Here is a 115,343-nt window from a genome sequence, read left to right as displayed (position 1 = left end):
ATGCCGTCGGCGAGGAACTCGGCGAGTTCCTCGATATCGACATCGCGCTGTGAACGGTCACGTCGAGGTATCTTGCGACTACTTCGACGGTCGCACCACCGTGCGCCAGCGAGCGACGCTCACGGTCCTTGAGGGCCGCGTCGTGGTACAGGCGCAAGATTTCCGGCGGGAGGAACCGTTGTCCGCCGTACGGGTGTCCGAGAGGATGGGAAAGGCAGCGCGCATCGTGAGCTTTGCGGACGGTGCGTTCTGCGAAGTCCACGATCACGAGGCATTGCAGCAGCTCCTCGATGCGACGGGCTTTCGCGAGCCTCTGGTCGCCCGCATGCAGACTCGCTGGAGTCTGGCTCTGGGTGCCGTGGCGTGCTGTGCGCTGGCGGTGGTCCTCGGCTATCTCTACGCATTGCCGTGGCTCGCGGCACTAGCCGCGGAGCATGTGCCCGCATCCGCCGTGGAATCCATGTCCGCGCAGACGCTGGAACTGCTCGACCGGCACTTGCTCGATCCGACGGAACTTCCGCAGGAGGTGCGTGACCGCTTGTCGAAACGATTCGCCGCCATGACCCCGCCGGAAGACGCGAAGGTCGCGCATCGCATCGAATTCCGCGCGGCACCCCGAGTGGGCCCGAACGCCTTCGCCCTTCCTTCCGGAACGATTGTCGTGACGGATGCATTGGTGGAATTGGCAGCGTCCGACGAAGAGGTCATGGCCGTGCTTTGCCACGAACTGGGGCATGTCCAGGAGAAGCACGGCATCCGGCAGGTGCTGCAGAGTTCGGTCGTCGGCCTGTTCCTGACCTGGTATCTGGGCGACCTCTCCAGCCTCATCGCCGCCGTTCCGGCGGCCATCCTGGACGCCCGCTATTCGCGCGATCACGAGCGCGCGGCGGACGCCTACGCAGCGCGAATGCTTCGGTTCAACGCAATGTCGCCCGCGCTCCTCGCCTCCATGCTGGAGAAGCTGGAGAAGTCGCGCCGCGACGAGCGGCGAGATCAACCCGGCTCGCCGTCTCCCAAGGATTACCTTTCCACGCACCCGGCCACGGACGAGCGGATGCGGGCCTTGCGTAGTCAGTGAACGGAAGCGAGTGCGCGTGCGCACCGGCTCTACGGTTTCACCACCATGTCGTTGCGACTGGGACCGATGCCGCTTTCCTGGAAGATCGTCTCGCCTTCCAGCACCGCGCTGTAGTGAGGAACCCCTGCGGGGACAACGTAGAAACTGCCCTGGGGATACGCCACGAGCTGCGAATCGTCCCAGGTGTCGCCCACCGCGGACCAGTACGTGCCTGCCAGGACCGTGATCGTCCGGTCGTCCGGATGAGTGTGGGGAAGCAGGCGATGTCCGGCGGCGGCGCGGACGCGGAACGTGAAAGGCCCCGCCTTCTCCTGAGCGCCGTGGATGACGGCACGGAACAAGGCGGGCGTCTTGCGCAACTCGACCCAGGAGATCTCGTCCGGCCGGACCGCATGGATTCGGGCTGACTCGACGGTCTGCGCCCAGGCGGCAGACGCGATGCACAAGGCCATCAGCGGGGAAATCACGCCGAAGGGGCGGAGAAGGTTCGGGTTCATTCGATCGAAGTCGAGGGACACCGTGCACCGGCCCGACAAGGCTGGAAAGTCCGCCCGGTCAGGACTGATCCACGCGGCAAGGACAAAGGTCCGGTCAGTTGGACTTGAAGTCGAACGACACTTCAAGATATCTGCGCCCGGTCAGATCCTTGGTCTGTGCGAGTGTTTGACCGTTCCACGTGGCCTCGAACGTCCACCGGCCCGACGGCGGATTGACGTAGAACAACGGGCCGCCGGCATCAGCCTCCACCAGTGCATCGCCTTTCACGTCCAGCACGCGGATGTGGACGCCCTTCTCCGCGACCGGGGCACCACCCACGGTGAATCGGACGTGCACGGGATACCGGGCGGCAATTTCGGCGAAGGCCTGCGCCTCGTCGCCCGTTCCGCCGGTGACGAAATTGACGCCGCTTTGCCGATGGACCTTGATACCCACGGCCGCTTCGTCCACCGCAAGAGAGGGGCCCGCATGCACCAGTGCGAGCCAGAGAATCAGGGAACGCTTCACTTCTTGACACCTCCCGTCGTGCGCTGCGCCTCTCGAGGGACGCATGCAGGCCAGAATAGCATGGCCCCTCCGGAATCCGCGAGCCGGGATCGGCTTCATCATCACCCGCACGGCCAGTACGCCTCACTGCCCCCCCTCGCGGCTCACCTGTGGCGGCCGCGGGCCCGTCCGGCCCGCTTGCCGCATCGGGGGGCGTCCTTCACTTCTTGCGGAAGATCTCGAGCGGGCAGATCGTCGAGACCGCGTAGTTCGGCACATCCACCACGTTGCCGATGCGCAGATCGCGCGCCGCGCCGGTGATGACGTACGCGTGCTCCGGCGTGTAGTTCCTGGTCCTGACCAGCCCTTCGAGCATGTTGATGAGGGAACTGCGGGCCGCCAGCGACAGATCTTACGAAAGGTTGGTGAGCGGGCCCGTGATCCTGCCGTCGATGTAGCTCGAGCAAGGCGGTATCTCGCCCGCTTTCTTGAGGGGATAGCCCACGGTCGCATAGAACGCGTCGGGTTCGAGCTTTTTCAACTGCGAGCCACCCTCGAAGTGGGGCCCGGATCTCATGAGCGCTGCCATCCCGGGACGGATCTGGGTCCGCACCGTCACCTTCGCTCCCATTTCGATGGCCGTCCCGGCGACCTCGCCGTCGCCCCGAGCGTGGTGGACATCACGATGAACGGGCCGCAGCCTTCCACGAAACAGGGCAGGAGCACCGTCGTGCCCACGGCCATCTGCTTGATGTCCATGTTGCCGCCGTTGTCCCGCGGCGGAATGGTGCGGACGCACTCGTCCTTGTGCGAACCGGCAGGGCCGCAAACAGCCCGCGGCATGGCCCCCGTCGGCTGGGGCGCGAGGGCGATCCCGCCGGCAGCGCCGGGGTCCTTCTCCCGCTTCAGGAAGTCCTTCACTTCCGGCTCGCCAAGCTGAACCCCGACCGTTCCCGTGAAGCCGTTGAACGGGATCGCCACTCCGGGAATAAAGCGTGGTCACGGTCGCGGCGCCTGTCAATCCACGCCCGTGGCATCCGCCAGGCTCAGCCGGTGAGGCGCTCCCATGTCCAGTACAGGCCCAGCAGCAGGACGACTCCGGACACGGTCCGCACGAATCGCACGTCCGGCTCGCGCGGTCCGGCGGGCGCACGGACGATGACGCGGTCGACCACGGCGAACACCAGCAGGCTCGCAACGACGATCGCGATCTGCCCCACTTCGACGCCGACGTTGAAGGCGGCCAGTGCGGGCGCCAGGGCATCGCGCGGAAGGCCGTAGTCATGCAGGACGCTGGCGAAACCGAAGCCGTGGACCAGACCGAACAGGAAGGTGATCCACCAGCGGTGGCGGAGGTCCCTTACGAAGAAGTTCTCCGCGGCAACGTACACGATGCTGAGTGCGATGAGGGTTTCCACCAATGCACTCGGCAGTCTGACGATCTCCAGCGCGGCAAGGCTCAGCGTGATCGAATGCGCCACGGTGAAGGCAGTCACCACCTTGGCGAGCGGCCAGAAACGGCGCCCCCATATGATCACGGCGATGAGGAACGCGATGTGGTCGTAGCCGATCGCGATGTGCTCGATGCCTGCGAGCAGGTAGCGCCATGCTACTTCCCAGGGGTTCGTCGCCGCCGACGCGATCACCAGGGAGGGCGAACTCGCCGACAACAGACCGACGAGGGACACGTCCCCCTCGACGGTGACCATGTGGCGGGCGGAGGCGTCGACTTCGTGGAACAGAGTCGCCACATAGCTCAGGGCGCCAGACGCCTGCCCGCACTGCCACCGGGCGTGCACGAGAATGTGATCGGACTTCGGCTCGGCCGAATCGACAGTCTGCTCGCAGGCGCGTCCGCCGGATTCGGCAATGCGCGCGTGCTCCCGGATGTAGCCGGCAAGAGAATCCTGCGACTGATGCAGACGCTGCGGATCGACATTGCCGTCGGCACCGACCACGGCATTCTTCGTCGCCACTTCGACGTCGCGGCCGTTGAGTTCGAGGACGCCTTCGACGGCGTTTCCCCTGACCGTCAGCTTCGAACTGGAGAGCTGCGTCGCATGGGCGTCTGCCTCACGAGGGAGGCCCGCAGCGGTCAGGAAGGCCGGCAACAGCAGCAACCAGACGAGAACTCTCATGGACGGACCGGGGTATGCGCAAAGGATCGCGGATGATACCGGGCTCACGCGGGACGTTGACGAGATCGCTTGACGTTTCCGTCCGTTCACCGGAGATTCAAAGCAAACCCAAGGCAAGGAGTCTCGCCCATGTTTGACGCAGCCGAGATCGGCCACCGGATCTCGAAGAAGGACTATCGGGAGCGCGAACCGCAGTTGCGCCGCGACCTGCTGGAGGCCCAGTACAAGCTGCTCGAGCAATCCCGCTTTCCCGTCATCCTTCTGGTGAACGGCGTGGACGGCGCGGGAAAGGGCGAAACCGTCAATCTGCTGAACGAATGGATGGATCCCCGGCACATCCGGACGGAAGCCTTCGGCGAAACGGCCGCCGACGAATACGATCGTCCGGAAATGTGGCGCTTCTGGCAGGCACTGCCACCCAAGGGCCACATCGGCATCTTCTTCGGGTCGTGGTATTCCGATCCCATCCTGAAGCGCGTGATGGGCAGCGAGAAAGGCGCCCGCTTCGCCCACCGGCTCGAGCGCATCCGGCACTTCGAGAGAATGCTTGTCGCGGAAGGCGCACTGATCCTGAAGCTCTGGTTCCATCTTTCCAAGAAGACACAGAAGGCGCGGCTGGAAAAACTGAGCAAGGACCCGCGTACCGCGTGGCGAGTCGGAAAGGACGATCGGCGGCACTACAAGCACTACGACGAATTCATCACGGTTTGCGAGGCTGCCCTGCGGGAGACGAGCACGGGCGAAGCGCCGTGGCACATCATCGAGGGAGCGGACCCCAGCTACCGCGCGCTCACCGCAGGACAACTGCTTCTCGACGCGCTGACGGCGCGGCTCGAGGGTCCGGCACCGAGCATCTCCCCCTCCGCTCCTCCCCCTGAACCGGCTCTGGACGGGCGCGACCTGCTCAATACCCTGGACTACAGCCGTTCCCTGGTGCGCGACCGTTACGTGCGCAAGCTGGAGCGGCAGCAGTCCCGGCTGAACGCATTGACGCGGGACCGCAGGCTTCGCGATCGTTCGGTAGTCCTGGTATTCGAGGGGATGGACGCGGCCGGCAAGGGAAGCACGATCCGCAGGGTGACCCAGGCAATTGACGCACGCTTCTATCGGGTGATCCCCATCGCCGCGCCCACCGAGGAGGAGCGTGCCCAGCCCTATCTGTGGCGCTTCTGGCGCAAGGTGCCGCGCCGGGGCAAGGTGGCGATCTTTGATCGCTCCTGGTATGGCCGGGTGCTCGTCGAGCGGGTGGAGAACTTCTGTACGGAGGCCGACTGGATCCGCGCCTACCACGAGATCAACGACTTCGAGGAGCAACTCGCCGAGGGAGGCGTCATTCTTGCGAAATTCTGGCTGGCGATCACGCCCGAGGAACAGCTGGCGCGTTTCCGCGAGCGCGAGAACGTGCCGCACAAGCAGTTCAAGATCACGGCCGAGGACTGGCGCAACCGTGAGAAATGGCCGCAGTACGAACGCGCGGTCGCAGACATGGTGGAACGGACATCCACCGACGTCGGACGCTGGCACCTCATCTCGGCCGAAAACAAGCTGGCCGGCCGCCTGGAGGTGATCCAGCGTCTATGCGACACGCTGGAGGCGGGTCTCGCAAGATGATGTCTTCCGCGGCATCGTATGCCATGACCCTGGGAGCGCTGGCGCTGGGGGCCCTGCTCGCCATCCTGCGACCGAGCGAGCGGCACCACGTCCGCAATGCGCTGCTCCTCGTCGTCGTCCTCGCCGTCATGCTGGCGGGGGGAGATGCCGCATCGGCCCGCGGCCATGGCCGGCTCGGCGATGCCTTTTCCGATCTTGCCGCGATCGGTATCGGCGTGTCGATTCTGCGACTGAGCGCGTTGCTGGTATTCCGGGCGTTCCTGCCCATGGCAGGCTTTCCCGCGCCACGGATACTCGCGGACATGGTCAGCGCCATGCTGTATGCCGTCTGGGGTTACCTTTGGCTGCGCATGTCGGGCATCGACCCCTCCAGCCTCGTGACGACATCGGCCGTCATCACGGCGGTGGTGGCGTTCTCCATGCAGGACACGCTGGGCAACGTGCTGGGAGGCGTCGCGCTGCAGCTGGACAGCTCGGTCCGGGTCGGCGACTGGGTCAAGGTGGATGACGTCAGCGGACAGGTGGTGGACATCCGCTGGCGCTATACCGCGATCGAAACGCGCAATCGGGAAACCGTGTTCGTTCCCAACAGCTATCTCATGAAGAACCGGTTCACGGTCGTGGGATCGCGGGAGGAAGAGCATGTGCACTGGAGGCGCTGGCTCTGGTTCGACGTGGATCTGGAAGCGAACCCCGCTGAAGTCTGCGATGCGCTCGAGCAGGCGGTACTGGACGCGCACATCGCCCACGTGAGCCGCGAACCGCGGCCGAGCGCCGTGCTGATGAGCCTGTCGGAAGGGTACGGCCGCTACGCGCTGAGATACTGGCTCACTGACGCCCGAGACGACGACAGCACCGACTCGCAGGTCCGCATGCACGCCCATGCAGCCCTCGTCCGCCGCAACATCAGACTGTCGATTCCGCATGCGGAACGGACCATCATCATGGAAAACGAAGCGAGGCGGACCGCCCGCAGACTCGAGGACCTCGCCCACAAGCGCGAAGCCCTCAAACGCGTCTATCTTTCGCGACGCTCACGGAGGCGGAAATCGACACGCTCGCCGGACATCTCGTGCACGCCCCGTTCCTGAAGGGCGACGTGATGACCCGCCAGGGTGCCGTTGCACACTGGCTGTACATCGTGATCTCCGGCCAGGCGGAAGTCAGCGTGGAAACACGAGAAGGATCCACCCCGATTGCGGTGATCGAATCGGGAGGCGTTTTCGGAGAGATGGGTATGCTGACGGGTGAAGCGCGACGGGCGACGGTCACCGCCATCACCGATGTCGACTGTTATCGCCTGGACAAGACCGGGTTCCAGTCGATACTGCGGGCGAGACCCGATCTCGGCGAAGAAGTGACCCGGGTACTGGCCAAGCGAAATGCCGAACTGTCACGCACGGTCGGCCAGTTGCAGGCAGCGGCCCATCCGCCCCAGGTCAGCGACCTGCTGTCCAAGATGCGAACCTTCTTCGGGCTGAACGCATGATCCCGCGGGAATCTTCGATGCGGCGTTGAGGGTAGGCCGGACAATCGACCCGACCCGGCGCGATCGGTGCTGCGCCTGCGAACGTCACCAGCGCGCGATGCGCACCGGTGACGTACCGCGGTGCCGGCTGAGAGTCCCCGGCACGCGGTCGATCAAGACTTGCGATTGACGAAGCGCCGACCGGCGGGAATCGCACCAGCCACCAATGCTGCAGCAAGCAGAGCAGGGACGCCCGGTTCCGGTACGCCGCGCGGAGCCACGAGCGGGTCGACGCTGATGATGTCGTTGGCGCAGTACATCGTCCATTGCACGTCGAACTTCTGCCCGTTGCCCCAGAACGCGCCGAGCGACAGGATGGGGATCGCCGCTTCGATGGCGTAGTGCTGATCCGCGGCATACAGACCCATGTTGTTGCCGACCTGCGTGTAGGCGAGTTGTCCGGTGCCGGTCTGAGTCCCGGTCTTGATCGCCACCGGGTTGGTGCCCGGGTGCCCCAGAACGCCAGGCGCACTCCAGAGTCCGTAGTTGACAGATCCCACCTGGTACACGCTTCCGGGCGTCAGACCCGCGTACCCCTTGACGGCCATTCCATACTCGAACGATCCGTTCTGACCGAAGTCGATCAGGATGTCGCCGGCCCCATAGCTGTTGCCGGCAGGGTTGTGCGGATTGTTGAACGGGAGTCCGGTAATGACGAGGACGTACAGATTGGTGGCGTCCCAGCTGAGATAGATGGCCTCCGCGTCGTAACGCTGGCCACCGTATCCAGGATTCAGGAACGCGCCGGAGTTGCCGGTCTGATCTTCCACCGTGTAGTGGTTGATGGTCGCGGACGGCGTCCAGTCGCTGACGTTGCCGGTACGGTGCAACCCCCAGTCGGTGATGTTGCCGTCGATGGTCGGGCCAGCGTGCGCGGCTCCGGATGCGCAGAGCAAGGCTGCCGCGATCGCGCTGATTGCGTGGGAGCGGCCACGTCCGGTCTGGGGATTTTCAAGGGTGGAACTCACTTCGGCACGGCTCATGATTCAGGTCCCATAGAGAAAAGGCTCTCGCCCTTCCTTTCAGCACCGAGCATGCCTGAAAGCATCGTTTCGATAGATTTGAGACCTTAGTCGTGACGGAAATTAATCTACCAATAAGATCGTTTTATTCTTGTTCCGTGATGTATTCGCATATCTTTCAATTCGTTACAAGATGTCCCCTGAATGGGAGTTTGTATGCGCCCTTCCGGCTCAGACGGAACAATACCTTAGTTGACAGGTGTATCGACTGGCGCAACCCCACCTTTCCGAGACGGATCGCGCCGCGCACTAAGTGACTCATTTTTGGCATGTAATCGATTTCGACAGTCTTCAGATACAAAAAAAACCGGGCCGTGGCCCGGTTTTCCTGGGGGCGATCCCGAGTTACTTGGCCGGGGGCGCCGCATCCTTCTCGGCGGCATCGGAAGAGCCAAGTTGCTTGGGACAGAACACCTCCATCGCTTCGTTGTGACACCAGTGCGCGTTCATCCCGAAGTTGTCCTTCAGGCACTGATAGATGTAGTCGCCGATTTCCTTGGTCCACGTGCACTTGGCGTTCCTGATGTGCATGCGCTCGAGGGAATTGGTGGCAGGTGGGGACGTTCCGTCCTCGACAGCCAGCGCAGATCCGAGCCAGCCACAGAAAGCGATCGCCAGGACATACCGGGCAAGCCGTTGGGGAGATTTCATGGTGATTCCTTTGCATACCGAGGCCGAGCCGCGGCGTTCCGGAGCGGAACGCCGAACGAGCAGCGGAGACAGCCGAGAGTATAGCGGCCCGGGAAACGATACCGCCTATTCCGCGTCCGGCTGTCGATCCGGAGCAGCCGAGGCGAACGCCGGCAGATTTCGGCACGCTGCATCGATGCGAACGATGGTGGGATAAACATTCAGATCGATATTGAACCGTCGGGCATTCGCCACTTGCGGCACAAGAACCACATCCGCCAGGGTGGGCGTATCGCCATGGCAGTAAATTCCCGTATCCCGTTCGGTGAGCAAACGCTGCTCGAGCGACTCGAATCCTGTGACCACCCAGTGCCGGTACCACGCCAGCTTCTGATCCTCACTCAGTTCCAGAGTGCCTGTCAGGTAGTGCAGGACCCGCAGGTTGTTCAGGGGGTGGATCTCGCAAGCGACGGCCAGGGCAAGCGAACGGACGCGCTGCCGTTCGAGCGGCGTCCCGGGAAGCAGCGAAGGTGCGGGATGGGTTTCATCCAGGTATTCGATGATCGCGAGCGACTGAGTCAGGACCTGACCGTCCGTCTCGAGAACGGGAACGAGACTCTGCAGGTTGAGCGAACGAAACGCATCGTCGAACTGTCGCCCTTTCCCGATATGTACGGCGGCATACTCGTAGTCGAGCCCCTTCAGGGCGAGTGCGATCCTGACCCGGTAGGCGGCGGAACTGCGAAAGTAGTTGTGAAGCTTCATCATCCATTCCCCTTGGACGCCTGCAATTCACGACGCCCCGACAACACCTCACGCAGCCTTCGATAGTGGGCGAGCATTCCCGCTGCCTCGCACATCTCTTCGCAGTCGGAGAACACCGGCAGACCGCTCGCTTCCATGCGATCGAACCATTCCGTCCGATGCTCTCGCGTTCCCAGCATGCTGTGCATCATCGGGATCCCGGCGCTTCTCGCACGCTCGGCCAGGAGTTCCACGATCGGTGTGGCCTCGACCATGAACGGCACGACATGGATCATGAGGAGCGCATCCAGTTCGTTTCGCACGGCGCCAAGCAGCACATCCAGCGATGCCGCGAATCTGTCTTCGCGCGCGTCGGCCAACAGATCCATGGGGTTGGCCACAGCGGCTTCGGGCGGAAGCGCCGCCAGGAGGGTGGCGGCGGCCTCACCGGGAAGGTCGATCAGTTCGAGCCCCGCATCGACGGCGCGGTCGGCAGCCAGAACACCCGGACCGCCGCTGTTGGAAAGAAGGACAACTCTCTGGCCGATGCCTTCCGGCAAGGCACCGAACGCCTTGGCCGCGATCTTCAGGGCACGAAGACTGTTCACACGCACGATGCCGCACTCGCGGCAGAACGCGTCCGCTTCGGCTGCGGACATGGGCATCGATCCCGTGTGTCTTGAGGCGGCATCGCGCCCCTGCCGGGTCCGTCCCCCGATCAACGCAACGACAGGCTTGCGCGCAGCGACGCGGCGCGCGACGTCCGCAAAGCGTCCAGCGTCACCGAAGGATTCCGCATACAACAGTACCGCCTTGCATGCGGCATCCTCACCGAGATAATCGAGATACGCGGTCAGATCGAGATGCATGCCGTTGCCGACGGAAATCGTCGCCCCGATGGGGAGCCTCATCTCGTGACTCGCCGCGATGAGTTCTTCGGCGATGGCGCCGGACTGCGAGATCAAGGCCACGGGCCCACCCCTCGGCAGATCGCGAAAGAACGTTGCGGCGAACGGCCTCGAGGCATCCAGCAGGTTGATGAGGCCCGCGCAGTTGGGCCCGCCTACCAGCAGATTCTCGCGTTCGGCCAGTGCGCGGAGCGCCTGATCGCGCCCCATGCCCGAAGCACCCGCTTCGGCAAATCCGCCAGGCAGGATCAACAGATTGCGATGACCGGTGCGTGCCGCTTCTTCAACCACGGACAGGATGGACTCCGGCTTCACCAGCACGGCAACGAGGTCGACGGGGACATCCAGTTCAGACAACGATCGCACGGCAGGCAGCCCGCGGATGATTCCTCCCTTGGGATTGACGGGCACCACTCGCCCGGGCCAACGGCACGTCTCGAGATTGCGCAGCAACGCGCCACCCGAACTTGTCGGACGATCCCCTGCACCGACGATCGCAATGCTCGCAGGGCGCAGGAATGCGTCCATCCGCCCCTGCAATTCAGGCATGCCGTTACGCCGGAGCAGGTGCACCGACGCGCAGCCGGCGACCGATCTCGCGGAGGGCCTCGGGGTCCCCGAATCCGCCAGCCTTGGTGACAAGCCAGACCGGACGGGTGCCCATCATGAAACGAGCGTAGGCGATTCCGGGCAGCAGTTCGCCTCCGACACAGAGGGCGGCATTGCCACTGGTCCGGAGAAAGGCGATGGCGGTATCACCGCCCGTGGCAACGATCGCCTGCGCGTTCCCCGGCCCGACGAGCCGGATGGCATGGCGTGCCAGCATGGTCGCCACCTCCCCCGCATCGCCCTCCTTGCCTTGCTTGTCGGGAACCGCCATCAGAACGACATCGGCCCCGGGTGCCAGAACGGGTTCCTTGCGCAGACGTCCGTTGACTGCCTCGACCAGTCGCGCGCCGTCGGCAACCAGTGTCTCGGCCTGGTCTCTCGACGCCTTGGCGCGGGAGCCCACCACATACACGATGCGGCCCAGCACTGCGGGAGGTTCAACTCTCTCGACCTCCTGTGACATCTGCGATGCGAGTGCCGTCGTCAGCCCCGCCGACCCGACAAGCACCAGACGAGAGCAATGAGCCAGACCCGCTCTCGCGAGCGACGCCAGATCCGCGTCCGACTCCGCGTCCGCCACGACGATACCCGGAGACAGAAAATCCGGATCCTGAAGCCCGCCCGAAGCTTGCGAGTGGACTTTTCGCTTGCCACTTCCTGCAAACGCCTCCCTCAGCGGAACGGCAAGCGCAGGAGACAGCGCGTCGCGGGCAAACGAAGTGTTCTCGAGAGGCTCCCCGCGGACGTAGACCTTGCCGTCGCGCAGGATCCGTCCTTGGGCGGGAAACGCCGGAGAGACCAGCGCCCGGTCGCGTCGTGCGACCGACATCAGCGCCTCCGTCTCTGCAACCACATTGCCCCGAAGTGTGGAGTCGACCTTCTTCACCACGACGGAGAAGTTCTCTCCACCCACCTGCCTGAAGGCGTGCTCGACGCGCTGGGCCGCCTGTTCCGGCGAAAGGTGGCGGGATTCGGTGTTCACCGATACGACTGTGGCCTTGGCAAAACGCGACGGGTCGCAGTCCTCGGGCAGCGCAGCGACCCACGTCAAGAGCCCGCGATTGGCGAACGGTCCCGCAGCATCCATGGCGCCTGTCAGATCATCGGCGATGATCAGCACGCGTTCTTTGTCGTCCTGGCGTTCCGGCACGGCTGGGTCAGTCTTCGAATCGGTGTAAGAGATGGCCGGGATCCCTCAGGCGGCCATGCGGTCGGCCATCATGCGTGCGTACGCGATGGCCGCCTTCATGTTGGTGTGGTCCGCCCGGCCTTGCCAGGCGATGTCGAACGCCGTGCCGTGATCGACCGAAGTGCGCCGGATCGGCAGCCCCAGCGTGATGTTCACGGTCTCGTCGAACGCGATGAGCTTGGTGGGGATGTGCCCCTGGTCGTGGTATTGCGCCACCACGAGATCGAATTCTCCCTTGAACGCGCGGTAGAACACCGTGTCACCGGAGATGGGGCCCTTCGCGTCTATCCCCTCCTGCTGCGCGGCCGTCACGGCGGCGTTGATCTGTTCGATTTCCTCGCGGCCGAAGATGCCGCCCTCGCCGCAATGCGGATTGAGACCTGCCACGGCGATTCTTGGCCTTTGGACGCCCAGCGACCGGTAGTGTCGATCGCCGATACGAATCGTGTCGAGCACCCGCTGGGTCGTCGCCCGTTCGGTCGCATTGCGCAGGCTGGTATGGGTCGACACGTGCACCGCCGCGAGCTTTTCCGACGCGAGGAGCATGAAGGATGACTTGGTGTTCGTCAGCGTGGCAAGAAGCTCCGTATGCCCGTCGTAATGATGTCCTGCGGCATGAAGAGCGGCCTTGTTCAGGGGAGCCGTGACGATGACGGCGATTTCTTTCGCCAGGGCCAGCTGCACCGCGCGTTCGACATATCGGTATGCCGCTTCGCCGCCCGCTGCGGACAGCTTGCCATCCAGGATGTCTTCTTCGCCTTTGCTGGGGACATGGACAACGGGGACCTCCCCGCCTGACGCGCGCGCGTATTCCGTCTGGAAGGACAGACCGGTGCCGAGCAACCGGTCCGCCCGCTCGAGCAGGCGCAGGTTTCCGACGACCGCGGTCGTGCTGCGTTCCTGAGGCTGCATCTCTGCCAGCGCCTTGACCGTGATTTCCGGTCCGACGCCCGAAGGATCGCCCATGGTGATTCCGAGCATGGGGGTGCCACTCATGCGAAGCCTCGACGTCTGTTCGCGAAAAAGGGCGCGATTATAACCTTCACCCTCCCGCCCAACTTCGCTCGTTGAATTGACACGGACTCAGGCGCTCTTCAGTCCGTCGTCTTGAGCGCATTGCGTACGTCCACTGCAGAGGCCGGCTCGCTTCCCATGTTTCCGATGCGCTCCACGGCCGCATTCACGAGTTCCACGTTCGATTGGCCGCAGCCGAACGGCGCGTCTTCGAGGCCACACGGACGTGCCCTCCCTCCATCACGGCCCGGGGAATGAGCGGCAGAGCATCCACACCGAGTCCTCCGACCATCCACTGCGCCCCAGGCGCGATCTTGTCCATGAGGTTGAGGTAAGCCGTCACGGCGAAATCCTCCGGCGGAAAACCGAAGCTGTAGTCCGAGGTGAACATGAACCGGTAGATCGGCGCGGGGCTGCTGCACCGCCAGTGAAGCCCTGCGCCCAGGCGGAGGAATCCCGGCTCGTAGATCGCGTACGCCGGATGGAAGTGATACTGCCGGGCCAGACCCAGGGCGTAACGGATGTGCTCTTCCGGATTGGCGTAGACAAAGCCGGGCTCGTCTGCCGTGAGCTGGTTCCAATGCGTGATGTTGGTCGACCCAGGATCCACGACCGCCCACTCGAGCAGGCCGCGCTTGGCGAGCTCCGCGATGTGGCCGTAGCGCTCCACGGGACTCATGGGTGTCCGCGCGTCCCTGTCTCCCGCGAAGGGAATCGTGGGATACACGATGGCGTCCACCTGGGAACGGATGCCCTCGATGAGACGCGCGTAAGTCTCCCAATCGTCCTTCTGACGGCCGGTGGTTTCGTCGTACGCATGCAGATGCACGATGGCGGCACCGGCACGCACACACGCTGCGCCCTCGGCGATGATCTCGGCGTCGGTGATCGGGATCTTCGGCTGCCTGTCCCGCCCCCAGGGGCCGTTCAGCGCAACTTCGATCCACGTCTTCGAGGCGTCCTGTCCGGAATCAGTCGTCTGTTCCATGGTTCAGAGCGGAGGCAGTATCTTGACGGCGAGGTCTCCCACGCCTTCCACGTTCCCGATCAGTTCATCTCCCACATCGACGGCCGCGACGCCGGCGGGCGTGCCGGTGAAGATGAGATCACCCGCGGCGAGGGTGTAGTAATCGGACAGGAAGCTGATGGTTTCCGGAACGGACCAGATGAGATCCCGCAGATCGCCCTGCTGGCGCAGCGTGCCGTTGACGTGCAGCGTGATGGCCCCCTGATCCGGGTGCCCCACGACCGATGCCGGACGGATCGGGCTGAGCGGGGCCGACTGATCGAACGACTTGCCGAAATCCCACGGCCTGCCCGCGTCCCGGGCGACGAACTGCAGATCGCGGCGCGTCATGTCGAGACCGACCGCATACCCGTAGACGTGATCGAGCGCCCGCTCGACGGGGATGCGCCGCCCGCCGGAGGACAGCGCCACGACGAGTTCGATTTCATGGTGAAAGTTCTTGGTTCCGGGAGGGTAGTGGATCTGCCCTCCTCCCGGGACAACGGCGTCGGCCGGCTTCATGAAGAAGAAGGGTGGCTCCTTGTCCGGGTCCTTGCCCATTTCCCGGGCATGCGCTGCGTAGTTGCGGCCCACGCAATACACGCGGCGGACCGGAAAGACCGAGGAACTGCCGACGACAGGCACACCTGTCACCGGCTGGGGTGCAAAGAGATACGTCATGTCGGTTCCGAAACAGGTACGTCAGAACAGGTGGAAGACGCCGCCCACGAGGCCCAGCGGCCAGCGTCCGCCTTCGAAGAGTGCGTATTTTCGCATGAAGACGTGGTCATCGGTCGCCTGCGCGAGCCTGGCAAGTGCCAGTCCGTGGGCCGCCATGCCGGCCGCCCCGGCTGCGGCACGCACCAGCGACGGATCCGTCACCCCCAGACGCGCTGCCGCCGTCGTCGCGGCCGCATGAATCAACTCATGGTCGACGGACAGCCCGAGGTCGAGGGCCGTCATGGCCTCGGCCTCGCCCAACCGACCGATGCATCTCTGGAGCAGCGCCTTGCGTTCCGATTCTTCCCTTTGCCACCACGATTCGTCCCACGTGGGGTTGCGAATGATCCGCTCCGCATGCTCCCAGGAGGCGGCAGGCTCCACGCGGACCGAGGGATGAACGCCCAGGGCATCGAGATAGGCCCGCGCGTCGGCGATGTCGCTGCGCTCCAGCGGCAGCCCGCACGCGGTGAACCAGCCCACTGAAAGCAGACGAGCCGGATCGCTCACGAGATCTTCTGTTCGCGCCAGACGCACAGCGCCTCCTGGACCGGTCTGTCCGAAAAGCTGAACACGAAGACGTCCTCGCCGCCTGACTCGAAACGCACTGCGTTCCAGGAAGGCACCACGAAGGTGTCGCGCGGACCGAATTCGAAACGGTTGTCCTCCACGACTGCCGTGCCACGTCCGCTGATGCAGTGGTACACGGTGCCGTCGGTGCTTCTCCGGCAGCTGCCGGAAAATCCGGCCGGCAGGAGTTGCAGATAGGCGCCCATCGTGGGCATCGCGGGCCCTCCCGTGGCCGGATTCACGAAACGCATCTTGTACCCGTGCCAGGCATCGGCGGGCCCGGCTTGAGCGAGCCGCTGAAGTGCCTCGCGGCTGCGAACGAACGGATAGGCAAAGACCGGTGAAGCGCCCGGACCTGCCGCGTGATCCACCGGCAGCATGTTGGCCCCGTACCGTGCCAGAGCGTCACCTTCCGGCCGCGAAACCGGCTGAGATTCCATGGCCAGATTCTCCGCGAACCCGCAATCGAAGAACCTGATGGTGGGGATGTCCAGACCGTCGAGCCAGACCACCGGATTCGCCGAATCGTTGCCGTGGTCGTGCCACGTCCAGGACGGCGTGATGATGAAATCGCCGGGTTGCATGGTGGCCCGCTCGCCATCGACGGCGGTGTATGCACCGCTTCCCTCGACGACGAGACGCAGCGCCGACTGGGTATGCCGATGGCTGGGCGCGACTTCTCCCGGCATGATCAGTTGCAGCCCGGCGTAAAGCGACTGGGTGATGGCGGACGACCCCGGCAACCCGGGGTTCTCCAGGATGAGCACCCGCCGCACCGCCTCCCGGGCCGTGATGAGTGTGCCGGACTCCATCAACGGACCGCGGATGTCGTCGTAGCGCCAGAGATGCGCCACGCAGGGAGAGCGCGGCCGCTCGGGGACCAGTGTCGACAGCGACTCCCAGAGGGGCGTCAGCTGACGGGATGCGATGCGCCGGTAATAGTCGGTGCGCTCGGACGGCGGGGAGGCAGGCGAGTTCACGGGAGCGAAGCTCAATGGAGGGCCGGCACACGCAGGCCGAGGTCCTTCTCCACGAGTTCCGTGACCCGCCCCATGAAGTCGGCACGCATCTCGTCGTTGCTGCGCTGCTTGAGGCCGAACCGCCTGAACATCTCGTTGTTCCTGGAGTTGGAGGCGCCGAAGAACGCCGGCGTGAGAGGAAAGTAGCGATCGAGCGCGTCCTGGACTTCGGGGCCCCGCCCGCCCTGGACCAGTTCGAGACAGAAGTCCTTGCCGAACTTGGCGTGGAACTTCTCCTCGGGCATGGTGATGCGTCCGAGATTTCGCAGGGGATGGAAGGAACAGTGCAGGAGGTCCTCGACCTGAAGGATCTCCGCGTAGTCCGCCACTGCCTTGATCACACAGAACTCCGGCCAGGTCTTCAACTGGAACTCGAAGATGGACAGGGGCTTCTTGACGCTGGGGTCCATGCGCTCGGGCGCGATGCCCATCTCGTCCGCAAGCGCCCGGAAGCGCACATGGTGGTGGTATTCCTCCATGGCCACCCGGCACGTGAGCCACTTGGCATACGGGGTGGGCGCCAGGGCGATCGCCGGCTCGTCGAAAACGCGAGCCCCGTGCAGTTCGTTCACGGCATGGCTCACGACGATCTTTTCCACGGCGGAACGGTACTCCGGGGACTGGGCGGCGAGATCTCCGACGGTCTTGACGTCGGTGTACGCGGCATCGGGCATGGGGCTGTCTCCTACGGCAAGGGTTCGGTGTCGAACAATTCCAGATCGGTGGCGAGACTCGTCAGATGCTCCGAGAAGGCCGCTTCCATCACGCCTCCCAGCGCAAGCACGTCCTGGCTGTCCGAAGCGTCTGCAACGATGCGGGCAACCGGACGCGGTTGCCCGAAAAGGAAGACCTCGCGGCCTCGCACGCCGAACACCTGGCCGGTGAAGTGGTTGGCTCCGCTGACGAGAAACGAGACGACGCGCGCGACGTGTGCGGCGGGTACGCGCAGCGCGCGCTCCTTGTACGACGCCTGAGCCTCGTTTGCCGGCTGGATCGATTCCGTCACCCGGGTCGCGGCAAAGGGGGCGACCGCGTTGCACGAAATGCCCGCGCGGGCAAGGTCCATGGCGGCTACGCGTGTCGCTCCGACGAGGCCCGCCTTCGCCGAGGCATAGGCGGTCTGGCCGAAATTGCCGATCAGCCCGGCCGAGGAGACGATATTCACGATGCGGCCGGGGGACCGGCCCGATTTCGCCTGTTCCCTCAGTACCGCTGAGGCTGCTCCCAGGATCTCGATGGGACCCATCAGATTCACGGAGAGGACCCTTTCCCAATCGGCGCGGCGCAGCTTGAACACCAGCGCATCCCTCAGGATCGCCGCATTGTTCACGACGATATCGAGCGCCCCGAACCGCTCCACGGCTTCTGCGACGGCCGCTTCGCCTTCACCCGCCACTCCGACATCCCGCGTGGAGGCGGCTGCCCCCTGTCCGAGACGGGTCGCTGCCGCCAGGGCACACGTCGGATCGGGATCATCTCCACCGATGGAAACACCGTTGTCCACGATCATCACCTTGGCGCCGTGGGCGATCAATGTCCGGCAGATCTCCCAACCGATGCCCCGTGCGCCGCCCGTCACCAGGGCGACCCGCCCTTCCAACAAGGCCTGCCCCGCCGTCATGCCGCCTCCCGGGACACCGCGGCACCCGCGTCGCCCTGCACCGGAACGTCGCAGAGGATGTCGCGCCCCCGCACGCCGAGCGCACGCAGCACAGGTGCAAGTTCCTCGTACAGGCTGGTGGGTCCGGCGATGTACGCCATGATTCCAGTCATGTCGGCGAAATCGGCCCCCATCGCAAGGGCCGGTGACAACTGCCGGACGGGGAATTGGCCGGCCCCATGGCCTGACGGATTCAAGACATGCAACTTCACCCTTTCGTTGCCGGCGGCGGCCGCCCCCAGTTCGTCGACCCCGTAAGCGTCTTCGGCATGGTTCAGCACGAAATACCCATGCACTTCGTTGCGAAGGCCTTTGTGCCGGAGAGTGGAAAGAATGGAAACGGCGGAGGCCACCCCGGCGGCCGAGACGATCAAGACGATGGGCGCTGCGTGGGACGTGCGCAGATACGCGCCTCCTCGCGGCCCGCTCACGGTTACCGCCCGCCCCACTTCCATCGCCTCGAAGTCCGGAGCGCCCGGGACGTCCGCACGGCGGCTCGTCACGTGGAACTCGAGCGTGTCTTGGCCTTCCCCACTGGCCATGGCGCAGGTGATGGGTCGGCCGGGAACGCCAGCGAACTCGAGGTCGGCGTACTGGCCCGCCGAAAAATCGAATGGTCCGCCCGACAGGATGTTCAGGGTGACACGCCATTTCCCACCCGCGAGCCTCTCCCCTGCGGCCAGCCGACACTGCAGGACGCGTGACGGATGCACGACGAAATCGTCTTCGCTCAACCGGCTTACGTGCGTGTCCGACCACAACTGTGTCCGGCATGCAAGGATGACTCCACGCATGCGATCGGCTTCGGACAGCGCATGCTCGGACCGTTCCAGTTCCAGGACATCGCCCGACACCAGTTCGCACCGACAGGTACCGCAATTGCCGGACTGGCAGCTGTACGGAAAGGCAATCCCCTCCATCAGCAAGGCGTCGAGCACGGTGTCGCCTTCCTCGGCAGTCACCTGCGTGGCGTTACCGCTACAGTCGTCGATGCGAAGAGCGACGGTCATGGTGGAAAGTGGGGCCGTCGGTTTTACGGTTCCAGGGTTGTTGGTAGTATCGAAGCCGTTTAGTTGGAAGTCAAACAATGTGACCACCACCCGGCAGTTCGGTTCCGGCGGCGCGCTTCCTTCCCCGACCGAGCACGACATCGATCTGGGCATGTTGCCCGAGCTCATCGGATATCACGTCCGCCTCGCCCAGATGGCGATCTTTGCGGATTTCGCCGGTGCGCTGGCGGATCTGGATCTTTCACCAGGACTCTTCGCCCTGCTGGTGATCATCGAGGCGAATCCGGGCATGAAACAGACGCGGCTCGCGGAAGCGGCCCGCCTGGACCGCTCGACGCTCGTTCCGGCCCTGGACAGGCTGGAGTTGCGCTCGCTGGTCGAACGCCGAGCCGCTCCGAAAGATCGACGATCCAACGGCCTGTTCCTGACCGCAGCCGGCGCAGATCTCCTGACCATGGCCAAGGAAGCGGTACGCGCTCACGAGGCGCAGATCGCCGCCGGGCTGTCCCAACCAAACCGCCGCCGCCTGATCGAACTGCTCGACTCGCTCGCACCGTCACGAAGGTAACCGCCCATGGCCAGGCTGATGAAGAAGCGCTCCGCAAAAGCGGGACTGCCCCCAGGTTCGCTCGTGTACGTGGGAGATCGCCGGGAGCAGGACACGCGGATTTCCGTGATCGACTACGACGAGCAGCACGTGGAAGAACGGGACATCGCGACCATCGACGAATGTCTGCAGTTCAAGGACACGGCCACGGTCACCTGGATCAATGTCGACGAGATCGGCGAGCCGGGTCTCGTCGCCGCGTTCGGTCGCGTGCTGGGGTTTCATCCGCTCATGCAGGAGGACATCCTCAACACGGATCAGCGCGCCAAGGTGGAGGATCACGGCGACCACCTCTACATCGTGCTCAAGATGCTCGAGTGGTCCAAGGCCAGGGATGCGATGGACTCCGAGCAGTTGTCGATCGTCCTGGGTGCCCACTACGTGATTTCGTTCCAGGAACGCGCCGGAGACTTCTTCGATCCGTTGCGGGAACGGATACGGGGCTCCGTTGGCCGTATCCGGCGCCAGCGCTCGGATTTCCTCGCGTACTGCCTGCTCGATCTGGTCATCGACCACTACTTTATGGTCCTGGAAAGACTGGGCGACCGCATCGAACGCGTGGACGACGCCGTGATGACCCGCCCGGAACCCGCGGTCCTGCGGGAGATCCACCAGCTGAAGCGCGAACTGCTGTTCATGCGCAAATCGGTGTGGCCGATGAAGGAGACGATCGCGAGCCTGCGGCACACGGATACGATGCTCATTGCCAAGGCCACCCAGCCGTTCCTCCGGGATCTCCAGGATCACATCGAACAGGTGATCGACGGCATCGAGGCCTACCAGGACCTGCTGTCCGACATCCTCGCCACCTATCTTTCGACGCAGAGCAATCGCACCAACACGATCATGAAGGTGCTGGCGGTCTTCTCCGCCGTCTTCATGCCCCTGACGTTCATCACGGGCATCTTCGGAATGAACTTCCGGACCATGCCTCCCCTCGAGGGGGAGTGGGGCTTCGCCGGAACGCTGGGCGTCATGTTCGTCATGGGTGTCTCGATGGCCGCGTTCTTCGTGCTCAAACGCTGGCTCTGAACCAACCGGCGGCCGGCCCGCATCGAGTTGCTGCGCCGCATCACACCCTCGGCAGACGCGTCTCCGGGCAGCGCTCCCCGGCCATTCCCGCGGTCGTCAGTGCGCAGCGCCGAAAGCGCTGATTCACCAGCTACCAAAGGCTCGGATCGAGTTTCGAAGAATGACATCTGCGCTTCGGCGGCCTGGACATTTCCGTCCTGTCGCATGCTGCACCGCGCCGTCCGTGGGTCTCTGATTTGTCACGGAAAGAAGCGATTTCCCGCTGTCTTGCAAATATGCCGAACTGGGACTAAATTGATTTCGTTCCTCGGCGTAGCGTCCTGCCAGTCGCGACACGAAGCTTTCGCGCATCGGCGGGTATCGCTTTCGCAGGGGAAACAAAGAAAGAGTTCAGCAGCAACTTTTCAGCACAATTCGGGAGAGAGTCATGAAGCGATGGAGCACCCCCCTGGCAGGCAGCGTGAAAGCGCTCGCAGCCGCAGCGCTGGTAAGCGTCGCGACGGCCGCAGGCGCCGTGGATGCCAATCGGCTGAACAACGCCGACAAGGATCCCAACAACTGGCTGATGTACCACGGCTCGTACAAGGCGTGGCACTACAGCGATCTCAGCCAGATCAATGCGGCGAACGTGAAGAACATGCGCGTGGCCTGGGTCCACACGCCGAGCGCGAGCAAGCGCGGTGTGCAGTCGTTCCCCCTCGCCGTCGATGGCACGCTCTACTACACCAGCGCGTCCGGTCAGGTCTGGGCTCTGGACGGTGCCACCGGTGAGATGAAGTGGAAGTACGCCGCGAAACTGGATCAAGAACGCTCCGAAGGTACCTTCTACAACCCGTACAACCGCGGCATCGCGATCGGCTACGGCAAGGTGTACATGGGCACGACCGACGGCCGGATGATCGCCCTCGACGCCGCAACCGGAAAGGTCGTGTGGGACAAGATGATTCTCACGGTGGAAGGCGGCAACAAGGGCTTCACCGGCGCTCCCGTCATCGTGAAGGACATGGTGGTCATCGGGTCCAACGGCGGCGAACTCTCCGGTTGCTGCGGTCCGATCTTCGCGGTCGACGCGAACACCGGTGAAGTGCGCTGGCAGTTCGATACCATCGGTGGAGACGAGCGTTCCCGCGCGAGCTGGGGCAACGACTCCTGGAAGACCGGTGGTGGCGGCGGCTGGATGACCGGCACGTTCGACGAAGCGACCAATTCGATCTGGTGGGGCACCGCCAACCCGGCGCCTGACTACGACTGGGCTGGCGAAGCCTGGAAGACCGACGGTGCGCGTCCTGGCGACAACCTGTACAGCTCCTCGGTGGTGGTGCTCAATGCGGACACCGGCGAACTGAAGTCCTGGTTCCAGGAAATGCCGCACGACGCATGGGACTTCGACAGCGCTGTCGGTGAGTTCATGTCGATCGAGCGCAACGGCAAGCGGTACATGGTGCACCCCAACAAGGGCGGCATCATCTTCGTCTACAACGCCGATCCCGCCAATGCCCCGCTGAAGGTCGAAAACGCCTACATGCTGGGCAAGACGTACAACTACATCAAGGGCGTCGACGCGAAGAGCGGTCAACTCATCGGCCGTCGCGAGCTGCCGGAAGGCAAGCACACCGGCGTGTGCCCCGCCATCGACGGCGCGATCAGCTGGAACACCGGCGCGTACAACCCCAACACCGGGCTGCTGTACAAGGTCGGCCAGGAGTGGTGTTTCGACATCGAGGTCGTGAAGGCGGATCCGCCTCCCGCGTTCTCGGGTCAGGCCTACTTCGGCGCCAGCTGGACGTCGGTGCACCCGGCAGGACGCAAGGCCTTCGGCCATGTGTCCGCGCGTGATCCCATCTCCGGCAAGGTCAAGTGGGAGAAGGAGTACAAGTACCCGCCTCTGGCCAGCCTGCTTTCGACCAAGGGCAACCTCGTGTTCGTGCCCGGTGCCGATGGCAAGTTCGAGGCTCTGGATGCCCGTACCGGCGCGACCCTGTGGCAGCACAACAACGGCATCGGCCACCACGGCGGCGTCATCTCCTACACCGCCGGCGGCAAGCAATACATTGCCGTCGTGACGGGCTGGGGCAGCCACGTGGCCGGCAACTACTGCCCGCTGTTCGGCGAGCCGTTCTGCAGCATGCCCACGGATGCGGGCCAGCTGATGGTGTTCGCGCTTCCCTGAAGTACCGGGTGATGGAGCGCCGGTACGGATAACTTCGTAAACGGCTGCTTCGTTTTACGCGTTCAAGCGGGCGAGGGGTAACATTCCTCGCCCGCTTTTTCGTCCGGCACCGCCAGGTGCCCCACTACGCCACACGATCCAAGGATCGAGCAGTTCGAACAAGTGAAGGAGAGAACATGAATCACGCCGCGTCCAAGCACTGGCTTGCGGCCCTGGTGGTCACAGTTTCAGCGGGAGTCACGGGCTTCGCTCATGCAGCGGAAGAACCCGCCAAGGATGCCCAGCCCGCAGCCGCTGAACCCGCACCCCCGCCGCCCGCTCCGGAAAAGCCGAAGATCGACGTGCGGAAGTTGTTCGCCACCAATTGCAGCTGGTGCCATCAGGACTACGGCATGAAGGCTGCGGATGGTCCCAAGCTTGCCGGCACCAGGCTCACCGAGGAGCAGGTGATCGAACAGATCACCAGAGGCAAGACGCCCATGCCCGGATTCAGGAAGGTCCTGTCGCGCGAGCAGATCGAAGCGCTCGCGAAGTACATCAAAGGCCTGAAGGATCCCGACGCCCAGTAGTGCCGCGCCATGGCCACGAGGCGCCTCAGCGCGCCTCGGGCCGAAAGGCGACACCCCTCATGTCACATCGCAGGGACCCGCACGGACGCCAGGCTCATGGCGTCCGAAGCAATTCGAGACGAAGCTTGTATCCCCCGTATCGAACCGCGCCCTTGAGCACGCCCTTCGCCAGGTCGACGGGCACTTCGCCGACCATGACCTGGCCATCTTCTCCCGCTACGCGGAATTGGAATGTGCCATTCGAGAAACTGGCATTCCGCAGCGGATGAGCCTCCGTTCCGAACGTCTCGCTATTGGTCAACTGGAGCGTGCCCGAGAGGGACTCCCCCACCGTTGATATCCGCAGTTCAGCCGTCCCGCTGCTCATGCCGAGATACCACGGGCCCTTCCACAGTCCATCCATCGATGTTTCGCCCGCCCAGACGGACGGACCTGCCAATGCGAACAGACACGCGGCCGTCATCAGCCGCGCGCATTTCCCGAGACAGGATCTACTGATCATTCCGTTTTCCTCCAGTCGCTCGATACGGCACGACCACCGCTGAGAGGCTGGTCGCCCCGTCAGTCTCCGCACGGGCAAGAGGACCCGCGCCGCTTGACCCATTTCCCAGCTGCATTCAAACACAGCTGAGGGGAGGACATCCGGCCAGTGAGCCAGATGCACGTGGGTTCGATCGACGGAAAGGGCGGCAGGGGCCGTCGGGTGGAACGGAATCGCAGGAATGGTGAGGCCGCGGCACTCTCCGGCTTTTCGCATCGGACTGCAATCTGCCTTGCCGAGTTGCCCTGTTTCAATACAGCGGCCAATGTAGCTCGTGCATATCAGCTCGCAATATCCGGATGCCCAAGCCCATCTCCGGGAAACCCCAGGATTCTCGGCATCACGCGGAATGATTGCGGGAAATGCTGTTCACGCCCTGAGGGAGGACTGAGCATGCTCCCCCGCGCGTAACTCGTCACGAAGGGCGGCGCAAGTCCGGAGCATCCCCGGATGGATTCCGGGGAGGCCGCGCGGCAACGTTCGTCGACTCACCGACCACGAAGTCACGCGACGCTGCTTTCTTCCTCAGGCTGTTCGCGGTGCGGAGGCGGAGTCTCCTCGAACGACAGCACCACCTTTTCCTCCGCATCGAGCCCCACCGAAACACGACCGCCATTGATCAGGCGGCCAAACAACAGTTCGTCGGCCAGCGCACGCCGAATCGTGTCTTGAATCAACCGGGACATGGGCCGAGCGCCCATCAGGGGATCGAATCCGTTCTTCGCCAGATAGTCCTTCAACTCAGACGTGAACGATACATCGACCTTCTTCTCGTGAAGCTGCTCCTCGAGCTGCATGAGGAACTTGTCGACCACTCGAAGGATGATCTCGTAGCTCAACGGAGCGAAGGAGATGATGGCGTCCAGACGGTTCCGGAACTCGGGCGTGAACATACGCTTGATCTCGCCCATCTCGTCTCCGACCTGCTTTCCGAGCGTGAAGCCAATGGCCGTCTTTGCCAGCGTTTCGGCTCCCGCGTTGGTCGTCATGATGATCACGACATTGCGGAAGTCAGCTCGACGGCCATTGTTGTCGGTGAGTGTTCCGTGATCCATCACCTGCAGAAGAATGTTGAAGATGTCGGGATGCGCCTTCTCGATCTCGTCCAGAAGCAGCACGGCGTAAGGATGCTTGCTGATCGCTTCGGTCAGAAGACCGCCCTGATCGAATCCCACGTATCCCGGGGCGCACCAATGAGACGCGAGACAGCGTGGCGCTCCATGTATTCCGACATGTCGAAACGAATGAGTTCGACGCCCATGACATAGGCGAGCTGGCGCGCAACTTCCGTCTTTCCGACCCCGGTCGGGCCGGAGAACAGGAACGAACCGATGGGCTTCTGCGGATTGCCCAGACCGCTGCGCGACATCTTGATTGCGGCGGACAACGCATCGATCGCTCGTTCCTGGCCGAAGACGACCGCCTTGAGATCCCGATCGAGCGTCTTCAGGGCATTCCGATCGTTGGACGACACGTTCTGCGCCGGGATTCTCGCGATCTTCGCGATGATGTCCTCGATGTCGTGCTTGCCGATGACCTTTCGCTGCCGCGACTTCGGCAGGATGCGCTGCGCGGCCCCCGCTTCGTCGATCACGTCGATGGCTTTGTCCGGAAGATGACGGTCGTTGATGAAACGCGCCGACAGTTCGGCAGCCGACGAGAGCGCAGCTTCCGTGTAGCGAACACCGTGGTGCGCCTCGAACCGCGTCTTCAGCCCCCGAAGAATTGCCACCGTCTCGTCGACGCTCGGTTCGGTGACATCGATCTTCTGGAACCGTCGGGAGAGCGCATGATCCTTCTCGAAAATGCCACGGTATTCCTTGTAGGTCGTGGCACCGATGCACTTGAGCTGTCCGGAGGACAGGGCCGGCTTCAACAGATTCGACGCATCCAGCGTGCCCCCGATGCGGCGCCCGCGCCGATCAATGTATGGATCTCGTCGATGAAGAGAATCGCGTTGGGGTTGTCCGTCAGCTGTTTCAGTACCGCCTTCAGCCGTTGTTCGAAGTCCCCACGGTACTTGGTGCCCGCCAGCAGCGCACCCATGTCGAGGGCGTACACAACCGAGTGGCTGAGAATCTCGGGCACCTGCCCTTCGATGACGCGGCGGGCCAACCCTTCGGCAATCGCCGTCTTGCCGACCCCCGCTTCACCCACGAGAAGCGGGTTGTTCTTGCGGCGACGGCAGAGAATCTGGATGACTCGTTCCAGTTCCCTTTCCCTGCCGATCAGCGGATCGATCTTGCCGGAGATCGCAAGTGCGTTGAGGTTCTGTGTATAGGCCTCCAGAGCACCGCCGGCCGCGGGTTCCTGTTCCGTTTCCGCGTCGGCCTCCTGTTTGGCCGGCTGGGCACTGCTCTGGGGCACCTTGCTGATGCCGTGGGAGATGAAATTCACCACGTCCAGACGGGTGACACCTTTCTGGTGGAGGAAATACACCGCATGCGAATCCTTCTCGCCAAAGATGGCGACCAGCACGTTCGCGCCGGTCACTTCCTTCTTTCCGGAAGACTGCACGTGAAGGATCGCGCGCTGGATGACGCGCTGGAAACCCAGCGTGGGCTGGGTATCCACCTCGTCGCCGGTCACGACCGGCGTGTGTTCGTTGATGAAGTCGGTGAGTTGCTGGCGCAGCTCCTCGATGTTGGCGGCGCAGGCTCGCAACACCTCCGATGCGGAGGGGTTGTCCAGCATCGCCAGGAGCAGATGTTCCACGGTGATGAACTCGTGGCGCTCCTGCCTCGCCTCCATGAACGCCCTATGCAGGCTGACTTCGGAGCTCCTGGGCAATCATCTAACTTTCCTCCATCACACACTGCAGCGGATGCTGGTGCTGCCGTGCATAGGACAAGACCTGTTCCACCTTCGAGGCCGCGACGTCCTTGGGATACACGCCGCAGACTCCCATGCCTTCACGGTGCACCTTCAGCATGACCTGCGTCGCCTGCTCGCGCGTCATGCCAAAAAATTCTGCAATACACCGACCACGAAATCCATCGGCGTGTAATCGTCATTGAGCAGCAGAACCTTGTACAGCGGCGGCGGCTTGACCTTCTGCTTCTCGACCTCCAGGACGCCGCCTTCGCGAGGACCCGTTGCCATGACCTGGCTGCTATTCACCTTCGAGGAATGTGGTACCGAGTACCAAACCTATTTTGCGCGTTACCCGGAAATTTACAAGTGGACGAAAGGGCCGCGTTTTCAACGATGCCACGCTCGCTTGCCGTCCGCCTGCATGCACGGACCGGTCCTTCCCTCAACACCTGTATGAAGAGCCGCGATGGGGCTCGCCCACAGTTGTTGGAAAGGGATGGACCGGACTCGCGCATGATCTTTATTACATCTTCGCGATCATTGCCTGACCGAAACCGGAACACGACAGTTGTGTCGCCCCCTGCATCAGCCTGGCGAAGTCGTACGTCACGGTCTTCGCGGAGATCGCAGCCTCCATGCTGCGGATGATCAGGTCCGCCGCCTCCACCCACCCCATGTGCCTGAGCATCATCTCGGCAGACAATATCAACGACCCGGGGTTCACGTAATCCTTGCCGGCATACTTCGGGGCGGTTCCGTGTGTGGCTTCGAACATGGCCACGGAATCGGAAAGGTTGGCGCCGGGCGCGATGCCGATCCCCCCCACCTGGGCCGCAAGCGCATCGGAGATGTAGTCGCCGTTGAGATTGAGCGTCGCGATCACGTCGTATTCATCCGGACGCAGCAGGATCTGCTGCAGGAAGGCATCCGCGATGACGTCCTTGATGACCGTTCCGCCAGGGAGTTTCATCCACGGGCCGCCATCGAGCAGTTCCGCACCGAACTCGCGGCGCGCGAGGTCGTAGCCCCAGTCGCGGAACGCGCCTTCGGTGAACTTCATGATGTTGCCCTTGTGGACCAGGGTCACCGATCTGCGCTTGTTGGTTATTGCGTACTGGATGGCCTTGCGGACGAGCCGTTCCGTTCCTTCGCGGGATACCGGCTTGATGCCGATGCCCGATGTCTCGGGGAAGCGGATCTTCTTCACGCCCATCTCGCCGGTGAGAAACTTGATCACCTTCCGGCAGGCGTCGCTTTCAGCGGCCCATTCGATGCCGGCATAGATATCCTCCGAGTTCTCGCGGAAGATGACCATGTCCGTCTTTTCGGGATTCTTGAGAGGGCTGGGAACTCCCGCGAAATACCGGACCGGACGCAGGCACACGTACAGATCCAGTTCCTGCCGCAGAGCGACGTTGATCGAGCGGATTCCGCCGCCAACCGGCGTGGTGAGGGGTCCCTTGATGGAAACCACGTACTCCTTGGCGGCCTCGAGCGTTTCGTCGGGCAGCCACACATTCTCGCCATAGACCTTCGTGGACTTCTCGCCCGCGTAGATCTCCATCCAGGTGATCTGACGCTTGCCGCCATACGCAGTCGCCACGGCCTTGTCGACCACGGCCTTCATGACGGGAGTGATGTCCACTCCGGTGCCGTCACCTTCGATGAACGGAATCACCGGATGATCAGGCACGTTCAGCGTGAAGTCGCCATTGACCGTGATCTTTTCACCCGTCTTGGGCACTTGGATGTGTTTGTACATCGATGTCCTTTCGCGATTGAAGGAAAGAATGCGTCACGCAGCGGCCGCATTTCGGCCCGCGCCCCGTTCATCGACCCGCCTGGCATTCGAGTCGTCGAAGCGGTGCAAGTTTAGTCGACCGCTTCCCACTTGGCGACCTGCTGCGCCCCCATCCATGCCTGATGCATCGCTCTCGCATCCCTCACGGTGAGGGTCTGCGGGAAGTCCTTACCCAACCTTTCCCGCGCTTCGTGCACGATGCGCGCCAGGCACGGATGGAGCGTTCGGTCCCGTGCCCTGGCGTAGCCGCTGCCGAAGGCCGAATGCTGCAATGCACGCAGAAGCGCCTATCGCGATCCCGAATTGCATTCCACGATACGGGAAGAGAAGGTTGTGCCATGCTTCAACTTGTTGTTTTCAATGTCGTAATGACCACAATTGCGCCGTTGTTGCACCGCCGCATGGCTGTTCGGATACTTGGTTCAGTCACAGCGCCGGTTCCCGAGCAGGGACTCCGACGTTCAAAGGCGACCCCCCAACCCGGTTCGTCAAGCGGCCCCCAGATCCGGATTCTGGCCGCGATGTGCAATCTGGGCGCGGCGCGCACACAAATTGCGCCGTGGGCCTTCCTCCGCGCGGCGGATTGCCCGGTTGTCTGCGTCTGGTCCGTTCAAAGGACTCACGCCGGCGATCAGCCCAGCCTGCGCTCCCGATCACCTTCCGATGGAGAACACACCAATGAATCGCGAACTCAGCATCGCGCAGATGAAGAAAGACTGGGCGGAGAATCCGCGCTGGAAGGGCGTCAACCGTCCTTACACGGCAGAAGACGTCGACCGCCTGCGAGGCACCGTTCACATCGAGCACAGCCTTGCCCGGCGCGGCGCCGAAAAGCTCTGGACCCTGGTGAACACCGAGCCGTTCATCAACGCGCTCGGCGCCATGACCGGCAATCAGGCCATGCAGCAGGACAAGGCCGGCCTGAAAGCAATCTACCTGTCGGGGTGGCAGGTCGCCGCCGACGCCAACCTGTCCGGTGAGATGTATCCCGACCAGTCTCTCTATCCCGTCAACAGCGTGCCGGCCATCGTGCGCCGGATCAACAACACGCTGATGCGCGCCGATCAGATCCACCATTCCGAAGGCAAGGATGGCACTGACTGGTACGCCCCCATCGTGGCGGACGCGGAAGCCGGATTCGGTGGCGTGCTCAACGCCTTCGAACTCATGAAGGCGATGATCGAGGCGGGCGCTGCAGGCGTGCACTTCGAGGATCAGCTCGCCGCCGCGAAGAAATGTGGCCACATGGGCGGCAAGGTCCTCGTGCCCACCCAGGAGGCCGTGCAGAAGCTCGTAGCCGCCCGCCTTGCGGCGGACATCATGGGCGTTCCGACCCTCGTGTTCGCCCGCACGGATGCCGAAGCCGCGAACCTGCTCACGTCGGACGTGGATGAGAATGACAAACCGTTCTGCACAGGCGAACGCACGCCCGAAGGCTATTACCGGGTGATGAACGGGCTGCAGCAGGCGATCTCCCGTGGCCTTGCCTACGCGCCATACGCCGACCTCATCTGGTGCGAAACCGGCAAGCCCGACCTCGAGTTCGCCCGGCAGTTCGCGGAAGCCATCCACCGCAAGTTCCCCGGCAAGCTTCTGTCGTACAACTGCTCGCCCTCCTTCAACTGGAAGAAGAACCTCGACGACGCGACCATCGCCAAGTTCCAGCGTGAACTGGGCGCCATGGGTTACAAGTTCCAGTTCATCACGCTGGCCGGCTTCCACGCGCTCAACTACGGCATGTTCGATCTCGCGTACGGCTACGCCCGCGACAACATGACCGCCTTCGTCGAATTGCAGCAGAAGGAATTCGCGGCGGCCGATCGCGGCTTCACCGCCGTGAAGCATCAGCGCGAGGTCGGTACGGGTTATTTCGACGAGGTGACCCAGGTCATCCAGTCGGGGCAGTCCTCCGTCACCGCTCTCACCGGCTCCACCGAGGAAGAGCAGTTCGCCTGACCGGGGCCTCCGTCCCTCGAGCCCGGGCACTGCCCGGGCTTTTTTGTCCCTGCGCCACTTGGTAAGAACTAATGCCATAATGCGGGATTCCTCGTCTCGTCAGAACCGGAGCACCCCATGACCGCGCCCTCCTACGGCCCAGGCATCGAAATCCTTGCCCCCGTCACCCCGGAATACAGCCAGATCCTCACGCCCGATGCCGTCGCCTTCATCGCGAAATTGCACCGGGCCTTCGATGTGCGCCGGCTGGAATTGCTGGAGCGGCGCAAGGTACGTCAGGCCGAACTGGACGCCGGCAAGCTGCCCGATTTCCTGCCCGAGACGCGTCACATCCGGGAAGGAGACTGGAAAGTCGCTTCCGTGCCGCAGGATCTTCAGGACCGCAGAGTCGAGATCACCGGTCCGACGGACCGCAAGATGGTGATCAACGCGCTCAATTCGGGCGCGAACATGTTCATGGCGGACTTCGAGGATTCCAGCACGCCCACCTGGGACAACCAGATCCAGGGGCAGATCAACATGCGGGACGCGCTGGACCGGACCATTTCGTTCACCAGCCCCGAAGGCAAGAAGTACGCGCTCGCAGAGAAGACCGCCACGCTGCTCGTCCGTCCCCGTGGCTGGCACCTGACCGAGAAGCACGTCCGGGTCGACGGCAAGCCGGTTTCCGGCGGCCTGTTCGACTTCGGCCTGTACTTCTTCCACAACGCGGCAAGACGCGTGAAGCAAGGGTTGCGGCATCTATCTGTACCTTCCCAAGATGGAGAGCCACCTGGAGGCGCGGCTCTGGAACGACGCCTTCGTGCTGGCACAGAAGGAACTGGGCCTGCCGGTCGGAACCGTCAAGGCAACCGTACTGATCGAAACGATCATGGCGACGTTCGAGATGGAGGAGATCCTCTACGAACTGCGCCACCACTCCGCCGGCCTCAATTGCGGCCGCTGGGACTACATCTTCTCCTGCATCAAGAAGTTCAAGAAGCAGCCGGATTTCATTCTTGCGGACCGCGGCTTGGTCACCATGACCAGCCCGTTCATGCGCGCCTATTCGCTGCTCCTCATCAAGACCTGCCACAAGCGAGGCGCCTTCGCCATGGGGGGAATGGCGGCGCAGATCCCCATCAAGAACGATGCCGCGGCCAACGATGCCGCCCTCGCCAAGGTGCGCGCCGACAAGGAGCGCGAAGTGACCGACGGTCATGACGGCACCTGGGTGGCACACCCCGGCCTGGTCCCCATCGCGAAGGAGGTCTTCGACGCCGGCATGAAGACGCCCAATCAGATCTCGCGCCAGCGGGACGACGTCAATGTGACCGCAAAGGATCTTCTCGACTTCCAGCCCCAGGCGCCCATCACGGAACAGGGCCTGCGCACGAACATCAACATCGGCATCCAGTACATGGGAGCCTGGCTCGCGGGCACGGGCTGTGTGCCGATCTTCAACCTGATGGAAGACGCGGCGACGGCCGAGATCTCGCGAGCACAGATCTGGCACTGGATCCGCAGCCCCAAAGGCGTTCTGGACGACGGCCGCAAGGTCACGAAGGAGTTGTTCCAGTCGCTGGTGCCGCAGGAGCTTGCCCGCGTGAAGGAAATCCTCGGGGACAAGCAATATGCCGCAGGGCAGTACGAGGAAGGCGCGAAGATGTTCCAGGAACTGACGCTCGCCGAAGACTTCGCGGAGTTCCTCACCCTGCCTGCCTACGACTACGTGATCGCGCACGAGCACCGCTGAGCCGGGGATGGCCCGGGTCATTCTGGTCAACAAGCCCTACGGCGTGTTGAGCCAGTTCTCCGGGCCGCCCGGCGTTCGTACCCTGCGTGACTTCGTTCCGGTTCCGGACGTGTATCCGGCCGGACGGCTCGATGCCGACAGTGAAGGATTGCTTGCACTGACTGACGACGGCGCGTTGCAGGCCCGCTTGTCCGATCCCCGCCACAAGCAGCCCAAACGATACTGGGTGCAGGTGGAAGGAACACCAGTGCAGGAACAACTCGACCACCTCGCGCGGGGAGTCACGCTGAAGGACGGTCCCACCCGGCCGGCGAAGGTGGTGGCGATCGACGAGCCGCCCAACCTCTGGGCGCGGGACCCTCCTGTCCGCTTTCGCAAGACCGTCCCGACCCACTGGTTGCAGCTGGAGATTACGGAAGGCCGGAATCGCCAAGTGCGCCGGATGACGGCGGCGGTGGGATTGCCGACCCTGCGGCTCATCCGGGCGAGCATCGGTCCCTGGTGCTTGCGGGATCTTCTTCCCGGCCAGTGGCGGGACGTTCCGGTTCCACGGCCCTGAACGGGCTTTGACGCTCCGGCCAGCGGCAATTATTCTGCCTTCCGCTCATATCCCCGGCTCCTGGCGGCGGGTCACTCCATGCACCGCCGCGCGGTCATTTCGAAGCGCCTCCATGCTTCGCCGGTACTCATGAACGACTGGAACGAACTGTTCAAGATCACCATCGCACTGTTCGCCATCGTCAATCCGGTGGGCGGAATCCCCATGTTCCTCATGACCACCAGTGACTGGGACATCGGGCAGCGGCGCCGGACAGCCCAGACCGTAGCCATCACAGTGTTCCTCGTACTCGCATTGGCCTCGCTCGTCGGCACGCTCATGCTGGAGTTCTTCGGCATCAGCATTGCGTCATTCCAGGTCGGGGGTGGCATTCTGCTCATGCTATTGTCGGTGTCGATGATGCAGGCGCGCGAGAACGGTCTGCGGCAGACGCCCCAGGAGTCGGAGGAGGCCGCGGCACGGCAGGCGGTCGCGGTGGTCCCGCTGGCCATTCCCCTGTTCGCCGGCCCCGGCGCCATCAGCACGATGATCATCGCCAGCCACCGTGTTCCGGGCATTCTCTTCCAGCTGAAGCTGCTCATTCCGTCGGCGCTGATCGCCATCGCCGTCTGGGCCGTGCTGCGGCTCGCCGCACGTCTGGCTCACCGCCTCGGCACCACCGGAATGAACATCATCACGCGCCTCATGGGACTCACGCTGGCGGCACTGGCCGTGGAATTCATCGCGAAGGGATTGCAGGAATTGTTTCCGGGATTGGGAGGTTGAACGTGCCCTGGGCTCCGCATGTCACCGTGGCCACCGTGCTCGAACGCGAAGGCCGTTTTCTGCTCGTCGAGGAACAGACCGAGGACGGCATCCGCTTCAACCAGCCTGCCGGGCACCTTGAGCGCAACGAATCGCTCGTGGAAGGCGCCGTGCGCGAATCGCTGGAGGAAACCGGCCATCACGTCGCCATCGAGCACCTCATCGGCGTCTATCGCTGGCCGCATCCGCAGCGCGATCTCGTCTATCTGCGCTTCGCCTTCGCCGGTCGCGTGCTGTCCCACGACGCGGATCGGCGCCTGGACGAAGGCATCCTGCGCGCTGTCTGGATGACGCCCGATGAAATCCGCGCCACGGCGTCCCGGCATCGCAGTCCGCTGATCCTGCAGTGCATCGACGACTATCTCGCCGGCCGGCGATTCGATCTCTCGCTGCTCAGGCACTATCCATGAAACGGCAGGCCGTCAGCGTGGAGCCCGTCGTCCGCATTTCCGGGTCATGAAGAAGAGCAAGGTCATCGTTGGCCTCTCCGGCGGCGTGGATTCCGCCGTGGCTGCGTGGCTCCTCAAGGAGGAAGGCCACGAGGTGATCGGCTTGTTCATGAAGAACTGGGAAGACGACGATACCGACGAATACTGCACGTCGCGCGAAGACCTCGTCGACGCCGTGTCCGTGGCCGACGTGATCGGCATCGATGTGGAGGCGGTGAACTTCGCGGCGGAATACCGCGACCGCGTCTTCCGCCTTTTCCTCGACGAATATCGTGCCGGGCGCACGCCCAATCCGGACATCCTCTGCAACAGCGAGATCAAGTTCAAGGCGTTTCTCGATCACGCCCTTGCGCTGGGCGCCGACCACATCGCCACCGGCCACTATGCCGGAGTCCGGGAGGTCGACGGGCGCTTCGAACTGCTCAGGGCCGCCGATGCCTCGAAAGACCAGAGCTACTTTCTGCACCGTCTGAATCAGGTGCAGCTGTCGCGAACCCTCTTCCCGTTGGCGAGCTGGATGAAAAAGGACGTACGCGCGTTGGCGCAAAGACTCGCACTGCCCAACCACGCGAAGAAGGATTCGACCGGAATCTGCTTCATCGGCGAGCGCCCGTTCCGGGAATTCCTGCAGCGGTACATGCCGACCGAACCGGGCGACATGAAGACGCCAGACGGCAGGACCATGGGCCGGCATTCCGGGCTCATGTACTACACCATCGGGCAGCGGCAGGGGCTCGGGATCGGCGGCGAGGGCCTGCCCTGGTACGTGGCCGGCAAGGACCTGCCGCGCAACGAATTGATCGTCGTGCAGGGTCACGATCACCCCGCCCTGTCGGCGCCGGCCCTGGAAGCCCTCGATCTGTCCTGGATCGCAGGCTCGGCACCCGACCTCGCGATCCCTCTCACCGCGAAGACCCGGTACCGCCAGCAGGATTCCGCCTGCAGGATCTCGCCGGGATCTTCCACGGATGGCATTCGCGTGATCTTCGACCATCCCCAATGGGCCGTGACGCCCGGACAGTCGGTGGTCTTCTACGATGCGCAGGTATGCCTGGGCGGTGGTGTCATCGAGCAGGCTGCCGACTTGCCGCAGGGCACCGACCGGGAATCAACCCAACACCGCGCGGACTCGGTCGCGTAGCGCCGGCAACAGCCCGCTCTCGAACCACGGATTGCGCTTGAGCCATCCGGTATTGCGCCAGCTCGGATGCGGCAGGGGCAGATACGCCGGCAGATATTCCTCGTGCGCGGCCACCGTTTCCGTCATGCCGCGCTTGCGCCGGGCTCCCAGATAGAACGCATGCGCGTAGCTGCCCACGAGAAGCGTGAGCCGCACCTCTCGCAACAGTTGTCCGATTCTGGCGTGCCACAGCGGCGCGCATTCCCGGCGCGGAGGCAGGTCCGCCCCATCCACGGTTCCCGGATAGCACAGCCCGATCGGCACGATCGCCACTCTCGAGATGTCGTAGAACTCCTCGTCGCTCATGTCGAGCCACTGTCTGAGCCGCCGGCCCGACGGGTCGTTCCACGGAATGCCGGTCTCGTGCACGAGCCGGCCCGGCGCCTGGCCCACGATCAGGAGCCGTGCCGTACCGCTCACCCTCAGCACCGGCCGCGGTTCGTGCGGCAGCGAACCGGCACACGCCCGACAGGCACGCACCTCCTCGAGCAGTTCGGAGGGCGAGGGCCGAAACTCGCTCATTTCGCCGCGCGCCTCATCGCTTCCATTTAGAATCCGCGCTTTGCAAGCGCTCCTCTCTCCATGCAACTTTCTTCCCTTACGGCCATTTCCGCTCTCGACGGGCGCTATCGCGGCAAGACCTTCCGGCTCGCGGAACAGTTCAGCGAGTTCGCCCTCATCCGCTACCGCGTGATCGTCGAGATCGAGTGGCTCAAGGCCTTGGCCGCCCATCCCGGCGTGATGGAACTCCCGCCGTTCTCGCCGGAGTCCATCGCCGTCCTGGACCAGGCCATCAAGAGCTTCGGCGTCGCGGACGCCGAAGCGGTGAAGGCCATCGAGAACCGCACCAACCACGACGTCAAGGCCGTCGAGTACTGGTTGCGCGAGCGGTTCTCGGCCGATACGGAGATCGCGGCCGCGAACCAGTTCCTGCACTTCGCCTGCACGTCCGAGGACATCAACAACCTTTGCCACGCCATGATGCTGCGCGATGCCCGCGCGCAGGTGATGCTGCCTGCCCTGGACGCGGTGGGCGTGCGGCTGGCGCAGCTCGCGCACGAACTCGCGGACGTACCGATGCTCTCTCGCACCCACGGCCAGCCAGCCACGCCGACGACCGTGGGCAAGGAACTCGCCAACGTGGTCGCGCGGCTTCATCGGGCACGCCGGCGCCTTGCCGACGTGCCGCTGACCGGCAAGATCAACGGCGCCGTGGGCAACTATAACGCCCACGTGGTCGCCTACCCCGCCGTCGACTGGCCCGCCCTTGCCCGGTCGTTCGTCGAAGGCCTCGCCATCGAGTTCAATCCGCACACGACCCAGATCGAGCCGCACGACTGCATTGCCGAACTGTGCGATGCCTACGTCCGCGCGAACACCATTCTTCTGGATCTGGATCGCGACCTGTGGGGCTACATCAGCCTCGACTACTTCAAGCAGAAGCTCAAGGCCGGCGAAGTCGGTTCTTCCACCATGCCTCACAAGGTGAACCCCATCGACTTCGAGAACTCCGAGGGAAACCTGGGCGTCGCCAATGCCCTGCTGCAGCACCTTGCGGTCAAGCTGCCTGTCTCGCGGTGGCAGCGCGACCTCACCGACTCCACCGTCCTGCGCACGATGGGCACTGCGCTGGGACACACGCTGCTCGCGTGGGATTCGTGCCTGCGCGGACTGGGCAAGCTCGAACCCAATCCCGCCCGGCTGGCCGCCGATCTGGATGCCAACTGGGAGGTTCTCGCCGAGCCGATCCAGACGATGATGCGCCGCTTCGGCGTGCCCGAAGCCTACGAGCAGCTGAAGGCGCTGACGCGTGGCAAGCGGGGCATGAACGAGGAGACGCTGCGGGAATTCATCCAGTCGCTCTCGATTCCGGAGCCTGACAAGCACCGGTTGTTGGCGTTGACTCCAGCCACCTACGTCGGCCTCGCAGCCGATCTCGCCAGGGACGTCTGATCGCAGGGGCGCAACGGGGCCGTTGAAACCGCGCCCCTTACGCCCCATGTGTTCGGGTGAGACCGTCCATCGAGGAACACCATGACCGAACACGCCATCGACGTCACCGAATCCACTTTCGCGCAGCAGGTCGTCGCGGAATCGCATCGGCGACCCGTCCTCGTGGATTTCTGGGCGCCGTGGTGCGGCCCTTGCCGCGCCCTGACTCCCGTGCTCGAGCAGGTGGCGGCCGAGTTCGAAGGGAAGTTTCTGCTCGCCAAGGTGAACTCCGACGACAATCCGGCGCTCTCTGGCGAATTCGGCGTTCGGAGCATTCCCAACGTGAAGGCCTTCGTCGGCGGTGAACTGGTCGACGAATTCGTGGGGGCACAGCCGGCCTCGGCCGTGCGCGCCTTCGTCCAGCGGTTGCTGCCGTCCGCGGCCGAACTCAAGCGCCGCGAGGCTGCAGCCCTCGCCGAAAGCGGAGATCTCGCAGGTGCTATCGCGTTGCTGGAGGCCGCTCTTGCGGAAGAGCCACGCAACGACCGTATCCGCGTCGATCTCGCGGAAGGACTGCTTCGCACCGATCGAGCTAACGATGCACGCCAGGTGATCGATGCCGTGAGCCCGCTGGCGGCGCAGGACAACGCTCTGGCCCAGCGGTTGGCCGGCATCCGCGTGGCGCTCACGGCCCCCGATGCAGGCGACGAAGCCGCCCTGCGGGCAAAACTGGAAGCCGATCCGGCAGACCACGGCAGCCGCATCAGGCTCGCGAATCTGCTGGTCGCCACCGGCCGGCACGAAGCCGGCATGGAACAACTGCTGGAGTCCTTGAAGCGTGACCGCCATCACGGCGAGGATGCCGCGCGAAAGGCCATGCTGGGGGTGTTCGACCTGCTGGGATCCCGCCATCCGCTCGTGCCGGTCTTCCGGCGCAAGCTGGCGGCGACTCTAAACTGAGGGACGCCGGCGTGCCCGCAGGTATTCGAAGACCACCGGGAGCAGCGACAGGATGATGATGAGCAGGATCACCTTGGTGATGTTGTTCTTCACGGCCGGGATGTTGCCGAACAGATAGCCGCCGTAGCACAGCAGTGCGACCCACAGCACCGCACCGCCCACGTTGAACGCGATGAATCGCCGGTAGTCCATGGCGCCCACGCCCGCCACGAACGGGGCGTAGGTGCGGACGATGGGCACGAACCGCGCGATCACGATCGTCTTGCCCCCGTGGCGCTCATAGAACGCGTGCGCATGTTCGAGATGCTTCCGGTTGAGGAACCAGGAGTCCTCCATCCGGAACACCCGGGGACCGAGCCAGCGTCCGATGCCGAAGTTGAGGGAGTCTCCCGACACGGCAGCGACGATCAGCAGCATGACCAGCAGGTGAACGTTGAGGGCACCCACGCCGGCCAGGGTGCCGGCGACGAACAGCAGCGAATCTCCGGGCAGGAAGGGCGTGAAGACGAGGCCTGTCTCGCAGAAGATGATGCCGAACAGCAGGGCGTAGATCCAGTTGCCGTAGTCCCGCGCGAACTCGAACAGATGCTGGTCGAGGTGCAGGATCAATCCGGCGAACTGCGTGATCAGTTCCACGCCGCGCGACCGCCCGTCAGACGACCGCTTCCTCGCGCTTGCGTTCGGGCTTGACCAGGTCCTCGCGCTTGATGCCCAGGTACATGACCAGCGGGCTCGCCACGAGCACGGACGAATAGATGCCGAACAGGATGCCGATGGTCAGCGCCAGGGCGAAGTAGAACAGCGTGTCTCCGCCAAAGAACAGGATGGACGTGACCATGAGCTGCGTGCAGCCGTGCGTGATGATCGTCCGCGAAATGGTGCTGGTGATGGCGTTGTTGATGACGTCCGGCACGGCCGCCTTGCGCATCTTGCGGAAGTTCTCGCGCACGCGGTCGAACACCACCACCGATTCGTTCACGGAGTATCCCAGCACCGCGAGCACGGCGGCCAGGACAGGCAGCGAGAATTCCCACTGGAACAGCGCGAAGAACCCGAGAATGATCACCACGTCGTGCAGGTTGGCGATGATGGCCGCCAGGCCGAATTTCCACTCGAACCGCAGAGCAAGGTAACCCACGATCCCCAGGGCGACCAGCGCGATGGCGATGAGCCCGTTCTCCACGAGTTCCTTGCCCACCTGCGACCCGACGAAATCCACGCGCCGGAGCACCACCGCAGGGTCCTGCGCCTTCAGCGTCTGGAGCACCTGCTCGGACATGACGGCACCGGACACGCCCTGCTTGGTGGGCAGCCGGATGAGGGCCGTCTGCGCATTGCCGAAGTTCTGCACGGTGGCATCGGCGAAGCCTGCCTTGCCCAGGACATCCCGCACCTGATTGATGTTCGCCGCGTGCCCGTAGTTCACCTCCATGACCGTGCCACCGGTGAACTCCACGCCGAAGTGCAGGCCCTTGGTGAACAGGAAGACGACCGCCAGGATGAACGTGACGAGCGAGATCACGTTGAACACCGGCGCATACCGCATGAACGGGATGTCTTTGCGGATGCGGAAGAATTCCATCTTTCTATGTCCTCGGAACTTGGCGGGGCGCCGGTCAGACGGGCGCGGCGGACTGCTTGTGCCAGTTGGTGTTGCCGATCGACAGGCCGTCCAGCTTGCGGCGGCTGCCGTACATCAGGTTCACGATGCTGCGGGACACCAGCACGGCGCTGAACATGGAGGTCAGGATGCCGAGACAGTGCACGACCGCGAATCCGCGGATGGGCCCGCTGCCGAACATGAACAGCGCAATGCCGGCGATCAGCGTCGTGATGTTGGAGTCCAGGATCGTGCCCCACGCCCGCTCGTAACCGGCGGCGATCGCCGCCTGCGGCGTGGTCCCGTTGCGCAATTCCTCGCGCACCCTTTCGTTGATCAGCACGTTCGCGTCGATGGCCATGCCCAGCGTGAGCGCGATGGCCGCGATGCCGGGCAGCGTCAGCGTCGCCTGAAGCATCGACAGCAGCGCCACCAGCAGGACCAGGTTCACGGCCAGCGCCATGACGGAGATCACGCCGAACAGCATGTAGTAGATGATCATGAACACGCCGATCGCCGTGAACCCGATCAGCGTGGACTTCCAGCCCTTCTCGATGTTCTCCGCGCCCATGCTGGGGCCGACCGTGCGTTCCTCCACGATCTCCATCGGTGCCGCCAGCGAACCCGCGCGCAGCAGGATGGCGAGCTTCGTGGTTTCCTCGGCCGTGAACATGCCGGTGATCTGGAACCGGTTCGAGAACTCGCTCTGGATCCGTGCCACCGAGACGGCCTCGCCCTTGCCCTTCTCGAAGAGGATGATGGCCATCAGCTTGCCGACGTTTTCGCGAGTGAGATCGCGCATGATCCGTCCGCCGGGGCTGTCCAGGGACACGGACACCGCGGGCCTCTGGTTCTGGTCGAACGTCGGGCCGGCATCCACGATCCGCTCGCCCGTCAGCACGACCTGCTTGCGGACGATCACCTGGCTTGCAGTTCCATCGCGCTGGCGTTCGGTGAACACCTCGGAACCCACGCCGGGCGTCCCCGCGCGGGTCGCTTCCTCGTCCACCATCCGGACTTCCAGCGTGGCGGTGCGGCCCAGGATGTCCTTCGCCCGGGCGGTGTCCTGCACGCCGGGAAGCTGCACGACGATCCTGTCCGCGCCCGACTGCTGGATGATGGGCTCGGCCACGCCCAGCTCGTTCACCCGGTTGCGCATGGTCGTGATGTTCTGCTGGACGGCGAAGTCCTGGATGCTCTTCTGCGTCTCGGGCTTCAACGACATGGAGACGATCTGGTCGGTGCCCTCCGACTTGGTCTTGAGCGTGACGCCGGGGAGATTGCGCTCGATGACCTCCAGACCCTTGTCGCGGGTGGCTTCGTCACGGAAACGGATGTTCACCGTCTGGCCCTCCCGTCCCACGCCGGCGTAGCGAACGTCCTTCTCGCGAAGAAGCTGGCGGACGTCGCTCGCGTACCGGTCGGCCGCCTTGGTCAGCGCGCCGTTCATGTCGACCTGCATGAGGAAGTGCACGCCGCCGCGGAGGTCCAGGCCCAGATACATGGGGAGCGCGTTGATCGCCCGCATCCACCCCGGCGCGTTCGAGAGCAGGTTGAGCGCCACCACGTAGTCGTCGCCCAGCGCCTTCTGCAAGACGTCCTTCGCCTTCAGCTGCGTGTCGGGATCGGCGAACCGCACCTTGACGCCGCTGGGCTCGAGGAAGGAGCCCTGGGTCTTCACGCCCTCCTTCGACAAGGTCTCTTCGACCTTGGCGGCGAGGGCGGTGTCAGCCGTCAGGCCTGCGCGCACCGGCGACACCTGCACGGCGGGGACTTCGCCGAAGATGTTCGGTGCGGCGTAGAGCAGGCCCACCAGCAGGACGATGCCGATGGCCAGATATTTCCAGAGGGGATAGCGGTTCATGGTTCAGTCCGGCCCGGATGGACCGGCCTCGAAAGATGCATCAGTTCGCGTTCTTGAGAGAGCCCTTGGGCAGCACAAGCGCGATGGACGGCTTCTGCACCTGCAGTTCCACGCCGTCCGCGACTTCGATGCTCACGTACTGTTCGCCGACCTTGGTCACCTTGCCCAGAATGCCGCCGCCCGTGACCACTTCGTCGCCCTTCGCCAGCGCCGCGAGCAGCGCCTTGTGTTCCTTGGCCTTCTTCGCCTGCGGCCGGATCATCAGGAAGTACAGCACGACGAACATGAGGATGATGGGCATGAGACCGAGGAGGTCCAATCCGCCCTGCGCGCCACCCGCGCTCTGGGCCCAAGCCTGGGAAATCAGCACTGTCCGCTCCTAATCCAATTGCACCGAGGGCGCACGCCAGGCCTTCGGCGTGCTTCGAACGCTCCGTCTCGCACCGGCCGGCCGCGCATTGCGATGCTCGGCGCCCGCGAGTCCGGGGAGGGCAAAAAAGGCGCGCATTCTAGCACGCACCCCCTCGCAGACCACGAAAAACTCAACGCCATCAACGACTATCCGGCCGTCCGCCGGGCTCGAAAATCCTTGACGAACGCCTCCATGGAACCACTGCGGATCGCGGCGCGGAGCCCCGCCATGAGATCGTGGTAGTAGTGCAGGTTGTGAAGGGTATTGAGCCTCGCACCGAGGATTTCGTTCATGCGCTGCAGATGGTGCAGATACGACAGCGAGAAGTTGCGGCACGTGTAGCAGCCGCATTCCGGATCGGGAGGTGCGGTGTCGGCGCGGAAGCGGCTGTTGCGCAGCTTGAGCGTTCCGTTGCGCGTGAACAGCCAGCCGTTGCGGGCGTTGCGGGTGGGCAGGACGCAGTCGAACATGTCGATGCCGCTGGCGACCGCCTCGACCAGATCCTCGGGCGTGCCCACGCCCATCAGGTAGCGCGGGCGGTCCGGCGGCAGCCGGGGGGCGGTATGAGCAAGGATCCGCCGCATGTCTTCCTTGGGTTCGCCGACGGACAGTCCGCCGATCGCATAGCCGTCGAAGTCCAGTTCCTTCAGCCGTTCGAGGGAGCGGTCGCGCAGGGCCTCGAACATGCCCCCCTGCACGATTCCGAAGAGCGCGTTGCGGCAGCCTTCGAAAGCACGCTTGCTCCGTTCGGCCCAGCGCAGCGAGAGCAGCATGGAGGTCTCGGCCTCCCGTTCCGTGGCGGGATAGGGCGTGCACTCGTCGAAGATCATGGCGATGTCGGAATCGAGCGTGCGCTGGATGCGCATGGATTCCTCCGGCGTCAGCAGCAGCCGGTCGCCGTTCACGGGCGAGCGGAATTTCACGCCCTCTTCCGTCACCTTGCGCAAGGCGCCGAGACTGAAGACCTGGAACCCTCCGGAATCGGTGAGGATCGGTCCGTTCCACCCCATGAACCGGTGCAGCCCCCCGTGCTGGCCGATGACATCCAGGCCCGGGCGCAGCCACAGGTGGAACGTGTTCGACAGCACGATCTGCGACCCGATGGCCTTCAGTTCGTCCGGACTCACCGACTTGACCGCACCGTACGTGCCCACGGGCATGAACAACGGCGTCTCGACCACACCATGGTTGAGCACGAGCCGACCGGAACGCGCTGCCCCGTCGGTCGCCAGCACCTCGAACGCCAACGCACTCAATGGAAAGCCCTCCGCGCTGCGCGCTCCGGGGTGAGCGCTTGGGAACGGCCCGGCGCGCATCGAACAACCCTCCGCGCTGCGCGCTCCGGGGCGAGCGCTTGGGAGCGGCCCGGCGCGCTCATGGGAACTCCCTCCGCGCTGCGCGCTTCGGGGCGAGCGCTTGGGAGCGGCCCGGCGCGCTCATGGGAACTCCCTCCGCGCTGCGCGCTTCGGGGCGAGCGCTTGGGAGCGGCCCGGCGCGCTCATGCACTCACCCCACGCCGGTCGATGAACATCGCGTCCCCGTAACTGAAGAACCGGTAGCGCGCTTCGATGGCATGCGCGTAAGCGCGGCGGATCGTCTCCATGCCGCCGAAGGCGCTCACCAGCATGAGCAGCGTCGAGCGGGGAAGGTGAAAGTTGGTGAGCAATGCATCCACGACCTTGAATTCGTAACCGGGAGTGATGAACAGGCGTGTCTCGCCCGAGCACGCGTGAAGGTTGCCGTCCGCCGCCGCGGATTCCAGTGCACGGATGCTGGTGGTGCCCACCGCGATCACCCGGCCACCGGCGGCTCGGACCTGCGCAACGGTGTCCACGACCTCCGCGGACACCTCGAATCGTTCCGAATGCATCCGGTGCTCGGAGAGATCGTGCACCCGCACGGGCTGGAACGTCCCCGCTCCCACGTGCAGGGTGATCCGGCGGACGAGCACGCCCATCGCTTCCAGGTCGGCGATCATGCCTTCGGTGAAGTGCAATCCTGCCGTGGGCGCCGCCACCGCACCGGCGTGCCGCGCATAAACCGTCTGATACCGGCGTTCGTCCTGCGCCTGTGCGGTACGCCCGATGTAGGGCGGCAGCGGCAACTCGCCGTGACGCTCCAGAATCTCCAGCACACCGGTGTCGCCCACAAAGCGCAACCGGAAGAACTCCCCTTCGCGCCCAAGCACTTCGGCGACCACGGCTTCGGCAAAGGTGAGTCGGCTGCCCGGCCTGGGACTGTGGCTTGCGCTCACCTGGGCCAGCGCCTCGCGATCGTCCAGCACGCGCTCGATCAGCGCCTCCACCCGACCCCCGGTGTCCTTGACTCCGTGCAGGCGTGCCTTGATCACGCGCGTGTCGTTGAACACGAGCAGATCGCCCGGCCGCACACAACCGGGTAGATCGCGGAACAGGCCATCCTGGAATCGACCGCTCGCAACATCGACACGCAGCAGACGGCTGCCGGCACGGTCCGGAGCCGGCTCCTGTGCGATGAGTTCGGCGGGCAGGTCGTAGTCGAAGTCGTCGAGCGTCATGGGGCGCGCATTATGCGTGCGATCCGGGGCCCGGACCAGCCGAGGCTTTCCCAACGGCAGACACTCGTCCATAATCGCGACCCCGATCAGGGCGGCGGCGGGCACAAGTTGCCCCCCCGGATCGGCGCATCCATCTCTGGCCGGGATGGCGGAATCGGTAGACGCACGGGACTCAAAATCCCGCGGTGGCAACACCATGGGGGTTCGATTCCCCCTCCCGGCACCAAGCACACTTCCAAGAAGATCCAGAATTGTCCGGAAAGGGACGATCCTCATAGGGGAAACGTCGCTTCCGAGCTCCGGCATTGTCTACAGCGTTCCGTTGCGAGCTGGCGGTTTCTGGAATACGTATGGGGGTACATCTTGGTACGTCTGGTCAGGGGAGGTACGCCTCTACGGGGCCCTGAAGGAATCGAAACTGCCGGAGTTCCTCGAAAAGCTAGATGCCTGCGGAGGCAACAAGCTGGCCTAGCTCGCGATGCGTTTTCTCTTGCTGACGTTCGTCCACCCAGGCGAGATGCGCGGCGCGGCGTGGAACGAGTTCGATATCGAGAAAGCAGTGCGGCTCATCCCCGCCCGGCGCGTGTCGAGATCAGCGAGCAGACGCCGCGTTTCGTGCAGACACCCGTCCACGATCTGTACGGCGCCGTCGATCGCTGGACGCCGATGAATCCGGCGTGACCGTGCTGCCGTACGTGGAAGGTCGTGGCCAGGCGCGCAACGTTCTAGCCCGACTTGGCTGTCATATCGGGAATCGACTTGTAGTCACCGCCGATTCCCGGACGGCTCTCGATCTCGTCGCACCCACGAATCCTAGTGATGTGCGCGAGAACGAGAGATCGAGCGTCACGGGGATCAGGACACCGAGTGCATCGACGGGCAATGGAATGTCGAGAAGCCGCCGTTATTCGGTCGGCGAACCGGTCCACTGCGGGCGTCGATGTCGGGCGTTCTCCGATTGGCGCGCGCCCTGAGCGCCGCCCGGCCCTGCGATCAGGAATCTCGCGGTGAAGCCGGTGCCGCGCGCGCGCGTTCGCGGAGCCACCGCAGCGCATCGGGCCGCACCACCCGTCCAGGCGTGAGCCGACGGTCACGCCACTGAGAAGACGGCATTCTCCGGCGGTCGGCCTTGGTATCACCGCCGTCCCTCAACACGTTGAGCAGCGCGAAATTCCGCAGGTCCGGTCGTGTCGTGGGCGGGGAGGACGCAGGGCCGTTTCGAAGGTCCGGCAATCGCCTTGTTGTGCGTGCCGAATGAACGTATGATGGTCATCATGCACAGAGCAAAGCCCAACGCCCAAAGCCGCCGCCAAACAGGCGTCGCACGACCGCATCGTGGCGGTTGCCGCGCGCGCCATCCGCAAGACCGGCTACGACGGCACGGGCGTTGCGGACATCATGAAGCAGGCCGGCCTCACCCATGGGGCGTTCTACGCCCACTTCAAGTCGCGCGACGCGATGCTGGCTGAAGCCGCAGATCGGGCGGGTGCCGATTCGGTGGCCGCTGTCGCCGACATCGTCGCGAAAGTGCCGCCGGAAAAGGCATTGGCAGCGATGCTGCGTGCCTACCTGTCCAAGGCCCACATCGACAATGCCGAACTGGGTTGTGCAGTGGCCGCGCTAGGTTCCGAGATGCCGCGCCAGGCCCCCGAAGTGAGGCGAGCAGCCACGCGGCGCATCAAGGAGATGGTCGACCTGGTGGCGCGCCAGTCGGCGGATTGGGGAAAACCGGGCACCCACGAGCAAGCGCTCGTGACCGTGGCCACGATGGTGGGAGCAGTCGTGCTGGCCCGCGCTGTCGACGAACCGGTCCTGTCGGACGCGATCTGCCAGGCCGCACTGGCACGCCTGGTCCCCGAGGACGACTGATGCACGCCATCGTCCACTGCATTCGACCAAACATATGATGATCATCATTCCAAATGGGCGGCAGCGATCGATGGATCGCAGGTCCAGCGGGTTGGCCGACATGAAGGCCTTCGTTCTTGATCGATACGGCAAGGGACCGCACGCTGCAACTGACCGACATGCCGGTTCCCGCGCTACGCGGAGACGAGGTCTTGGTGGAAGTGCACGCCGCTGGCGTGAACCTGATCGACGCCAAGATCAGGAACGGCGAGTTCAAGCTGATTCTCCGATACGGCATGCCACTCGTTCTCGGCCACGATGTCGCCGGCGTGGTGGTGAAGGTCGGCGCTCGGGTACAACAGTTCAAGGCCGGGGACGAGGTCTACGCGCGGGCGGATGATTTCCGCATTGGCACGTTTGCCGAGTTCATCCCAGTCAAGGAGTCGTCCGTGGCGCCCAAGCCGACGACGCTGACCATGGAAGAAGCGGCGTCGCTGCCGCTGGTGGGCTTGACGGCGTGGCAGGCACTGGTGGAGCGGGCTGACTTGAAGAAGGGGCAGAGCGTTTTCATCCAGGCCGGTTCGGGCGGCGTGGGCACGTTTGCCATCCAGTTGGCCAAACAACGCGGTGCCCGCGTGGCCACCACCACCAGTGCGGCGAACACGGAGCTGGTCAGACGCCTGGGCGCAGACACCGTCATCGACTACAAGACGCAGGACTTCGAGGCTCTGCTGCGAGACCAGGACGTAGTGCTGAACAGCCAGGATGGCCAGACCCTGAAGAAGTCCCTGCGGGTGCTCAAGCCTGGAGGAAAACTGATCTCCATCTCCGGTCCACCGGATCCCGCATTCGGCCGGCAGATCGCTGCGCCGGCAGCCCTCAGGTTGGTGATGTGGCTGCTCAGTGCGGGCGTCAGGCGGGAGGCGCGCAGCCGGGGCGTCGACTACAGCTTCCTCTTCATGCGGGCTCACGGTGACCAGCTGCGCGAGATCACTCGGCTCGTCGACGCGGGGGCGATCCGACCCGTCGTCGACAAGGTCTACCCGTTCGCGTCCACCAACGAAGCCTTGGCCCACGTCGAAGGCGGCCGCGCCAAGGGCAAGGTCGTAGTGTCCATGCGCTGAACGGGAACCTGACACCAACCTGCCTGAGAAACGTGGCCCGGCCCGGGCCTGCCCCGTACCGACGGTGGCCATCCATCGACTTTCGACCACTGCAAGGACTGCCCATGCTTTTCGAACCCTTCCAACTGCGCACGATGCAGATCGCCAACCGCCTCGTGATGTCGCCCCTCACGCGCTGCCGCGCGGTCAACGACAACACCGCCAATGCACTGATGGCGACCTACTATTCACAGCGTGCGACTGCAGGCTTGATCATCACCGAAGGCACGTCGCCATCTCCCAACGGTCTTGGGTATGCGCGTATTCCAGGCCTGTTCCAGAGCACGCACGTGTCCGGGTGGAAGCTTGTGACGGATGCCGTCCATGCCAAGGGCGGACGGATCGTGGTGCAACTGATGCACACCGGCCGCGTCAGCCACCAGGCCAATCTGCCGGCCGGTGCCGAGGTGCTCGGACCGTCGCCGGAGATCTGTCCGGGCGAGATGTGGACCGATGCGCAAGGCAGCCAGCCGCACACCGCACCGCGCGCCATGACCGCCACAGACATCGCCTCCACCGTGGCCGAGTATGCGCAGGCGGCCCACCTGGCCATGGAAGCCGGATTCGACGGGATCGAATTGCACGCCGCCAACGGCTACCTGCTGGAGCAGTTCCTGAACGCCAACGTCAACCGCCGCTCGGATGGCTACGGCGGCACACCCGAGGGGCGCAATCGGCTGGTTCTTGAAGTGGCGGCCGCTGCAGCGCAGGCCATCGGCGCGGACCACGTCGGCATCCGGCTGTCGCCCCATGGCGTATTCAACGACACCGGCGCTTTCCCCACTTGGCCTGATGTACGTCCACGTACTGGACCATTCGGCGCTCGGGGCGCCCGCCGTTCCGGATGAACTGAAGGCCGGTTTGCGTGCGGCATTCGCTGGGCCCTTCATCCTTGCCGGCGGCTTCGACAAGGCGACGGCCGAACAGGCCTTGACCAGCGGCCGTGCCAACATGATCGCAATGGGCCGTGCGTTCCTCGCCAACCCGGACCTGGTGCATCGGCTGCGAAAGGATGCGCCGCTGAATGCCGTGGACCCGCAGACGTTCTATACACCCGGGGAGAAGGGCTACACCGATTATCCGGCACTCAGCACCTGACCCGTGACGATCGTTGGTCACCCGAGAGCAACTGAGCTTCCCGAACCGCCGATGGGTTTGGCGCCGGCCCTCGTCGAGCCTGTGTTTCATGCACAGGATTCCCCGTGACTGACGATCAAGAGGTGCTCTCCAGACTGGGCGTGATCGATGAAAGCCGCGAATTCAACCGCTGGTGCGGATGGGGAGAGTGCAGTCCGCATCGGTGGGGCTGGTCGATTTCGTCCTGCTCTCCCGCGCCGAGTTCAGGCAGGAAAGGGGCGTCCCGCACGCAGGGCTGATCGAGTGCCTGCATCGACACGGCATGCGGAAGTGCGGCGGTGACGGATGCGGGTGCCAGCATGCCAGCTGCCCAGTACTCGGTGAACGGCCTGAGGCAAGCAAAGGCGACCGTTTCATCGCGCGCGCGAGAGGGTCGTCAAGGCGCGAAGGACAAGAGGCTCACATTCACGGCCAGCGGGCTCTCCGCGGTCTCGTCGGAAGGGGAGTCGCTGTTGCCACCGACGACGCCGTGCTGAGCGTCGACAAATCAGCAGACCGAGGAGGTCTTGCGCTGGAAACGAACACGACCGGGAGGCGCCTCCGGAATCCGTCGGTGAACCTCGCATGGATTGCGGAACTTGCTCTCGGAATCAGGTTTCTCGCAGTCGGGGGCGGCCGGGCTGACCGGACTCCAGTAGCAGCATCGACCCAACCGATACATCCGACCCGGTGACAGCGGGTCGTCGCGCTTCGTAGCAGGGTGGGCCCGCTTCTCACACATAGCCGCCCAACTCGGCTCGCACGTCAGGTGGCAACTACAGAAACCCGACCTGGTGGTACTTCTGGCGCACACGCGCAACTCCATCAATCTTCTCCACCGGTAGTTCATGGGGTTGCAGCACCACTGCACTTCGCCCTCCCCGCCAGTCATCCACCTCTCCAATCTGATCGCCGGAAGCTTTACGTCGGCCTTCAGTAGTGCGGCGGCAACTCGTCTCGCAGGCTACGGAAGGCCGGGGTTTCGTCGGCGGGAGTCTGCGCACGCAGCATCGCCACTTCCCGCAGTAACAGGTCGATCTGCGCCTGCTGGCGCACGATGACGTCGTTCAACCGCTCGAGCGTGTCGTCGGCTTCGCTTACCTTGAGTTCCAGGTTCATCAGGCGGCGTTCGGTGTCATCTGGCATGGCGCAGAGTTCGGTACGTGGCGGTAGGAGGGCCTCGGCGGGCACGACGGCGACCCGCCCTGGAGGGGAACGTCATGATCGGGCCGAGCGGTACGGACATCAATACCTCTCCAGACATCGAGACTCACTCTTTCCGCGTCGACCGCCATCGCCATTGTCCTGCCGACCGCCGGGAAAGTCCCTGCGGGCGATGTGAAGGCACGCGTCCCCAGGACTCCGCGACTTGCCTCCTGAGAATGACCCGCCTCGTGCATCGCCGGTGACGTGGCGAGAAACGCAGCCCTCGAAGCCGGAGTTTCCGGACGGGTGTGGCGACCTCGCCTCACCCCCGCACCGGCACGTCCTCGATAGAACCCGTCAGCAGCGATTCGATCACGTCCAGATCCACGGGTTTGACCAGATGCAGGTCGAAACCGGCGGCCTGCGACTGCGCGCGATCGTCGGGCCGCCCCCATCCCGTAATGGCGACGAGCAGCACGTCCCGGCCCCAGGGTGCCGCACGGACCCGCCGTGCCGTCTCGAATCCGTCCAGGCCCGGCATGCCGATATCCAGCATGACCACGTGCGGCTCGAACGTCTCGCCCAGTCGCAGCGCCTCGAATCCGTCGGAGGCCACGCGCGCATCGCTGCCTCGCAAAGCCAGCAGAATCGCCAGGCTCGATGCGGCATCGGTGTTGTCGTCGGCCACGATCACGCGGCGTGGGCCGCAATGCCGGTGCGCCTTCGCCGGCAGCATCGCCGCTGCGTCCGGAAACACTTCCGCTGCCGGCAGGCGCACTTCGAACTCGCTACCCCGTCCGGGCCCCTCGCTTCTCGCCGTCACGCGGCCGCCGTGCAGTTCGGCAAGACGCCTCACCAGGTAGAGCCCGATGCCCAGCCCGCCGTTGACGCGGTCCTGAGCCGGAGACACCTGCACGAACATGTCGAAGATGCTGTCCAGCATCGCCGCAGGAATGCCGCGTCCCGTGTCGGTCACGGTCACGACCGCCTCCGCGCCCTGCCGCGCGAGCCTCACCTCGATCACCCCGCCGCGGGGAGTGAACTTCGCGGCGTTGCCCAGCACGTTGGCGAGCAGCTGGCTGCAACGCGTGATGTCGGCTTCCACATAGAGGGGCCGCTCCGGCACATCCACCCTGAGCCGATGACCGCCTTCCTCCAGATGGCCGGTCCGCATGTCTCCATGGCGAGGCGCAGCGCGGACGTCAGTTCCACGCGTTCCTTGCGAAGCTCGATCTTGCCTTGGGTCACGCGCTCCAGGTCCATGAGATCGTCGATGAGCCGCACCATGTGTCCGAGCTGCCGTTCCATCATGTCCCGCGCCTGCAGCGCGATATCGGACTCCGGTTCGGAGATGCGCAGGATGGCGAGGCCGGCCCGCAACGGCGCGAGCGGATTGCGCAGTTCGTGCGCCAGCATGGCGAGGAAAGTGTCCTTCTGCCGCTCCGCCTCCGCGAGGGCCTGCCGCAGGCGCCACCCTTCGAGGCTCGCCGTGACCATGGCGGCAAGCTGCAACGCCGCCGTGTTCTCCTCCTGCGAAAACCCGGCGGAAGGCAGCGCATAGGCCAGCGATCCCATCGGCCGCCCATCGCTTCCAGCCAGCGGAATCTGAAGCTCGCCGTCGCCGGGCTCTGGAACGGACGGCCTCATCGGACCGTCGGCTTTCCGTTGCAGTCCTGGGGGCGTGCCGGTGTGCTCCGGCAGCGGATGCACGTCCGCATCGAAACCCTCGAGCGCAGGCGAGCGGAACTCGAGCGCAGGCGAGCGGAACTCGAGCGGTTCCTGCAGCACGCCGTGGCTTGCCACGACGAGCCGCACCGACGGTGCACCCGTGACGGAACGTCCTGTATCAGCAGGCCCTGCAAGGTCTCGCCGATGGACACGGAGCCGGCGAGCGGGCCGCACATGCAGCGCGGCCTGCACGAGCTCGGCCTGGCAGCGCATCCGCTGCGCCTCCCGGTGATGTCCGTGAACGTACCCACCCACATCGAAACGTTCCCGCCGGCATCGTGCACGGGCAGAGCGCGGCCCAGATGCGCCCGCATGGCCCCGTCGCTCCGGCGCAGGGCGAAGGAATCCTCCCACGCCGTCCCCTCGGAGAAGTGCGAGGCCACACCCGTGAGCACCCGGGGAAGTTCGCGGGGATCCAGCGCCCGGGTCCAGTTCCAGCCCTCCGCCTGGTCGGGGCGAAGTCCGGTGTAGTCATACCAGCGCCGGTTGAACCAGAACACGTGCCCGTCGGGCCGCGCCGTCCAGGCGAGCTGGGCGATCGAATCGGCGAGGTCCGGGAACATGCGTTCGTTCGCTCGAAGATCTTCCTCCGCCCGTCCGCCGGCCGCTCAGGTCCAGGACGAAGGACATGCCCTCGCGCAGTGAATCGTGAAAGCGGGCTCCCGCAATGATCACCGGCACGCGGGTGCCGTCCTTGCGCAGGTATTCCTTCTCGTACGCCTGTGCGGCGCCGGTGGCGCGCAGGGCTTCCACCCCGGCTGCGTTGCGGTCGCGCCAGTCCGGAGGAGTCATCGCGTTGAAGTCCAGCCTGCCGGACGTGAGGTCGGTCCGGTCGTAGCCCGTCATGCGCAGGAACTCGTCGTTGCAGTCGGTGATGAGCCCGGTGTCCAGGTTCCAGTGGATCACGCCCACGATGTTGGACTCGGACAGCCGCTTCAGGCGGCCTGTGCTCTCCCGCAACTCACGCAACAGTTGGTCGCGATGGCGAAGCGCCCGCTCGAACGCCCGGCGTTCGCGCCGGCGGCGCAGATCGTCCATGCGCAGGCGCCGGTAGGTCACGCTGAGGACGACGCCGATGACCACGAAGGTCGGGGCGAGCACCCAGTGCGCGGCCGGGGGCATGCCGGAGGATCCAAGCATCTCCGAGACGTACGAACCGGCTGCCAGGCAGGCCAGGGTGGCCACCACGCCCCAACGGGCACCTCCCCAGTGAAGCGCCGCAAGGACGATCAGCACGCCGGGAAGATAGGAGAAGCGCGCGCTGATGTGCCAGAGAACGAGTTCGACGGTGCCGGCGGCAAGCGCAGCGGTGAAGACCACGAGAAGATCACCCCGCCGCCGGGTGAACAGGCGAAGGACCGCGGTTGTTGTCACGAACGAACTCCGAACCGGGATGGAGGCTCCCTCCCCGGAGCGTCGAGGGGCAATCGGCGTGCCGGCTCTCTGCTCCACCCGGGCCGGCGAGGTCTCGGGGAGCGGCAAGCAGCGGCGGCACGTCCCGGTAATCCCTACCGGACCCAGTTCGCTTGTACACGCCGTCGGAGCGAACTCGAGCCCGCAGGGCCACGGTCGTGCACCCTTTCCACGGGGAGAACGGTGAACGGGGACGGTGTTTCCCTGGTGCGCGCCCCGTGGGAACGTCGCTTGCGCAGGGGATGCCATGCGCCTATCCCGTCTGCTTCCCTTGCTCGTTGCCGCAGCGCTTTCCGCCTGTGGCGACCAGGCCCGCCTCCCCCCCGAGGCGGTCACCGGCCCCGACCCGGCTTTGCCCGCTCCGCGAAAGGGCGTGCTGCCGATCGTCAACATCGCTCCGGCACGCGGTTGGCCGACCGGCTCGGTGCCCGTCGCGGCGCCAGGCCTCAGGTCGAACTCTTCGCGAAGGGCTTCGATCATCCCCGTTGGCTCCTCGTGTTGCCCAACGGCGATGTGCTGGTGGCCGAAACCAACGCACCCGCCCGGCCGGAGGACGCCAAGGGAATCCGCGGCTGGTTCATGAAGATGGTGATGAAGCGCGCGGGCAGCAGCGGCCGCAGCGCGAATCGCATCACGCTGCTGCGGGACGCCGACGGCGATGGCCGGGTGGAACAGCGGACCGTGTTCCTCGAGAACCTCGACTCGCCGTTCGGCATGGCGCTCGTGGGGAACGATCTCTACGTGGCCAACACCAACGCCCTCGTCCGGTTCCCCTATCAGACCGGCGCGACCCGCATCACCGCCGCAGGCAGCCACGTGGTCGATCTGCCGGCCGGCCCCATCAATCATCACTGGACCAAGAACGTGATCGTGAGCCCGGACGGCGCCCGTCTTTACGTGACCGTCGGCTCCAACAGCAACGTGGCGGAGAACGGCATGGACAACGAGGCAGACCGCGCCGCCATCCTGGAAGTCGACCCCGCGCTGGGCACCCGCAGGCTCTTCGCCTCGGGCCTGCGCAACCCCAACGGACTCGCGTGGGAACCTGTCTCGGGCAAGCTGTGGACGGTCGTCAACGAACGTGACGAACTCGGCAGCGATCTGGTGCCGGACTACCTCACCTCCGTGCAGGACGGTGCGTTCTACGGCTGGCCCTACAGCTACTTCGGCCGCCACGTGGACACGCGCGTGAAACCGCCAAGACCCGATCTCGTCGCGCGTGCCGTGGTGCCGGACTACGCCCTGGGCTCGCACGTCGCTCCGCTGGGCCTGGCGATCGCCCGACCATCGTGTTGCCCGGCCGCTTCGCGTCCGGCGCCTTCATCGGCGAACACGGTTCGTGGAACCGGCGTCCTCGGTCGGGTTACCGCGTCATGTGCGCTTCGAGGGTGGCCAGCGGGCGGGCGCCCCGGCAGATGTTCCGTCCGGCCTGTCGACGACGGAGGTCCGAGCGCGGCCGGCCCGTCGGCGTGGCGCTCGACCGGACCGGCGCATTGCTGGTAGCCGACGACGTGGCAACGCCGTGTGGCGTCACGCCCGCGGACAGTCCCTGGCCTGCCCTACCACCGCGGCAAGCCTGCGGTGACGGTCACGATGATCACGTGTTGCAGGAGGGTGAGAAGCACAGGAGGCGTGCGCAGTCGAACGCATTCCGCCGTTCCGATGCAAGGCGTCCGCCCACCGCGCGCGCCAGCACGAAGACGAAGAGGACCGTCTGCAGCGCCCCGAAGGATGCCTGATACACGGCCAGCATCCAGACCGACGCCCCGTACGCGCTCGCCGCAGCTTCCTCGCGGGCCGGTGCGTTCGCGACCAGCAAGGCCGCATGCGCGCCGGCTGCCGCCAGCCACGCGGATCCAGGCGGCGCTGAACGGCCATGCGGGCATCACGCGCGATGGCACGCCCGGCGGCGATCAGCAGAGCGGCGCTTGCGACACACGCAAGGGCTGAGACAAGCGACGCCACTCGTCCGGCAATCGCACGCCGCTCGGGGCCACACGGCGGCAACGTGCCGGAGATGAAAGCAGCATGCGAACAGCAGCGACGCCAGCACCATGACGGCCGTCACCACCAGCACGACCGTACCCCACCACGCGACCGATGCCGATCCGCTTGCGCCCACCGGCAGCCGCACGCCGCCCAGTGACGGGCCCGCAGGAAACGCCGGCTCCAGCGGCCACAGCCAGCGCCACAGCGCGACGATCGTGAACGCGCCCGCCGCCCCTGCCACCCAGGTCCACTTCACCGTCAGGAGAAAGAAGAACGCGGCCGCCCAGACCGGCGAGCAAGGGCCACGGACTCGGACCTGGCCAGGATCCGGAGATATTGCGGCCGGGCCGCGACAGCGGAGGTGACGAGCGATTCCCGCTGGCCCGTGGGGTGCATCGTTCAGCAGATGTTCGCCGCGCTCCACCTCGCCGGGGAGTCCGGGCGATCCCAGAGCGGGTAGCGTTCGCCGATCCGCGGGAATGCTGCGAACGCCATATAGTTCCCGCCGGGGGAGCCATTCGAGGGTGCCTGCCCTGCCACGGGTTCCCTGCCGTCTGCAGTGCGATTCGCCGCGCCGGGACGAGGCGAAGTAGCGCCAGATCCAGAAGCACGAGGCCCACGCCCAGCGCGAACACGAAGGCGCCGACGGTGGAAAGAAGATTCAGGGCGTCCCAGCCCAGCCCGGAGATAGGTGTGCACCTGACGCGGCATGCCCAGCAATCCGGTCAGGTGCATGGGCAGGAACGTCACGGTGATGCCTGCGAACGTGGTGGCGCAAGCCCAGCGTCCGAGCCGTTCCGAAAGCGGCCGTCTCGAGGCCAGCGGCGCCCAGTAGTAAAGACCCGCGAATAGCGGAAAGACCATTCCTCCGATCAGCACGTAGTGCAGATGCGCCACCACGAAGTACGTGTCGTGCGCCTGCCAGTCGAAGGGCACCACGGCCAGCATCACGCCCGTCAATCCGCCCGAGGAGAAACGTGGCGAGGAAACTCCGCCACGAACCACGCAGGCACGGACCATCGGATGCGCCCCCGCCACAGGGTCGCGATCCAGGCGAAGAACTGGACGGCCGCGGGAAGCGCCACCGCGAGCGCTCGCGGCCGACACCAGGATCAGCGCGATGCGCGACACGCCTGCGGAGAACATGGATGCGCCCACAACGTGAGACTCAGCACTCCCACGCCGATGATCGAGGCGACCACGGCCCGGTAGCCCTCGAGCGGCGTGCGGCGACGGTCGGCACGATCATCGACAACGATGCCGGCCGCAAGCAGGAAGATGATGTACACCTCGGGATGCCCGAAGAGCCAGAAGAGGTGCCGCCAACAGCGGATCGCCGCCCTGTGACGGCACGAAGAACGGCCATCCGAACGCGCGGTTCCAGTTCCAGCAGCGTCGCCGCGATGATGGACGGAAAGGCGATGACGATCATGCCGGCCGTGACCAGCATGGCCCAGGTGAAGACCGGCATGTCCGCTGAGCCGCATGCCCGGCGCGCGTATGCGCAGGATGCCGACCAGCAGTTCCACTGCGCCGGCGATTGCCGAGATCTCGATGAACCCGATGCCCAGCAGCCAGAGGTCGGCCCCCGGCCCGGGCGAGAACGCCGGAACCCGAGAGTGGCGGGTACATGAACCGGCCGCCGTCGGGTGGCACGGCGAAGAGCAGCGTGCAGAGGAACGCCGTCCCGCCGAAGGCGTAGGCCCAGAACGAATAGGCGGACAGACGCGGAAAGGGCAGATCGCGCGCTCCCAGCATGCCGGGGAGCAGGTAGACCGCCGCCGCCTCCACGGCCGGCACCGCAAACAGGAACATCATCACGGTGCCGTGCATCGTGAAGAGCCGGTTGTAGGTTTGCGGGCTGACCAGATCGTTCAGAGGCACGGCGAGCTGCGAGCGCATCACCAGCGCGAGAATGCCGGCCAGCACCATGAAGCCGATCGCCGCGCCGAGATACCACAGGCCCACGTACGTGTTGTTCACCGCGAAGATCACGCGCCATCCGCGCGGCGGCGCCCAGACGCGCTCGAGGTTCGCGAGCCCCTCTTCTGCTGCGAGGGATTCGCTGCGAGGCTCGCGCACACCGCGGGAGTCTGTGTCCTCCGGCGTCATCGCAGGCCCGACAGGTAGGCGGTGATGGCGCGGAGTTCGCGCCCGGCAAGGAAGGGCCGGCGCCATGGTTGCCCGGCTTGAGCGATTGCGGGTCCGCAATCCAGCCGGCCAAGGCGCCGGGCTGGTTCGGAAGCGTGCCGGCGGCGAGGAACGCACGGCTTCCGACGTGGGTGAGGTCCGGCCCGGAATCGCCGTTCGCGCCCGTGCCGCGCACGCGATGACAGGCTGCGCAGGGGCCATCGACGAACAACCTCCGGCCTTCCATCGCGAGCGGATCGACAGGGACGAGCGCGTCCGCGCGCTGATTCTCCAGCCAGCGGTCGAAGGACGCCGGCGGCATCACTTCCACGTGCAACGCCATCATCCCGTGCGGGCCGCCGCAGAACTCCGCGCACGGCCCCCGGTACACGCCGGGCCGTTGCGGATTCACGTGGAGCATATGCGCGTGTCCCGGCACCGCATCCATCTTTCCGGCGAGAGACGGAATCCAGACGCTGTGGATCACATCGGCAGACGTGATCTCCAGTTGCACGCTCGCACCCGCAGGCAACCGCAATTCGTTGGCCAGCGTGACGGCGGCCTCTCCGCTCCCCGGCAGCGCCGGCGTGCCCACCGGTTGCGCAGCAGTGCACATCGCTCCTGTCGCTGGCCCCGAAACCGGGGCTGTCCCGGGAAGGTAGGCGACCCGCCACCACCACCGCCTGGCTTCCACCTGGATGCGCAGCACCGGGGACTCGCGCTGCGCCGACAAGGCATCCTGAAGCTGCAGGGACACGGCGAACAGCGCGATCAGCACGGCGGCCGGAACGCCCAGACCGCCGATGACGATCCAGCGCGACGCACGCAGTTCGGTCGCGTCGCAGGGCAGAGCGAGCCGCGAGGAACATCACCATTGCAAAGATCGCCAGCACGCCGGCCGTCATGCCCAGCGTGAGCCACCCCGTCCACTGCGCCTGCAGGCCCGCGGCGTCGAACGTGGAGAGGGACCCTGACCGGTGCTCAGGCCGACGTCGCCCCACGGGTCAGGACCGCAGCCTTGGGCAGGCACGCGCCCCTCGCGGGACAGATCCGCCGGCGTGGAAATTCCGCAGGCGGGGGTTCTCTTCCGGTGATGCACGCGGGAATCGCCATCATCGTCGTCTGTCTCCGTGGATCAGCGCAACGTGAGCAGGTAGGCTGCCATCGCGCGCGCTTCATCGGGCGGAACGTCAAGATCCGGCATCGCCGTATCCGGCAGGAACGCAGGCGCGTCGGCGATCCAGCGAGCGAGCGCCGTTGCCTCGTTGGGGATCCTTCCCGCGATGTAGGCGCGACGGCCGAATCCCGCCAGCGAGGGCCCCGCTGCGCCTGCCGCGCCCCGGACGCCGGGAATGGTGTGGCAGGCTCCGCAGGCAAAGGCCTCGATGGCGTCACGGCCGCGCGCCACCCCTGGATCGGGGGGCCGCTCGCCCCGCCACGCCATTGCAGGCACGCCGAGCACGACGAGGGCAAGCAGCGTGCGCAGGAGGATGTTCATCGCGGGGCCAGCAGGTAATCGGCCATCGCGCGCATCGCCCGGTGTGACGCCCAGATCGGGCATGAGCGTGCCGGGCCGGACTGCGGAGGGACGTTCGATCCAGCGCGCAAGATCGCCGGGACCCCGCATCGGCATGCCCGCCACGTATCGCCGGTCACGCATGCCGTCGAGCGATGGTCCCACATGGACGTCAGGGCCCACGACGCCGGGAATGCGATGACAGGAGGTGCACGCATACTGCGTGAACGCCGCTCGCACCGGGGCCTCCGGTCTCGTGGCGCGGGATTCGCAGGCGCTTTCGGGCACGGCCTCGCGCCATTCGCGCAGCCGCTCCGCCGTGACACCCGGCAGCGTACGCACGAAGTCCGTCACCGCCCACAGGGCCTCTTCCTCCAGGCGATAACGCCAGGCCGGCATGCCGGTCATCTTGAGACCGTGCGTGACGATCCAGTACAGCTCCTCCCGCGACCAGTCGTCCGCCGCCTGCACGAGCGACGCGGGCAGCGGAAGCAGTCCGCGCGCGAACGGCTCTGGCGCGATGCCCGGCGCGCCATGGCACTGGCTGCAATGATCGAGGAAGCACCGCATGCCCTGGTCCAGGCTTGCAGGCGTCGAAGCTCCGGGTGCTTTCACCGCACGTGCGTGCCGGCGCACCGAGGCATGCAATCCTGCTTCAAGGAGAAAGAACGTCGGGCGAAGATGCTGGCGCGTCGCCGACACATCGTAGAGACCCGCGTCGACGAGAAAGGCGGCAAGCCCCCCTGTGAGGCCGGCGAAGACCAGCCCTGCCCCGATGCGGCGGGAGATCGGCCCCGTGCAGACACGCGACTGGCGTGTGCCGGCCGGGCGGCGGGTCCTCGTGCCGTCGTCGGTCGAGTCTTCCGTACGGCCCTTCATCGTTCAGGATTCGTTGCGGCGCACGCCGCGGATGTTCATGGCCGCCAGCGCGAACTGCAGGACCACCAGCGCGTAGGCGTGTGCATGCCAGCCCCACACGATCCACGCCGCGTTGCTCGCGAGGAAACACCAGAAGCCGACAGCCCGCCGCCGCGGCGAACGCGAGCCGACAAGCCAGGCCGCCGCCACGGTCACCGCCATGGCCGGCCATTGCAGCAGATCGAGATAGGACATGGGCGGGTGCGTCCGGCGATCGGGAACGCCGCAAGCCGTGGACGGAACGCCACTGCGCTCCTGCCGTGCCTGCGGCACGCAGGCGCCGGCAACTGCTGTGCCGCCGGCGTCAGCCGGGCTTCGCGGCCTCCGCGATCAGCCCCTGCAGCACGTTGATGTCCACCGGTTTCACCAGATGGTGATCGAAGCCCGCTTCCCGTGCCAGCTGTGTATCGCGCTCCTGGCCCCAGCCGGTGAGCGCGACGAGCGTCACCGCCCGGCCGTCGTCACGGGAACGCAGCGACCGGGCGACCTCGTAGCCGTCGATGTCGGGCATGCCGATGTCCAGCAGCACCATGTCGGGCCTGAATCGGCCGAATCGCTCCAGAGCCTCGTGGCCGCCGCGTGCGACCGCCACCTCGACCCCCAGGACCTGCAGCACCATGCCGAGACTGTCGGCCGCATCCTCGTTGTCATCGACCACCATGACTCGCGGCACCCGAAGCGGCGCGTGCGCTGCGGCACCAGGACGGACTGCCTGGGCAGGCGGGAAGACTTGCCGTCCGCGGGGCATGCGAAGCGTGAACTCGCTGCCCCTGCCAGGCCCTTCGCTGAGCGCGGCGAGCGTCGCCCCGTGCATCTCCGCCAGCCTCCGGGCGATGGCGAGTCCGATGCCCAACCCGCCCTTGCCCCGGCCTGCGCCTCGATCGCCGCGCCTGAACATCTCGAACAGATGCGGCAGGGACTCGGGCGCGATGCCTGCGCCGTTGTCCCGGACGGTGATGGTCACGAAGCCGCCGTCAGGCCGTGCCTCGATGGCGATCCACCCGCCCGGGTCGGTGTACAGGGCGGCGTTGTTGAGCAGGTTGGCGAGAATCTGGGCAAGGCGAACCGGGTCCGCCTCCAGCCACACCGGTTCCGCGGGAAGATCCGCATGCAGCCGATGTCCCGCCCGCTCGATGAGCGGCATCGCCGTCTCCACGGCGCTCTGCACGACGGCGCTCAGTTCCACGCGCTCCGGCCGCAGCTCGAACGTACCGCGCGTGATCCGCGAGATCTCGAGCAGATCGTCGACCAGACGCACCATGTGCCGCACCTGCCGCTCCATCATGTCGAGCAGCGGAGCCGCCGCCGCTTCGTCCGCGCCCGAGCGGCGCAGCAGATGCAGCGAGTGACTGATCGGGGCCAGCGGATTGCGCAGTTCGTGCGCGAGCGTCGCGATGAACTCGTCCTTGCGCTTGTCCGTCTCCTCCAGCGCCGCCGCGGCCATGTGCACGTCGTGGATGTCGAACGTGCATCCGATGCAGCCCTGGAAGCCCTCCATCTCGCTGCGCCGGGCCACACCCACGGTCCGCACCCAGCGGTAGGCACCGTCGTGCCGGCGCAGCCGGCATTCCAGTTCCACCTGGCCGCCCCGTTCGACGCATTCCCGATAGCGTTGCGCGTGGAGCTCGCGGTCGTCCGGATGCACGTAATCGGACCAGGAAAGCGCGCGCGGGTCGGCAGTGGCCGGCAGTCCCAGGAACTGCAAGGTGGCACGGTTGGCGAAAATGCAACCGGTCGCGTCGTTCATCCACATCAGCACCGGTGCGCTGTCGGCGATCTGGCGGAAGCGCCGTTCGCTTTCGCGCAATGCCATCTCCGCGCGCTTGCGCTCCGTGATGTCGATGCCGATACCCACGCGCGTGCGGTTGGACAGCCGCACGCCGGCCCAGGAGGTGTGAACGACTCGCCCATCCCTCGCCCGCATTCGCAGATCCCGCCACACCGACCGGCGCGTCCGCATGAGCCCCACGGCTGCGGCCCGGTGTTCGGGGTCCGGCAGACACTGTTCCAGCAGCGAGACGCCCTCGGCATCCCGTTCGCCCCAGCCCAGCACCCGCTCGAATTCCGGGTTGAGGCGCACGGCGTGCCGTTCAGGCTCCTGGACGGCCACCATGACGGGAATGCGCGCGATGATGGCCTGGAGCATTTCCCGCTCATGCATCAGCGCGTCCTCGATGCGGCGCCGTTCGGTCACCTCGATGTGGACGACGATGGCACCGCCGAACTCGTCGGCTCCAGGCACCACGTGCATGCTGAACCAGAGCATCCGCTGTGGTGTCGCGCAGGCATATTCGGTGTGGAAGTAGTCGAGTTCTCCGGCCAGCACCTGCGCGATTCCGCGCAGCGCTTCCGCTGCCGACGTGTCGCCCGCGCGGCTGGCTTGCCGGCACACGGCCAGATAGTCCGCGCCTATGCCGGCGCGTTCCGGGGAGGCCACGCCGCAGGTCCGGGCGAACCGGCGCCACGGTTCGTTGATGGCCGCGATGCATCCGCGCCGGTCCAGCACCGCCACCTGTGCAGGCAGCGCATCGAGCACCGCACCCATGAACCGCTCGCTGTCGGCGATGGCCTGTTCCGCCCGCGCACGCTCGGAGATATCCACGAAGACGCCCACGCAGCCGCGCACGGCGCCATCGGCATGCAGCAGCGGCACGGCATACTCGTAGAGTCTCACGGCCTCGCCATCTTGGAATCGCACGTCCACCTCGATGGGGCCGATGGGAACGCCCTCGCGCGCGGCACGCTGCATCGGAAGTTCGTTCCCGGCCAGTTCCCGGCCCTGGGCGAATACGCGGAACGGCAGCCTGTCCGCCCCCGCGCCGGTCTTGGACGCGTTGCCGTCCCGTGGCAAGCGGAGCAGCGCGGCCCCCGCCTCGTTCATCGTGATCTCGGTGCATTGCGGATCGCGGGCCACGAACACGCCGACGGGGAGCGCCTGCAGCAGCGTCTCCAGTTCGTCCACCCGGTCGCGCATCTGCAACGCGAGCGCTTCGATCGTCCCGCGCGAACGCTTCGCTTCGTCGATGTCCTGCACGCAGCACTCGGCGCCGCCACCTGTCCGTCGTCATCGCGCAGGAGCGACACGGACAGATGAACCCACCGCTGAGAACCATCGTCGTCCCGGTGCAGGAAATCCTCCTCGGCCGCGATGCCGTCCTGCAGCGCCCGGGACAACGGATGGCGTCCGGGCGCGAGCGGCAGACCGTTCCGGTCGTAGCCCTGCCAGCGGCCCGATGACAGATCTTCCAGATCGGGGCATGCCGTGCCGGCGAGTCTGCGCATGTGCGCGTTGGCCATCCTGCATCGCCCGTCACGGTTCATGACGGCAATACCGACAGGCAACCGGTCCATCACCTCCAGCATGGCGGCGGAGGCACTGTCCGACCAGCGTCATCCCTGTCATTCATCGAAGGTCACCGGTCGCATGAATCATCTGTGCTGCTGCTTACCCGATGAAGCCGGTTTGCGCAACGAATTCCGCGACACGCTGGCGTCCCGGCGGAGTCGCGGCACACCCGTGCCCGGCAGGCAGGGTCCCCGTCGCCGCCCCTCTGCCGTGGCGCAACACCGCCAGGAGGAACTCATGGACAAACGCGACCATCTCATCGGCATGCTGCAGGACTTCGAGACGGCCATGCTCTTCACACGCAGCGCCAGGGGCATGCTGTGCGGCCGGCCCATGGCGCTGGCCGAAGTGCAGGACGACGGAACGCTCTACTTCTGCACCGATCTGGACGCGGCCAAGGTGCGCGAGCTGACCGCGGATCCTCATGCCGCGGTGGCGGTGCAGGAGAAGGACCGGTTCGCGTCGCTGTCCGGATTCGCCCGCATCGACACGGACCGCGAACGCATCGACCGGCTGTGGAAGGACAGCTGGAAGCTCTGGTTTCCGCGGGGCAAGGATGATCCGGATCTGTGCCTCATCCAGTTCGGACCCCACCCGAAGGCGAGAGTATCGGGGATACAGCGGCTCGCGCGGACTGCGCTTCGTCGTCCGCGCGGCCAAGGCGTATCTGGAAGGTGCCCGGGGAACACGACGAGGACCAGAACGCGCAGGTTTAGCTGAACGACGGACGCGCGGGCGCGCGATTGCCGCCTGCGATGCGCTGAACATTCCAACGAGACGCCGTGGAGAATTTCAACACCGTCTTCCTGAGCGACGTCAGAGACGTTGCGCCGTCGCGCCCGCGAACACATGGAACAGGGGCCGTGACCGAGGCTACGGCGCCGATGTCGAGCAGGTGGTCAAGCTGCTGAACGAGGCCCTGGCCACCGAGATCATCTGCGTGCTGCGTTACAAGCGGCACTACTTCATGGCCAAGGGAATCCATGCGGAACCCGTCGCAGCGGAATTCCTGGAGCACGCGAACGAGGAGCAGCAGCACGCCGACCTCATCGCCAGCCGGATCGTGCAACTGGGCGGAGAACCCGACTTCTCGCCCGATGGCCTCGCCATGCGCAGCCATTCCGAGTATGTGGAGGGCGGTTCCCTCATCGACATGATTCGCGAAGATCTGGTCGCGGAAACGCGTCGCCATAGAGAGCTATCTCGAAATGATCGCGTACCTCAAGGACCGCGATCCCACCACGCGCAGGATGCTCGAGGAGGTGCTCGCACGGGAAGAGGAGCACGCCGAGGACCTGAGTTCGCTGCTGGAAGGGCTCGGCAACACACGCTGAACCCCACGGCATCTTCAATCAACCAACAGGCGAGTCCACCGATCATGCCCCGTCCGATCAAGGAACCCGAACAGCCGCCTCCCCCCATCGACGATCCGGATCCGGTGCCCGAAGACGATGCCGATCTGCCGCCCGCGGACCAGCCACATCCGTTCCCGCCGGTGACGCCGGTGGTCGCCCGTTCGTGGACTGCGGCTGTCCGGGCCGGACAGCGTCACCAGATGTCGCCCGACGCGGCGCAGCCGCTCGACGGCCGTCTGGCGCTGTCGCGGCGTGAGCGTGCCTGAAAGCTGCACCAGTGTGCGGGCGAATTCCCGGTCGTAGGCTCTCAAGGCCGAGCGGTAGGCGGCATCGGGCGACGTCGACGGTGTGCTCAGCAAGGCCAGGAGCGCGGCGGATCGCAGGGGCCCATCGGACCCACGGGTCACGCTGTCCACGAATGCGCGCTGGAGCTTCTTCCGTTCCGCGAGCCGCACCGACGGGAATCCCGCCGTACGGCGGTTGAGGTCGGCGATCAGCGCTTCCTGGGTGTCGTTCAAGGGGCCCGTCCATCGCTCCAGATGATCCTTGACGCGCTCGGTACGTTCGCGAAACGGCCGCGCTCGCGTCTGGCGCAGGAGGTCCCGCTGGAACCGTTCATTTCTGAGAACCGCGTCGAGATCTGTCCGCCTGACGGGTGTGAGCGTGCGGGTGACCGGATCGAGTGCGCTCACCAGTCGGGTCGACGTCGACGCCAGATGCCGCCGCGCTTCTTCCAGGAACATGTGCACGTCGGCCTCTCGTGACACCCGCCCACGCGGGATCGGCGACCCGTTCGAGCATCCGCGCGTAGGACGGCAGTTCCTGCGCCCGGTGCCAGTCGTGCACCCGGTCCAGTATCGGTTCGAGCGAATCTTCCTGGGTGGAGGTGAGATCGACATACTGACCGATGCGCTGCTCAAGCAACCAGGGGGACCGGTCGTACGTCCACTCCACCGCCTTGTCGGATATCGACACGCAAGAACTCAGCGAAAGGCAGGCAATCAATACCCATGCGCGGATCGTTCCCGCGGCGGGGATGGCGCGTTCCCGCGGGAAGTGGCGGTACGATCGGCATTCATTTTTCATGCGCGGGCATTCCTCGTGTTGCGGCCGGCCGGAAGGATCGGGATGACCCGTTCCATCGGCACACGGCTCTCCCGCTGCCCGCCTCCTACAGGAGATGTTTCAGCCATGAATCGGCATCACCGCAGTGGTTGGGCCGTCGGGGCGTTGGTGCTGTCGCTTGCCGGTCTGCAAGGCCCGGCAAACGCCGGGGCCGCCAATGCATTCGTCGCCATGGGCCCGGATCCGGGCGGCAAGCGCGGCACGGCGTTCGATCCGGACTCGATCCGCACCGATCATCCTGACCTGGTGAACCGCCCATCGATCCGGCCACCCGCGGTCCGGTGGTCAACGGCGCGCGCCCTCCGGACGCGGGAAAGCCGCCCGCCAAGGAAGAGGACCGGCCGGAGGCAGAATCCCGGACCCGGCGGTAACGCTGCCGGATCGCAGGCAGAACCTCTGCGTCGCTGCGCCTCACTCCACCAGCTTGACGTCCGGATGAATGAACCGCCATGCATCGCGCTTGGTCTCGAAATCGAGCGCGATGTTGGCAGGGCTCGTGGACGGCAGACGGAGAAGCTCGAGATCGCGGGCGGCAGGCAGGTCGTGAAAACCGAAGCGCCGGTAGAGCATCTCCGCTTTCCACCCCGTTGAAGCAGATGCGCCGTATCTGGCGATGCCTCGAGAGAAAGGTGGCGATGATAGTTCGGCACGACGCTGGCGGGTTCGATGTGGGTGTCCAGGCTGGACTTGCGCTTGCACGAGCGCAGGACGTCCCACAACGCCACTCCCGCTGTCATCACGGACGCCACGCGCGTGCCGTAGTCGGAGCCCGCGTCAAAGCCGAGCCAGAATCCGGCCATGGTCCAGAACAGGTTTCGGGGATGCGCGTAGTAACGCCGGATTCTGAGCGAAGCGATCCCCGGCATGCTGCCCAGCACGAGAACGCGCGACCCCGGCCGTTCGATCGGAGGGAATCCGTGAACGAGCAGGGAAGCGTCTCCGGGATAGTCCTCGCCGTCGCGATCAGCCATGCCACGCCCGTAGGTTCGCGGATCTCCGCGGCCGGACCCGGGGGATGCGGCCGTGTGGCAATAAGAAACCTCTTCCCCGCCGGGGTTCCCGGGAAGAAGAGGCATCGAACCGCCGGGGTGCGTCAGTACTTGTAGACGACGCCCAGCGAGTAGAGCGAAAACGTTCTCGCGTCCGGAGGCGAAGGTCAGGCGGTAGACGTCCCAGTCGCCACGGATGGCCAGCTTGCGAGTCACGTCGAACTGGGCGCCGAGCCCGTAGCTGATGTCGAGATCCGCATTCTTTCCGGTCGCCACGCCCGCGATGGGCGAGCTCTGGTGCGTCCAGCCGTACACGCCACCGAGCTTCGCAAACACGTTGACCGGACCCATGGGTGCGTTGGCGACAAGACCGAGGTCAAGGCCGTGCCCCAGGTGTCGCCGTTGTTGCGTCCCACCGTTCCTGAGAAGAGAGATCCACTTGCACGACAGTTCGAGCCCCAGCATCCGGTTGAGCCGTCCGCCCCCGTATACCTTGAAGCCGAAATTGTTCCCTTCGCAGGACGTGCCGGGAGCACACCCGCCCAGGTCGTAGTCGGAGCTGCCGAAATTGGCGCCGAAGTAGCCGTACGAGGTGTACGGCAGCCAGCCCTTCGGCCGGGAGTCGCCGTCCGCATCGTCCCATCGTCCATGACGGGACGACGATGAATCCATCGAGGTGCTGCTGGAATCCGATGAAGTGGTGGTGGAATCCTGGGACCACACGTATGTGCTCGCCCCAAGGGCGACAGCGCCGAGCGCCGCGCAGATCAATGATGCTTTCATGAAGAGACTCCTTCGTATTGGCGGTTGGGGCACACTGAGCGGCGGGGGGAACGATCGCCGATCCCCGTGCCCCTCAATGCGTGCGGGACGAACTGGGCAACCGGTATTCCCGCAGACAGCGGTCTTCGATCAGTCGGGGAAGGTGCGTGGATCGGACGTGTCCATCCGGCGCTCCCGCGGCTCGCCCTCGAGAGAGCTGGGTGCGTTGACGTTCGCGGTGTCGGAGACGCCGATGCCAAGGCGCGATACAAGCTCGCCGCCGAGCCACGCGGTGACGACGGCGAGCGACGCGCCGGCGAACGACAACGTCAGCGCGAGATCGCTGGGCACCACCGTGGCGGCCGGGCGCAGGGCCCAGCTGCCGGCGAACAGCAGCACCACCGCGGCGTTGCCCGCGCCGTGCACCGCACCGATCCTGCGGGCTCGCGTGCCCCGGGGCACCGCCATGAGGTCCACGGCGCCGAACGGGGCGGCCACCAGGGCGCCGATGACCCCGGCCGCGATCATGTAGTAGGCCGCGATGGACCACTGCATGTTGCGGGTGGCAAGGTGGATGAGATCGAAGACGACGGCCGTCGCGAGCAGACTGAGCGGAAGACGACGAGCATCGGATGGACCGGATGCCCGAGAATCTTTGCCTTGCTTTCCATTTGACCGGCTCCACGACGAATCAGGAGCCGGCAACGCGGCAATCGAGGGACCAGCCGCGATCTTCCCGCGGCCGGAAGATCAGCGGATCAGCGGCTCTCCGTTGCTCGCATCCCCGTAGGAATCGGCGTCCGGCCGGTCGCTGGAGTACTCCTTCAACCGGTTGTAGAGCGTCTTGAGACTGACACGGAGCACGGCTGCCGTGCGTTCCTTGTGATTGTTGTAGTGGCGCAGCGTCGCGAGGATGAGCTCCCGCTCCGCATCGGCCATGGAAGTTCCGATGGGGACCGTGATGGACGCCTGCGACGGCGAGTGCGATGGAGCTGCCGGGGACGCCGGCGGCTCCACGAACAGCCAGGTGTCGTCGATGGTGTCGCCTTCGGCCATGACGAAGGCCCGCTGCACCACGTTGCGCAATTCCCTCACGTTGCCGGGCCAGTGATAGCGGGACAGCAACGCGGCCGCTCCAGGCGTGAACTTCTTCTGCACGCCTTCCTCCGCGCAGATGTCGTTGAGGAAATGCTGCGCGAGCAGGGGAATGTCCTCCAGCCTGTCCCGCAACGGCGGCACGGGAATGGGGAACACGTCCAGGCGATACATGAGGTCCGCCCGCATGCGTCCTGCCGCGACCGCCTCCACCGGCTTGCGGTTGGTGGCGGCGATGATGCGCACGTCCGTGGGCCGTTCCTGCGTCGAACCCACTCGCATGAACATGCCGGTTTCCAGCACGCGCAGGAGCTTCACCTGCAATTCCGGGAGTATCTCCGTCACTTCGTCGAGAAACAGCGTGCCTCCATGGGCGCGCTCGAAGAAGCCCTGATGTTGCCGGTCGGCCCCGTGAAGCTGCCCTTCGTGGCCGAAGATCTCGCTTTCGATGAGATTGGGTGAGATGGCGCCGCAGTTGACGGCCAGGAACGCTTGCTTGCGCCGTCGGCTCAGGTCGTGAATGGTTCTGGCGACGAGTTCCTTGCCCGTTCCACTCTCCCCGGTGATGAGCACGGTGATCGCCGTGCCGGCCACCCGCGAGATCTGTTCGTACACACGCTTCATCGTCTGCGACCGGCCCCACAGGTGGCCGAAGTGTCCGGACCGTTCCGACTCCGCCGAGAGCGAGTTGATCTCCGCCTTGAGCACGGACGGCGGCATGACTCTGGAGAGGATGCCCTGGAGCTGCTTTGGGACTGATCGGCTTGACGACATAGTCGCTCACACCCAGCCGGAGAGCCTCGATGGACGTCTCGAGCGACGCGTGTCCGGTGATGAGGACGACCTCGCAGTCGCGCAGCGCCTCGTTCTCCTTCAGCAGATCCATGCCGTCTCCGTCGGGCAGCACGAGATCCAGCAACAGAACGTCCGGCTTCTGCATCGCGATCTGCCGGCGCGCATCACGGAGACTCCCCGCATTCGCGACCGTGAAACCCTCGGCGGCAATCAGTGTCGCCATCATGTTGGCGGTGTCCACTTCGTCGTCGACGATCAATACGTGCTTCATGAGTTGCTTCCTCTGGTCAGACGGCCGGCTTGTGGCCACCGCCCGGAATGGGACTTGCCATGCGGTTTCCCTGGGCCGCCTCCGGCGCGGCCGCACTTCATGGAGCCGATGCGTCGATCATGCTGGCCGCCCCTCCTCTGCGCCCTCGAAGTGATGTAGGCACCGCTCACGAACAGCTCGCCGAGAGCCGGATCGTGCTGTTGCTGGTGGACTTCATCAACCCGTTGCAATTTGCAGGTGCGGACCGTCTCGCCACGGAGGCAGTGGCGGCGGCGGTGCGGCTCTTCGCCTGAAACACGCCCTCATGCGGGAGCGCTTTTCCACGGTCTACGCGAATGACAACTACGGCATCTGGCAATCGGAGTTTTCCGATGTACTACGACGTTGTACAGGAATGCAAGGCCCGCCGGGAGAAATTGCGCGGATGCTCGCCCCGGAGGGACCCGAACTGACGATTCTCAAGCCACGACACAGCGCGTTCTACGGCACGCCCCTGGATCTTCTGCTCACGCAACTGCACGCACAGGAGCTGATCCTCACCGGCCTCACCGCCGACATCTGCGTGCAGCTCACGGCCATGGACGCCTACATCAGGGGCTACCGCATCCGCGTCCCCGCCAACTGCACGGCCGCGGAGTCGCCGGAGCGCAAGGAGGCCGCGCTCGACTACATGGGACGGGTGCTCAAGTGCGACACGGCGCCATTGTGAACGGGCACCCCGATTGCCCCCACCGGCCCAGGCAACGTGTCCAGTCAAACGAAGGAGGTCGGGGATCATGGTCAATTTCATCGTGTGGTTGGTGGTCGGGGGTCTCATCGGCTGGGTGGCGAGCATGATCATGCGCACGGACGGACAGCAGGGAGTGTTCCTCAATGTCGTCGTGGGCATCGTCGGTGCGGCCATCGCAGGATGGGTCATATCGCCCCTGGTGGGTGTACCCACCATCAACCAGAACGCATTCAGCATGGGCGCACTCGTGGTGTCGCTGCTCGGCGCCATCGTCTTGCTCGCGGTTGTCAACATGTTCCGCCGTGGCAAGGCGCGATGAGCGCACGGCGCATCCGGTAATTGTTCCAGGGAGGCGCGCCAGCACGGTTGCGGCCGTAGCCGAAACGCGCTTCCGGGTTCGATCGTTCAATTTCTTTCGTTAAGGAGAACAGCATGGCCACTCCCTCCACTTCTTCCATGACCGATTCGCCCTATCCGACGTCCAATCAGGAAGTGCCTTCGAACAGCGGCAACGGCAGTGGTTCCTCGCCATCTGCCATGCAACGTGCGGTGCAGGGCGCCCACGCAGCTGTCGACAACGTCGCCCGGCGGATCGAGACCGCAGTCGATCGCGTCAAGTCGGGCGCCCAGAGCACCGCGCAGACCGTGCAGGAAGGCGCAGGCGAGATCGCCGAAATGGAACGCGAGATGCTGGAATCGGTGCGCTCCACCGTTCGCGCGCATCCGCTCCTCACCATCGGACTGGCGGTGGCGGCGGGCATGCTCCTGAGCAGGCTCATCGCGTCGTCATCCCGCTGAAGGCATGGAAACACCGACCCCTTCGCCCGCCTCCGCGGCGGATCCCCGCGCCAGCGAGTCTCGTGCGGGAGCGGCGTCCGGCGGCGGCACGGCGTCGGACGGCGCCTCGCCCGGGCTCTCGGGCCTGGTCCAGCAACTGCTGGGCGAGCTGCCGGGCCTCGTGTCGGACCGCGTCCACCTGCTGGCCCTGGAACTGCGGCGGGCCGCCATCGCGCTCGCATGGCTCGGCATGCTGGTCGTGGCCTCCGGTGTACTCCTCTGCACGGCATGGCTGGCGATATGGGCGGGCATCGGCTGGCTCCTGCTCCAGGCGGGAGCGAGCCCTGGCGGGGTCTGTCTCCTGATCGTTGCCGCCAACCTTCTCACCACGGCTCTCCTGGCGGGCCTCGCAAAGCGGCTTGCCCGGCACGTCAATCTTTCCGCGACGATGCGGCGCCTCACGCTGGCGCCTTCCATCGAACCGCAACGGCCCGCGACGGAAGCCGCCGTGCCGGCTGGCGCGGCGGGCGCCCGAGCGGCCTCGTGAGGCTCGTCCGGTGACTGCCCCCCGCGCGATCGTGCCAGCGCGCCCCCGCGGACTGGCCTCCTGGTGGCCCGGCGCCGTGGACTCCGGCGCCGCCGCCGCAGAAATCGCGGTGATCGAGCGGGACGAACGCGTGCGCCGGCTCGCAGGATTGCTTCTCCCCACTGCGCGCCGGAGCGTGCGTCGACGTCTGCGGACGATCGCCTTCGGTGCCGCCCTCGCCGCCGCGGGCGGCCTGGGGGCGTGGTACTTGTGGCACCGACACCGGCGTTCGGACCGGTCGCCAGCGGGCAAGGATCCGGCAGGAGGCACGCCAGGCCGCAGGCGCCCGCGGGCGCAACGGAGCCCCTGGTACTCCACGCTGCCATGGCACTGGCTTGCGTTGCGCGCGTGGATGGTGTTGCCGCAACGTTTCCACGGCGTGCTGAAGGACCGGTTGGCGGTCCTGGGCATCTCCGCGGCCGGTCCGGTGCTGGTGCGTCTTTTCCGTCGTGACCGATGACCGGCAGCTGGACTCAGCTCTTCGCGGTGACCCTGCCGCCCTGGGAACTGATGATCCGCGGCACGGTGATGTACTGGGTTCTCTTCGTGCTCTTCCGTTTCCTGCTTCGCCGGGACGTGGGATCCATCGCGATCGCGGACGTGCTGCTCCTCGTGCTCATCGCCGACGCTTCCCAGAATGCGATGGCGGGCGGCTACGAATCGATCACGTACGGCATCGTCCTCGTGGGCACGATCGGCGGCTGGAACCTGCTGCTGGACTGGCTCGCATTCCGTTTTCCCGCGGTGCGGCGAATCCTCGAACCTGCGCCCTTGCCCCTGGTTCGCGACGGACGCCTGCTGCGGCAGAACATGAGACGCGAACTGGTCAGCGTCGACGAACTCAATGCGCAACTGCGTCAGCAGGGCGTGGACGAGTACGCGGACATCAAGGTGGCGATCATGGAGAGCGACGGCACCGTGAGCGTGATCAAGAAGCAGGACGACGGGTCCGGCAAACGGGGCCGGAGTGCCCGCGAAAGAGTCGTCTAGCCAGGGCCCCCGTTCCGGCAGCCGTGTGTCGTGTGTCTCCCGCTTCCCCTGGGCTTGCCGTGCGATCCGCAGGGCCTGATCGCACCCTGCCCGCCGTTCGCTCTCAGCCAGTCTCAGGAAACCTGGCGGCTCCCTGCCGCCGCTGAAGCTCTGCCGATGAGTTCCATCAGCACGCCCATGGGGGCCGGTTTGGTCAGATGCGCGTCGAATCCCGTTTCCTTGAGCGATTGCGCGGAATCCTTCAGTCCGTACCCGGACAGGGCAATGAGCAGACCGGAGTAACCCGCAGCACGCGCCTGGCGTGCCAGGTCGAGTCCGTCCATCTCCGGCAGCCCCAGATCGACGATGGCGGCGTCGGGCACTTCTCCAAGAAGCTTGTCGAGCCCTGCCCGGCCGTCCGAAGCGATGCTCACCTGGTGCCCCTCCAGATGGAGCATCGTGCGCAGCGCTTCGCGCACGTCCGCGTTGTCCTCGATGATCAGCACGCGTTTCGACGGCGGGATCCGCGCGGGGATCTCCTGCCCGTCCATCGGAGGGAATCGCAGCGTCAGCGTCGCGCCCTTGCTCGACGACGCTGCGCCCACGGTCCCGCCATGGAGTTCCACCAGACGCTTGAGAAGCGTGAGACCCAGGCCCAATCCTCCCGGACGCCGTCCACCACCGCCGTGCAACTGCTCGGCATCGGGGGTTCCGGGCGGTTCCATGAGGTCCGGGGGAATGCCGGGACCTTCGTCGGAAAGTTCCAGCACCATCGCATTCCTTTCGGAACGCACTGAAAGACCGATGGTGCTCGATGGCGGCGCGTGTTTCGTCGCATACGCGAGGAGATGCCCGAGAATCTGCTCGAGCCGCAGCGGGTCCGCCCGCACCCAGGCCTGCTCGGTCTGCAAGGTGATGCGATGGCGGCCCCCGGCCTGCGCGGCCGCCACGGACGTGCTCTTGCCCACCGCCTGGGCCAGATCCACCGCCTCGAGCTGCAGCGCGATCTTTCCGGACACGATGCGCGAGGCATCGAGCAGTTCGTCCACCAGCCGCGTCAGCTGCGCCGTCTGACGGGAGACGATGGCGAGCGCGTCGGCAGCCGCCGCGCTGGCGCGGTCGACACGCTGGAGCACCGCGATCGCGGTGGTGAGAGCGCCCAGAGGATTGCGCAGCTCGTGACCCAGCATCCGCAGGAAACCGTCCTTGGCACGATTGGCGGCTTCGGCCGCCAGACGGGCTGCCCGCTCCTCCTCCAGCCGGCTCTGCGCATCGGGCGCCATGGCCGGGGAATGCGGCGGCGCCTGCTCGGGACCTTCGGGGATGCCCGGCGCCTCCCGGGCCTGCTGAATTCCCGGTCCGGCGGATCGTGGCGAACCCGGTGCCTCCGCAAGCGCCACGACGGGAACGGCCCGGCGCAAGGCCGGCCATGCGAGCGCGACACCCAGGAACAGCGCCCCGGCGATGAGCGCCACCGACACCCGCAGGGGACGCACGACTTCCGAATCCACCACGTCCGGCAGCGGTTCGGCCTCCACCGTCCAGGCCACATACCGGAGCCTGCCGACACCGCCATAGTCCGGCCCGGGTGTCGCTGCGGGTCCGCGCTGCGGTTCCCAGGACCACGCGGCGAAACGGACCGCATCGTCCTTGTCCGCCGCGTAGACCGCCTCGGCGGCACGGCGCACGACCACGTTGCGGCGGCCGTCTCGCACGGTCAGCGCGAAACCGTCCAGGCGCGCCCCCACGAGCGCCTGTTGCAGGCTTGCAGGATCGAGGCGGGCGCAGGCGAATCCGGGCGCTCGCTGGCCCCCGCGCATCGGCACGACTACCAGCACGCACGCGCCCCCGTCCCGGGACCCTTCCGCGCTGAAGCCGCTTGCAGCCCAGTTGCCCTCGCGTGGCAACGTGGCGGTGTCGGGGTAACAGGCCGTTCCTCTGCCGCCACCTCCCGGATCGGCGGTGTCGAGCGTCGGCCGGCCCGCTGCATCCAGCAGGAAGACACTGCGCCACCCGTCGCGCGAGCGGCTGATCTCGTCCAGCGTGCGCATCCGGTCACGATCCTGCCTCTCCGCGAGGAATGAGCCGGAACGTTCCAGCGCAGTCAGGACCTCCACGGTGGCGAGGATCTCGCGGTCGAGCCGCCGCGCCGCGGCTTCGGCCTCATGCAGCGCCCGTGTCTGCACGGCGCGGGCGTTTCCCTTTGCCTGCTGCGCCGCGAGATATCCGGACGCCAGCAGCAACGGCAGAACCGCCAGCGCCAGCGCCATCCACACAGGGCGGGTCACGAAACCCTTCGCACCTGCACGCCCGCGCCATCCGGTCACGGTCATCGCGCGCCCCTTCCGCGTACGGGGAGGTCCGGTATCGCCGCTCGGCATTTGGATTGCCGCGATTTCGCCCCCGCGAACGGAGGCGAACAGATGAACCCCTTCACGAATCGCCAGCCGGACATGACGCATTCACTCGAGCCGTCTCCGCCTGTGCCGGCTGCACCGGTAAGCGCCGATCTGGGAGACGGAGAAAGGGACCTGGCATGGCTGGCCGAGACACCCCGGCCGGATCGTCCGGTCGAGGCGGCGTCGGATCTCGGAAGGGCCTGACGGTGAGTCGGCCCCTCCCTCGGCCCCCGCGGATGGGCGGGAGTCCACGATAGTGGCTCCCCGGGAGGTCTGGCAAGGGCATGCAGACGTCTCATGCGTGGTCGAGCACGATGCCCTGCCCGGCCATCCGCGAGCAGTGTTCGCAACAGAACGTCCGGCCTCCCGCTTGCACGCCATGGCCGATGATGCGGCAGCCGCAATGACTGCAGATGCTCGCGAGCCTGTGAATGGCGCATTCGAACGAGTCGAATGCGTATGAAATGCCGTGCCAGCTGACGGTGAAGCACCTGTCCGTCTCGTTTCCGCACGTCTCGCAGCGCTGCGCATCCATGACCTGCCCCTCCGAATCCCGCGAACCCGGGCAATTGGCGTTCCTCGGCACACTGGGGGCACGCCGATTGCCTTGTCGGATTCCCGCTCGATGCCGCCCTTGGAGAATGCTCATGGCCTCACGCGATACGCGAACCTTCGGTGACCCCCTCAAGCATCGAGGCCGCCACGGCGGCAAGTTCGAGGAAGGCAGCCTTGCGCCGGGCCGCCGGCGCGACTTCGGCCGCTGGGAGGAAAGCGACGAGGCGAGCCCCAGACGCCGCGCGTCACGACGCGACGCACTGCCGGAGCGGCTCGACACCCGCTGGTGGGAGGACTGACCATGAACGCATTGCGTACGGCTCCTCCTGTGCTGGCCCTGGCCGCCGCGCTGGTATGCACGGGCACGAAGGTCTACGCGCAGGCGACCGAGGTGACCATGCACAAGGTGGACGAGAACGGCGTGCAGGAGGCGATCGGCACGGTGGTCATCTCGGCCACCGCCGATGGCGTGACATTCACTCCGGCGCTGAAGGGCCTGCCTCCCGGTCCGCACGGCTTCCACGTGCACGAGAAGCCCGATTGCGGCCCGGCGCTGGATCCGGAGAAAGGCAAGTCCGCGCCGGCCATGGCGGCCGGCCCGCATCTCGATCCCGGAGGAACGAAGCGTCATCGCGGGCCGCGGGAAGAGGGTAACCTGGGGGATCTCCCGGTCCTGGAGGTGGATGAGAGCGGCAACGCACAGACGGCGGTGCTTGCGGCGCGCCTCAAGCTGTCCGATCTCAACAACCACGCCCTCGTCATCCACGCAGGGGCGGACAACTATTCGGACGAACCTGCCAAGCTGGGCGGCGGGGGCACGCGCATCGCGTGCGGCATCATCAAGATCGTCAGGACGACCCGCAGCACACCGGCTCCCCGTCTGGCTGTCCGCTGAATCGCCGCGCCGGATCGGGTCGTCGCCGCGGGTTCCCCCGCCGCACGGGCAGTCCGTTTTCATTGCGCCGGAGTTTCCGCCTCGCACCCGGGTCACGCAGAGGTCGGCGCTCCCCGTGCCGAACGCACCCGTGCCACCGCTCGCAGGTCCACGGCCGCGCTGGTCACGAGTGCCACGGTCGTCGCCGTTCGTGACGCGTCCGCGTTTTACCGGGTCCCTGTCCTCGATTCGGCAAGCCCCTCCCTCGTGCGCACCGATGAAACGAGAGGGCATGTCATGCGGACGATCCCGCCTTCGCGCACGCACGCACCCCAGGGCTCCGCACGAGTGGCCCGCGCCGTTGCAGGGGCATGCTGATTGCCACCGGCGCAACACCGCACCGCAAAGGACATTCCATGCGCACCGAACCGCTCCACGTCGTTCTCGTCAGCGAGCACGCCTCTCCGTTGGCCTCGCTGGGAAGCGTCGATGCAGGCGGCCAGAACGTGTATGTCGCCCGCGTCGCCAAGGAACTGGGCAGGCTCGGCCATCGCGTCGACGTGTACACGCGCGCCGATGCGCCAGGACTTCCCGCCACGGTGTGCATGCATGCCGGTGTCCACGTACATCACCTGCCCGCGGGCCCTCGTGAATTCGTTCCGAAGGAACGCCTTCTTCCTCACATGCCGGAGTTCACGGCGCGCCTCGAAGCGCGCCTTCGCACGTCGGGCGTGCCAGACATCCTCCATGCGAACTTCTTCATGTCGGGACTGGCGGGCCTGCGTTTGCAGAACCGGTCGGGTGTGCCCCTGGTCATGACCTTTCATGCGCTGGGGCTCGTGCGCCGGGAGCACCAGGCATCGGCGGATGCGTTTCCTACTGCCCGCACGAACATCGAGCGCGCGCTGGTGCGGCGCGCGGACCGTGTCATCGCGGAGTGCCCGCAGGATGCGGCAGACCTTTCGCGGCTTTACGGCGCCCTTCCCGCGCGCGTCGCCATGGTTCCCTGCGGCGTGGACGTGAACGATTTCTTTCCCGTTCCCCGTGCCCGCGCCCGCGAACAACTGGGCCTGCAGGACGACGAATTCGTCGTCCTGCAGCTGGGACGTCTGGTCCCGCGCAAGGGCATCGACAACGTGATCCGCTCCATGGCGTTGCTGCCGCGAAACCTGCGCGCCCGGCTCATCGTCGTGGGCGGAGACTCTCCGGTCCCGGACGAGGCGCTCACGCCCGAGATCGGGCGCCTGCGGCAGATCGCCCGGGAATTCGCCGTCGAGGACCGCGTGCGGTTTCTCGGCCATCGTCAGGGCGCGGACCTGCGCACCTGCTATGGCGCGGCCGATGTCTTCGTGACGACGCCCTGGTACGAACCCTTCGGCATCACACCGCTCGAGGCCATGGCCTGCGGAGTGCCCGTGATCGGAAGCGGCGTGGGCGGCATCCAGCACTCCGTGGAAGACGGCGTGACGGGTTATCTGGTTCCGCCCAAGGATCCTGCGGCACTCGCGGACAAGCTTCTGACGCTGCATCGCAATCCCGCGCTTGCCGCGGCGTTCGGCCGCGCCGGCATACGACGCGTGCGGTCCCTGTTCACCTGGCATCGGGTGGCTGCCGGTCTGGAAGACGTGTACCGCTCGCTCGTTCGGTCGAGGTGGCGGCACCGGCACACTCTGCATTCCGGCACGTTTCTCCGGTTCGCACTCGGGCGCACTTGGCGGCGAACGCATGAGGCTGCCCGAATCCGACGTGCCCGCCTCCATGCTGGCAGGGTGCACCGTTCTGGTCACCGGCGCCGGCAGCGGCCTCGGTGCCGCGATCGCGCGAGCGCTCCACGCGGACGGCGCCAACGTGGTGCTCGCCGATCTTGCCGTGATGAAGGCGAGCCAGGTCGCGGCGCGGATGGATCCGGAGGCCAGGCGTTGCTGCGTCGTCCACTGCGACGTGCGCGAACCGGAGTCCGCGCGTTGCGCGGTCGACGCCGCCATCGCGCGCTTCGGCACTCTCGACGCCCTGGTGAACAACGCCGGATTCGACGTCACCAAGTGTGTGGAAGACCTCTCCGTGCAGGAATGGGATGCGGTGCTGGACACCAACCTGCGCGGCCCGTTCCTGCTCACCAAGGCGGCGCTGCCGGCCCTGCGCGCAGGCGACGGCGGCCGCGGAGGCCATATCGTCAACATCACCTCCACCGCGGCAAGGCGAGCCTGGCCCAACGCCGCGGCGTATCACGCCAGCAAGTGGGGCCTGACCGGCTTTTCGCACGCCCTCCACGCGGAACTGCGCGGCGGCGGAGTACGTGTGACGAACATCGTAGCGGGTGGCATGCGCACTCCGTTCCTGCTCGACCGGTTTCCCGACATCGATGCCTCGCGGTTGCAGGATCCCGAACGCGTGGCGGACGGCGTGTGCTTCGCTCTGCGCATGCCCCGGGATTCGGTGGTGGCGGAACTCATGATTCTTCCCCTGAAGGAATCCTCATGGCCCTGAGAGGCGATGCCGCCGTCTTCCTCGACCGGGACGGCACGTTGGTGGAGGACCTGCCCTTCAACGTGGACCCGGCGCGGGCGCAATTCACTTCGGATGCGTTGCTGGCGCTGCGCGCGATGGCGGATTCCGGTTTCGCGATCGTCGTCGTCACCAATCAGCCGGGCGTCGCGACGGCGCGCTTCACCGAAGCGGAACTGCAGCACTTCCACGACGCCTTGCGCTCGCGCATCCGTGAGGAAGCCGGCGTGGAGGTGCTGGGCATCTACGCGTGCCCCCATGCGCCCGATCCGCGCGGCCGGCCCCAGTGCAAATGCCGCAAGCCCGAAGCCGGATTGCTGCGCCACGCGGCCTCGCTTCACGGCCTCGATTTGAAACGCTACTGGATGATCGGCGACATCCTGGACGACGTGGAAGCCGGCCACCGGGCCGGGTGCCGCAGCGTGCTGCTCGACGTGGGCCACGAGACGAGGTGGCATCTCACGCCCCCGAGGCAGCCGGAATTCCGCTGCACGACGCTGCTGGAAGCAGCACAGGTGGTCGTGGCTCACCGCCGCATGCCGCCGAGACGTTGCGTCGCCTATCTGCGCCATCGCAGGTCCCGCCCATGAGCGCGGCGGAAGACCGAACGGCCGCGGGCGGATGGACGCACGTGCGCAACATCCTCGCCATCCGCCTGGACAGCATGGGGGACGTCCTCATGACCGGCCCCGCGCTCGCGGCCATTCGCGACACGTCGCCGCACGCCCGCATCACGGTGCTCACCTCCCACGCCGGTGCGCTCGCCGTGCCGCACCTGGGAATTGCCGACGAGACCCTCATCTACTCGGCCCCGTGGGTGGCCGGAAACGTGCACGAGGAGATGGGCGAGGACCTGGGCCGAAGCGAGGCGGCGCTCATCGCGTCGCTGGCCGCCCTGCGCTTCGATGCGGCCATCGTCTTCACCGTCTGCACCCAGAGCCCCCTGCCGGCCGCGTTCATGGCGCGCCTTGCCGGCATTCCGCGGCGGCTCGCCTACTGCCGGGAGAATCCGTACGGACTGCTGACCGAGTGGGCCGCGGAAACCGACGAGATCGGCGACGGCATGCGTCACGAAGTGCAGCGGCATCTCGATCTGGTATCCCAAGTGGGTTTCCGGACGGACGACGACCGGCTGCGCTTCCAGGGCGAGGCGCGTCACTTCGAGGAAGCCCGTCTGCTCCTGCAGGCGGGCAATCACGGCGGTTCTCCGTACTTCGTCGTCCATCCGGGCGCCAGCGCGCCGTCGCGGCGATATCCGGCGGAGTTGTTCGGCGACGCGGCCGAGGAGATCGCGCGACGCAGCGGCCGTCTGGCCGTGTTCACCGGATCCCCCGACGAGCAGCCCCTGGTCGACCGCGCACGCGCCCGGATGAGTTCGCCTTCGATCAGTCTCGCCGGCCGGCTGTCCGTGGCCGTGCTGGGCGCGGTGATCGCGGAAGCCGACCTGCTCGTCAGCAACAATACGGGCCCCGCGCACATCGCCGCCGCCGTGGATACGCCGGTCGTGGATCTCTACGCACTCACCAATCCGCAACACACGCCGTGGCGCGTGCGTTCCGTGGTCTTGAGCCACAACGTGCCGTGCCGGTACTGTCTCAAGAGCGTCTGCCCGGAAGGTCACAACGACTGCCTGCGGGCGATTCCGCCCTCGTCGATCGTACATGCGGCGCTGTCCCTGCTCGATATGGCGCCTGTCGAGACGACGGAAGGCCGCGACACGCCAGTGCCTCCCACGCAGGCGTCCGCATGATCACGCTGGGCATCAACGCGGCATTCCACGATTCCGCGGCCGTGCTGGTGGTCGACGGGCGGGTGATCGCCGCCGCGGAAGAGGAGCGCTCCTCGCGCATCAAGCACGCCAAGCGGCCCGTGCCCTTCTCCGCCTGGGAGCTGCCCTATGCCGCCATCGACTACTGCCTCGAGGCCGGAGGAACGGCGCTTGCCGGCGTGGACCACATCGCGTACAGCTTCGATCCGGACGCCCTGACCGGGTCGGAGCCCGCCTCCGGCGGCATCGCCGGAGAGCACGCCCGCCGGGACGACGAGGTCCCGGCGGGCGGCTTGCAGGCGCTGTTCGAGTCCAACATCCGTCGCGCCCCCTTGCAGCTCGTCGACGGCGTTCCGCATCATCTCCGCGCGCGGTTCGCCAAGGAGTCGCTCCACTGGCAGTGGCATTTCGTGAGCCACCACCTGTCCCACCAGGCCAGCGCCTTTCTTGCCGCGCCTTTCGACGAATGCGCGGTGATGACGCTGGACGGCCGCGGCGAGAGAGCGCCACCACCGGATACGGCGTATGGCAGGACGGCCTCTACCGCTCGCTCGGCGAAGTCCACTTTCCGTCGTCGCTCGGTCTGCTCTACGAGCGCATCACCTCCCATCTCGGCTTTCTCCACTCGAGCGACGAGTACAAGGTGATGGCGCTGGCCGCCCTGGGCCGCCCGCGCTTCCGGGACGAATTCCGCCGCTGGATCACCGTGGGTACCAAGGGCCAGTACCGCGTGGACGCAGCGGATCTCGAAGCCCGGGCCGGCCCTCCGCGGCGGCGCGGCGGACCGCTGGAACAGCACCATTTCGACCTCGCGGCATCCCTGCAGTGCGCGCTGGAGGACACGGTGCGGATCTTGCCGCGTGGCTGCGGGAAGCCAGCGGGAGCCGCCATCTGGCCATGGCCGGCGGCGTGGCGCTCAACTGCCTCATGAACGCGAGGCTGCGGGACAGCGGTCTCTTCGACGCCGTGTGGGTGCAGCCTGCCGCCGGAGATGCCGGGACCGCGTTGGGATGCGCGCTGTGGGTGGATGCCCTCGCACGCGAGGACTCCGCCGGGCCCGCGCGCCAGCGCGCCCGCCGGGGGCTTCCCGCCATGCCGCCCGGCACGGCGCTCGCACCGGATCCGCCGGACCGCGTGCCCGGACGTCCGCTGCCCCCCACACGCCTGGCGGAAAGGACGTGGCGGATGGACCACGCGAATCTCGGGCCGGAATTCGATGACGACTCCGTCGAGATGATGCTGCGGTGGGCGACGGTGCCGTACCGGGCACTGAACGGCGCCGGCGGCGATCGCACCGCGGAAGTGACGGCCGGCCTGCTGGCGGGCAACGCCCTCGTCGGGTGGTTCCAGGGCCGCATGGAGTTCGGCCCCGCGCCCTGGGCGCCCGGTCGATTCTCGCGTCCCCGTCGACCCGGGCATGCAGGCGCGTCTGAACGAACTCAAGGACCGCGAGGACTTCCGGCCCGTCGCGCCCGCGATCCCCGAGGAGGATCTGGGACACTGGTTCACCCAGGCCCGGGCCAACGGCGGCCGCTCGCCCTTCATGCTGTTCGTCTACGGGGTACGAAAGGACAAGGCGCATCTCATCCCTTCGGCCTGCCACGTGGACGGGACCGCGCGTGTGCAGACGGTGAATGCGCAGACCCATCCCCGTTTTCACGCGCTGCTGCGCGCGTTCGAAGGCCATACCGGGGTACCCGTGCTGGTGAACACATCGTTCAACGTGCGTGGCGAGCCCATCGTGTGCACTCCCCGCGACGCGCTCGAGGCCTTCTTCACCACGCCGCTCGATGCACTGGTCATCGGCAGTTTCCTGGTGGAGAAGCCGCGGTGATCGCCTGTCCGCTCCTCGCGGGCGCGGCGCCGGACGTCGCCGTCGTCATTCCCACGTACCGGCGCGCCGCGCTGCTGCAGCGGTGCCTGCAGGCCGTCTGTGCCCAGCGGCTGCCGGGTCGGCGGTTCGAAGTGGTCGTGGTCGACGACGGGCGGGACGAGGACACCCGCGTCCAGGTCCTCGCCTACGCCGCGCAGGAGGGCCGTGCTGCGATCCGCTATCTGCGCCCGGGAATCGGCAAGGGTCCGGCTGCCGCGCGCAACGCCGGCTGGCGCTCGAGCGCCGCGCCGGTCATCGCGTTCACGGACGACGACACCATTCCGGCAGTCGACTGGCTGGCCGAGGGCCTCGGCGCCATGGCCGAGGGCGTCGACGCCCTGGCTGGCGCCATTCGTGTCCACATCCCCAATCCCTGCACGGATCACCAATGGAACACGTACGGCCTGGAGAAGGCCGAGTTCGCTCCGCCAACGCCTTCGTGCGCCGGGATGCCCTCGAACGCGTGGGCGGCTTCGACGAACGCTTCACGCGCGCCTGGCGCGAGGACTCCGACCTGCAGTTCAGTCTGCTCGAAGCGGACTGCCGCATCGCGCGCCGTCCGCGGGCCGTCGGTGCATCCCGTAAGGCCCGAGCGCTGGGGCGTGTCCCTGCGCCAGCAGCGCAACGCCATGTTCGAGGCACTGCTCTACAAGAAGCACCCGGATCTCTACCGTGCCCGCATCCGCGGCCGACCCCCGCTGGCGCGGTACGGGCTGGTCGTGACCGCGCTCGCCGCGCCGGTCCTCGTGCTGGCCGGACACCTGACCGCGGCACTCGCCTGCGCACTCGTGACCGCGGGCGGCATCGGACGCATCGCGGCCGCCCGCCTGCATCACACCGACCGGTCCGCACGCCACGTGACCGAGATGGTCGTGACGTCCTGCGCGATACCGTTTCTGTCCGTGTACTGGCGGGTGCGGGGGTTCGCTGCAGCATCGGATCTTCTTCCTTTGAGTGCGGCGCTGCTGTCCCCGCCGCCGCGTCGGATCGCCGTGTTCCGCGCGCTGATGCTGGGCGACATGCTCTGCGCGACACCGGCCCTGCGCGCCTTGCGGCACGGCTTGCCGGACGCGCACATCACGCTGATCGGCCTGCCCTGGGCCCGCGAGTTCGCGCTGCGTCTTGCGAGTGTGGACGCGTTCATCGAGTTCCCCGGCTTTCCCGGTCTGCCCGAGAGCGAGTGCGCCGCGGAGCGCCTCCCTGCCTTCCTGGCGGAAGTCCAGGCCGGCCGGTTCGACCTGGTGATTCAGATGCACGGCAGCGGAACCTTGACGAATCCCCTGGTGGCCACATTCGGAGGCGCCCGCATGGCCGGGTTTCGCAGTACGCGCAGCTGGTATCCGCGCTCGAACGAGCCCCTCTTCTGCGACTGGCCCGAATCGGGTCACGAAATCGACCGCCTCCTGTGTCTCACCGACCGTCTCGGTCTTCCGCGGCACGGCCGCAGACTCGATTTTCCGCTGACCGATGACGATCGCCGCCGCTGCGCCGGACTCTGGCCCGGCGTGGTGTCCTCCCGGTACGTGTGCGTGCACGCCGGCGCCCAGCTGCCGTCGCGGCGCTGGAACGTCGACCGGTTCGCCGATGTCGCGGATCAGCTCGCCGCCGATGGGCGGGAGGTCGTGCTCACCGGCTCCGACAAGGAGGAGCACCTGTGCGCGGAGCTGGCTGAACGCATGCGGCATCGCAGCGTCAACCTCGCGGGCCGCACCGACCTGTGGACGCTCGGCGCGCTGCTGGAACGGGCGGATTGCGTGGTCTGCAACGACACCGGCGTCTCGCACGTCGCTGCTGCCGTGGCGACTCCCAGTGTCGTGGTGAGTTGCGGTTCGGACGTCGACCGCTGGGCTCCCCTCGAGCGGGGTCTGCACCAGGTCTTCTGGCGACCCATGCCTTGCAGGCCTTGCCAGCACCTTCATTGCCCCGAGATCGATGGGTGCGCCTCCGGCGTGGATCCGTCCGAGGTCGCGGAGGCGGCGCGACGAGTCGCGCGCGGCTCGTCCGCCGCGGTACCCGAGACACTCTCCGCGGAGTCGTTCCGGCCTCTCGAAGCGCGTGCCTGACCGTGGCCCGCCGGCTGCGCATCCTCACCTGGCACGTGCACGGCAACTACCTCTACTACCTCACGCAGGTGCCGCACGATTTCTATCTGGTGACCGACGATGCCCGGTCGGTGCATCCCTCGGGCCGGAGCGGCACGCGGCCGTGGTGAAGCACCGTCATGGAGCTTCCCGCCGGGGAGGTCGCCGCAGCTCCCATCGACGTCGTGCTGTTCCAGTCGCGCGACGCATGGGAGAACGAACAGCATCGCGTGCTCTCGGAAGCGCAGAGGCGGGGCCCTCGCATCTACGTGGAACACGATCCGCCGCAGGCGCATCCGACCGATCAGAGGCACTGGGTGGACGACCCTGGCGTCCTGCTCGTGCACGTGACGCCCTACAACGCGCTCATGTGGGATTCGGGACGCACCCCGGTGAAGGTGATCGAACACGGGGTGAAGCTCCTTGCGAACGCACGGTACGACGGCCGCACGGAGACCGGACTGGTCGTGGTCAACAACCTCCGGCGGCGCGGCCGGCGGCTGGGACTGGACGTGTACCTGCAAGTGCGGGGAGAAGTACCTCTGGATCTCGTGGGGCTGGGCAGCGAGAACGTGCCGGGCGGAAAGGGATCCGTCCAGAACGCCGAGCTGCCGGCGTTCAGCGAGCGGCTACCGCTACTTCTTCAATCCCATCCGCTACACCAGTCTGGGCCTGTCGATCGTGGAAGCGATGATGGTGGGCATGCCCATCGTCGGCTTGGCGACCACGGAACTTTGCACGGTGATCCAGTCGGGCGTGAACGGGTTCGTGGACACGCGCACCGATCGGCTGGTGGAGTGGATGCACTTGCTGCGCAAGGACCGGCAGCTCGCCGTCGCCCTCGGTACGGCGGCACGCATCACCGCCGTGGATCGCTTCGGCATCGACCGCTTCGTGGCGGACTGGCTCGGCGCGCTGTCGACGGTGAGCCGCTGAACGCGGCCCACCCTCCCGCCGGTCAATTGCTGCTCGGCTTCGCTCCCGTGGTCTCCGCCAGCTGTTGCGCGGTCTCCAGATGCTTGCGCAGGTTCGGCAGCGTCCTGGTGATCCACGCCTTCAGTTCCGGATCCTTGGTTTCGCCGGCCGCCTTCTCGAAGTCGGCGATGTCCTTCTCGTGGTCCTTGATGCCGACTTCCTTGACGAACTGCCGGTCGAACTTCTGACCGTCCGCGCGCGCGAGCCTGTCGATCGTCTTCTTCTTGCTGCGCGGCATCTCGGAAGGAAGCTTCACGCCCTTGGCCGCGGCGAGCGCCTCGAGTTCCTGGTTGGCCATGGAGTGATGCTCGTTCAGCATGGCGCCGAAATCCTTGACGCCCTGGCTCGCGCCCTTCTGGCTCGCCAGACTGCCGACCGCGGCCTCGAACATTCCTCCGCCGGCGGCCTTGGTCATGAACTTGCGATCCGCGGCCGACAGAGTCTCCGCGCCGGTCTGCGATGCGTTGCTCTGCCCATCGTGCGTGGACGAAGGGCCGGCCGTGCCATCCGTGCCGGAATCGGCGACGCGGAGGAAGCTCCCCGCGGGGCCTGGCTCCCTCTGCCAACCCGCCCTCACGAGCCGGGGGCGCGGCTGGCAAGCCCGCACGTCGCACCCCAGCCAGACCTTCTGGGCGCCGGCGTTACTTGCCCCGTCGGTCCTCGCCGCGCTCCGCATCCCCGCGCCGGCCGTGGCGGTGCGGGGCAGAGGAAGGTGCGAGGCCGCGCCTCGATCCGTGACCACGCCGAAGACCCGGCGTGAGTGCCGGTCTCCTGTCCCGCCCCGCCGGCGTTCCAGACACCCAGCACGGCCAGTCCGCCGACCGTGAGTCCGCACAACAATCCCGCAGCTTGAAGTCTCATCGTCATCTCCTGTGCACAGGTGTCCTCACACGGTCGCCTTGAGGCGGTCGCGCAGATTGCGTATCTGGTCGTGGTTGCGGCGTACGCCCTCGTACTGCGTCATCACCAGCGTGCGGATCGCGGGAGGCAGATCGTTCTGCAATGCATCGGTATAACTCTCCAGAGCGGCATCCTCGCCGCGTTCGCGTTCTTCGAGCATCGCGAGGTCGTGTATCCGGACAGGGCGCCACGCAGCGCGACCCAGCCGCGATGGACCGCACCGCTCACGCTGCCGTCGTCCTCCGGATTCCCGCCCAGTTGGACGACATGACGGCGCAGTTCGTCGGCCGACTGCCGGCACTGCGCTGCGCGCTTCTCGAACAGTTCACGCAGGTCGGCGCCCTTCACGTGCTGGGCCGACGAGTGGAATCCGTATTCACCATCCTTGCAGGTCTCGATCAGGTCGTTCAGCACCGAGATCGTTTCGTCGTTGTCCATCATCGCTTTCTCCAAATGTGCGCCCGCGGCGTTCCGGTTCGTCAGGAAACCCGGGAGACGCGCGGAAGAAGGAAGATCGCGTACACCGCGGCGATGCCCACGATCACGTAGACGGCACGGCTCGCCGTGGTCATGGCGCCGAACAGCGCCGCGACGAGATCGAAGGAGAACAATCCCACGAGTGCCCAGTTGAGCCCGCCGATCAGCAGGATGATCAGCGCGATGGTTCCGACCCACGAAGTGGTCGACCGCTGGATCGCAGGGGGTGTCGCCGGGCGGTTCACCGTTTCCGTTTCCATGTGCATCTCCTCGCGTGAAGTGCCCTCTCGGGCGATGGTGTCATCCGGCAGATGGCGTGCCGTCCACGCCCCGCGCGAGACCGCCGGTGCGCGCGGGACCTGGGTCCGGTTGCAGCACGATTTACGTCTTCCAATCGAGAGTCGCCGTACCGTGCGGCAGGCGGACCCGCGGGGCACGGAGATTGCCGCCCCGGCCCTGGCCGGATCGGCCGGCGCCCCCTCTGGAGACCGCCTCCGATGACCCCTGTCGTTCTTGTCCCCGGCGGCGCCGGATTCCTGGGCAGCCATCTGTGCGAACGGCTCCTCGCGGAAGGTTGCGACGTGGTCGCGCTGGACGACCTGTCCACGGGCCACCTGACCATGTGGTATCTGCGGACAACGGCGAGTTCAGTTCCTGCAGCGACGTGACTCAGCCCTTCGCGCATGCGCCAGCACCCTCCCGGATCTTCAACCTCGCCTGCCCGGCGAGCCCCGCGTACTACCTGAAAGCACCCATCCGCACCACGCTCACCAGCGTTGTCGGCGTGTGGGAGATGCTCAAGCTCGCGCATCGCACCGGCGCACGGTTGCTGCAGGCTTCCACCAGCGAGGTCTATGGCGATCCGCTGGAGCATCCGCAATCGGAGAGCTATCCAGGCCACGTCAATCCCATCGGCCCGCGTTCGTGCTACGACGAAGGCAAGCGCTGCGCGGAGGCGCTGGCCTTCGCCTATGTCAGGGAGCTTGGCGTGGAGGTGCGCATCGCGCGGCTGTTCAACAGCTACGGGCCGCGGTTACGTCCGGGCGACGGGCGTGTCGTGAGCAATTTCGTCGTGCAGGCGCTCACCGGGGCGCCGCTGACCGTCTATGGCGACGGATCGCGAGACGCGCAGCTTCTGTTACGTGAGCGACACCGTGGAAGGCCTCGTGCGGACCATGAACGCCGGCGGCACCGGGCCGATCAACATCGGCAATCCGCGCGAGCACACGGTGATGGAACTCGCCGAACTCGTCCTGAGGCTCACCGGAAGCCGAAGCCGCGTGGAGTTCCGGACGCTGCCGGTGGACGATCCGGTGCGCCGGCGTCCCGACATCACTCTCGCGCGGCGCACGCTCGGATGGGAACCGGGCGTCCCGCTCGAAGAGGGTCTGCGCGAGACGATCGCGTACTTCCGGCAGCAGCTCGGCATGCACGTGAAGCCCGTCGGTGTCCGCACCGGAACCGCACTGTGACGCCTGGCGGAATACGGCCCGCGAAGACCTCACGGAACGTGGCTTGCCAAGTCGGGGCGACGGCTCCGGCGCACGGCGAAAGGATTCCCCGGCGCTGCGGTGGCAACCATCGAATCTTTCAAGCGAGGATCCATCATGACTTACCGTAAAACGAATCTGTGGGCCGCTGCCGCGTGCGGCGCCTTGTGTGCGAGCTTTCTCGCGACGGCGCAGGCGCGCGACGGCATGACCACCGGCGACGCAGGTGACCGCATCCAGCTCGCTCAAGGCGCAGGGGGTGGTGGGGGCGGTGCCGGTGGCGGGGGTGCCGGTGGCGCTGGCGGCGGAGCTGCGGGTGGCGGAGCTGCGGGCGGCGGAGCCGCTGGTGCGGGGACGGGTGCAGGGGGCGCTGCGGGCGGCGCAGGCGATGCCGGTGCACCCACCGACACCACGCGTTCCAGCGACCGCATGGACAAGGACAAGGACCGCAAGAGCCGCCGTTCCGACTCGCAACGCCGCCGCCACGATTCAAGCTCCGATGCCGGCAGCCCTGGTGCTCCGGGGTCTACGACGGGAAGCAACACCGATCGCGGAGCAGGTTCCACGGCGGATCCGGCCAATGCCGGGACGCGGCCCGATACCAGCACGGACACCATGAATCGTTGATCATGACGCCGGCGCCCGCCGGCCCGTGAAGGCTCAGCGGCCGGTCCCGCCTTCGGGCGGACCGGCCGCATCGTTTCCGTGCCGCGCCTTACCGGCGCACCGAGCCACCGGCGCGGCCGCGGCGTTCGACGCGGCCTTGCGCGACGAGCGGCGGCGAAAGCGCAGCAGCGATCGCAACGTCGACGTTTCACGTGCGCCTGCGTCCAGATACGCGCACCAGAACCGGAAGCGCCGGTAACGCTTGCAGACACTGCGAATGCCGATGAGCACGGGGACGGCGATGAGCGCGCCGCCGACGCCCCACAGCCAGCCCCAGAACATCACCGACAGCACGACCGAAATGGAACTGAGCGCGAGGCGCCGCCCCACCAGCCACGGCGTCACGAGACTCGCCTCGATGAAATGCAGACCGCCGAATACTGCGACGGGTCCGAAGATCTGGCCGCCGGCGTCCCACGTCTGCACGCCGGCGAGCAGCAGTAGCGCCGCGACTGTCACGGGGCCGATGTAGGGAACGAAGTTGAACACTGCGGCCACCGCACCCCCAAGGAGCGGACTGGGCAGACCGAGCTGGGCGAGACACACGGCGGGCAGCAGCCCCAGCGTAGCGTTGATGAGCGACATGGTGGCAAGGTAGTGGCTGATGTCCCGCTGCGCGGCCCGGACGCTGCCGATCAGCATCGCCCGTTCGCGCCGTCCCGGAACTGCTTCCACGCTGCGCAGAAGCAGCCAGTGCTCGGAGGCAAGCAGGAAGTACAGCAGCACGACGGTGGAAGCGAACGAGACGAGCGAACCGCCCACGTGCACGACCAGCGCGCGCGTGAGCGCCACGCCTTCGCTCGCCAGACGTTCGCCGAGCGGATCGGGAACGGCGGCCTCGGCCCTTGCGGCCCGTACCGGCGTGGGCCGTTCGGAGGCGGAGCGGACTCCGCGCCACGCGGGCGACAGGGACCGCCCCCATTCCATGGCGCGGTCCACGGCCGCCGGCGCCTGGGCGATCCACCGGGCGGCGGGATCGGACAGGGCCGCAGCCCCCATCCCCAGGGCGCCCATCAGCGATGCCACCACGAGCGCGGCGCCGACGGCTTCGGGAATGCCGTGCCCGTGCATGCGGCGCACCAGCGGCGCAAGCACGAACGTGAGCACCAGCGCCGCGGCCACGGGCAACAGAATGGCGCGGCCTTCGCGCAGGAGAAAGAACAGGCCGATCGCCAGGAGCGGCGTCATGGGCGAGAGGTTGGAAGGGCACATGCGGGGAGAGGTACCGTCGGCCATGTCGTTCTCCGTGCGTTGTCGCCGATCCCCGGGCACGTGGCGTGCCGGCAGCGCACGCCATGGACGTGCCGGATCGACTGAAACGCGTCGCCTGCGGCTTGCTTGAGCGGGCACCGCGATGGATCTCCCTGCCGCTTCTCGTGCTGTGGCGGGGTGTGATGCGCTGGCTCGATGCCGCCGCGCCGACGCTGGGCGCGTCCATCGCGTTCTATACCGTGTTCGCGCTCGCGCCGCTGCTCATCGTCACCATCGCCGTTGCCGCCCTGGTCTTCGGTGAAGATGCGGCGCGCGGCCAGATCGTGCAGGAGATCGGAGGTCTCGTCGGACTCCGTGCCGCCGAAGCGATCGAGACCATGATCCTCTCCTCGTCCGTCGACAGCCGCGGCCCGCTCGCCACGGCGCTCGGCCTGTTCACCATCCTGCTGGGCGCCACCGGTGTCTTCGCCGAGTTGCGCCGCGCGCTGGACCGTCTTGCCGATCCGCGGGGCACCGGTCCCGCCTTCACTTCGCTCCTGCGGATGAGACTGGTGGGTCTCGCGCTGCTGCTGGGCCTGGGGTTCCTGGTGATCGCCTCCCTCGTGCTGAGTGCCGTGCTTGCGGCGTTCGCGGGCTACCTGTCCAACGTCATCCCCAGCATGCAGTTCGCGTTCGCGGGGCTCGACGTCGCGAGTTCGACGCTGGTCCTGAGCCTCGCCTTCGCGGGGTTGTTGCGCTGGGTACCGGACCGGCCGCCCAGCCGCCGCGGCGTCTGGATCGGCGCCATCAGCGCGGCGGCCCTCTTCTCCGTGGGCAAGACCCTCATCGGGATGTATCTGGGCCGTGCATCGGTGACGTCCAGCTTCGGCGCGGCCGCCTCCTTTGCCGTGATCCTCCTGTGGACGTGGTACTCGTCGCAGATCCTGCTGTTCGGGCCGTCGGGCTCGGATACGACGACGTGACAGGCAACACCGGACCGCGGCCTTCCACCGTCGCTCTGGATGAAGAACCGCGCCCGCCCGCTCCCAAGCGGCCGTCCGTCCGGGGACAGTGAACGTGGATTGCCCTGTTCGCTCTCTCCCGATACCGGCCACCGAGAGGTTCCCATGACAGTCACTCACCGATACCGATGGGCGTGCGTGCTCGCCCTTCCCCTCCTTCTCCTCTGTGCCGCCGCGCGGGCGGCGGACTCCGGCAACGCGTCCGCCGGTGCCGATGACAGGGGCGCCCGCATCTTCGCCGAGCACGGGTGCGCGGGTTGCCACGGGACCGATGGCCGGGGCGGCATGGGGAAGAAGCTCGCTTCGAGCAGACGCCTCACCGACGCCGATTTCGTGGTTGCGCAGATCCTGCACGGCGGCGGTGCGATGCCCGCATTCCGCGACCAGCTGGACGACGGTGAGATCGCCGCGGTGGCGACGTATGTCCGCACGCATTTCCACAACGACTACGAGAGCGTGGACGCGGCCGATGTGAGCCGTCTGCGCAAGTCAGCGTCGGCCCAGGTGGCAGCGGCGCCGTCGCTGCCCAAGGACACGCAGGAGGTGGGTGCTGCACCTGCCTCGGTGAAGCAGCCGTCGGGCAATGGTCCGAGCCAGCGTGAACTACTGCGCGCCGGTCCGGCGGAGGACAGCTGGCTCATGTACAACAAGGGCTACGACGGCAGCCGCTTCTCGACCCTGAAAGAGATCAACGCCCGCAATGCCGACAGGCTGCGGCCCGTCTGCGCAATGCAGCTCGGCGAGAGCACTTCGTTCCAGAGCAGCGTCGTGGTGTACCGCAGGACCGCCTACGTCACGACTCAGCACTCCACGTTCGCGCTGGATGCGCGGACGTGCCGCATGCTCTGGAAGCACACCCACGATGTCCAGGGCCCGGAACCCTTCGACACCAACCGCGGCGTGGCGATCGCGGACGGCCGCGTGTTCCGCGGAACCACCGACGGTCACGTCATCGCCCTGGATGCCCGCACCGGCGACCTTCTCTGGAATGCGCGGCCCGTGGATTCGGCGGTCGGCTACTTCCTCAGCGGGGCGCCGGTCGTGTGGGAGAACACGCTGGTCATCGGAACCGCAGGCGCCGACTGGGGAGCACCGGGACGCATCATCGCGCTCGATACGCGCGACGGCCGCGAGCGGTGGTCGGTGAGTGTGATCGTCCCTTCGAGCTTCGGCTCCGCGGAAGCGGCGAAAGTCGGCGGCGGGTCGAGCTGGACCTCCTTCTCCATCGATCCCCAGCGCAAGCTCGTCTACGCCCCCATCGGCAATCCCGCGCCGGACTTCATCGTAGAGGAAAGACCCGGCGCGAATATCTACACCAATTCCATCCTCGCGCTCGACCTGGAGACGGGCAGCGTCAGCCATCACTATCAGCAGGTCCCGGCGGATCCCCTCGATCGCGACACCGCCGCCGCGCCGGTGCTCCTGCAATTGCGCCACGGGATCGGTGGACGCCCGTCCAGCACGCAGTACGTAGCCGTGGCCAACAAGGCGGGCCATCTCTTCCTGTACGACGACACGCGCCGTTCGTCGCAACCGCTGTACCGGGTGGAAGTGACCCCGCGCGTGAACGCGGACACGGCGCCCACCGAAGAAGGCGTCCACGTGTGCCCCGGCATCAACGGCGGCGTGGAGTGGTACGGGCCGTCGTTCGATCCCTACGAGGAAATCCTGTACGTCGGCAGCGTCGACTGGTGCACCGTCTTCAAACGCGGCGAGGCGGTCTATTCGCCGGGACAGATGTTCTTCGGCGGCACCTACGCCCTCGATCCCGTGGAGAAGGCCAAGGGCTGGATCAAGGCGGTCGATGCGCGGAGCGGGCGGATCCTGTGGAGCTATCGCTCGGACGCTCCGGTGGTGGCTTCGGTGACGCCGACTGCCGGCGGCGTGCTGTTCACGGGCGAGCTGACCGGCGACTTCGCCGTCCTCGACGCCGAGGACGGCGAGACGCTGTACCGCTTCTACACCGGCGGCCCGATCGCGGGCGGCATCTCCACCTATCGGATCGACGGGCGGCAGTACGTCGCCGTGCCCTCCGGGAACATGTCGCGCACCTGGACGCCGGACACGGCACCCGCTGCCACCGTGTTCATCTTTTCCCTTCCCTGACGAGAGCGGATACGGCAAGGCCGGCGGCAGCGCGGGCCTTGCCCTGCTCAGGACCATAGACGAGGCACCATGGCAAAGCAACGCAAGACCCCCCCGCCCGAGGGCATCGGCGCAATTCTCGGCACCATGAGCGGTCCGGCCGGTTCGACCCCGGCGGACCGCCGCAAGGAAGACATCTCGCCCGAGCGCCACAGGCGGATCGCCACGCAGAAGGACGGGCAGGCCGCGCTGGCCGAAGCCGTGCCCGCGAATCCGCTGAAGGCCTCGGAGTACAGCGCGGATAATGCCCGCCGTCCCAAGGCGGGCGACCCGGTCGCGCCGCTCGCCGATGGCGTGACCGGCAGCACGGTGACGGAGGACACGGGATCCGCCAAGCTCGGCGAAGGTTCCCCACCCGCCGGCAACAACCGCACGATCACGCCACTCGATGCACAGCGCGTCGACTCCGGCGGCCAGGCACTCACGACCAACCAGGGCGTGGCCGTCGCCGACAACCAGAACTCGCTCAAGGCGGGGCTGCGCGGCCCCGTGCTGCTCGAAGACTTCGTGCTGCGCGAGAAGATCATGCATTTCGATCACGAGCGCATTCCGGAGCGCGTGGTGCACGCGCGCGGATCCGGCGCGCACGGCTATTTCGAGTGCTACGACGCGCTCGACGAGCTGACGATGGCGGCGCCGTTTGCCGAGGCCGGCAAGCAGACGCCCGTCTTCGTGCGTTTCTCCACCGTCGCGGGAGAACGCGGCTCCGCCGACACGGTCCGCGACGTGCGCGGCTTCGCCGTCAAGTTCTACACCGACGCGGGCAACTGGGATCTCGTGGGAACAACATCCCGGTGTTCTTCATCCAGGACGGCCACAAGTTTCCCGACCTCGTGCATTCGTTCAAGCCGGAACCCCACTTCGCCATGCCCCCAGGCGGCCTCGGCGCACGACACGTTCTGGGACTTCGCCTCGCTGATGCCCGAGACCATGCACATGCTGCTCTGGATCATGTCCGACCGGGCCATTCCGCGAGGCTACCGCACCATGCAGGGCTTCGGCGTGCACACGTTCCGCTTCGTGAACGCGAAAGGCGAGTCCCGGTTCGTCAAGTTCCACTGGAATCCCATGGCGGGAACCCATTCCCTGGTCTGGGACGAGGCGGTGAAGATCAACGGCGCGGACCCGGACTTCCACCGGCGTGATCTCTGGGAGTCGATCGAATCGGGCGCGTTTCCGGAATACGAGCTGGCGGTGCAGGTGTTCACCGAAGAGGAAGCGGAGTCCTTTCCCTTCGACGTGCTGGACGCCACGAAGATCGTGCCGGAGGAACTCGTGCCGCTCAAACCCGTGGGCCGCCTTGTGCTCAACCGCAACCCCGACAACTTCTTCGCCGAGACCGAGCAGGTCGCGTTCTGCACGGCCAACGTCGTTCCGGGGATCGACTTCAGCAACGATCCGTTGCTGCAGGCCCGCAACTTCTCCTACCTGGACACGCAGCTGCTGCGGTTGGGCGGACCGAACTTCCAGCAGATCCCCATCAACGCACCCGTGGTGCAGGTCCACAACAACCAGCGCGACGGCTTTCACCAGCACGCGATCCACCGTGGCCGCGTGAACTACGAGCCGAACTCGCTCGGTGGAGGCTGCCCTTTCCAGGCCGGAATGCGCGGCTTCACGAGCTTTCCCGAACCGATGTTCGAAGACAAGGTCCGCGGCAAGCCGGAGAAGTTCGCCGACCACTATTCGCAGGCCCGGCTCTTCTTGCAGGGCCAGTCCGACGTCGAGAAGAACCGCAGCGTGGCGGCCTTCCGCTTCGAGCTCACCCGCGTCCAGACACCGGCGGTGCGCGAACGCGTCGTGTCCCTGCTGGCCAACGTGAACGACGAACTCGCGGGCCGCGTCGCGGACGGCCTCGGTTTCGCCGTGCCGGACCCACAGCCGCCCGTCCTCGCCGAGGCAACACCGGCCGACCTGGCGCGTGTGGAACGCTCGCCCGCGCTGTCGCTCCTGCACCGGCCCGGCACGGCGGGCGTCCTGGGCCGCCGGGTGGCGATCCTGCTCACCGACGAGTGCGAATGCGCGCCGTTGCAGCAGGTCTACGCCCGCCTGGCCGATGCCGGCGCGGTGCCCCGCTACGTGGGCGAACGGCTCGGGTCGCTCGACCAGGCGGACGCCGATGCACCCCAGGCCGACATCACGCTGGAAGCCGCGCCCTCGGCGCTGTGGGACGCCGTCGTGGTGCCTCACCGGACGGGAATCCCGGGACGCAACGGGCAGCTGATGGAATTCGTGCGCGACCAGTACCGTCACTGCAAACCGCTGCTGGTGCTCGGCAACGGCACTGAGCTGCTGACGGAGGCCGGCATTCCGATCCTGCTGGAACACGCAACAGAGGATCCCGGCCTCGTAGCATGGTTCGAGGACGGCGAAGCGGCCGATGGCGCCTCCGGCCTGGAAGATGCCGTCACGAGATTCATGGCCGCACTGGCCGCTCATCGTCACTACGACCGCGAGGAAGACCCCCTCGGGTGTGAGCGCGGGCGCACCGGGTGACGTGCCCGGTGCGCCCGGCCTTGTGTGCCGCAGGAGGGCGGACCCGGGAGTGGTGGACGGCTTCTTTGCGGGGAAGCGCGAAGTTCCCGTCGCGGATCGACCGTCCTCGAATGCCCGGTCGGCGAAGCCGTGGTGGAAGACTCAGGCCGGACGGCTCAGGACTCCGGCGCCGGCGTGCCGGCAGAACGCTCGAGTCGCGAGAGCGCGGTCTGTGATCCCGCGGCCGATTCACGCACGATCGTCGGACGTGCGAAGCCGTTGCCGCCCCCGCTGGCGCGCCGCGGTTCCGATCGGCCATGGGCGAGCAGGGAGAGGAGCCGGCCCATGGCGTCGCAACTGGCCGCGAGCCCGAAGCGTTCCTGCACCCGCTCGCGCGCACGGCGGCCCATCTCGCGGGCCAGCGGTGCGGAGGACAGGAGCGTATGGAGTCTTGCTCCCACCCCCTCGTAGTCGCCCGGCCTCACCCCCCATCCCGTACGCTCGTGTTCGATCATCTCCACGACTCCGCCCACGGACGTGGCGATCACCGGCAGCCCGCAGGCCATGGCCTCCATCACCACGAGCGGCATGGCCTCGGAGTGCGAAGTGCTCACCACCGCGTCCAGATCGTGATACACGTCGCGCATGTCGCTGCACGCGCCCGTAAAGTGGAGGAACGGAGTCAGCCCTGCCCGGCCGGCCTGTTCTTCCAGTCCCGCCCGCATGGGGCCCTCCCCCACCAGAACGAAATGCGCGGCCGGCTGACGCGCGTGCACCACCAGTGCCGCGCGCAGGAACACTTCGGGCCCCTTCTCCGGCGAGAGCCTCCCGACGAAACCCACGAGCGGAGCGTCGGGAGCGATGTTCCATCGGTCCCGGAGCACCCGCGACGGTTCTGCCTCCACCGGCCGAGGCACGAACCAGTCCGTGTCGACACCGTTCTCGATCAGGGACAACTGCTGGGGCGTCACGCCCACGGCCAGCGCCTGGAACCAGGTGTCCTGGCAGACCACGCTCACATGCGAGCCGGCGAGGCGGTGGAGTTCGATGTCCAGGGGGGACAGCTGCCTTCCGTGAATGGTCGTAAGCACGGGTTTGCCGGTGAGCCGGCCGGACAGTGCCGCAAGCAGATGCGCATTGGGCAGGTGCGCGTGCAGCACATCGATCCCGCTGCTTCGCACCAGGGTGGCGGCGAGCTGGATCGTGGACCACGGCATGTCTTCGGCCATGGGGGCGACGTAGACCTCCGCCCCGGCTTCGCGCAGGCGCCGCGTGACAACGCTCTCGAACGGACACAGGACGCTCACTTCGAACTGGGCGCGGGTCATCCACTCCACGAGCCGCGTCGCGTACGTTTCCATACCGCCCACGATCGCGTTGCCGAGAATCTCCAGGACGCGGACTCCCGGCGGTGCAGCCTGGCGGACGGCGGAGGCCACGTCAGCAGCACCTCGGGGAGGCGGACGCCCCTCCGGCAGGCGCGCAGCGCGCATCCGGTGCAGTTCCCGTACGGTGCGCCCAGTTCTGCGCCGCTGGCGATGCGGCGGGTGCCGAGACCGCCGCACTGCTGGCCGGGTCCTCCCCCACCGCCGCCCGCTCGCTTCTACCCGGCAGTCGCAACCACGCCGCCGCGGTCTGGACTAACACCTGCTCACGCGTTGCGGCATCCCATGTCATTTCGTCCATCAGATCCTCGACCCAGGAACGTCTGCGGCGCAGTTCCTCGCCCGCGCACGGGAAAGCAATCGCTTCCGAACTGCAGCGATTGCGGGCCGATGACCTCGACGGCCCGGGACAGGACCTCCCGCCGGTAAGGCGGCGGTGGACCGAAGGAGATGTCCAGTCTGAATTGCGCCTGCGCCGGTTCCACGCCGTGAATGCGGTCGATGAGACACACGGCGAGCGCTTCGTCGGTCCACGGCCACCCGAGATGGGCCAGCGCCACCCGCGCGCCCGGATGGTCGCGCAGCGCTTCGAAATACACCGGCCGGCAGAAACGCCCGGACTTGCCGTCGATGAAGATGCCGCTGTGGAACAGCACCGGCAGTTCCAGCTCGGCCGCCACGGCGAACGCAGGCTGCACTTCCGGCGCGTAGGGATACCATCCGGAGGGAACCATCTTCACGCCCTTGAGGCCCCAGGCCTCCACGGCGTGACGCAGGTCGCCGGGGGCTGCGGGATCGGAGGGATTGACCACGGCGAACCCCACCATCCGGTCCGCGTGCCCGCGGACGATTCTCCCCAGGTGCTCGTTCGCCTGTCGCAGCGACGCGGGATCGCCGAGCGAATAACCGTCGCTCAGGAACGGTGCGAGCAGAACCCCCACATCCACGGCCGCGTCGTCCAGCGTACGCAACACGTCGTCGGCCGTCTCGCGGCCCGTACAGTGCAGGTGTGCGTCGATGATCATCGCGTGTGCTTCCTCCGGTTTATCTCGGCGTCGCCCGCGGTCCGCGTCACCCCGCGCTGGCGAGATCCACCGCCGCGGAGCGCTGGCCTGCCTCAGCCGCCGCGCGGCGGCCCGCCACGAACGCGTGATCCGAGTTGTAGTACTCCCATTCGCTGTAGCGGCCGGCCAGGATGATCGAGAACGGCTCCAGCCAGCGTCGGATGCGTTCCACGTTGCCGCTGCGCGCGTGGTCGTACACCACGTAGGCACAAGGCATGTCCACTTGCGCAGAGACGGCGATCCGATCGTCCGGTTGCAGCATTCCGACGCGGCGGCAGTCGTCCACCACGCGCCGCACCAGTTCGTCGCCTTCGCATGGCAGCGGTTTTGCGGCGCTGTGCGTGATCTCACAGGTGAGACCGAATCCGCCGGGAGGATTGACGTGCGGGCTCGCATTGCCCTGCACGAAGATGCGGTGGAAGACCGTGTCCTCCGGGTAGTAGATCCAGTGCTTGTCAGTCAGCCCGGAACGCGCGACGCCCAGGTGGACACATCGCACGGCCACATGGCGCAGCGCCCGGGCCGCGGTCTGCACCTCGGCAGGCGCCTCGTCACCGCACGCCTCCACGAGCCGGGGCAGCGGCATGGTGCTCACGAGCGTCTCGAACCGGATGACGCGACCGTCCGCGAGTCGCAGCATGCGGCGCGAGGGCGACACGCTCACCACCGTGGCCTCCGTGGCGAGCTCGCACTGCAGGTGCGGAAGGAATCCCGTCATCAACGCCTGGAACCCGCCCCGCAAGGGATAGCCGAAGCGCGCATTGGGCCCCATCGGCCGGGGCGTGTGTTCCAGCGCCCCTTCGATGATCTGTTCCAGATCGGGCAGCGGCACCCTGCCTTCGAGCCAGGATGTTTCCATCTCGTCCAGCGGAACCGTCCACAGCTTGCGGTTGTACGGAATCGCGAAATGCCGCGCGATACCCTCGCCCCACACGCCGAGGATGAATTCCTCGAAGTTCGCAGGACGCGGCCGTGCTCCGGCATGCACCCCCGAACCGCCCGTTCCACCGCCTCGCAGCGGGCCGAACCGGGCCTCGATGGCGCCCACGATGCACTCCTTCAGCACCTGGGGCGGCAAGCCGTGCAGCGAACCCTGGAACGGATAGCGTGTGTACACCCCCTTGCTGTAGACCCAGGCCTCGCGGTTCTGCCAGTGCAGGTTGTCGCCGAGCAGCAGTTCGTAGAGCCGCAGAACCTCCGGATCGTTGGAGAACATGATGTGTCCGGCATGATCGAAGGTGAAGCCGCCTGCCTCGAGCGAGCGGCACCAGCCCCCCACCTGCTTCTCGCGCTCCAGCAGGAGCGTCTGCGGACCGTCGCCGGCGAGACCGAGGTAGTACGCGGCGGCGAGCCCCGTCGGCCCCGCTCCCGCAATCACGTGCTTCCACTGCCGCGGACGGCGCGGGGACGGATGGACGACCCCTGCTGCGGCGGGCGCGGACTCCGCGGCGCCTGCCTGCGGCGAAGCGGGCGCTTCGGTGGCCTGCAATTCCGCTTCCAGCCGGTCCAGCATCGCGGCCGCGATCGAATCCCACGAATGGCTCGCGACCAGCGCCGCGCCGCTCGAATGCCGCTGCATGGCAGCCTGGAAGGATTCCAGCAGCGCGCGGTCGCAGGCTTCGAGGAACTGCGCAGGGTCGCCGGCCACGCTCACCGCATCCCCATACAGCCGGATCACGTCGGCGATCGCGGTGCTGACCACCGGCTTGCCGCCCGCCAGGTACTCCAGCGTCTTCGTGGGGCTGATGAACCGCGTCGCGTCGTTGAGGGCAAAGGGCAGGAGCGCGACATCCCAGCCTGCCAGCAGGTGCGGCAGGAGTTCGTAGGGCTGCTGCCCGAGCCAGTGAATGTTGGGCCCCCGCGGCAGCTGCGCGGGGTCGATCTTGACGACAGGTCCCACCATGATGAACTGCCAGTGGGGACGTTCGGCGGCAAGATGCGCCAGCAGTCCGGTGTCCAGGCGCTCGTCGATCACCCCGAAGTAGCCCAGACGCGGACGGGGCAGCGCGCCCTGGATCCCATGAGCCCGCTCGTTTCGGCGGAATGGGCGGACAGCCGCCCGGGAGAGAAGTGTCCCGCGTCCACTCCGCTGGGCAGGCAATGCACGTTGGGATGCACGGCCCGCTTGGCGTCGTACAAGGCCGGGCCGCCTGCGAACACCAGGCGCGCCATCTTGAGCAGCGCGTTCTCGCGCTGGCGCAACTGCCGTGGCGCATCCTTGAACGCGGACAGTTCGTCCATGCAGTCGTACACCACCGCGCGGGGCTCGAGTTGCGCGATGAGCGGCAGGGCCATGGGGGTGTACGTCCACGCGATGCAGTCCTTGATGCCCTGTGCGCGGAAATAGTCCGCGAGAAGGGGCTGCAGCAGCGGAAGCTGCTCGTCGTGGAACCCGTGCACCTGCAGCGGTGTGCAGGGCCGCAGCACATCGATGCCGGGTCCGCGCGTCATGCGCTCGAGGCGCGGCTTGCCGTCGGCGTGGAGCGGCTCCTCCACGTAGTGGATGCGATACCGCTCCGCCAGCCGCGAGAGGACCTGTTGCGGACGCTGGAAGACAAAGTCCCAGCGCAGATGGCAGAACACGATCAGATGAGACATGGGTCTTTCCTTGTGGATGCTCGTGGCGTCCTGCCATGCGCGGATGGCGCGGACGTAGGATTGGTTGGGAAGCCGGCGGCAGGACCAGCGCGAATCGGTATCGGCGCGAACGTCGAACACTCCGCTGCGATGCCAGTGCGCGGCATCGTCCCAGTCGGGCCGGTCGACGAACGGATACAGACAGAGGCCGGTCACGGGGACGCCGGCTTCCCGTGCGGCACGCACCTCGCCGGCGATCTCGTGCAGCCATGCGGCGCGGCCCGCGCCCACGTGGCTCGTCTCCGCCACGATCATCGGACGGCCATAGCGGGTCCAGCACTCGGCCAGCAGTTCGCGAAAGGGACGGCGCCGGGGGTCCCGCGCGAACCAGTCCAGGCGCCGCTCGGTGCCCGCTTCCCACTGGCCACTGTGATAGTGGTTCACTCCCACGCAATCGAGCCAGTGCGGCGCGCCGCCCAATTGCGGTTCGATGATCCCGGCCAGCATGTCCCACGCCTGCCACTGGTAACCGCAGATGCGGCTTGCGAGGCCGTCCAGATCCGGACGGTCCGCCGGCGCTGCCACGTGGACGACAGGCTCCACGTGAAGAAACCGCGCATCGCGGTCCACCTCGCGTATCGCCTGCATGGCGGCGATGCACGCACACACGAGATTGCGCTTGATCTCGAACCCGCTTTCGAAGGAACTGCCCGCCGCGCCGCCGGAGTTTCCGCGCCCCGCGAAAAGTCCGGTCTGCGAGGCTGCCCAGGCGGTGAAACCGATTTCGTTGACCGGCGTGCAGACGTTGCCGGTCTCCCCCAGTGCCGCCAGTTCGCGGGCGAAAGCGGCGGCGAAGCGGGCGAGGCGGCCGGAGAGCTCCGGTGAGCCGTAGTCCAGATCGGGGGGCAAACCGTAGTGCATCAACGTCCACAGCACCTGCACGCCGTGCCGGCGTGCCACGCGCACCGTCCGCCGTACGCGGCTCCAGTCGAAGCACCCGGGAGCGGGTTCGGCCAGGCGCCAGCCGACACTTTCGCGCACGGTCCGGAACCCGAGCCGCACCGCTTTCGCGTAGTCCTGATTCAGGCGTTGCAGGTGACCGCTGGCTTGGTTCATGTCCAGCGGCACGCCGCGGCTGTTGAGGTGGTCGGCCCCTTCGAATCCGGCCATCCACCACGAGCGCCATGCCGGCGCTCCGTCGCGCGGTTCGCGGGCTGGCACGATGCCACCCGCCTCAGCGCTTCTGCTCGCCGGCGCCCGGGCCGCCTCCGCGGGAACGGTTGCCCGAGGGCGTTGCAGATTGCCGGCCGCCGCTGCCGCGTGCCGGGACTCCCTTCTGTCCTGCGGCTCGCCCGCGCTCTTCGTCCTGCGCGCCCTCGCCGGATTCCTGTTCTTCGTCTTCCTCCACCTCGAGCCCCAGGCTTCTCATCATTTCCATTCGCCGGGTCCGCATCTGTTCGGCCAGCGCCTCCCAGTCGAGACGCGCGCGCATGAGCTGCGGGAACATCTCGCCTTCCTCTTCCTTGATGTGGTGCTTGAGGTACTCACCGAGCACCGTGAAGAGCGCCGCGTATTTCTCGTCCCCCGGCTCCATGCCCTTCAGCCGGTCGAGGAGCTCATGGGCACTCTGGTGCTCGACCTCGGCCTCGTCGATCAGATCGCCGTCGCGCAACGCCTCTCGCGCGGCCGGATAGAGGATCTCCTCTTCGATGGTTGCGTGCACGAGCACCTCCGCACAGGTCGTCTCCACCAATTCACTGCATTCCTCCGGATCGTCCTCCACGTCGAGCTGTTCGAACCGGCGGAAGGCCTTCTTCACCTTCTTGTGATCCTCGATGAGCATCTGAAGGATCTCGTTGCGTGCGTTGCTGTTCGCACGGCTGCTGCTGCGTGATGCTGTTGCCATTTCCCGACTCCTCTTCGGTCGGCGCCGTCGAACGACGGCGCACTGCGACGGCCCCGCCATGGCAAACGCCGTTCCCCGCGGCGCCTCGGCACCGGGGATGCCGTACGGATGTCCTCGGTGCCGTCGCAACAGTTGCCGAAAGAGCTTCCGCGTTCGGCAAAAATATGGCATCGCCGCCCCCTTTCAATCGCCCGCAAGGGGCCGTCGAATCAGAACCTTGCAGGGTGCGGCATGGACATTGCGGTGAGCTGGCCTCCAGCAGGAGGGGCCGGTGCCGCCCCACCGCGATCACGCAACAGGAGACGCGTATGGATGTGTCATTCCGCAGGGAGGTCCGGCAGCAGCACTCCCTCACTCCCCGGCTGCAGCGCGCTGTCCGGCTGCTGCAGCTTTCTCTCTCGATTTCGCACGCGAAGTCCAGGAGCTGATGAACAACAACCCGTTCCTGGAGAGCAGCGACGGTGAGTCGGACGATGACGGCAGCGCTGCCGCCGCGGCGAATGCGCAGAAGCCGGATGTGCCGGAAGTCCCCGAGGAATCTCCATCGTCGGTCGAGATGCCCGAGACGGACCTGATCGCGCACGTGGACAAGGACGCGCCGGAACACGAAGCCGACACAGGCGATGCCGGCGACGCGTGGACGATGGAAACCGGATCTTCCAGCCGCCGCAACGACGAACACGAAGGCAGCTTCGCCGACATGCTCACGCACGAGGCTTCGCTGCAGGAATTTCTGCACCGTCAGCTCAATCTGCTCAATCTTTCCGAGCGGGACCGGATCCTGGCCAGTGCTGTCGTCGACTCCCTGGATGACGACGGCTATCTGCGCATCCCTCTGCGGGAACTGGCCACCATCGCCGAGCTGGATCCGCCTGCAGGCGAGGACGAAGTCCGCATCGCACTGCGCAGGGTGCAGGCGCTGGAGCCTGCCGGCGTGGGTGCGCGCAACGTCGGCGAATGTCTGCAGCTGCAGATCCTGGCAGCGCCCGACCTCACGGAAGAGCAACGGGATCTGCTCGTGCGCATCGTGTCGGGTCATCTGTCGGATCTGGCGGTCCGCGACTTCGCCAGGCTCGCCGAGACGCTCGAGTGCGACAGAAGCGAGATCGAATGGGCATGGACGCGCATCCGGCGGCTCAAGCCACGGCCGGGATGGGATCACTCGGCCTCGTCGAGCCGATACATCACCCCCGACGTGATCGTCCGGAAGGTCCGCGGTGCGATGATGGCTTCGCTCAATCCGGCCATCATTCCCAAGGTCCGGATGAACCGGGTCTATGCGGAGCTGTTCCGCCGGCACCGCGAAGCCAGGCACGCGGAGATGGCGGCCCATCTGCAGGAAGCCAAGTGGACCATGCGCACGGTGGAACAGCGCTTCGCGACCATTCTCAGCGTGGCCGAAGCGATCATCCGGCGCCAGTCCCAGTTCTTCGAGTACGGGCCCATGGCCATGAAACCTCTGGGTCTGCGGGAGATCGCCACCGAACTGGGACTGCACGAGTCCACGGTGTCCCGCGTGACCAATAACAAGTTCCTGTCCACTCCCATGGGCGTATACGAGCTGAAGTACTTCTTCTCGCGCGGCATGAAGACCGCCAACGGCGGCAGCTGCTCTCCAACGGCCATCCGCGGCCTGGTGAAGGACATGATCGAAGGCGAGAAATCGACGGATCGCCTGTCCGATGCCGAGATCGCCCGGCGCCTGGCGAGGCAGGGTCTCGTGGTGGCCCGCCGCACGGTCACCAAGTACCGGCAGTCCCTGCGTCTGGAAACGGCGGAATTGCGCAGCCGGCAGCCCACCTGACCCCTCCTTCCCGAACGATGCGAACGGCCACCCTGGGTGGCCGTTCGCATTGCGCTGGAGCGAAAGTCCGCTCGACGCGGCGGCACGCAGTGATTCGCGGAATTCGGCGCAAGCCGAGGCGCCATGCGGGGACCGGTCGGCAGGGGCGGCGCCGATTGCCAAGCATGCGCATTGCAGCTTTCCGGACCGGACACGCCCGGACCTCGTAACTTGCCCGCCTTTCACAACGAAGAACGGGCCTGCCGTCCGGCAGGCCCGTTCTTCACGCAGACGCTGGATGAACGTCAGGTCTTGCTCTTGCCGCTCGACCCGCTGCCCGGAGTCGAAGAGCCCGAGGAGCTGGAACCCGACGTCCCGCTCGAACCGGACGACCCGGTGGAACCGGACGACCCGGAACCGGAGGACGAGCCGCTGCCCATGCCCGAGGACGAGCCGCTGCCGCCGGAGGCGCTGCGCGACGAGCCCGTGTCGTACGAGGAACCTTCGCTGCCTGTACCGATGGAGGTGCGTGAGCCGTCATCCGCGCCCTGGCCGCCGCCCTGCGAGCCCATGCCCTGGCCTTGTGTCCGCTTGCTGCGCCACTGCGAGAACTCGTCCGAGAACTTCTTGAACCGGTCCTGCCGCCAATTGCGGAAATCGTCGTCGAAATTGCGGATCTGTTCGTCGCGCCATTGACGGTAGTCCGGATCGAAGTCCTCGTCGCTGCCCGACATGCCGCGGCCGTAGCCGCTGCTCTGGCCCGCCCCCTGATGACCACCTTGATAGCCGCCTTGCGAGCCCCGGCCGTAATCGCTCTGGCCCGTTGCATGACCGCCCTGGTAGCCGCGATCGTACCCAGCACCGCTGCGGCCGCCGCCTTCCATGCCGTAGGTTCCCTGGAAGCCGCCTTCATAGCCTCCCTGGTAACCGCCACCCATGCCCTGTGAACCGTAGGACGAGGATCCGCCGCCCTGCCCCGGGTAATAGCCGCCGCTGTTCGCACCGCCTTGATAGCCGCCCCCCGTACCGCCCTGGCGGCCACCGCCGTAGTAGCCGCCACTACGCGAGCCGGATTGCGAACCGGGGTACCCGCCGTAACCGCCCTGATAACCGCCCGAACCGCCCTGTGTGCGCCAGCTGCCCGAGCGGCCCATGTCCTCGTCCTGGCCCCAGTCCCCGCGCTGGCTGCCGCCTTGACCGTAGCCGGACCCCCCCTGGCCGGCCTCGTAACTACCGCCACGGCCGTACCGTTCTTCGCCGGGGGTCCAGCGCTCGCTCTCGCCCTGCGAGCCGAAGCCCGAGCTGCCCCTGCGAACCGCCGCCAGACGAACGGCCGCTGCCGTAGCGGCCCTGTTCGCGCTCGTAGTCCTCGCCATACCTGCCGCTTCCGGATTCCCAGTTCGGGGTCTGGGATCCGCCCCGCTGTCCGGACTCGCGTCCGTATCCGCCTGCCTGGGGAGGATAACGATCCTCGTTGTGGGAACCCTCGTGCCGGCCTTGAGTGTCTCGTTGTGCCATGTCGATTTCCTCTGTCGTGGATTGCAGATCTGCACCGGTGACGCTTGCATTCACCGGCGGAATGGACTCCGCCCCGATGTCCGCCGCACGAATCTGGAGAGGCGAACGCGGCGCGGGTGTCTCGGTGTTTCAAGGCAATCGACGTTCCCGTCCGCGCTCCAGCGCCGGGTCTTGCGAGGGGTCGGCTCGCGGCGCGCGATCGACCGTGTCGGAGGACCGCCTCTGTGCTTCCGCGGCACGGCGGCGGTGCTCTGCGCGGCGGCGGCGTTCTATCGCAGGGTCGGACGCCGGGTCGGCGCGCGGAGCGTGATCCACCTTGTCCCCCGGCCGGCTCGCCGCGCCGTTCGCTTCGGAGGGGGGCCGCAAAAGCGTCTTGCGACACGTGGCGATGTCCGGATCGCCCGTGTCCACGAGTGCAATTAGTGCCGCAATCGGTGCTGCGGCCGCGAGCAGCGCCGCAGCACCCAGACGCAGCGCCAGCTTGGTTCCTTCGATGCCCACGCGAGGCTGTGCGAACGTCCCTCCCACACGGATCGGCGCTCGCAACGAGAGCGGGCTGAAGTCCTTGGGTCGCGCCGTGACGATGAGATCGAGCCTTTCGTCGGCCAGGGACACGCGGCCTCCCGCGACGACCGTGGAATCGGACGTGTCGACGAGGACGTGGCGGGCCTGCAGCACGCCGTCCCGGATGTCGAACGTCGCGACCGCACATCGCATGTGCAGCAGGCGATCGCCGCCGATCGCGACACCCAGGCTCTGCGCCACATCGATGCCCGCGAATTCCAGCACGAGATGCGACACGCGCCCCTGACCGATCCACAGCTCGAGATCGCCGTCGAGCGAGGCGAGCACCTGCGCCGTGGAGCGGCCGCTGCCCTTCACGCGCAGCCGGCCCTCCAGATCGCCGCTCAAGACCGGAAGGGGACGGCCGCCCTTCTTGCTGCCCACCGGGCTTCGCGCCTTCACGAAACGTTCGAGACGGATGTCGGACCACGAAAGGCGCGCGCTCCAGCGCGGGAGCTTCGCCCTCGCATCCACTTCCAGTTCGCCTCGGGCGCGCCCGGCCGCTGTGGCCACGGACAGGTCGCGCAGTTGCAGCACGCTGTCCTTGAGCACGATGCGCGTGCGCAGATCGGTGAGGGTCTCCAGCTGCTTCGTGCCGAGGGCGAGTTCGCCGATGGCGACGGCGACATCCGCATTCAGCGCGGCCAGCGACGGAATGTCGAACTCCCTTTGCGGCAGCACTCGCGTGCCGGCTGCCCGTGGCCTCGGTGCGGCGGTTGCCCGGGCGCGGTCGCCTGCGTCGTGTGGTGGCGGTGCGCCCAGGGCGGGGCCGAGATCTCTCAGCGCCAGCCGCGCACCGCCGAGCTTTCCTTCGAGAAGCGGTACCTTGGGGCGCGCATCGAAACGGAACGACCCGTCCAGACGGCTGGAGCCGACTTCCAGCCGGTCCAGCTTCACCGTCCATGCCTCGCCCTCCCAGGCGAGCGAGCCCTCGCTGCGATACGGTGCCGTGGTCAGCAGCGTCACACCGATCAGCCGGCCGGTCTCTCCGAGAGAGGGCCCGCTCAGCGAGAAGCTGCCGCGGATGAGGCCCAGACGGGAAAGTCGCCCGCGGTGCCGTCGAAGCGCAGTTCCGTCGACGCGAGATGCACACGGGCCTGCAACGTCACGCTCCCCCCTTGCCGGGTCGCGCCCTCCGCGGCACGCAGGGCGCCTGCCGAAGTCACCATGAGCCGCAGAGGTGAGTCCTTGTAGGTGCCCTTGCCTTCCACCCGCAGGCCCGGCGAGGCGGGCGCCTGCTCCCGGGACGACTCGTCGGTGCGAAGGTCGAGCGCCAGATCGAGGTCGAGCACCTCGTCCTCGACGCGGACATGCCCCTCTTCCACCACCAGCCGGTCCACGGTTGGCAGCATCGGAGCGCGCTGGGCGTCGTCATCCTCGATCGCACCGGCGCTCATCTGCCAGTTGGCCGTTCCGTCACGCTCCCGGACCAGATTCGCGCGCATCCGTCTCACCCAGAACGTGTCACGGCGATCGGCTCCGCACTGCCCCGCGCGAGTCCCAGGAGCGTCCGATGCGAATCACCACGCTCAGGCCGGCCAGTTCCAGGAACGGCTCCGCGGCCCTTTCGCGACGATCCGGCGGCTGCGCGATGTGCAGCAGGCTGCTGCGCAACCGGACGCTTCCCAGCGGCGAAGACCGAACTCGCCCTGGAGCGTGACCTGCCGGCCCAGGGCATTCAGGCGACCCGCTCCAGCGGATGCCGCAGGAAGGGCCACTGGGCCCACTCGGCCAGCGCCAAGGCGGCCACCACCAGCAGGAGGACGGCGGCTAGCCATCGCCACACCCGGGCGCCCCGCCCGCCCGGTCGATTGCGTGGAGAGCCCTCTGCTGGCAGCGGCTCGGTGGAAGTGGCCATGTCTGTGCGCCGGCGCGCGGACGCTCCGTTCATCGTGAACGTCCGCGCCAAGGCTAGCGGACATGCCGCGAAAGCGCTTGGCGAATACGGGAGCCCTGCTTCTCCACCCGCATCCCTTCCCCGGGCATCCGTTCACGGAATGCCGATTGCCCGGTCGCGCGTTCACATTCTTCGAGGATCAGGTGCGCGATGAATGCCCAGTCGAGAGACGGAGCCGGTTCCGGAAACGCCGGACCGGTGATGGAACAGCCCGGACACGAGTCGGCGATGACGCCGAAACCGGAATCGTCGGCGTCGGACTACCGGCCGAGCCGCAGGCTCGACGGAAAGGTGGCGCTGATCACCGGCGGAGACAGCGGCATCGGCCGTTCGGTCGCGGTGTCCTTCGCCAAGGAAGGAGCGCATGTGTCCATCGTGTACCTGGACGAGCACGAGGACGCTCGCAGGACGGCGGAACTGGTGGAACGCGAAGGCGTGCGATGCCTTCTCCTGGCGGGCGACGCGGGCGAGCCGGGGTTCGCGGCGCACGCGGTGAAGCAGACGGTGGACAGGCCGTCGCGCATCTGCCCGACGGCGGAACGATCATCAACACCACCTCCGTCACCGCCTATCGCGGCAGCGAGCGCCTGCTCGACTACGCGGCCACGAAGGGGCGCCATCGTGTCCTTCACGCGGTCGCTCGCGAAGCAGCTCGTGGGACGCAAGATCCGCGTCAATGCCGTGGCCCCCGGCCCCGTGTGGACGCCACTGATCCCCGCGAGCTTCAGCGAGAAGGAAATCAGGGAATTCGGCCGCAACGTGCCGATGGGCCGGCCGGCGCAACCGGACGAGATCTCCCCCTGCTACGTGTTCCTGGCCAGCCAGGACGCCAGCTACTTCACCGGACAGGTGCTGCATCCCAACGGCGGAGAAGCGGTGGGAAGCTGAACGGCCCCCTTGCCGCGTCCGCTGCCCCCTCTACAGGAGCTTTCATGAAAGCACTCACCTATCACGGCACGCGGGACGTGCGCGTCGAAACCGTCGCGGACCCGGTGCTCGCGGATCCGGACGACATCGTCCTGCGCGTCACCGCCACGGCCATCTGCGGTTCCGATCTTCACCTGTACCGGGGCAAGATCCCCGCGATGAAGACGGGCGATGTCCTGGGCCACGAGTTCATGGGCATCGTGGAAGACGCAGGCCCGGCCGTGACCAGGGTCAAGCCCGGGGACCGTGTCGTCATCCCCTTCACGATCTCCTGCGGTGAGTGCTACTTCTGCCTGCGTTCCCTCTACGCGGCGTGCGAGCAGACCAATCCGGACCAGTGGGCGATCCTGAACCGGAAGGACCTCCGGCCCGGCGCGGGCATGTTCGGGTACAGCCATCTGTACGGCGGCTACGCCGGCGGCCAGGCGGAGTACGTGCGCGTTCCGCGCGCCAACACCGGCCCGCTGGTCGTGCCCGATGCGTTGCAGGATGAACAGGTCCTGTTCCTGTCCGACATCCTGCCGACCGGCTATCAGGCGGTGGTGAATGCGGAGCTCGGGCCGGGCAGGACCGTGGCGATCTTCGGAGCCGGTCCGGTGGGGCTCATGAGCGCGGCCTGCGCGCGGATGGTGGGGGCCGAGAGAATCTTCATGGTGGATCATCACGACTACCGGCTGAGATTCGCCGAGGCTGCGTACGGAGTGGAACCGCTCAACTTCGACGAGGTCGAGGATGCCGCGCAGGAGATCGTCGAGCGTACCGGCTATCGCGGCGTGGACGCCAGCATCGACGCGGTCGGCTTCGAGGCGAAGGGCAGCACGGTGGAGACGGTGATGACCAACCTGAAGCTCGAGGGTTCGAGCGGCGCGGCATTGCGGCAGGCGATCGCCGCGACACGCCGTGGCGGCGTCGTCTCCGTGCCCGGAGTGTATGCGGGCTTCATCCACGCCTTCATGTTCGGCGACGCATTCGAAAAGGGACTGTCGTTCCGCATGGGCCAGACGCACGTGCAGAAGTACATGCCCTATCTCCTGGAACAGATCGGCAACGGCAGGCTGAATCCCGAGGCCATCATCTCGCACCGCTTGCGGCTTGCCGACGCGGCGAAGGGTTACGAGATGTTCGACGAGAAGAACGACGACTGCCGCAAGATCGTGCTGTCGCCCTAGCGGGCCGGGAGACAGTTCCGCAGGCGGCGATGCCCGCACTGTATGGGCCTGCATGGCTCCGGGAGGGCCCGTCGGGATGACGGAAGGGCCGGGTTTCCCGGACCATTCTTCCGGACGTGGGCGGGAAGCGTCAACCGCTTGCGGGCCGGCCCTGCTGCGCCTCTGCGCTGCCGCCCGCCGCGGCGATCACCCGGTGCACGAAGTGGAGCTTCGCGACGGCGGTGCCGGACAGTACGAACGGGTAGTAGTCGGGGTGGCCCATGCTTCGCGAAAGCTCGTTCAGGGCGAAGGTGAGCACGACCCATCCGTTCACGAACGACAGGAACTGAGGATCTGCCGGCCCCGACGGGTCCAGCACATCGGCCGTGAACAGATCGAAGTGGGCGTCGACCCCCGCCGGTTCCACGCCCACGCCGGAAGCCGTCGAGATGGTATCCAGCATGTGCAGATAGTGCGCCCACGTCTCGGCCCAGTCCTCCCACGGATGCGCGCTCGCATACGCGCTCACGTGACGGGTCTGCCAGTCCGCGGGCGGGCCGTTGCCGTAGTGTCTTTGCAGCGCCTCCTGATAGGAGTCCCGTTCGTCGCCGAACACCCGGCGGAAGCCGTCGAGCCAGCCGGAGTTCTCCACCAGCCGCATCCAGTAGTAGTGGCCCACCTCATGCCGCAGATGGCCCAGCACCGTCCGGTAGCGCTCGCCCAGCTTCTCGCGGCGCGACTCCCGCCGGGAGGGGTCCGCTTCCTCCACGTCGAGGGTGATGATGCCGTCGGCGTGTCCCGTGGTGACCGCGGGACCGCCGGGAAGGCTGCGCAGGAAATCGAAGGCCAGGCCGCTCGCGGGGTCCTCGCAGACCCGGGAGCGCACCGGCAGACCGAGATCGAGGAGCAGCGCGACGAGGCGGCGCTTCGACACTTCCCGTCCCGTGCCACAGGCGCGCGTTGGTGTCGTCGGACAGATCGGGCACCGTGCGGTTCAGCCGGCACGACCGGCACAGGGGCGACGAGGCATCCCCCGCACGGACCAGCCAGTTGCAGGCCGCGGCCGTGGCGTGATTCGCGCACCATCGGTAGCGCATGTCGGCGTCCGGCTCGCCCCAGGCGCGCAACTCGTCGGTGCCCTCCAGCGCTTCCAGCGGCCGCAGTTCCCCCCGTTCGGGGTCGAATCCGAGTTGCGTGCCGCAGGCGAGACAGACGCTGTTGCGGAAGAAGACCGGTCTGCCGCAGCGGCAGTCGAACACCCGCCGGCCCCATCCGTTGGCGGAAGCGAAGGGCGACTGCGTCGTTGCCCGAGAAAAGCGTCGGCCATGAAATTCTCCTCGTTGCGCTGCAGATCGCGAGCGGCCCCATGGCTGCGCGCGGCCGCATGCATTCAATCGGGTCGTTCGTGGGCAAGGAGCGAACCCGCCTCGCTCGGTGCGTTGCCGCGGGAACGCAGGTTGCCTCTGCCCGGTTGCCTGCGTGACCTCCCCTTCCGGCGCAGGCTTTTTCCGCGGGAGTGCCCGAAAGGCCTCCCTTTCTTTTTCTTCTGGAAGAGGCGACGCCATGCAGAACATGCAAGACACGACACAGGATGTGAACGGAACCACGACCGCGCCGGGCGAGCCCGCCGAAATCGTGGCGGCCCATCTTACGACCAAGGAAGAATCGGAAACGTTGTGCGACGAACTCGTCGCGGAAGGATTGCCGCGGGACGAAGTGCACTGCTTCTGGTCCAACGCGCCGGGGCAGCACAGTATCACGCCCATCGGGGGTGACCGGTCTGCCGATCCCGACGCCAAGCCGGCGTCCACGAGTGTCGTGATGGGTGCCGCGGGTGGCGGTACGCTCGGCGCCGTCGTCGGCGCCGTGGGGGCCGCCTCCACCGGAATGGTCGACCCGGTACTGGGAGTCGCCGTAGCCTCGGCTGTCGGCGCCTACGGCGGCGGGCTCATGGGCGCCCTGTCCGGAATGAAAGGCGCGGACGGAAAGACCGAGGTGGACGAGACCATCGGCACCGGCGAAGCGCCGGGAACGGGGGATGCAACCGCCCGGGCGGCCGACAATGCCGTACCGCGGTTCGACACGCCCGGGAACGAACTCGCGGAGGATGAAACGTCCTCGACCGAGGCGAGACCTCCGGCCTCCATGATCAGCGTGCGCGTGGGGTCGTGGGACCGCCAGCGGATCGTGAGCCGGCTCCGCCGCGCGGGCGCGGAAGATATCGAGGTGGCACAGGGCCACTGGAACCAGGGGCAGTGGATCGACTACGACCCGCGCAAACCCCCGCAGCGGGTCTGAATGGCCGCCGCGCTCCCTTCATTCATGGGCTCCTGCCGCCCCTCGTCCATGGGCCCGGACTGCGGTCCGCTTTCCGGCGCGGACCTTCAGAGCCGCCGAGTGCCATGAATCGCCCCTCGCGGCGCGTGCTGGTGCTGGGAGACAGCACGGCGCTGGGAACGGGTTCGGGGATCGTCCTCTCGGCATCGCCCAATGGCTGACCGCGGACTTTCCCTCACGCCCGCGTCACGGTGCGCGCCGTCGCAGGCTCCCGCATGACGGACCTGCCCGCCCAGTTCCCCCGCGACAGCCGCTGGTTCGATGCACTTCTCATCGTCGGCGGCGGCCTGGATGTCCTGCACTTCACTCCGGTAAGACAGATCGCCGCCACGTTGCGCGGGATTCTCGCCACTGCGCGCGAGCGTTCTCCGCTCGTCATCGTCGCCAACAGTGCCAACCTCGCCGCGAGCACGCTGTTCCATTGGCCCCTCGACGCAGTGCTTTCGCGGCGCTCCCTCAAGGTGGCCGGGATCTTTCGCAACGTATGCCGCGAATTCGATGTGTCATTCGTGAATTTCGCGCAGCCTCGCGAGTGCGATCCCTTCTCGCAGAACCCGGGCCGGTTCTTCGGTCCCGACGGCTTTCATCCCAGCGCCGATGCCTACGCGCTCTGCTACCGCATGATCCGTGCGCGCACCCCGCTGCGCCGGGCCTTGAGTCCGGCGTAGCATGGTTTGTCCGTCAGGCCGGTCGGGCCGCCGGGTCCTTGCCCCCGCCGACCGCGCGGGACCGTCCTTCGGCTTCTGCGTCTTCCATCTCCTCGGCCTCTTCTTCCGACCGCGGTGCTGCGTCGCGCGCTTCCTTCTCCACGTCGTGAGTGGCGACGTGCCGGCGCAGGTCCTTGCCGTACCGCCGCGCCGACGCGTAGTCCCCTTCCCCTGGACTTCGCCTGCCTTGGGTTCGGTGTCGATCGGCTTGCCCAGTGGCTGGGGCGCGGGGTCTCCGGGCGGTTGCTCGACCGGCATGGGATCGGGATTCCGAGGTGTCGGTGGAAGGCGAATCGGGTTGAGTGTTCATGCTGGCGTCCTCCTGTGGAAATCAGGACCGCTGCGGCAATCGGGATACCGGAGAATCAGCGCTTCGGCACGTCGAATGCCCCTGCGTCCTGCATCAGGGAACGGCGGACCGGGCCTGGCCTCGGGCGCACGGTGCGCACGGGAAACCCGGTGTCGTGCGGAGGGAGCATGGACGGGAACGATTCGAGTGCGTTCTGGAAGGAACGGTTGCTGGAGAGGGTGGCGGAGGACCATCGCCGCTTCGAGGAGGCGGCAGTGGAAGTGGAGGCGATGGGGGAGCCCGACGGGTTGGGAGCGTTCGACGGCCTCGTGTCCCGGGCCTGCGACGAGCTGCTCATCCACGCCCAGCTCGAGGACGAGATCCTCTATCCCGCGTTCCGGGCCGTGATGCCGCTGACCCGTCTCATCGACGAAGCGGTGATCGAGCACGCCAATCTGCAGATCCTCATCGAAGCCGTGCGCTCCTTCGGGCCGGACGACGAACAGTACCTGTCGGCATTCACCGTGCTGGCGAAGTTCGTTCGTGTCCACGTGGACGCGGAGGAGAACGAGGTCTTTCCGGCGCTCGAGAGCGCGGTGGCCGACTGGAAGGGCTGCTGCGGCAGTGGTGCGAACGGCGTGCCGCGCTGTGTGCGGAAAAGGGACTGGAAACGCCGGACGACGAGTTGGAAGCCCAGCCGGACCGGGTGTGACGGCACGGTTCCGGCTGCTCCGCAATCGGCGTACATCGATCGGACGTCCGTCCGGGAAGGTCGGCGCCTCACGCGGTCTTCCTCACCATGAGATGAAACACGGCGACGAAGGTGAAGAAAGCCGCCGTGCCAAGCACGATCCAGGCGGCGAGCCACCGGCTCTCTGCCAGGCGGGCGCGCGCTCTCCTTTGGCCGCGGCCTCGCGCACCAGCGCGTGCATGCGGATCTGGATGAACACCACCGGTATCCAGCAGGCGACCGCGACGCCATAGAGCACCAGCGACCGGTGCAGCCAGGGCAGGCTCAACGGGGTTCCCGCCATGCGCGCCAGCATCAGCCCGGTCAGCGGCTGCAGGACGACCGTCGTCGCGGTGAAGATCCAGTCTGCGGCGATCACGTAGCGGC

Annotated in this window: 95 protein-coding genes, 1 tRNA gene and 23 pseudogenes (1 of these 119 running past the window's edge); 54 read left to right on the top strand and 65 right to left on the bottom strand. The window is 66.5% G+C overall.

From position 1 onward, the window contains the following. Both IPK20_18915 and IPK20_18910 read left to right on the top strand, forming a co-directional pair. A protein-coding gene (locus IPK20_18915; protein MBK8018578.1) for a DUF898 domain-containing protein crosses the window boundary here: on the top strand, window positions 1-53 show its 3' end. It extends 1,075 nt beyond the left edge of the window; the window shows 53 of its 1,128 coding nt (coding positions 1,076-1,128); the start codon falls outside the window, past its left edge; it ends in the stop codon at window positions 51-53. Beyond that, on the top strand, window positions 50-1,078 hold the full coding sequence (locus tag IPK20_18910) for a M48 family metallopeptidase (protein MBK8018577.1): 1,029 nt from the start codon (window positions 50-52) through the stop codon (window positions 1,076-1,078). The genes IPK20_18915 and IPK20_18910 overlap by 4 nt, the downstream gene beginning before the upstream one ends. A gap of 29 nt (window positions 1,079-1,107) precedes the next feature. On the opposite strand, the gene IPK20_18905 is transcribed toward IPK20_18910, so the two are convergent. The 6 genes from IPK20_18905 to IPK20_18880 form a co-directional block, all read right to left on the bottom strand. Next, complete coding sequence (locus tag IPK20_18905; GenBank protein ID MBK8018576.1) at window positions 1,108-1,575, bottom strand: cupin domain-containing protein; 468 nt, start codon at window positions 1,573-1,575, stop codon at window positions 1,108-1,110. Between the two features lie 94 nt (window positions 1,576-1,669). Then, window positions 1,670-2,083, bottom strand: a complete 414-nt coding sequence (locus IPK20_18900; GenBank protein ID MBK8018575.1) for a hypothetical protein — start codon at window positions 2,081-2,083, stop codon at window positions 1,670-1,672. Window positions 2,084-2,282: 199 nt separating this feature from the next. Continuing rightward, on the bottom strand, window positions 2,283-2,438 hold the full coding sequence (locus tag IPK20_18895; protein ID MBK8018574.1) for an acetamidase/formamidase family protein: 156 nt from the start codon (window positions 2,436-2,438) through the stop codon (window positions 2,283-2,285). A 36-nt stretch (window positions 2,439-2,474) separates the two neighbouring features. Continuing rightward, window positions 2,475-2,681, bottom strand: coding sequence for a hypothetical protein (locus tag IPK20_18890; protein MBK8018573.1), 207 nt, complete (start codon window positions 2,679-2,681; stop codon window positions 2,475-2,477). Beyond that, window positions 2,678-3,043 (bottom strand): acetamidase/formamidase family protein, encoded by a 366-nt coding sequence (locus tag IPK20_18885; GenBank protein ID MBK8018572.1) that lies wholly within the window; start codon window positions 3,041-3,043, stop codon window positions 2,678-2,680. The genes IPK20_18890 and IPK20_18885 overlap by 4 nt, the downstream gene beginning before the upstream one ends. 65 nt (window positions 3,044-3,108) lie before the next feature. After that, window positions 3,109-4,200: a HupE/UreJ family protein gene (locus IPK20_18880; protein ID MBK8018571.1), complete on the bottom strand. Its 1,092-nt coding sequence runs from the start codon at window positions 4,198-4,200 to the stop codon at window positions 3,109-3,111. 129 nt (window positions 4,201-4,329) lie between these two features. Here IPK20_18880 and pap point away from each other — a divergent pair, with 129 nt between their 5' ends. The 3 genes from pap to IPK20_18865 are packed head-to-tail and all read left to right on the top strand — an operon-like array spanning window position 4,330 to window position 7,300. Beyond that, window positions 4,330-5,811 carry a polyphosphate:AMP phosphotransferase gene (pap, locus tag IPK20_18875; protein ID MBK8018570.1) on the top strand — a complete coding sequence of 494 codons (1,482 nt, stop codon included), beginning with the start codon at window positions 4,330-4,332 and terminating at the stop codon, window positions 5,809-5,811. Beyond that, entirely contained in the window at window positions 5,808-6,902 is a 1,095-nt protein-coding gene (locus IPK20_18870; GenBank protein ID MBK8018569.1) for a mechanosensitive ion channel family protein, read from the top strand. The genes pap and IPK20_18870 overlap by 4 nt, the downstream gene beginning before the upstream one ends. Further along, complete coding sequence (locus tag IPK20_18865; protein ID MBK8018568.1) at window positions 6,884-7,300, top strand: cyclic nucleotide-binding domain-containing protein; 417 nt, start codon at window positions 6,884-6,886, stop codon at window positions 7,298-7,300. The genes IPK20_18870 and IPK20_18865 overlap by 19 nt, the downstream gene beginning before the upstream one ends. A 152-nt stretch (window positions 7,301-7,452) precedes the next feature. Here the strand turns inward: IPK20_18865 and IPK20_18860 are convergent, their stop codons facing one another. From IPK20_18860 to IPK20_18800, 13 genes and pseudogenes are all read right to left on the bottom strand, one after another. Then, window positions 7,453-8,322: a hypothetical protein gene (locus IPK20_18860; GenBank protein ID MBK8018567.1), complete on the bottom strand. Its 870-nt coding sequence runs from the start codon at window positions 8,320-8,322 to the stop codon at window positions 7,453-7,455. A 384-nt stretch (window positions 8,323-8,706) separates the two neighbouring features. Continuing rightward, a complete protein-coding gene (locus IPK20_18855) occupies window positions 8,707-9,012 on the bottom strand; it encodes a hypothetical protein (GenBank protein MBK8018566.1) in 306 nt (101 codons plus the stop codon). A gap of 105 nt (window positions 9,013-9,117) precedes the next feature. Continuing rightward, the gene (gene maiA / locus IPK20_18850; protein ID MBK8018565.1) at window positions 9,118-9,756 is read right to left on the bottom strand and encodes a maleylacetoacetate isomerase; all 639 of its coding nucleotides are present in this window, start codon (window positions 9,754-9,756) and stop codon (window positions 9,118-9,120) included. Then, complete coding sequence (locus IPK20_18845; GenBank protein ID MBK8018564.1) at window positions 9,756-11,192, bottom strand: CoA-binding protein; 1,437 nt, start codon at window positions 11,190-11,192, stop codon at window positions 9,756-9,758. The genes maiA and IPK20_18845 overlap by 1 nt, the downstream gene beginning before the upstream one ends. A gap of 4 nt (window positions 11,193-11,196) precedes the next feature. Next, on the bottom strand, window positions 11,197-12,402 hold the full coding sequence (locus tag IPK20_18840) for a four-carbon acid sugar kinase family protein (GenBank protein ID MBK8018563.1): 1,206 nt from the start codon (window positions 12,400-12,402) through the stop codon (window positions 11,197-11,199). Window positions 12,403-12,447: 45 nt separating this feature from the next. Next, window positions 12,448-13,437 carry a 4-hydroxythreonine-4-phosphate dehydrogenase PdxA gene (pdxA, locus tag IPK20_18835; protein ID MBK8018562.1) on the bottom strand — a complete coding sequence of 330 codons (990 nt, stop codon included), beginning with the start codon at window positions 13,435-13,437 and terminating at the stop codon, window positions 12,448-12,450. Window positions 13,438-13,535: 98 nt separating this feature from the next. Beyond that, a pseudogene (locus IPK20_18830) lies at window positions 13,536-14,443 on the bottom strand (3-keto-5-aminohexanoate cleavage protein). A 3-nt stretch (window positions 14,444-14,446) separates the two neighbouring features. Continuing rightward, on the bottom strand, window positions 14,447-15,142 hold the full coding sequence (locus tag IPK20_18825; protein ID MBK8018561.1) for a fumarylacetoacetate hydrolase family protein: 696 nt from the start codon (window positions 15,140-15,142) through the stop codon (window positions 14,447-14,449). Between the two features lie 21 nt (window positions 15,143-15,163). Beyond that, on the bottom strand, window positions 15,164-15,691 hold the full coding sequence (locus IPK20_18820) for a hypothetical protein (protein MBK8018560.1): 528 nt from the start codon (window positions 15,689-15,691) through the stop codon (window positions 15,164-15,166). Continuing rightward, window positions 15,688-16,746 (bottom strand): gentisate 1,2-dioxygenase, encoded by a 1,059-nt coding sequence (gtdA, locus tag IPK20_18815; protein MBK8018559.1) that lies wholly within the window; start codon window positions 16,744-16,746, stop codon window positions 15,688-15,690. The genes IPK20_18820 and gtdA overlap by 4 nt, the downstream gene beginning before the upstream one ends. Continuing rightward, window positions 16,743-17,444: a phenylacetate-CoA oxygenase subunit PaaI gene (locus IPK20_18810; GenBank protein MBK8018558.1), complete on the bottom strand. Its 702-nt coding sequence runs from the start codon at window positions 17,442-17,444 to the stop codon at window positions 16,743-16,745. The genes gtdA and IPK20_18810 overlap by 4 nt, the downstream gene beginning before the upstream one ends. A gap of 11 nt (window positions 17,445-17,455) precedes the next feature. After that, entirely contained in the window at window positions 17,456-18,391 is a 936-nt protein-coding gene (locus tag IPK20_18805; GenBank protein MBK8018557.1) for an SDR family NAD(P)-dependent oxidoreductase, read from the bottom strand. Continuing rightward, window positions 18,388-19,440: a 2Fe-2S iron-sulfur cluster binding domain-containing protein gene (locus IPK20_18800; protein MBK8018556.1), complete on the bottom strand. Its 1,053-nt coding sequence runs from the start codon at window positions 19,438-19,440 to the stop codon at window positions 18,388-18,390. The genes IPK20_18805 and IPK20_18800 overlap by 4 nt, the downstream gene beginning before the upstream one ends. 151 nt (window positions 19,441-19,591) lie before the next feature. On the opposite strand from IPK20_18800, the gene IPK20_18795 reads away from it, so the two are divergent. The 4 genes from IPK20_18795 to IPK20_18780 all read left to right on the top strand — a co-directional run bounded on the left by IPK20_18795 (window position 19,592) and on the right by IPK20_18780 (window position 23,818). Further along, the gene (locus IPK20_18795; protein ID MBK8018555.1) at window positions 19,592-20,008 is read left to right on the top strand and encodes a MarR family transcriptional regulator; all 417 of its coding nucleotides are present in this window, start codon (window positions 19,592-19,594) and stop codon (window positions 20,006-20,008) included. Window positions 20,009-20,014: 6 nt separating this feature from the next. After that, on the top strand, window positions 20,015-21,079 hold the full coding sequence (gene corA / locus IPK20_18790; GenBank protein MBK8018554.1) for a magnesium/cobalt transporter CorA: 1,065 nt from the start codon (window positions 20,015-20,017) through the stop codon (window positions 21,077-21,079). Between the two features lie 427 nt (window positions 21,080-21,506). Further along, on the top strand, window positions 21,507-23,249 hold the full coding sequence (locus tag IPK20_18785) for a PQQ-binding-like beta-propeller repeat protein (GenBank protein MBK8018553.1): 1,743 nt from the start codon (window positions 21,507-21,509) through the stop codon (window positions 23,247-23,249). A 176-nt stretch (window positions 23,250-23,425) separates the two neighbouring features. Continuing rightward, window positions 23,426-23,818: a cytochrome c gene (locus IPK20_18780; protein ID MBK8018552.1), complete on the top strand. Its 393-nt coding sequence runs from the start codon at window positions 23,426-23,428 to the stop codon at window positions 23,816-23,818. 94 nt (window positions 23,819-23,912) lie between these two features. On the opposite strand, the gene IPK20_18775 is transcribed toward IPK20_18780, so the two are convergent. From IPK20_18775 to icd, 4 genes and pseudogenes are all read right to left on the bottom strand, one after another. Then, window positions 23,913-24,320, bottom strand: a complete 408-nt coding sequence (locus IPK20_18775) for a hypothetical protein (GenBank protein MBK8018551.1) — start codon at window positions 24,318-24,320, stop codon at window positions 23,913-23,915. 542 nt (window positions 24,321-24,862) lie between these two features. Continuing rightward, window positions 24,863-27,110, bottom strand: a pseudogene (gene clpA / locus IPK20_18770) (ATP-dependent Clp protease ATP-binding subunit ClpA). A gap of 43 nt (window positions 27,111-27,153) precedes the next feature. Beyond that, window positions 27,154-27,461, bottom strand: a pseudogene (gene clpS / locus IPK20_18765) (ATP-dependent Clp protease adapter ClpS). 235 nt (window positions 27,462-27,696) lie between these two features. Further along, window positions 27,697-28,935: an NADP-dependent isocitrate dehydrogenase gene (gene icd, locus IPK20_18760; GenBank protein ID MBK8018550.1), complete on the bottom strand. Its 1,239-nt coding sequence runs from the start codon at window positions 28,933-28,935 to the stop codon at window positions 27,697-27,699. A 717-nt stretch (window positions 28,936-29,652) separates the two neighbouring features. Between icd and aceA the strand changes: the two genes are divergently transcribed. The 6 genes and pseudogenes from aceA to mnmA all read left to right on the top strand — a co-directional run bounded on the left by aceA (window position 29,653) and on the right by mnmA (window position 35,618). Beyond that, window positions 29,653-30,930, top strand: coding sequence for an isocitrate lyase (aceA, locus tag IPK20_18755; protein MBK8018549.1), 1,278 nt, complete (start codon window positions 29,653-29,655; stop codon window positions 30,928-30,930). A gap of 117 nt (window positions 30,931-31,047) precedes the next feature. Beyond that, a pseudogene (aceB, locus tag IPK20_18750) lies at window positions 31,048-32,665 on the top strand (malate synthase A). Between the two features lie 7 nt (window positions 32,666-32,672). Next, a complete protein-coding gene (locus IPK20_18745) occupies window positions 32,673-33,224 on the top strand; it encodes a pseudouridine synthase (GenBank protein MBK8018548.1) in 552 nt (183 codons plus the stop codon). 129 nt (window positions 33,225-33,353) lie between these two features. Continuing rightward, window positions 33,354-33,989 carry an NAAT family transporter gene (locus tag IPK20_18740; protein ID MBK8018547.1) on the top strand — a complete coding sequence of 212 codons (636 nt, stop codon included), beginning with the start codon at window positions 33,354-33,356 and terminating at the stop codon, window positions 33,987-33,989. A 2-nt stretch (window positions 33,990-33,991) separates the two neighbouring features. Beyond that, window positions 33,992-34,438 carry an NUDIX hydrolase gene (locus tag IPK20_18735; GenBank protein MBK8018546.1) on the top strand — a complete coding sequence of 149 codons (447 nt, stop codon included), beginning with the start codon at window positions 33,992-33,994 and terminating at the stop codon, window positions 34,436-34,438. 46 nt (window positions 34,439-34,484) lie between these two features. Next, window positions 34,485-35,618 (top strand): tRNA 2-thiouridine(34) synthase MnmA, encoded by a 1,134-nt coding sequence (mnmA, locus tag IPK20_18730; GenBank protein ID MBK8018545.1) that lies wholly within the window; start codon window positions 34,485-34,487, stop codon window positions 35,616-35,618. Here the strand turns inward: mnmA and IPK20_18725 are convergent. Then, complete coding sequence (locus IPK20_18725) at window positions 35,586-36,179, bottom strand: uracil-DNA glycosylase family protein (GenBank protein ID MBK8018544.1); 594 nt, start codon at window positions 36,177-36,179, stop codon at window positions 35,586-35,588. The two genes, mnmA and IPK20_18725, sit on opposite strands and share 33 nt — an antisense overlap. Window positions 36,180-36,239: 60 nt before the next feature. On the opposite strand from IPK20_18725, the gene purB reads away from it, so the two are divergent. Both purB and IPK20_18715 read left to right on the top strand, forming a co-directional pair. Continuing rightward, window positions 36,240-37,610 (top strand): adenylosuccinate lyase, encoded by a 1,371-nt coding sequence (purB, locus tag IPK20_18720; GenBank protein ID MBK8018543.1) that lies wholly within the window; start codon window positions 36,240-36,242, stop codon window positions 37,608-37,610. 81 nt (window positions 37,611-37,691) lie between these two features. Next, a complete protein-coding gene (locus IPK20_18715) occupies window positions 37,692-38,549 on the top strand; it encodes a tetratricopeptide repeat protein (protein ID MBK8018542.1) in 858 nt (285 codons plus the stop codon). Here the strand turns inward: IPK20_18715 and IPK20_18710 are convergent. The 6 genes from IPK20_18710 to queA form a co-directional block, all read right to left on the bottom strand. After that, window positions 38,541-39,185, bottom strand: coding sequence for a DedA family protein (locus IPK20_18710; protein MBK8018541.1), 645 nt, complete (start codon window positions 39,183-39,185; stop codon window positions 38,541-38,543). The two genes, IPK20_18715 and IPK20_18710, sit on opposite strands and share 9 nt — an antisense overlap. Before the next feature lie 16 nt (window positions 39,186-39,201). Beyond that, entirely contained in the window at window positions 39,202-40,131 is a 930-nt protein-coding gene (secF, locus tag IPK20_18705) for a protein translocase subunit SecF (protein ID MBK8018540.1), read from the bottom strand. A gap of 34 nt (window positions 40,132-40,165) precedes the next feature. Next, a complete protein-coding gene (gene secD / locus IPK20_18700; protein ID MBK8018539.1) occupies window positions 40,166-42,013 on the bottom strand; it encodes a protein translocase subunit SecD in 1,848 nt (615 codons plus the stop codon). A 40-nt stretch (window positions 42,014-42,053) separates the two neighbouring features. Beyond that, on the bottom strand, window positions 42,054-42,383 hold the full coding sequence (gene yajC / locus IPK20_18695) for a preprotein translocase subunit YajC (protein ID MBK8018538.1): 330 nt from the start codon (window positions 42,381-42,383) through the stop codon (window positions 42,054-42,056). 188 nt (window positions 42,384-42,571) lie between these two features. Next, entirely contained in the window at window positions 42,572-43,741 is a 1,170-nt protein-coding gene (tgt, locus tag IPK20_18690) for a tRNA guanosine(34) transglycosylase Tgt (GenBank protein ID MBK8018537.1), read from the bottom strand. A gap of 182 nt (window positions 43,742-43,923) precedes the next feature. Next, window positions 43,924-44,961, bottom strand: a complete 1,038-nt coding sequence (gene queA / locus IPK20_18685) for a tRNA preQ1(34) S-adenosylmethionine ribosyltransferase-isomerase QueA (protein MBK8018536.1) — start codon at window positions 44,959-44,961, stop codon at window positions 43,924-43,926. Between the two features lie 139 nt (window positions 44,962-45,100). Here queA and IPK20_18680 point away from each other — a divergent pair. From IPK20_18680 to IPK20_18660, 5 genes and pseudogenes are all read left to right on the top strand, one after another. After that, window positions 45,101-45,187: transfer RNA gene (locus tag IPK20_18680), tRNA-Leu, on the top strand. A gap of 305 nt (window positions 45,188-45,492) precedes the next feature. Continuing rightward, on the top strand, window positions 45,493-45,642 hold the full coding sequence (locus IPK20_18675; protein MBK8018535.1) for a hypothetical protein: 150 nt from the start codon (window positions 45,493-45,495) through the stop codon (window positions 45,640-45,642). Between the two features lie 651 nt (window positions 45,643-46,293). Continuing rightward, window positions 46,294-46,830, top strand: coding sequence for a TetR/AcrR family transcriptional regulator (locus tag IPK20_18670; GenBank protein ID MBK8018534.1), 537 nt, complete (start codon window positions 46,294-46,296; stop codon window positions 46,828-46,830). A gap of 158 nt (window positions 46,831-46,988) precedes the next feature. Next, on the top strand, window positions 46,989-47,933 hold the full coding sequence (locus tag IPK20_18665) for an NADP-dependent oxidoreductase (protein ID MBK8018533.1): 945 nt from the start codon (window positions 46,989-46,991) through the stop codon (window positions 47,931-47,933). A gap of 104 nt (window positions 47,934-48,037) precedes the next feature. Then, window positions 48,038-49,070 (top strand): annotated as a pseudogene (locus IPK20_18660) (alkene reductase). Window positions 49,071-49,185: 115 nt separating this feature from the next. Here IPK20_18660 and IPK20_18655 read toward each other — a convergent pair. The 6 genes from IPK20_18655 to IPK20_18630 form a co-directional block, all read right to left on the bottom strand. Beyond that, window positions 49,186-49,410 carry a hypothetical protein gene (locus tag IPK20_18655; protein MBK8018532.1) on the bottom strand — a complete coding sequence of 75 codons (225 nt, stop codon included), beginning with the start codon at window positions 49,408-49,410 and terminating at the stop codon, window positions 49,186-49,188. Window positions 49,411-50,021: 611 nt separating this feature from the next. Continuing rightward, window positions 50,022-50,234: a SlyX family protein gene (locus tag IPK20_18650; GenBank protein ID MBK8018531.1), complete on the bottom strand. Its 213-nt coding sequence runs from the start codon at window positions 50,232-50,234 to the stop codon at window positions 50,022-50,024. Window positions 50,235-50,556: 322 nt separating this feature from the next. Beyond that, entirely contained in the window at window positions 50,557-51,339 is a 783-nt protein-coding gene (locus IPK20_18645) for a response regulator (GenBank protein ID MBK8018530.1), read from the bottom strand. Then, window positions 51,255-51,881, bottom strand: coding sequence for a HAMP domain-containing histidine kinase (locus IPK20_18640; GenBank protein ID MBK8018529.1), 627 nt, complete (start codon window positions 51,879-51,881; stop codon window positions 51,255-51,257). The genes IPK20_18645 and IPK20_18640 overlap by 85 nt, the downstream gene beginning before the upstream one ends. Beyond that, complete coding sequence (locus IPK20_18635) at window positions 51,878-52,525, bottom strand: PAS domain-containing protein (GenBank protein ID MBK8018528.1); 648 nt, start codon at window positions 52,523-52,525, stop codon at window positions 51,878-51,880. Before IPK20_18635 ends, IPK20_18640 begins: the two co-directional genes overlap by 4 nt. After that, the gene (locus IPK20_18630; protein MBK8018527.1) at window positions 52,434-53,336 is read right to left on the bottom strand and encodes a PAS domain S-box protein; all 903 of its coding nucleotides are present in this window, start codon (window positions 53,334-53,336) and stop codon (window positions 52,434-52,436) included. Before IPK20_18630 ends, IPK20_18635 begins: the two co-directional genes overlap by 92 nt. Before the next feature lie 286 nt (window positions 53,337-53,622). Here IPK20_18630 and IPK20_18625 point away from each other — a divergent pair. Then, window positions 53,623-55,114 (top strand): annotated as a pseudogene (locus IPK20_18625) (sorbosone dehydrogenase family protein). Between the two features lie 146 nt (window positions 55,115-55,260). Here the strand turns inward: IPK20_18625 and IPK20_18620 are convergent. The 8 genes and pseudogenes from IPK20_18620 to IPK20_18585 all read right to left on the bottom strand — a co-directional run bounded on the left by IPK20_18620 (window position 55,261) and on the right by IPK20_18585 (window position 62,962). Next, window positions 55,261-55,620, bottom strand: coding sequence for a hypothetical protein (locus IPK20_18620; protein ID MBK8018526.1), 360 nt, complete (start codon window positions 55,618-55,620; stop codon window positions 55,261-55,263). Between the two features lie 143 nt (window positions 55,621-55,763). Further along, window positions 55,764-56,510 (bottom strand): cbb3-type cytochrome c oxidase subunit I, encoded by a 747-nt coding sequence (locus tag IPK20_18615; GenBank protein MBK8018525.1) that lies wholly within the window; start codon window positions 56,508-56,510, stop codon window positions 55,764-55,766. After that, entirely contained in the window at window positions 56,477-56,653 is a 177-nt protein-coding gene (locus tag IPK20_18610; GenBank protein ID MBK8018524.1) for a hypothetical protein, read from the bottom strand. The genes IPK20_18615 and IPK20_18610 overlap by 34 nt, the downstream gene beginning before the upstream one ends. A 139-nt stretch (window positions 56,654-56,792) precedes the next feature. Further along, complete coding sequence (locus tag IPK20_18605) at window positions 56,793-57,476, bottom strand: cbb3-type cytochrome c oxidase subunit I (protein ID MBK8018523.1); 684 nt, start codon at window positions 57,474-57,476, stop codon at window positions 56,793-56,795. A 124-nt stretch (window positions 57,477-57,600) separates the two neighbouring features. Continuing rightward, window positions 57,601-57,915, bottom strand: a pseudogene (locus IPK20_18600) (c-type cytochrome). Window positions 57,916-58,629: 714 nt separating this feature from the next. Next, window positions 58,630-59,889, bottom strand: a complete 1,260-nt coding sequence (locus IPK20_18595; GenBank protein MBK8018522.1) for a c-type cytochrome — start codon at window positions 59,887-59,889, stop codon at window positions 58,630-58,632. Between the two features lie 3 nt (window positions 59,890-59,892). Continuing rightward, a complete protein-coding gene (locus tag IPK20_18590) occupies window positions 59,893-60,123 on the bottom strand; it encodes a hypothetical protein (GenBank protein MBK8018521.1) in 231 nt (76 codons plus the stop codon). A 109-nt stretch (window positions 60,124-60,232) separates the two neighbouring features. Then, entirely contained in the window at window positions 60,233-62,962 is a 2,730-nt protein-coding gene (locus tag IPK20_18585; GenBank protein MBK8018520.1) for a PAS domain S-box protein, read from the bottom strand. Window positions 62,963-63,018: 56 nt separating this feature from the next. Between IPK20_18585 and IPK20_18580 the strand changes: the two genes are divergently transcribed. The 3 genes and pseudogenes from IPK20_18580 (at window position 63,019) to IPK20_18570 (ending at window position 64,608) form a co-directional block, all read left to right on the top strand. Beyond that, complete coding sequence (locus tag IPK20_18580; protein MBK8018519.1) at window positions 63,019-63,165, top strand: hypothetical protein; 147 nt, start codon at window positions 63,019-63,021, stop codon at window positions 63,163-63,165. A 346-nt stretch (window positions 63,166-63,511) separates the two neighbouring features. Next, window positions 63,512-63,994 (top strand): pyridoxamine 5'-phosphate oxidase family protein, encoded by a 483-nt coding sequence (locus IPK20_18575; GenBank protein MBK8018518.1) that lies wholly within the window; start codon window positions 63,512-63,514, stop codon window positions 63,992-63,994. 129 nt (window positions 63,995-64,123) lie between these two features. Then, window positions 64,124-64,608 (top strand): annotated as a pseudogene (locus tag IPK20_18570) (bacterioferritin). A gap of 14 nt (window positions 64,609-64,622) precedes the next feature. On the opposite strand, the gene IPK20_18565 reads toward IPK20_18570, so the two are convergent. The 5 genes and pseudogenes from IPK20_18565 to IPK20_18545 form a co-directional block, all read right to left on the bottom strand. Then, window positions 64,623-65,378, bottom strand: a complete 756-nt coding sequence (locus IPK20_18565; protein ID MBK8018517.1) for a hypothetical protein — start codon at window positions 65,376-65,378, stop codon at window positions 64,623-64,625. Window positions 65,379-66,165: 787 nt separating this feature from the next. Continuing rightward, window positions 66,166-66,725: pseudogene (locus tag IPK20_18560) on the bottom strand (DNA-deoxyinosine glycosylase). A gap of 183 nt (window positions 66,726-66,908) precedes the next feature. Beyond that, window positions 66,909-67,526 (bottom strand): annotated as a pseudogene (locus IPK20_18555) (outer membrane beta-barrel protein). A gap of 129 nt (window positions 67,527-67,655) precedes the next feature. Beyond that, a pseudogene (locus tag IPK20_18550) lies at window positions 67,656-68,176 on the bottom strand (DUF2231 domain-containing protein). A gap of 79 nt (window positions 68,177-68,255) precedes the next feature. Beyond that, window positions 68,256-69,666 (bottom strand): annotated as a pseudogene (locus IPK20_18545) (sigma-54-dependent Fis family transcriptional regulator). Between the two features lie 119 nt (window positions 69,667-69,785). Here IPK20_18545 and IPK20_18540 point away from each other — a divergent pair. From IPK20_18540 to IPK20_18515, 6 genes and pseudogenes are all read left to right on the top strand, one after another. Continuing rightward, window positions 69,786-70,375: pseudogene (locus tag IPK20_18540) on the top strand (cysteine hydrolase). 67 nt (window positions 70,376-70,442) lie between these two features. Further along, complete coding sequence (locus IPK20_18535) at window positions 70,443-70,715, top strand: GlsB/YeaQ/YmgE family stress response membrane protein (protein MBK8018516.1); 273 nt, start codon at window positions 70,443-70,445, stop codon at window positions 70,713-70,715. Between the two features lie 113 nt (window positions 70,716-70,828). Continuing rightward, complete coding sequence (locus IPK20_18530) at window positions 70,829-71,194, top strand: hypothetical protein (protein MBK8018515.1); 366 nt, start codon at window positions 70,829-70,831, stop codon at window positions 71,192-71,194. A 4-nt stretch (window positions 71,195-71,198) separates the two neighbouring features. After that, complete coding sequence (locus IPK20_18525; protein ID MBK8018514.1) at window positions 71,199-71,720, top strand: phage holin family protein; 522 nt, start codon at window positions 71,199-71,201, stop codon at window positions 71,718-71,720. A gap of 10 nt (window positions 71,721-71,730) precedes the next feature. Next, entirely contained in the window at window positions 71,731-72,219 is a 489-nt protein-coding gene (locus tag IPK20_18520) for a hypothetical protein (GenBank protein MBK8018513.1), read from the top strand. Continuing rightward, complete coding sequence (locus tag IPK20_18515; GenBank protein MBK8018512.1) at window positions 72,216-72,749, top strand: DUF421 domain-containing protein; 534 nt, start codon at window positions 72,216-72,218, stop codon at window positions 72,747-72,749. The genes IPK20_18520 and IPK20_18515 overlap by 4 nt, the downstream gene beginning before the upstream one ends. Before the next feature lie 113 nt (window positions 72,750-72,862). Here the strand turns inward: IPK20_18515 and IPK20_18510 are convergent, their stop codons facing one another. Both IPK20_18510 and IPK20_18505 read right to left on the bottom strand, forming a co-directional pair. Then, on the bottom strand, window positions 72,863-75,061 hold the full coding sequence (locus IPK20_18510; protein MBK8018511.1) for a response regulator: 2,199 nt from the start codon (window positions 75,059-75,061) through the stop codon (window positions 72,863-72,865). Between the two features lie 361 nt (window positions 75,062-75,422). After that, window positions 75,423-75,662 carry a hypothetical protein gene (locus tag IPK20_18505; protein ID MBK8018510.1) on the bottom strand — a complete coding sequence of 80 codons (240 nt, stop codon included), beginning with the start codon at window positions 75,660-75,662 and terminating at the stop codon, window positions 75,423-75,425. Window positions 75,663-75,774: 112 nt separating this feature from the next. On the opposite strand from IPK20_18505, the gene IPK20_18500 reads away from it, so the two are divergent. The 11 genes and pseudogenes from IPK20_18500 (at window position 75,775) to IPK20_18450 (ending at window position 85,719) form a co-directional block, all read left to right on the top strand. Then, window positions 75,775-75,981 carry a hypothetical protein gene (locus tag IPK20_18500; GenBank protein MBK8018509.1) on the top strand — a complete coding sequence of 69 codons (207 nt, stop codon included), beginning with the start codon at window positions 75,775-75,777 and terminating at the stop codon, window positions 75,979-75,981. A gap of 2 nt (window positions 75,982-75,983) precedes the next feature. Continuing rightward, window positions 75,984-76,577, top strand: coding sequence for a superoxide dismutase family protein (locus IPK20_18495; GenBank protein ID MBK8018508.1), 594 nt, complete (start codon window positions 75,984-75,986; stop codon window positions 76,575-76,577). A gap of 350 nt (window positions 76,578-76,927) precedes the next feature. Beyond that, window positions 76,928-78,196, top strand: a pseudogene (locus tag IPK20_18490) (glycosyltransferase family 1 protein). A gap of 85 nt (window positions 78,197-78,281) precedes the next feature. Further along, window positions 78,282-79,043 (top strand): SDR family oxidoreductase, encoded by a 762-nt coding sequence (locus IPK20_18485; GenBank protein MBK8018507.1) that lies wholly within the window; start codon window positions 78,282-78,284, stop codon window positions 79,041-79,043. Further along, on the top strand, window positions 79,034-79,651 hold the full coding sequence (locus IPK20_18480; GenBank protein MBK8018506.1) for an HAD-IIIA family hydrolase: 618 nt from the start codon (window positions 79,034-79,036) through the stop codon (window positions 79,649-79,651). Before IPK20_18485 ends, IPK20_18480 begins: the two co-directional genes overlap by 10 nt. Then, a complete protein-coding gene (locus IPK20_18475; GenBank protein ID MBK8018505.1) occupies window positions 79,648-80,811 on the top strand; it encodes a glycosyltransferase family 9 protein in 1,164 nt (387 codons plus the stop codon). The genes IPK20_18480 and IPK20_18475 overlap by 4 nt, the downstream gene beginning before the upstream one ends. Further along, window positions 80,808-81,476, top strand: a complete 669-nt coding sequence (locus tag IPK20_18470) for a hypothetical protein (GenBank protein MBK8018504.1) — start codon at window positions 80,808-80,810, stop codon at window positions 81,474-81,476. Before IPK20_18475 ends, IPK20_18470 begins: the two co-directional genes overlap by 4 nt. Then, the gene (locus IPK20_18465; GenBank protein ID MBK8018503.1) at window positions 81,476-81,760 is read left to right on the top strand and encodes a hypothetical protein; all 285 of its coding nucleotides are present in this window, start codon (window positions 81,476-81,478) and stop codon (window positions 81,758-81,760) included. The genes IPK20_18470 and IPK20_18465 overlap by 1 nt, the downstream gene beginning before the upstream one ends. Then, a pseudogene (locus IPK20_18460) lies at window positions 81,727-82,663 on the top strand (hypothetical protein). The gene IPK20_18465 and the pseudogene IPK20_18460 overlap by 34 nt, the downstream one beginning before the upstream one ends. A gap of 905 nt (window positions 82,664-83,568) precedes the next feature. Continuing rightward, window positions 83,569-84,765, top strand: a complete 1,197-nt coding sequence (locus IPK20_18455) for a glycosyltransferase family 9 protein (protein ID MBK8018502.1) — start codon at window positions 83,569-83,571, stop codon at window positions 84,763-84,765. A gap of 2 nt (window positions 84,766-84,767) precedes the next feature. Next, a pseudogene (locus tag IPK20_18450) lies at window positions 84,768-85,719 on the top strand (glycosyltransferase). Between the two features lie 22 nt (window positions 85,720-85,741). Here IPK20_18450 and IPK20_18445 read toward each other — a convergent pair. The 3 genes and pseudogenes from IPK20_18445 to IPK20_18435 all read right to left on the bottom strand — a co-directional run bounded on the left by IPK20_18445 (window position 85,742) and on the right by IPK20_18435 (window position 87,395). After that, window positions 85,742-86,173: a DUF4142 domain-containing protein gene (locus IPK20_18445; protein ID MBK8018501.1), complete on the bottom strand. Its 432-nt coding sequence runs from the start codon at window positions 86,171-86,173 to the stop codon at window positions 85,742-85,744. Window positions 86,174-86,644: 471 nt separating this feature from the next. Next, window positions 86,645-87,096: pseudogene (locus IPK20_18440) on the bottom strand (PA2169 family four-helix-bundle protein). Between the two features lie 41 nt (window positions 87,097-87,137). Next, window positions 87,138-87,395, bottom strand: a complete 258-nt coding sequence (locus IPK20_18435) for a DUF378 domain-containing protein (GenBank protein ID MBK8018500.1) — start codon at window positions 87,393-87,395, stop codon at window positions 87,138-87,140. Window positions 87,396-87,632: 237 nt separating this feature from the next. Here IPK20_18435 and IPK20_18430 point away from each other — a divergent pair. Both IPK20_18430 and IPK20_18425 read left to right on the top strand, forming a co-directional pair. Next, window positions 87,633-88,607 (top strand): annotated as a pseudogene (locus IPK20_18430) (SDR family oxidoreductase). Between the two features lie 135 nt (window positions 88,608-88,742). Continuing rightward, window positions 88,743-89,252, top strand: coding sequence for a hypothetical protein (locus IPK20_18425; protein MBK8018499.1), 510 nt, complete (start codon window positions 88,743-88,745; stop codon window positions 89,250-89,252). Window positions 89,253-89,285: 33 nt separating this feature from the next. Here IPK20_18425 and IPK20_18420 read toward each other — a convergent pair whose 3' ends face one another. Further along, window positions 89,286-90,527: an AI-2E family transporter gene (locus tag IPK20_18420; protein MBK8018498.1), complete on the bottom strand. Its 1,242-nt coding sequence runs from the start codon at window positions 90,525-90,527 to the stop codon at window positions 89,286-89,288. Between the two features lie 41 nt (window positions 90,528-90,568). Here IPK20_18420 and IPK20_18415 point away from each other — a divergent pair, with 41 nt between their 5' ends. From IPK20_18415 to IPK20_18405, 3 genes and pseudogenes are all read left to right on the top strand, one after another. After that, on the top strand, window positions 90,569-91,465 hold the full coding sequence (locus IPK20_18415; protein MBK8018497.1) for a YihY/virulence factor BrkB family protein: 897 nt from the start codon (window positions 90,569-90,571) through the stop codon (window positions 91,463-91,465). 144 nt (window positions 91,466-91,609) lie between these two features. After that, a complete protein-coding gene (locus IPK20_18410) occupies window positions 91,610-93,610 on the top strand; it encodes a PQQ-binding-like beta-propeller repeat protein (protein MBK8018496.1) in 2,001 nt (666 codons plus the stop codon). A gap of 69 nt (window positions 93,611-93,679) precedes the next feature. Continuing rightward, window positions 93,680-96,145 (top strand): annotated as a pseudogene (locus IPK20_18405) (catalase). A gap of 155 nt (window positions 96,146-96,300) precedes the next feature. Here IPK20_18405 and IPK20_18400 read toward each other — a convergent pair. From IPK20_18400 to IPK20_18385, 4 genes and pseudogenes are all read right to left on the bottom strand, one after another. After that, window positions 96,301-97,563, bottom strand: coding sequence for a glycosyltransferase family 4 protein (locus IPK20_18400; protein MBK8018495.1), 1,263 nt, complete (start codon window positions 97,561-97,563; stop codon window positions 96,301-96,303). A gap of 212 nt (window positions 97,564-97,775) precedes the next feature. Further along, window positions 97,776-98,534, bottom strand: a complete 759-nt coding sequence (locus tag IPK20_18395) for an amidohydrolase family protein (protein MBK8018494.1) — start codon at window positions 98,532-98,534, stop codon at window positions 97,776-97,778. 46 nt (window positions 98,535-98,580) lie between these two features. Then, a pseudogene (locus IPK20_18390) lies at window positions 98,581-102,320 on the bottom strand (FAD-dependent oxidoreductase). Between the two features lie 64 nt (window positions 102,321-102,384). Then, the gene (locus tag IPK20_18385; GenBank protein ID MBK8018493.1) at window positions 102,385-103,056 is read right to left on the bottom strand and encodes a hemerythrin domain-containing protein; all 672 of its coding nucleotides are present in this window, start codon (window positions 103,054-103,056) and stop codon (window positions 102,385-102,387) included. Window positions 103,057-103,364: 308 nt separating this feature from the next. On the opposite strand from IPK20_18385, the pseudogene rpoN reads away from it, so the two are divergent. Continuing rightward, window positions 103,365-104,860 (top strand): annotated as a pseudogene (gene rpoN / locus IPK20_18380) (RNA polymerase factor sigma-54). Between the two features lie 284 nt (window positions 104,861-105,144). Here rpoN and IPK20_18375 read toward each other — a convergent pair. The 4 genes from IPK20_18375 to IPK20_18360 form a co-directional block, all read right to left on the bottom strand. Then, window positions 105,145-106,215, bottom strand: coding sequence for a hypothetical protein (locus IPK20_18375; protein ID MBK8018492.1), 1,071 nt, complete (start codon window positions 106,213-106,215; stop codon window positions 105,145-105,147). 271 nt (window positions 106,216-106,486) lie between these two features. Beyond that, window positions 106,487-107,887 carry an AsmA family protein gene (locus tag IPK20_18370; GenBank protein MBK8018491.1) on the bottom strand — a complete coding sequence of 467 codons (1,401 nt, stop codon included), beginning with the start codon at window positions 107,885-107,887 and terminating at the stop codon, window positions 106,487-106,489. Between the two features lie 38 nt (window positions 107,888-107,925). Continuing rightward, window positions 107,926-108,366: a hypothetical protein gene (locus tag IPK20_18365; GenBank protein ID MBK8018490.1), complete on the bottom strand. Its 441-nt coding sequence runs from the start codon at window positions 108,364-108,366 to the stop codon at window positions 107,926-107,928. Between the two features lie 233 nt (window positions 108,367-108,599). After that, window positions 108,600-108,812 (bottom strand): hypothetical protein, encoded by a 213-nt coding sequence (locus tag IPK20_18360; protein MBK8018489.1) that lies wholly within the window; start codon window positions 108,810-108,812, stop codon window positions 108,600-108,602. 207 nt (window positions 108,813-109,019) lie between these two features. Here IPK20_18360 and IPK20_18355 point away from each other — a divergent pair. Beyond that, window positions 109,020-109,706: pseudogene (locus tag IPK20_18355) on the top strand (SDR family oxidoreductase). Window positions 109,707-109,750: 44 nt separating this feature from the next. After that, on the top strand, window positions 109,751-110,914 hold the full coding sequence (locus IPK20_18350) for a glutathione-dependent formaldehyde dehydrogenase (protein MBK8018488.1): 1,164 nt from the start codon (window positions 109,751-109,753) through the stop codon (window positions 110,912-110,914). Window positions 110,915-111,044: 130 nt separating this feature from the next. Here the strand turns inward: IPK20_18350 and IPK20_18345 are convergent. Continuing rightward, a pseudogene (locus IPK20_18345) lies at window positions 111,045-112,458 on the bottom strand (putative zinc-binding peptidase). Between IPK20_18345 and IPK20_18340 the strand changes: the two are divergent. The 3 genes from IPK20_18340 to IPK20_18330 all read left to right on the top strand — a co-directional run bounded on the left by IPK20_18340 (window position 112,457) and on the right by IPK20_18330 (window position 115,029). Continuing rightward, window positions 112,457-113,191 carry a hypothetical protein gene (locus tag IPK20_18340; protein ID MBK8018487.1) on the top strand — a complete coding sequence of 245 codons (735 nt, stop codon included), beginning with the start codon at window positions 112,457-112,459 and terminating at the stop codon, window positions 113,189-113,191. The pseudogene IPK20_18345 and the gene IPK20_18340 overlap by 2 nt on opposite strands. 254 nt (window positions 113,192-113,445) lie before the next feature. Continuing rightward, window positions 113,446-113,898: a hypothetical protein gene (locus tag IPK20_18335; GenBank protein MBK8018486.1), complete on the top strand. Its 453-nt coding sequence runs from the start codon at window positions 113,446-113,448 to the stop codon at window positions 113,896-113,898. Between the two features lie 516 nt (window positions 113,899-114,414). Further along, complete coding sequence (locus IPK20_18330; protein ID MBK8018485.1) at window positions 114,415-115,029, top strand: hemerythrin domain-containing protein; 615 nt, start codon at window positions 114,415-114,417, stop codon at window positions 115,027-115,029. On the opposite strand, the gene IPK20_18325 is transcribed toward IPK20_18330, so the two are convergent. Continuing rightward, window positions 115,021-115,343, bottom strand: a 323-nt coding sequence (locus IPK20_18325; GenBank protein ID MBK8018484.1) for a DUF2269 domain-containing protein, incomplete at its 5' end; no start/stop codon positions are given. The genes IPK20_18330 and IPK20_18325 overlap by 9 nt on opposite strands.

The sequence above is a fragment of the Betaproteobacteria bacterium genome, assembly GCA_016713305.1.
Lineage (GTDB): Bacteria > Pseudomonadota > Gammaproteobacteria > Burkholderiales.
The sequence above is the reverse complement of the archived record's forward strand: the minus strand, read 5'-3'. Positions and strand labels throughout refer to the sequence as shown.

What these genes read in the sequence shown, in the direction of transcription:
- IPK20_18905 (MBK8018576.1), bottom strand. Translation starts at nt 1,575, where the DNA reads ATGAACCCGAACCTTCTCCGCCCCTTCGGCGTGATTTCCCCGCTGATG.
- IPK20_18895 (MBK8018574.1), bottom strand. Translation starts at nt 2,438, where the DNA reads ATGCTCGAAGGGCTGGTCAGGACCAGGAACTACACGCCGGAGCACGCG.
- IPK20_18880 (MBK8018571.1), bottom strand. Translation starts at nt 4,200, where the DNA reads ATGAGAGTTCTCGTCTGGTTGCTGCTGTTGCCGGCCTTCCTGACCGCT.
- pap (MBK8018570.1), top strand. Translation starts at nt 4,330, where the DNA reads ATGTTTGACGCAGCCGAGATCGGCCACCGGATCTCGAAGAAGGACTAT.
- IPK20_18870 (MBK8018569.1), top strand. Translation starts at nt 5,808, where the DNA reads ATGATGTCTTCCGCGGCATCGTATGCCATGACCCTGGGAGCGCTGGCG.
- IPK20_18860 (MBK8018567.1), bottom strand. Translation starts at nt 8,322, where the DNA reads ATGAGCCGTGCCGAAGTGAGTTCCACCCTTGAAAATCCCCAGACCGGA.
- IPK20_18855 (MBK8018566.1), bottom strand. Translation starts at nt 9,012, where the DNA reads ATGAAATCTCCCCAACGGCTTGCCCGGTATGTCCTGGCGATCGCTTTC.
- maiA (MBK8018565.1), bottom strand. Translation starts at nt 9,756, where the DNA reads ATGAAGCTTCACAACTACTTTCGCAGTTCCGCCGCCTACCGGGTCAGG.
- IPK20_18845 (MBK8018564.1), bottom strand. Translation starts at nt 11,192, where the DNA reads ATGCCTGAATTGCAGGGGCGGATGGACGCATTCCTGCGCCCTGCGAGC.
- pdxA (MBK8018562.1), bottom strand. Translation starts at nt 13,437, where the DNA reads ATGAGTGGCACCCCCATGCTCGGAATCACCATGGGCGATCCTTCGGGC.
- IPK20_18825 (MBK8018561.1), bottom strand. Translation starts at nt 15,142, where the DNA reads ATGACGTATCTCTTTGCACCCCAGCCGGTGACAGGTGTGCCTGTCGTC.
- IPK20_18810 (MBK8018558.1), bottom strand. Translation starts at nt 17,444, where the DNA reads ATGCCCGATGCCGCGTACACCGACGTCAAGACCGTCGGAGATCTCGCC.
- IPK20_18805 (MBK8018557.1), bottom strand. Translation starts at nt 18,391, where the DNA reads ATGACGGCGGGGCAGGCCTTGTTGGAAGGGCGGGTCGCCCTGGTGACG.
- IPK20_18800 (MBK8018556.1), bottom strand. Translation starts at nt 19,440, where the DNA reads ATGACCGTCGCTCTTCGCATCGACGACTGTAGCGGTAACGCCACGCAG.
- IPK20_18795 (MBK8018555.1), top strand. Translation starts at nt 19,592, where the DNA reads ATGTTGCCCGAGCTCATCGGATATCACGTCCGCCTCGCCCAGATGGCG.
- corA (MBK8018554.1), top strand. Translation starts at nt 20,015, where the DNA reads ATGGCCAGGCTGATGAAGAAGCGCTCCGCAAAAGCGGGACTGCCCCCA.
- IPK20_18785 (MBK8018553.1), top strand. Translation starts at nt 21,507, where the DNA reads ATGAAGCGATGGAGCACCCCCCTGGCAGGCAGCGTGAAAGCGCTCGCA.
- IPK20_18780 (MBK8018552.1), top strand. Translation starts at nt 23,426, where the DNA reads ATGAATCACGCCGCGTCCAAGCACTGGCTTGCGGCCCTGGTGGTCACA.
- IPK20_18775 (MBK8018551.1), bottom strand. Translation starts at nt 24,320, where the DNA reads ATGATCAGTAGATCCTGTCTCGGGAAATGCGCGCGGCTGATGACGGCC.
- icd (MBK8018550.1), bottom strand. Translation starts at nt 28,935, where the DNA reads ATGTACAAACACATCCAAGTGCCCAAGACGGGTGAAAAGATCACGGTC.
- aceA (MBK8018549.1), top strand. Translation starts at nt 29,653, where the DNA reads ATGAATCGCGAACTCAGCATCGCGCAGATGAAGAAAGACTGGGCGGAG.
- IPK20_18745 (MBK8018548.1), top strand. Translation starts at nt 32,673, where the DNA reads ATGGCCCGGGTCATTCTGGTCAACAAGCCCTACGGCGTGTTGAGCCAG.
- IPK20_18740 (MBK8018547.1), top strand. Translation starts at nt 33,354, where the DNA reads ATGAACGACTGGAACGAACTGTTCAAGATCACCATCGCACTGTTCGCC.
- mnmA (MBK8018545.1), top strand. Translation starts at nt 34,485, where the DNA reads ATGAAGAAGAGCAAGGTCATCGTTGGCCTCTCCGGCGGCGTGGATTCC.
- IPK20_18725 (MBK8018544.1), bottom strand. Translation starts at nt 36,179, where the DNA reads ATGAGCGAGTTTCGGCCCTCGCCCTCCGAACTGCTCGAGGAGGTGCGT.
- purB (MBK8018543.1), top strand. Translation starts at nt 36,240, where the DNA reads ATGCAACTTTCTTCCCTTACGGCCATTTCCGCTCTCGACGGGCGCTAT.
- IPK20_18715 (MBK8018542.1), top strand. Translation starts at nt 37,692, where the DNA reads ATGACCGAACACGCCATCGACGTCACCGAATCCACTTTCGCGCAGCAG.
- secF (MBK8018540.1), bottom strand. Translation starts at nt 40,131, where the DNA reads ATGGAATTCTTCCGCATCCGCAAAGACATCCCGTTCATGCGGTATGCG.
- secD (MBK8018539.1), bottom strand. Translation starts at nt 42,013, where the DNA reads ATGAACCGCTATCCCCTCTGGAAATATCTGGCCATCGGCATCGTCCTG.
- tgt (MBK8018537.1), bottom strand. Translation starts at nt 43,741, where the DNA reads ATGCGCGCCGGGCCGTTCCCAAGCGCTCACCCCGGAGCGCGCAGCGCG.
- queA (MBK8018536.1), bottom strand. Translation starts at nt 44,961, where the DNA reads ATGACGCTCGACGACTTCGACTACGACCTGCCCGCCGAACTCATCGCA.
- IPK20_18665 (MBK8018533.1), top strand. Translation starts at nt 46,989, where the DNA reads ATGCCGGTTCCCGCGCTACGCGGAGACGAGGTCTTGGTGGAAGTGCAC.
- IPK20_18655 (MBK8018532.1), bottom strand. Translation starts at nt 49,410, where the DNA reads ATGCTGGCACCCGCATCCGTCACCGCCGCACTTCCGCATGCCGTGTCG.
- IPK20_18650 (MBK8018531.1), bottom strand. Translation starts at nt 50,234, where the DNA reads ATGCCAGATGACACCGAACGCCGCCTGATGAACCTGGAACTCAAGGTA.
- IPK20_18640 (MBK8018529.1), bottom strand. Translation starts at nt 51,881, where the DNA reads ATGAGGCCGTCCGTTCCAGAGCCCGGCGACGGCGAGCTTCAGATTCCG.
- IPK20_18635 (MBK8018528.1), bottom strand. Translation starts at nt 52,525, where the DNA reads ATGTTCCCGGACCTCGCCGATTCGATCGCCCAGCTCGCCTGGACGGCG.
- IPK20_18615 (MBK8018525.1), bottom strand. Translation starts at nt 56,510, where the DNA reads ATGTTCTCCGCAGGCGTGTCGCGCATCGCGCTGATCCTGGTGTCGGCC.
- IPK20_18605 (MBK8018523.1), bottom strand. Translation starts at nt 57,476, where the DNA reads ATGACGCCGGAGGACACAGACTCCCGCGGTGTGCGCGAGCCTCGCAGC.
- IPK20_18595 (MBK8018522.1), bottom strand. Translation starts at nt 59,889, where the DNA reads ATGAAGGGCCGTACGGAAGACTCGACCGACGACGGCACGAGGACCCGC.
- IPK20_18590 (MBK8018521.1), bottom strand. Translation starts at nt 60,123, where the DNA reads ATGTCCTATCTCGATCTGCTGCAATGGCCGGCCATGGCGGTGACCGTG.
- IPK20_18580 (MBK8018519.1), top strand. Translation starts at nt 63,019, where the DNA reads ATGAACCCACCGCTGAGAACCATCGTCGTCCCGGTGCAGGAAATCCTC.
- IPK20_18575 (MBK8018518.1), top strand. Translation starts at nt 63,512, where the DNA reads ATGGACAAACGCGACCATCTCATCGGCATGCTGCAGGACTTCGAGACG.
- IPK20_18535 (MBK8018516.1), top strand. Translation starts at nt 70,443, where the DNA reads ATGGTCAATTTCATCGTGTGGTTGGTGGTCGGGGGTCTCATCGGCTGG.
- IPK20_18530 (MBK8018515.1), top strand. Translation starts at nt 70,829, where the DNA reads ATGGCCACTCCCTCCACTTCTTCCATGACCGATTCGCCCTATCCGACG.
- IPK20_18525 (MBK8018514.1), top strand. Translation starts at nt 71,199, where the DNA reads ATGGAAACACCGACCCCTTCGCCCGCCTCCGCGGCGGATCCCCGCGCC.
- IPK20_18515 (MBK8018512.1), top strand. Translation starts at nt 72,216, where the DNA reads ATGACCGGCAGCTGGACTCAGCTCTTCGCGGTGACCCTGCCGCCCTGG.
- IPK20_18510 (MBK8018511.1), bottom strand. Translation starts at nt 75,061, where the DNA reads ATGACCGTGACCGGATGGCGCGGGCGTGCAGGTGCGAAGGGTTTCGTG.
- IPK20_18505 (MBK8018510.1), bottom strand. Translation starts at nt 75,662, where the DNA reads ATGGATGCGCAGCGCTGCGAGACGTGCGGAAACGAGACGGACAGGTGC.
- IPK20_18500 (MBK8018509.1), top strand. Translation starts at nt 75,775, where the DNA reads ATGGCCTCACGCGATACGCGAACCTTCGGTGACCCCCTCAAGCATCGA.
- IPK20_18495 (MBK8018508.1), top strand. Translation starts at nt 75,984, where the DNA reads ATGAACGCATTGCGTACGGCTCCTCCTGTGCTGGCCCTGGCCGCCGCG.
- IPK20_18485 (MBK8018507.1), top strand. Translation starts at nt 78,282, where the DNA reads ATGAGGCTGCCCGAATCCGACGTGCCCGCCTCCATGCTGGCAGGGTGC.
- IPK20_18480 (MBK8018506.1), top strand. Translation starts at nt 79,034, where the DNA reads ATGGCCCTGAGAGGCGATGCCGCCGTCTTCCTCGACCGGGACGGCACG.
- IPK20_18475 (MBK8018505.1), top strand. Translation starts at nt 79,648, where the DNA reads ATGAGCGCGGCGGAAGACCGAACGGCCGCGGGCGGATGGACGCACGTG.
- IPK20_18470 (MBK8018504.1), top strand. Translation starts at nt 80,808, where the DNA reads ATGATCACGCTGGGCATCAACGCGGCATTCCACGATTCCGCGGCCGTG.
- IPK20_18465 (MBK8018503.1), top strand. Translation starts at nt 81,476, where the DNA reads ATGGCGCTGGCCGCCCTGGGCCGCCCGCGCTTCCGGGACGAATTCCGC.
- IPK20_18455 (MBK8018502.1), top strand. Translation starts at nt 83,569, where the DNA reads ATGGTCGTGACGTCCTGCGCGATACCGTTTCTGTCCGTGTACTGGCGG.
- IPK20_18445 (MBK8018501.1), bottom strand. Translation starts at nt 86,173, where the DNA reads ATGACCAAGGCCGCCGGCGGAGGAATGTTCGAGGCCGCGGTCGGCAGT.
- IPK20_18435 (MBK8018500.1), bottom strand. Translation starts at nt 87,395, where the DNA reads ATGGAAACGGAAACGGTGAACCGCCCGGCGACACCCCCTGCGATCCAG.
- IPK20_18425 (MBK8018499.1), top strand. Translation starts at nt 88,743, where the DNA reads ATGACTTACCGTAAAACGAATCTGTGGGCCGCTGCCGCGTGCGGCGCC.
- IPK20_18420 (MBK8018498.1), bottom strand. Translation starts at nt 90,527, where the DNA reads ATGGCCGACGGTACCTCTCCCCGCATGTGCCCTTCCAACCTCTCGCCC.
- IPK20_18410 (MBK8018496.1), top strand. Translation starts at nt 91,610, where the DNA reads ATGACAGTCACTCACCGATACCGATGGGCGTGCGTGCTCGCCCTTCCC.
- IPK20_18395 (MBK8018494.1), bottom strand. Translation starts at nt 98,534, where the DNA reads ATGATCATCGACGCACACCTGCACTGTACGGGCCGCGAGACGGCCGAC.
- IPK20_18385 (MBK8018493.1), bottom strand. Translation starts at nt 103,056, where the DNA reads ATGGCAACAGCATCACGCAGCAGCAGCCGTGCGAACAGCAACGCACGC.
- IPK20_18375 (MBK8018492.1), bottom strand. Translation starts at nt 106,215, where the DNA reads ATGGCGAGGACTACGAGCGCGAACAGGGCCGCTACGGCAGCGGCCGTT.
- IPK20_18365 (MBK8018490.1), bottom strand. Translation starts at nt 108,366, where the DNA reads ATGCGCGCGAATCTGGTCCGGGAGCGTGACGGAACGGCCAACTGGCAG.
- IPK20_18360 (MBK8018489.1), bottom strand. Translation starts at nt 108,812, where the DNA reads ATGAACGGAGCGTCCGCGCGCCGGCGCACAGACATGGCCACTTCCACC.
- IPK20_18350 (MBK8018488.1), top strand. Translation starts at nt 109,751, where the DNA reads ATGAAAGCACTCACCTATCACGGCACGCGGGACGTGCGCGTCGAAACC.
- IPK20_18340 (MBK8018487.1), top strand. Translation starts at nt 112,457, where the DNA reads ATGCAGAACATGCAAGACACGACACAGGATGTGAACGGAACCACGACC.
- IPK20_18335 (MBK8018486.1), top strand. Translation starts at nt 113,446, where the DNA reads ATGACGGACCTGCCCGCCCAGTTCCCCCGCGACAGCCGCTGGTTCGAT.
- IPK20_18330 (MBK8018485.1), top strand. Translation starts at nt 114,415, where the DNA reads ATGGACGGGAACGATTCGAGTGCGTTCTGGAAGGAACGGTTGCTGGAG.